We start from the raw sequence: 115343 nt of genomic DNA, 5'->3' as shown, positions 1-115343 counted from the left end.
GGCTGAATTGTTCTTCTACCATATTTTTAATCAACGTACCTGGTGTTCCTTTTCCTTGTAGAGAAGCAAGTGATTTCATCTGAATATCAGCAAGCGGTTCAAGAACAGCGGTATGGAACAGAGCTTCTTTGTTTGGAAAGTATTGAAAAATAGTTCCAGAAGTAACTCCTGCACGTTTCGCAATGATAGCCGTTGTGGTATTGGAATATCCGCTTTCGGCAAACAGGATAACAGCCTCTTTCAAGATGCGTTTACGCCGCTCCAGTCGTTTCTCTTCATTAATAGGTCTCGCCAAAAGAATCCTCCGTTCTTTACTTTTTTTAATTAAATAACTGATCAATTAATTAATAATATATATGAATTGACCTTTTATGGCAAGGGTGAATTGTAAACTTTATTTGGATGTGAGCAGATTGAATAAGAGAATGAGCATAGATTAAAAGGAACAGTACGGAACTCACATTCCGAATACGTTGGATTTTATTCAGCTGATAACCCTAGCACATTCTCCGTAAGGCATCATCGTAAAATCCCAACCAACATAGCTACCACGGCTATGATAGCGTTTTTATATTAATCCAATATTTTCTTGCCTATTTCGACATATTCGTATACTATTTTCCCATAACTTAGTGCTTCAATCATGTGTTTTTGGGGTAGAGCCTAGTCAAAAAGGCTTGGGTTCACGGGAGAGGAAGAGGAGCGGATGGTCGGTTTTTTTAGAAAACGTTTGGTTGTACGCATTGTTGCAGTCGTTACACTGGTTATTATGATTATAGCGGCTGGAAGCATGCTGTTACAGGTGGCTAATATGAAGCTGGCTGCGCAGGAGGCCATTTCGAGTTACAATATGCAGATTGCTCAGAGTTATGTGAATAAGCTGGATACAGCATCTTATGCCGAGTATGCTAAGGATCCCAAGGAGAATGACGAGTTCTTGAAGATTCGTGATGAGTTGGATGATTTTCGCGAACGGATTGGTGCAATGTATGTGTATTTCGTCAAAATAGATGACAAAGGTACACCCCTTATTATGGTGGATGGTATGAAGGACGTGGCTAAAGCCTCACCAATTAATGAAGTGACGGATATCCCGACGGAAGCTGTACAGAAGCTACTAAAAGGAGAAATAGCCAGTTCCTCAATCATTAACAACGAGGAGTATGGTGATTATATATCTTCTTATGCTCCCATGCTGGATAGCAATGGTAAACTGACAGGTGTGATTGGAATCGATACATCAGTATCGGTTATTGGAAGTATCGAATCAGATATTATGAAATCGAGTATTCCCTTCTATGCCTTGTTGTTATTGATTACACTTGCAGGTATTGCCATTGTTATGTGGTTTATCGTAAGGGGGCTACGGCCACTCCAATCGCTGAAAGCAAGTGTCGAAAGCATGGCACAGGGTGAGCTTGCAGAAGCCAATCGAATTCTGACGTCATATCGTTTGCGGAGCGAAGATGAGATTGGAACAACATACCAAGCAATGATACATATGTCGGGGAACTTGAATGAGATCGTAAGTGACATGGTTGAAGGTGTAGCCGCTACCACAGATATTTTAGCCGAATCAACCAAGGAATTTAATCAGAGTACCGAAGAGATGCTGGAGATGAGCAAGACCGTTGATCGATCTGTCGAACAGATCAGACTTGGAGCCCATACCCAGAAGCAAAGTGCGAGCGACAGCGCGAATGCAATGGAAGAGATCGCCAAAGGCATAACGGATATATCCGAATCTTCGATGATAGTGTCGGATGCGGCAACAAGTGCACTTGTTACCGCAGAGTCTGGGAAACAGAACATGACACTCATGAAGAAACAGATGGAGAGTATTTCAGATGTCTCGGGTGAAGTTGTAACGATGGTTCAGGTGCTGAACAACTACTCTCAGGAAATTGGTGGTGCACTGCACACGGTTCGTGATTTTGCGAGTCAGACAAAGCTGCTCGCGCTTAATGCATCCATTGAAGCGGCGCATGCAGGAGAGCATGGCAAAGGTTTTGCTGTTGTGGCGGACGAGGTTCGGAAGCTTGCGGAAGCCTCCAGTACATCTATGGAACTGATCTCGGATCTGCTGATTCGCATTCAACAAGAATCACAGCAGATTGGCTCCCGAATGGGGGTTACCGCACAGGAGATTGGACAAGGGGTTACCATTACATCAGAAGCAGAGCAGGCCTTCTCCCATGTGGTAGACGCATTCCAACTGGTGACGCATCGTATTCAGGAAGTATCTGCTGCCGCAGAGGAAATCTCGGCCGGTTCAGAAGAGGCCGCGGCTTCCGTTATTACGATCTCACAGATTTCAGTCGGGGTGTCGGATCATTCGGATGAAATCTATCGTCTGATGCGCGAACAGTCAGCTATGTTCCAGAAGGTGGAGCAGACTTCCACGATGCTTGAACAGCAGACGAACGAGATGAGCGAAGCTGTGAGAAAAGTGAAAGTATAGTTTGGGTAAGGTGTAGTAAGAGTACGACAAGAGGTAGTCAGCAAAGCGAATAAAATATAAGGTATTATGTGACTGTGATAAGTAAAAAAAGTGCTCCGTTCTTGGAGAAGTTGGTGTGTATCCCTAACTTCCTTCAGAGGCGTGGAGCACTTTTTGCTCTTCATGGAGCTTTTATAGATGATCCATCTCAATGGCCTGTCTAAAGCGTTGGGCGAACTTTTCTGCGGCTAAGGCACCCTCTTTGGATTCCGTCTGTACAAAGCCAATTTGCATTTTCGGTTGATCGATTTCCGCGATCTCAACCATCTTCACCAAGCCTTCTTTCCACAGTGGATGTTGGTGAAAGGAGAAATCGTGACCGATCGTTGCAGCAATATTATTTCGTAACACCATGTTGATCGCTTCTGAATTATTCGTTTTGAACAGAATGGACAGAGGGCCATGATCATAGGTGAATTCCTGGATGAAGTCTTCGATGAAACCGTCCCGATACAGTGCCAACTTGTGTTCTTTTAATTGGTTCGGTGTAACGCGGCTGTGCTGGGCAAGTTCAGACAGGTGATGGGTACATACCACCAGTTTGCCTGAATACATGGGACTGAAATGAAGTCCATCGAACTCCCGCAATTGTTTGGCGTAGATCGCGATAAAGCCCAGATGAGTTTTGTTGCTGCGAATATCCTCAATAATTTCCATTGACCCTTTCTCTTCAATGGAGATGTTAAGTTGCGAGTGTTCACGCTTCATGTCCGCAGCAGACTGGACAAGATAGGGCATGACACTTGGGAAAGTAGCAACATGCAGCTCTCCGGTAAGAGAGGAGGCTTCCGCGTTCAGGGACTTCAACTCATCAATCCGCTGCAAGATGTCCAGCGCCTTGGCAATGAATTGTTTGCCTTCGGAAGTGGGATGCGTTCCTTGCCGCGAGCGCTCGAACAGGATCAATCCCAGTTCTTTCTCCAGACGATGAACTGATTGGCTGATTGCCGATTGCGTGATATGTAGATGCTCTGCGGCTGCGGAGAACGATTGGGTCTTCGCAATTTCAACGACATATTCAAGTTGTTCCAGATTCATGATCTCATCTCCGTTTGATATTAATACAGCTAATGTTAACATTAGTATCTATAAATATGAATAATATATGAACAGCGATATAATACATAGACAATCATACAAAGGGGATGAACTTCATGAAAGCAGCAGTATGGTATGCCCATAAAGACGTTCGTGTTGAAGATCGCGAGGTTCCAGTCGCTCAAGCAGGGCAAGTCAAAATCAAAGTAGAATATGCCGGTATCTGCGGCAGTGATTTACATGCTTATCATCATGGTGTAGGGATTCAAGAAGGCGAGAACCATCCGCTCTCAGGACAGAAAGCGCCGTTGACGTTGGGTCATGAATTTGCAGGCACCGTAAATGAATTGGGAAGTAATGTAAGCGGTATCAATGTAGGCGATCGGGTCGTGGTGGAGCCGTTGTACCATTGTGGAAAATGCGAATATTGCATCCAGGGTCGGTACAACCAATGTACACAATTTGGATTCGTTGGACTGAATAGTGATGGTGGTTTTGCGGAGTATGTTGTTGTTGAAGCATACATGGTCCATCCCATCCCGGATAACGTAACTTTCGAAGAAGGCGCACTCGTAGAGCCTACAGCAGTAGCGTTTCATGCGGTTCGTCACAGCAAACTGAAAGTGGGCAACAAGGTAGCCGTGTACGGAGCTGGTCCAATTGGATTATTGACCATTTTGTCTGCCAAAGCTGCAGGGGCCTCTGAAATCTATGCAGTCGATGTATTTGAGGAACGCCTGAACTTGGCAGCCAAGCTGGGAGCTATTCCGGTGAACAGTGCCAAAGTCAATGCAACCGAAGCGATTTTGCAACAATCCGGTGGCATCAATGTGGCTTATGAAGCAGCGGGAGTGCAACCAACAATGGACAGTGCCGTTGCGGTTGTCAAAAAAGGTGGAGAAGTTGTTGTGATCGCCGCGATTCCAAATCCGCTCCAAGTGAACTTCTTCGATCTTCTGGTGAAAGAAGCGAATCTGACAGCAACGCTGGCATATCGCCACATTTTCCCTGAAGTGATCTCATTGATTGCGGAAGGATCTCTCGATGTGAAACAGATTATCACCAAGAAAATCAAACTGGACGACATCGTACAGGAAGGGCTTGAGCTGTTGATGAGCGACAAGAGCCATGCGAAGATTTTGGTGGAGATTGGCGGCTAAAGCCTTATCGCTAACCAAGATAGATTTTTCATATAAACATAATTGATGTATCAATTTTAAATCGTGAAAAAGACCACTCATGAGGATGAATGGTCTTTTTCACGTTATTCAAGTAGAACACGTATCTTTCATTGACTACACTTCACTAATCAGATTCCGCTGATCGTGGTTCGCTATTACCCTTGAGAATCATAGCGGTAGCAAATCGCCTTACCCCCGCTACTCTCGGAGCTGAATTCCTCATCCTCATAAAATCCAAAACGTTCATATAAACGGATGGCGTTGACCATCTGACCACCCGTATATAAATACACCGTATTTTTGCCCATCTCCTTGGCGGAGTCCACGCAGTGCTGGAGCAGTTCTCTCGCAATGCCGTGCCCTCTCCATTGTGGATCGACACCGAGCAAGCGAATAAACGGATAGTCGATGGGCAATTCGAAGTCTGGATAAGCCTTATGCGCGGTCTCGAATAATTGAACTGTGCCGACAATCTGATCTTCAATCTTGGCGATCCATAATTGGGTCAGATACGGATTATCCACGGACTCTCTAATATCCTTCAGGTAGGCTTCCCACCGTTCCTCATGCTCGAACGTCTCCCGGTACTCGGCGTAACTGGCAACAAGGATATGTACAATTTCGTTATGGTCTGCTTCAGTAGCAGGATGGATCGTAACGGCAGCCGTTGTCATCTATAATTCTCCTTCTCTTATCATCTAAGTGTTCCACTGGGTTAAGTATTCAATATGTTTATTGTGCATTGTACCACAATGAATGGCGATGAATGAATTCAAATGTTCTATATACAGCTCAATCATTTCTATGGGTCTGAGAGCATCACCGGTTGAGTTGTGTCGAGTACAGATTGTTGCGATATTCGGTTGGTGTATAGCCTTCGTATTGCTTGAACATGCGCAGGAACAGTTTGTAGTCAGAGAAGCCGCAATGGCCCGCAATTTCTTTGACACTGGCATTGGTATTCAGTAGCATCTGTTTGGCTCGGCGAATCTGTTCGGTGAGAATATAGGTTTTGAGTCCAATTCCCTTCTCACGCTTTACCATTTTGGAGATGTAGTCCTTGTTGAAATTAAAATGTTCTGCAATTTTGCTCACCGTGATGCCCGTGTGAAGATGAATGTCCACCCACTTGCAGATATGGTCCACGACAGCATTATGAGGACGATAATCCGCCTGCGTATTCCGTTCCAGCTCTTTGAACAGCAGCAGCAAAGCCGCGTCCGCTTCTTCCTGCGAGAAGGAGGAGACATGCAGCAACTGCTTGAAGAGTTGATTCGCCACGGAAGGTACCTGAATGGTGGCATGCGCCCTGTGACCGTCGAATTCTGCCTGAACCGAATCATAGTGAACCCAATAGAAGCTGACAGGTGCCTCGCTGATCCGGTAACCATAATGGGTGCGCCCAGCCTTTAGAAATAGCAGATCATTGGCACGAACGACATACTGTTCCTCATCTTCCGCGATGTACATCTCACCTTCCAGCATCAAAATAATCTCATGTACAGGCATGATTCTCCGCATGTGGCTCCAGTTCCCTTCCGATATGAACTTGCCGCACAGATAATGTTCCAGTGGTTTTGGCATAGGACGGATTTCTCCACCTTTTCTTGGATTATGAGTCTGATGTAATTGTACTTTATTTGATAACATGTGGATATTCAAGGTTTGAAGACCGATTGGAAGCTTGAAGCATATGAATTACAACACGGATTTTATCCTTTAAGACCCCATGGAAGCACAGCTGAATATCTGTACATACCGAGAAGGAGTGAGCGTAATGATTGATACGAAAAAAGGATTTCTGGGCCCGGAACATGTAGACCTGCTCAATGGTGTTTTTCAAACATCACAAGAGGTTGGGGAGCGTTATCTGTTATCGCTGGATATTGATCGATTCCTGGCTCCATGCTTCGAAGCTCATGGTTTGCCTGCCCGAAAAGAACGCTACGCGGGTTGGGAGGCTCGTACCATCAGCGGACATTCCCTCGGCCATTATCTGTCGGCGCTGGCAGTAACGTATCAGGCAACCGGGAATGCCACGTTAAAAGAAACGCTGGATTATGCCGTCAGTGAGCTTGCATCCATTCAACAGCATACGGGCAGCGGGTATATCGGCGGGTTGTCCGAAGAACCTTTCCACATGGCTTTTCGAGCAGAGAATATCGGTGGATTCAATATCGGTGAATACTGGGTTCCTTGGTACAGCGTACACAAAATCTACCGCGGTCTGATTGACGCATATAAACGGACTGGTAACGAACAAGCACTTGATGTGGTCACTCGATTTGCAGATTGGGCGGTAGAAGGCTTGCTTCCGATGACAGAAGAACAGATGCAGACGATGCTTCAAAGTGAACACGGGGGCATGAATGAAGTATTTGCGCATTTATATGAGATCACGGGCAAAGCCTTATACCTTGAGATCGCCAATAAGTTTACCCATCAATTGATCCTGAGACCCTTGGAACATGAACAGGACGATCTTCAGGGCAAACATGCCAATACGCAGATCCCGAAAGTGATCGGTGCTGCCGAAATCTACAACCAGGATTCCTCTCGCGAGAGTTACCGGGCGGCGGCAGAATTTTTCTGGGAGACTACCGTTCATCATCGTTCCTACGTCTTTGGCGCTACGAGTATATCGGAGCATTACGAAGCGAAGGGCATGGAGAGTCTTGGCATCAAAACAGGAGAGAGTTGCTGTACTCACAACATGATGCATTTGACGAAACAACTCTTCGCCTGGAATCACGATAGCGCCTACATGGACTATTATGAAAATGCCATCTACAATCACATCCTGGGCACGCAGGACCCCGATACGGGCAACAAAACGTATTTTGCCTCAACGCTGCAAGGGCACTACAAAATCTACGGTACGCGCGATACCGCATGGTGGTGCTGTACAGGATCGGGTATGGAGAACCCGGGCAAATATGCCGAGGCCATCTATTTCGAGAATGAGCAGGACCTGTATGTGAACCTGTATATCGCCTCCAAGCTGGACTGGGCATCTCAGGGACTATCGCTGAAGCTCGAAACCGACTTTCCTTATTCGGAAAAGGTAACCCTGACGATGACCGAAGGCAGCGCCTCGGCTCATCTAAGATTACGTGTGCCCTCATGGCTGCAAGAGCCAATGACGGCAACCGTCAACGGGGACTCGGCCCATCCGTATACACGGATGGAACCCGGCTATCTCTCCATCGACCGCCAATGGAACGCGGGTGATGTCGTTACAATCACACTGCCGATGTCACTTCGGCAGTACACCTCCAGAGATGATGCCCACAAGGTGGCATTCCTGTATGGCCCAATCGTACTTGCCGGTGCACTAGGAAGCGATGGACTTCCCGAAGACACGATTGTGGATGAAACGGCACTGAATCCCAAGACTGCTCCCGTACCGGTAATCCGGACAGAACAGGAGGATGTAAAGGAATGGATCAAAGTTGTGGACGCAGGCACGTTAACATTTGAACTCAGCAAGGAGGTCACTTCCACAGGTGAAGCCGTGAAATTGATCCCGTTCTATAACGTACATCATGAATTCTATACGGTGTACTGGCCATTGAACGACGAAGGCGATGCACTGGAGAAAGAGTTGAACGACATCACGATCGACAGGGTTCAGCCGGATGGTCAGCAGGATGAGATCGGGCATCAATTGGATAGCAATTGTCGCGGCGAGCAGCACAACGGTTCAACCACAGATGGACGTAAGAAGTTGCATATGTGGCGAGAGGCTTTTGGCATCAGTGGGGCTTACTTCAGTTACCAACTGGCGGTGGATCGCGCCGCAACTAATTATCTATGTGTGGCCTATTGGGGCGGAGATCATTCTCCTTTTGTAAAGGAAGATATTCGGTATGAAAGGCACTTCAGCATCATCGTGGAAGGCGTTGTTATTGGGGAGCAGCGCATTCATATGAACAAAATCGGTGAGGTATTCTACGTGACTTACGATATCCCTGAGAGCGTTACATCAGGCAAGGATAGCGTTACGGTGATGTTTCGTGCGATTGGCGACAATGGCTGCGCCGGTAAAGTCACAGAGGTACGCACCACGCGCAGTAAACCGGAATCTTTCTTTTCGTAAAAAGAGGCATGGTATGAAAAGGCGCAAATACACTCAAATACAATGGTGAATGCAAGCCAAATACGGATGAGCTAACAGAGGTTTATGGGAATTAAGCTTGTCTGCTACAGAGGGTGCAATAAGGCAACCGTTTTCTAATTTCTAACGAACCGCACACGCCTTAAATGGGGAATTTGGGTGAGTTGGGAAATGTAACGAATCTCAGCGACGTTATTTCATTCGACATGGGCAATAATCAACGTCTTTGCACCTAAAACGTGAATATAAAGTGTCTCAGGTTCGTTACATTTTTGGTTGAGCTGAAATGCACCAAATAGCGTCACCTCAGTTCGTTAGCTGTAGGAAACGGTATCTTGGATATTACTGCGCAGCAGAGATGGACCCTTTGGGGTGCGTAGGGACATCGGGTCACCGGATCGCCGGGACATTGAGATTTCAATAAGAATACGAGAACACGAGAACACGAAAAAAAGATGAATCAACGCATAAGGGACGAAACCGGATGATCTCCGTTTCGTCCTTTTTGCATTACTCGTTTTTTAGACAAGTCTTATATAAAAAATGACACGCATAGCTATTTTCCACGTATTACCTGATAACGATTTTTAACCGCGATTTTCTGTTCCTGATGACTCGATTCTACAGATTGACCACAGATTATCCAAACGGTTTCACGTTGTCCCTCTAAAGATGAAATGGGATGAGCCCAACCCACGTATATTATGAATATCCAACTAAATCCACCTGAGCGCAGTAACATCATGTACAATGATATTAAGTTGAAGAGGAAAATATCGACATATAGCTCCAGCATATAGCATGAAAGGAGGTCGGATGATTGAACATGAACAGATACATAAAATTACTGGGCTTGATCTTCGGCATTGTGGCCGTGAATGTTCTGGCATTCTCACCCGGCTTTATCGGGCTGAATTTCGGGGAGGGTGCATTTACAACAGCGCTTTCGGTGACTTTGCTGTTCGGCAGCGTCCTGACTTTATTCTATGGTAGTTACAGCTTGCTGTTCAGACAGCCAGTAGTCCTGCCTGTGAAGCATATCGAGACTCATGAAGATTATGTGGAAGCGTTATCCTTTTATAGACGTATCAAAGTACTTGAAGAAGATATCACGCTGGGACTGTCCCAACTGAGTCGGATGAAGAAAAAGAAAGAAACACTCCTGAATGTGCTCCATCAACGATTTGATCCAGGCGAGCTGAGCTACAAGAAATTCGCGTCGGTTACCCTGGAAGTGGAGAAGCTGTTATACCTCAATATCCGCAGTATACTGAACCGGTTGAATGTATTCGATGAAGCCGACTATGCCAACATGATGAAATCCAAATCCTCTACACTTCCCCAGAAGCTTTTTCAGGAAAAAACGAAAGTGTACAACGATTATCTGTCCTATGTGAAGGATTCACTTCACACCAATGAAGAAATTTTGCTCAAGCTGGATCAATTGTTGCTGGAGATTTCACGTCTGGACAGCTTTGAAGTTGGAACGATTGAACAGATGCCTTGTATGCAGGAGATTGATCAGTTAATCAAGCACACCAAATTATACAGACAGTGAGGGGTTGCTCGTATGGCCAAGAAGGGAAAGTTCTTTTTCATATCGATTGTAATGTTGGTGCTCGTGTTCGGTCTGGTATATGCAGGCATTACGCTGACATCCAACTTCGGCAAGTCGTCAACACAGGTCAGTACAGAGAATGCAGGCAAAACGCTCAGTAAATTGTATGGGGACATTAACCCCGCAACGGCAGAGTCCGTCAAAGGACAGATTGACCTGGACCCGGTCGATGTGGCAGAATCGCTGCCCGACATCTCGAAATTTCCGGTCACGGTAGAGAACACAACGAATGATTACGTCGAAATCTTCTCCTCACCCGAGAAATCAGGCACTGGGGTGGACGGGTGGCTGACTGAGGTTGGTGATGAATTTAACAAAGCCAATATGACCGTCGGAGGTCAGCAGGTGTCGGTCAAAATCCGCAACATCGCCTCCGGAACGGCTACAGATTATATCAAGTCAGGCAAGTATATGCCGGATGCGTTCACACCCTCCAATGAACTGTGGGGCGAGATGGTTGAGGCCAGCGGGGTGAAGACAGAGATGGTGTCCGAGCGATTGGTCGGGAACGTGCCCGGCATCGTGATCTCCAAAGCCAAGTATGATGCACTTGTCGATACGTATGGCTCCGTTAATGTGAAAACGGTGACCGAAGCGATTGCGAACAACGAACTCGCGATGGGATACACGGATCCATTTGCCAGCTCCACAGGACTCAACTTCCTCGTGACCGCACTGAATACGTATGACAGCGCCAACCCGCTGGGTGAGAAAGCTATTCAAGGTTTTGAGAAATTTCAGGCGAATGTGCCGTTTACGGCATCCACAACGATTCAAATGCGGGAAGCTGCCAAGTCAGGACGACTGGATGCCTTTGTGCTTGAATACCAGACGTATGTGAATACCGCTGATCTGAAGAGCGGATACGTCTTTACCCCATTTGGCGTGAGACATGACAGCCCGTTGTATGCATTGGGACAATTGCCGCAGAACAAGCAGGAGATCATCCAGAAATTTGCGGAATTTGTCACCCAGGCGAAATATCAACAGTCGGCGGAAGAGTTCGGCTTCAACGGCTTACCGGATTACAAATCAGAGCTTGGTACAGTAGATGGCGGCACGTTGCTGTCCGCACAGAAAGTATGGAAAGAGAAGAAGAACGGCAGTAAACCCATTGCTGCTGTATTCGTAACTGACGTATCCGGAAGTATGGACGGAGAGCCACTTAACCGGTTGAAGGAATCTTTGAGTAAAGGGCAGAAGTACCTGGGCACGGACAACAGCATTGGCCTTGTCTCCTACTCCAGCGGAGTAACGGTGAATCTGCCGATTGCGAAGTATGATACGAATCAGCAATCCATGTTTGTCGGAACGGTTAACAGTCTACAAGCAGGCGGGGGTACGGCAACATTCGATGGGATCGTGGTGGCGATGAAGATGCTCGAAGACTATATGGCTGTTGATCCGAACGTGAAGCCGCTTATTTTCGTCCTGAGCGATGGCGAGACCAATGAGGGTCATACCCTGAAGGACATTCGTGATCTGGTCGAGACGTATCAAGTGCCGATCTATACGATTGGATACAACGCGGACATCAAAGCCCTGGAGAGCATCTCCAGCATTAACGAAGCCGCAAGTATCAATGCCGATACGGACGATGTCGTATACAAGATCGGAAACCTGTTTAACGTACAGATGTAATTTAAAGGGGGAACTATAGATGTCGTTTTCGATGGAGATACCAAGCCAGAAAGAGATTCAGAAGGTGATTGAAGAAGAGGTGAAACCCGTACCTGCCGAGGTAGCGGAGCTGCAACAAGTGGCGAATGCCAATGTAGAGATGATTATGACACTGGATCTGGAATCCCTGGAGAAGCGCAAGGAGATTCTGCAATCCATTGATGGGTTTGGTATGAACACGATGAGATCTTCTTCTGAGAAAAACGCGTTGCTTCAAGTCTCCGTTGGACATCTGTCCAAGACCGGAGACGAGGGCGGTCAGGTCGCCAAAGGCTTGACCGAGCTGCATATGCAACTGAAGGATCTCGACCCGAGTGTGGTCGACTTTGCCAAAACCGGCTTCCTCGGGAAATTGTTCAATCCGCTCCGCGCCTATTTCCTGAAATACCAGAAAGCTGACGCAGTCATCGCTGACATCGTCACTTCGCTGGACAAAGGCAGATCTACATTGCGTAACGATAATACGACACTGGAGATTGAGCAACAGAACCTGAGAGAACTCACCAAGCGATTGCAAAAAGAAATCCAGCTTGGCGTGCTCATGGATGAGTCGATCGACGGGCAGATTGAAGCCGCCAAGGTCCGCAATGAGGACCCCGAGAAGGTCCGTTTTATTACGGAAGAAGTACTATTCCCGCTCCGTCAGCGAGTGATGGACTTACAGCAAATGCTGGTCGTGAACCAGCAGGGCATTATGGCGATTGAAGTGGTGATCCGTAACAATAAGGAACTAATCCGAGGGGTAGACCGGGCGAAAAATGTAACGATCTCGGCACTGAAAATTGCCGTTACGGTAGCGAGTGCTCTGTATAATCAGAAGATTGTATTGCAGAAGATTGAATTGCTGAACCAGACGACCAATGATCTGATCGCCGGAACATCCAAGATGCTCAAGGATCAGGGGATTGCCATTCAGAAGCAGGCGTATGAAGCCAGCATCTCCGTGGATACGATGAAACAAGCGTTCACCGATGTGTTGTCTGCGCTCGATTCAATCAGCCTCTACAAGCAGGAAGCTCTGCCAAGAATGCGTGAGACGATTAACCAGTTCCGTGAACTTGCGGATACCGGAGAGCAGCAGATTCAGCGGTTGGAGAAAGGGCAGAAGCTGGGGTTGTAATGGTAACTTTCATTTATACGAACAAAGCGACCTTTCCCGGTTAATCACTGGGGAAGGGTCGCTTTTTTTGGCTTCATTAAGACCGGCATATCGGTTGGTTCAATCCATTGTGGATTATTCAAATGAATTGCATGAAGCAAAAGGCAGGATATGATTAGAAATCATATCCCAAATTCCTTGCATAAGCATATAAATACTGCTCACATTGGTTAATAAGATCGCCACCAGCTTTTACCTTGGCACTGCCCTGTTTCAGTATCGTGTAATTCACTTTGTTCTTGGAAACGGCCTGCTTGTACAACAGGTATCCTTCAAGCTGAAGGTAGCTCCCTTTGACGAAATAGGCGTGTATTTTCTTGAGTTCCGGGTGGATGGGTTTGATCTGTTTTGCCTTGGATACGAGTTTCGTATAATTGGGGATCACCGTATTCGTAAGTTTGAGATACATGGACTTGCGATTCGCTGATGTTACCTGGGAGCCGACACTTTCCAACGCGTCCATGGCTTTAGTCTCATAAGACTCAAGAGCAAATACTTTTTCAAGGTATTGTTCGAATTCTTTTTGATCAGCAGTAAGCTCATATTCCGTCTCGTCCATAAGTTCTTCGCTGAAATGCTCTGCGTCGTCGCTATAACTCTGATCTGAATATGTAGAGGTTGGTTCATTGGCAGCATTGGCAGAAGCGGCAGGAGAGAGAAGCACTCCGCCAAGCATAATAAAACTGGTGAACAATGATATCATCCACGACTTGTTCAAGTGTAGTGTCAGCCCCTTAGGTTATTGTTTTGAGGGATAATTTAACATATTAATCTCCGAAATGACAGGAACTCATTTACAGTACTGAGGCAGTATACTTTTATTAAACCGAACTTAATTACTCTATCAGAGGTTAAGTGTAGAGAGTCAAAGTAACGGTTTATAATGAATGATTTTGAACAGTTCCTCTGCCATATAAGCGGGGCTATGCTTGAAATCCTGTCTGATCCACTCCATGATCATGCCGAATATCGCATGAGATTGGTAGCTTGCCAATATTTCATGGTTGATGTGTGGAGGGAAGATATGGTTCAAATCCTGTAAGGCGAGATCCCGCAAGACATCACAGATCATACGCTGGAAGCTGGATGAAGCCTCGGACTCTACAACCAGTGTGTAGAATTGTGCGTGCTGGTGCACATGTTCAAATATGGTGATCGCCGAAGAGGGCATAAGACCGACCTCGAACTCTTCTTTATCCTGATAAGGTTTGCGAAAAGAAGTCACCAGATCCTGAATCACATCATCGATGATTTCATTGAACAGGTCTTCCTTGTACTGATAATGTCTGTAAAATGTACCTCGATTCAGATCGGCTCGCTCCACAATATCTGTAATGGATATTTCTTTGAAGGGATGTTTCTGCATGAGATGGATGAGTGCATCCTTCAGCGCAACTTTTGATTTCTTGATTCTTCGGTCCATTGAATTCGAATACATAATTTCAGACATATCTATTCCTCCCTGCCTGTCCGTTCGATACATTAAAGTACATTTGGGCTGTTACGTGTTGATTAACGTACAACTGGACAAGCTTTTACTGATTGAAGTGAAACGCTATGACTTATTATACTAAGGATAGGCGTTAATGAACATTTGTTTGTTAAGTTTTTGTAAACGAATACACAAAGGAGGAATTAAGATATGAAACTTCAAGATAAAGTCGCCGTTGTAACAGGTGCAGGTTCGGGTATGGGGAAAGCGATCGCTACATTGTACGCCCAAGAAGGTGCCAAAGTCGTGGTTTCAGACATAAATGAGGAATCTGCTCTGGCGGTAGTTAATGATATTAAGGCCCAGGGTGGAGAAGCGATTGTCGTTCTGGCCAATGTAGCCAAAGAGGAAGATGTACAGAACCTGATCGATACGACGGTTAGCACATACGGAACAGTAGATATCTTGGTTAACAATGCGGGCATTATGGATGGCATGGAGCCAGCAGCGGATATCACCGATGAGAAGTGGGAGAGATTGTTCGCTGTGAACACAACCAGTGTGATGCGGACAACGCGTAAAGTATTGCCGATCTTCCTGGAGAAACAAAAAGGCGTAATCGTAAACATCGCCTCGGCAGGCGGATTGCATGGTGGACGTGCAGGAGCAGCCTATACGGCTTCCAAACATGCGGTGATCGGTTTCACCAAAAATACAGGGTACATGTATGCGGAGCAAGGTATTCGCTGTAACGCAATCGCTCCGGGAGCTGTAGCGACCAATATCGGTTCCTCGATGGCGGGAATAAGCCAATTTGGTGCAGGCAGACAGCAACTGGGTATGTCGATTAATCCGCGTGTAGGCACCAGTGAAGAGGTCGCGAAGGTAGCTCTGTTCCTCGGATCGGACGAGTCCAGCTTCGTGAACGGTACTGTGATTACAGCCGATGCAGGCTGGAGCTCCTATTAAAATGAATGAGGGTCGGGATTTCGACTCTTGATATGTAGAAAATGGAGAAAAGGTAGCAGATATAGAAAACAAATCGAGAAGCCGCATGTGCTTATGCGGCTTCTTTTTGTGCTCCCCAAACGAGTCTAAGCGGTTCAAACGCAAAGTATCGTACGTCGGTATGCCATCCGCTACACGAGGCAGCCAATCTCTGATAAAACCAATCTGCGTAGGGGGGAAGAGGCCCCATTCTTCACAACATCGACAGAAGGAGGAATCTTTCTTCCCGAATGATTGAACACGGCATCCAGAATTATGCGAATCACTCCTCGTAAGATAATGAAATTCAGATACATGTGGCCATAAACGCAAAAAAGGCACAACCTCAATTGTTCACGAGGTTGTACCTTTCGGCAGCATAGCCTTTTGATAATACGGCTATACTGCCGAATTATTCTGTAAAAAAAAACTTTTTCCCTGTAATCTCAATTTATTCAAATGGAACAGGCAGTGTTTTCATTCTCATGTTACATGTCAGAGAAGAAGGTCTGATGTTAAGAACTCGTGTAAGCTGCTTACATCTGATAGCCCAGTTTCTCTCCGTACGCTTTAATTTCGGCATGATACTGTTGGATGCTTTTGATGCCTGTGGCAATCTTGTCATTGCCTTGCTTGAGGAATGTACTGTTTACTTTCGTTTTGGCAACAGCCTTTTTGAACGATTGGTATCCTTCAAGCTGAGCATAGCTGCCTTTGATCAGTTTGGCGTGGATTTTTTTTAGCTCGGCATTCTCTGGCTTAATCTGTTTCAGCATGGACACATACTTGGTGTAGTTGGGGATTGCCGTATTGTTCAATTTCAGATAAAAAGATTTACGATTGGAGGAGGTAATGTATGTATTGCCACCCACTGCATCCAAAGCTTTCTTCTCATATACGGCAGAAACAGTCAATGCATCCAGATAGTCCAGAAATTCTGCTTCCTCTGCTGTAAGTTCCTCTTCTTCATAGGTACTGTTTTCCTCGGTATTGACCTCATCTGAATATGTAGACGTTGTATCGTCAGCAGCTGCTGCATATGATCCAGTAGGAAGCAGCACCCCACCAAGCAGAACAAAACTCATAATAATGGATAGAACCCAAGACTTTTTCACGTTACAATTTCCCCTATCTATCGATGTGATATTATTCCAAGGGATAATCTAACATAATAGATTGAGAAATTACAGGTTTTTTTTGACAATAAATAATTGCACAGGATACAAGTCAGTGAATGAAAATACAATGTTGGGAATAACACTTATTAGATGAAGCAAAATATGTGGAGACCATTCGCACATCGAAGAGAAAAGAAAAAAAATACATATATGGTTATGCGGAAAATGAATTATATGAATCGAGACTATATAGGTTGCACTTATAAATCTATGATTAATGCTGTTTAGCGAAGTTTCATTGTTCAACAGGACATGAGAAGTTTTTCCAAATAAAGTGCTTGTATAATGGGCTTATCTCCATTACAATACAAATGATAATGAGATTCAATATCATTTACAGGAAAAAGGGGAGACGGGTTACATGTATAAATTAAAGAAAAAAGGTTGCATTTATGCAGCACTTATTCTGATGATTTCATTGCTTGCCGGCTGTGCATCGGGTGGAAGCGCGGAGATAACAAATACCGCAAGTCCCGCAGTAAGCAGCAATGAGAGTAATAATAAAAGCGATACAACCGCCAAAGCGGAAGATGAGACAAGAGTCATCAAACATGCCATGGGCGAGACCAAAGTCACAGGAACACCGCAAAAGATCGTAACCTTGTTCCAAGGTGCCAATGATGTTGTTGTTGCACTGGGCGTGAAACCAACAGGCGTAGTTGAATCCTGGGTTCAGCAACCAGTGTATGAATATCTGAGAGCAGATCTGGATGGCGTAACCCAAGTGGGTCAGGAATCCCAGCCGAATCTGGAGGAGATCAACAAGCTGAAACCGGACTTGATCATTGCTACGAAGATTAGACATGAAGAGATCTATGAGCAGCTGTCCCAGATTGCGCCAACGGTAGTAACGGAAACCTTGTTTGACTGGAAGGAAACCGTGAAGCTGTCTGGTGAAGCGATGAATAAGGTAGAACAGTCGGATAAGCTGATGACCGATTGGGATGCACGTGTAGCTGATTTCAAAGAGAAAATGGGAGACCGACTCCCGATTGAAGCTACGATTACGAACTTCAGAGCCGATCAGGTTCGTATTTTCTACATGGGATATGCAGGAAAAATTCTGCAAGAGCTTGGCTTCACACGACCTGAAGGTCACGATGCAGATACATGGGGAATTGAATTAACTTCCAAAGAGAGCATCCCCGATATGAATGCGGATATGATCTTTAACTTCAATTCCGGTACGGAAACCGAGGCGATTCAGAAAAATTATGATAATTGGACCAGCAGTCCACTGTGGAAAAACCTTGATGCTGTCAAGAACAACCAACTGGTTCAGGTCGATGAAGTGGCCTGGAACATGGCGGGTGGATACACATCGGCCAACATGATGCTGGACGACCTATATAAGCAGTTCAACCTGAACTAACAGGAGCAGGACCTGCCATGCACCAGAACATTCGTTAACGAAGTGTATGGGCAGGCAGGTCCCTTTTCATTTTACAGATGAAAGAGTGAGAATATGTGTCCCCTTTTTACAAAGGCAATTGCCAAGATATACGGATTGGCTGGTTTATTCGTGTTGCTGCTGCTTGCGAGTACAGCGAGCATGATCCTGGGACGTACGCATATTACGTTTCAGATGGCATGGGATGCACTGCAATTCTACGACGAGACCTCCGTGGAGCATGTGGTGCTGCTGACAGAACGGTTGCCACGTACCATTATTGCAGCTGTCGTTGGAGCCAGTCTTGCCGTGGCGGGCGGACTAATGCAGGCGTTGACACGCAACCCGCTCGCCTCACCGAGTGTGTTTGGCATTAATGCAGGTGCGATCTTATTTATTGTTATCGCCATCGTGGTGCTGTCCGTATCTTCGCTCACGACGATGATGTGGTTTGGTTTTGCCGGAGCAGCCGTCGCCGCGGCGATTGTATATGGGCTGGGTTCTCTCGGTCGTGACGGCCTGACCCCGATCAAGATTGTCCTGGCAGGTACGGCCATCTCTGCACTGTTTACCTCCTTCACACAGGCTATTCTGGTATTAGATGGAACCGGATTACAGGACGTATTGTTCTGGCTTGCCGGATCGGTAAGCGGTCGGACGCTGGATATGCTGTATCCTGTTCTGCCATATATGGCAGTGGCTGCTCTGGTCTCCCTGTTCATGGGCAGAGCCATCAATCTGCTATTGACGGGTGACGATATTGCGAAAGGTATGGGACAAAATGTACTTCTCGTCAAGTTGCTTATGGGAGTCGTTACTGTTCTGCTGGCAGGTGGCTCGGTCGCAGTCGCTGGTTCAATCGGTCTGGTCGGTCTGGTCGTCCCACACATCATGCGTGCACTGGTAGGCAATGATTACCGCTGGCTGGTTCCTTATTCCTTCGTTGGTGGAGCGATCCTGTTACTGTCCGCCGATGTTGTCGCAAGGCTGGTCATCATACCGCAGGAAGTTCCGCTCGGTGTCATGACTGCACTGATTGGTGGACCCTTCTTCGTGTACATAGCCCGCAAGGGAGTGACGAAGATATGAGAAAGATGCTGACTTTTCGAAATAAAAAAGACACCGTTTCGGGACAGATCGAGCGGAAGTCACTCGTTGTTATTGGTATATGTACCCTTCTGTTTCTGATCGCAGGGGTTGTTGGTACGAGTGTGGGTAGTGACTTTATCTCGCCGCTGGACGTCATCCGAACGATATTGGGTCTGAACGCAGGCGAGCATGACTTCGTTGTACTTACGCTGAGACTGCCACGGGTGTTATTATCCCTGCTGGTTGGTGCAGCGCTCGGCATGTCAGGCGCCCTGCTGCAAGGCATCATCCGTAATCCGCTGGCCTCACCGGACGTTATCGGTATCACTGGCGGTGCAGCAGTCGCGGCGGTAGGATTCGTAACTGTGCTCGGTGGAACGGTGAGCATTAAGCTGCTGCCGCTGTTTGCAATTAGTGGTGCGATTGTAACGGCATTCATTATTTATGTGCTTGCCTGGAAAAAGGGAGTCAGTCCGATTCGCCTGGTACTGATCGGAATTGGGGTGTCGGCCATTACCGGAGCCGGTACAACGTTCATGCTCATTCTGAGTCCGTTCTACACAGCAGGTCAAGCCTATATCTGGCTGACAGGCAGTGTGTACGGGGCAACGTGGACCGATATCCGAACCATTCTCCCAGTGATTATCATTGTTGTACCTCTGGCGATGTGGTTCGCCCGCAGCCTGAATGCACAGGAGTTCGGAGATGATTTGGCTACAGGGCTGGGAGTTACCGTTCAATGGCATCGTTCGGCATTGCTGTTATGCAGTGTACTACTGGCGGGAATTGCTGTATCCGTTGCGGGTACCATTGGCTTTGTAGGCTTGATCGCTCCACATATTGCAAGGAAACTGGTCGGACGAATGTTCGGCAGTATGCTCATGGTATCCGGTCTGGTCGGTGCGTTGCTTGTATGTGTATCAGATCTGATTGCCCGGACGGCCTTTCTGCCGCTTGATGTTCCCGCAGGGGTATTTACCGCGGGTGTAGGCGCACCCTTTTTCCTGTATTTGTTGTTTAAGAACCGAAATCAGTTTTGAGGAGGAGAGAGCCGTGAGTATTCTGGAAGCCAAGGAGCTTACTATCTCCTATGGAGCAGATCCCATTATTGAAAATTTGAACCTGACGATTCCCAAAGGACAGATTACCGTCCTGATTGGCAGTAACGGATGTGGCAAATCCACACTGCTGCGCACAATGGCAAGGTTGCTGAAGTCCAGCGCGGGTTCCGTATTGCTGGATGGCGAAGAGATTGCGACGCTCCCGACGAAGGAGATTTCCAGACGCATGTCCATTCTGCCACAGGGACCGACTGCTCCGGAAGGTCTGACAGTGAACCAACTGGTTAAGCAAGGACGTTATCCACATCAAACGTGGCTGAAGCAGTGGTCCCGTGAAGATGAGCGCATGGTCAAGCTGGCGCTGGAGTCCACACATCTGACAGAGCTGGCCGATCGCCCTGTCGATGCGTTGTCTGGTGGACAGCGCCAGCGTGCCTGGATTGCGATGACACTTGCGCAGGGTACCGAAACACTTTTGCTTGATGAACCTACAACCTATCTGGATATGACTCATCAGATTGATATTCTGGATTTGTTGTTCGAGCTGAATGAACGGGAAGGGCGCACCATTGTCATGGTTCTCCATGATCTTAATCTGGCGTGTCGGTATGCACATCATATTGTGGCCGTTCACAACAAGTCCATCTATGCGGAAGGCAAACCGGAGGATATCGTTACACAGAACATGGTCCGTACGGTCTTCCAGATGGAATGTGAGATTGCAGTCGATCCGCTGTTTGGTACACCGACATGCATTCCACACGGAAGGGGGAGGAAGCTGAATGGAGAACAGCGGTACACTCAGCTAGCTTGAGGATCAGGAGATGCAGACTCTCGTTGAGGAATACCGACTGACGCAGGAGCCATTCAACGATTGAACGTATAGCGACCTTACGCTCCAATCTTCCACATACACTGCACCTACATGCGGATCACAGAACAGGCAAGCTATTGGTTTCATCATGAACATGATCCAGAGCTTGTCCCGGTTGTGACGCCCGTTATTCGAGAGATGCCAATCCACATGGATGTACAACCACTTCTAATCAACCTTACTTTCCCTTAAAAGTTTATTATTGACAATGTATATTGAATTGCCATAAAATAGATTTTATATGATATTGATAATCATTATCAGTATATAGACACAAAAATAATCCGATTAAAGTATGAGCTATAAAAGTTGAACTAATCATTTACACGATAACGGAGAGGACAGAAAAAACCTGAAAAAGCGAAGCGTTCGCCTTTATCACCGGATTTTCCCTTGAGAAAAGGGAATCGAAAAAAATCTGGGGATAACAGCGACTGGAAGGTTATTCTGTCATCGTAGTGTCCGTGTAAATAATCTTTAGTTCAACTTATATAGGAGCGAATGCTTTCATTCGGTCGAGGAGGATTTCCAGTGTTCCCGAGAGGAATTCATAATCTGCAGAACCGACTCATTATAAGCAAAGCGCAAGAAATGGGTATTACCTGTGAGCCGCTTGTGGAGGCATGCGAAGATTTCTTGAAGCTATCCTTAGGGGACAAGCAAATCATCATCAACAAAACCAGATCCCATCGTCTGCCGTTAATCGCCGGACTGCTCGCGAAGAACAAGCAGGCATGTAATATGCTGCTGCGCGAACAGGGAATGCCTGTGCCGTCATTTATCGTGATCCCGGCGATAGGGAACGAGGCAACAGCATTTCTGAGACAGCATGGCTCCATTGTGGTGAAGCCGTTGGATGCAAGCAGTAGCTTGGGCGTGACGCTGGATGTTCGTACCGAAGATGAATTGGAAACTGCCATTCGTCTTGCGGGTGTCCATGGCAGCAGCATCATGCTACAGCAATATGTGACAGGCATCGATTACAGAGTGCTAATCATTAACGATGAGGTGGCGGCTGTGAACGAATACCGTCCGGTCTATATTCAGGGAGATGGGAATTCTTCCGTGCGGGCATTAATTGAGAAGATGAATCAGGATCGTCTTGTAATGACTTCTATTGGCGAGTACGAAGCCTTTCCCCGGGTTGATGCAGAAGCTGAACATCTACTGGAGGTCTTGAGCGGACAGGGGACAACCCTCGATCAAGTACCAGCCACAGGTCAAGAAATTGAACTGTACGATCTTCGCAATTCAGCCGCCGGGAAGATCAGTGAGTTTTATAGGGATTGTACAGAATTCATACATCCCGATAATGTCCGAATGATGATTCAGGCAGCCAAGACACTCCAGATTGATGTAGCCGGAGTCGATGTCCGGTGTACCGATATTCGCAAGCCCATCTCGGGTGAGCAGGGTGGCATTCTGGAAGTGAACGCCTTGCCAGATCTGACGCACCACGTCTTTCCCCATGGTGGAACGACGCGTGATGTAGTTCGGGTATATCTGGAATATCTTTGTCAGGAGCAAGGAGCAATTCGAATATAAGACATATAACAACAGATACAGGTAATGCATGACGTATATTAGATGATATATAACGTCATTAATCACTTGATTCTTATCACCGTTGTTAACCATAACTACGTCAAATAGCATTGAGTCACACAGGCAGCTGGTCCAGCCTGAATTGATTATAAGGAGCGTTATATGGCTATGTCAGTAGAGGTGCAGACGGAATACTTGAAGCTGCAAAATGAGAAGGAATCCAATGCAAGATCATACTCCAGACATTTCCCGCTTGTCATTAGCAAGGCCCACGGCATGAAGATGACCGATACGGAAGGACGCGTATTCTACGATTGTCTGGCAGGGGCGGGAACATTGGCACTGGGTCATAACCATGACACGGTAGTCACTGCCATTCGAGATGTCCTGGATCAGCAGATTCCACTACATACACTGGATTTGGCAACACCGCTGAAGCTGTCATTTATGCAGGAATTATTCTCCATCCTTCCGGAGGAGATGCAGGACAAGGCCAAAATCCAGTTCTGCGGACCAACCGGAGCGGATGCGGTGGAAGCAGCCATTAAGCTGGTTAAACATGCCACAGGGGGCCGATCCATTCTGGCTTTCCAAGGCGGTTATCACGGTTCAACACAAGCCACCATGTCGATGAGTGGCAACCTGAGCAAGAAAGAACATCTGCAAAGCCTGTTGCCAGACGTACATTTCTTGCCGTTCCCTTACGAGTATCGTTGCCCATTTGGAGTGGGTGAGGGCATGACGGCACGGCTCAGTGCCCAATATATCGAGAACCTGCTGGATGATTGCGAGAGTGGTATTGCTGCACCATGTGGTGTGATTGTCGAAACGGTGCAGGGCGAAGGCGGAGCGATTCCAGCGGATATTGAATGGCTGAAGGAGCTGCGCCGAATTACGGCAGAGCGGAGCATTCCACTCATCATCGATGAAGTTCAGACCGGTATTGGCCGGACAGGCCGCATGTTTTCATTCGAACACGCTGGAATTGTACCAGATGTCATCATCTGTTCCAAAGCCGTGGGTGGCAGCCTGCCCATGTCTGTTGTGATCTACAAAGAAGAGCTTGATCAGTGGCAGCCTGGAGCACACACAGGGACATTCCGTGGTAACCAGTTGGCTATGGCAGCTGGCCTTGCTACCATTCGCTACATCCGGGAACAGAATGTCCTGCACAATGTGCATCTTCGCAGTGAGCAGTTCATGAATCAACTGAATAAGCTGAAAGAACGACATGCGGAGATCGGCGACGTGCGTGGCAGAGGACTGATGATCGGTGTGGAGGTGGTTGATCCAACAGGACGTCAGGATCGTCTGGGACACTATCTGCCGAGCGGGGAACTGGCTGCATCCATTCAGCGTGAGTGCTTCAAAAATGGATTGATTGTGGAACGGGGTGGACGGCATTCCGCAGTTGTCCGTTTCCTGCCACCCCTGAATATTACGGAGCAGGAATCAAGCGAGGTACTTGCGATCTTTGAGAAATCAGTAGCTGGAGCCATTGCCCTCATTGCCTTAAATGCAGCGACATGATGAAGCTGTCCCTCATCAGGAAGCACGCCGTATTACTCGCCATTCTAATGGGTGCATTTACCCTGGTGCTCACGAACAGTGCCTTTAATCTGCTACTTCCTTATTTTGTGCAATACTATCAGATCTCCACGACAGCAGGCGGATGGATCATCGCCTTGTATATGCTCGCCATGACCTTAACGATGCCACTGGCTTCCCTGATTGTGGATCGACTGGGGCGTAAACAGACCTATATGCTCGGGATCAGCATCTATGGATTATTCTCGGTGGCGGGCGCCTTATTTCATCAATCCTATGAAGTGCTATTGCTGGTTCGCTTCATGCATGGGGTTGCTGCCGGACTGATGATTCCGTTATCACTTGTGCTGCTGTTCGATGTGTATGGACCAGAGGTACGGGGCCGAATCACCGGAGCCTGGGGCCTGCTGCTTATGCTTGCCCCTGCTGCCGGCCCAACGCTTGGGGGCTTTATCATTCAGTATGGACGGCTCGAGATGCTGTTCTGGCTCAACGTGCCGCTCGCTGTATTTTCGTTCATCGGGTGTGGACGAGTTATTCAGACCTATATCCCGGCTCGAAGGAAGACCTGGCACTCATCCAGTGTGTTGCTGCTGGTCTCCGCTGTGGGGGCCCTTAGTCTGGGGCTGCAATTATACACCAGTCCTGTTGTAGTGACATGGATACCCTGGATGCTGATTGTGCTGGGTGTGGTGTTGTTGATTCGTTTTGTCCAGACAGAGAACGGTCGCAAGGAACCGCTGATCCGCTATCAGCTACTGCGGCGAAATCCCGTATTTCCACTGACCGTCCTGATCTCGACCATTCAGGATTGTGTGATGTTTGGTGTGATCTTTGCCCTGCCGTTATTGTTTCAGGATGTCTTCCACTTGTCACCTGCGATGTCCGGTGCTCTGTTCATTCCCTTGTCGATCAGTACAAGTCTGTTCATGTGGATTGGCGGCAGTTTGCTGGATCGCGGTCGGTCAATGCATTTTATCGCATGGGGGACACTGTTGGTGTCTATATCGATCTTATCGTTTGCGATTCTACCGATGGGCGCTTCAATGTGGATCATCGTCATGCTCATGGCTTGCCGGGGGATCGGTGTTGGTTTATCAGGCATGAGTATCTCCGCGATCGGTCTACAGGCACTGAGGGATGAAGATATGCATGAAGGGTCGGTATTGTCGACAACGATTGAACGGATGGCTTCTTCGTTTGCGGTGATGGGTATGACACTGTATTACGATATGCGCTGGCAATGGTTGGCCGGAGCAGGAACATCTACGGAGATGGCCAAATGGGGGGCGCTCAAAGAGATCTGTATCGGACTTGGTTGCGCCATACTGCTTACGATTCCCCTGGTCTTACTTATAACCCGAAAGAAGGTTGGCATCATTGTTCGAGATGGAAAACAAGCTCCGGTCTAAAGCAGAGCAGCAGGCCTACGAACATTCGTGCAAGCTGCTGCTGAACTGTTACATCCGAGAGCTTGCGTTAGAGAAGGAAGGCGATATTCGGGTTGATCCGAATACGATGACGTACGCCGTGGCTTTTCGAGCCAGCGGGGTGACGGTGACGGGACAACTGACCTATTACTCAGCCATGGGTGAGCATGAATACGCGAGCATGAAGTCTGGTGGGAAAGCGGTGTATTATCGGGACTTGGTTCGCTGGATCACATGCGAGTTAAGCGGGATTGGGGAAAAGGGTGCTCGCTCGGATCAACATAAAATGATGAAAAGTGCGATGGAGACGAAGGATTCACTTGAGGTACAGATTGTACATCCAGCGGGCAAGAATACGGATCGCACTGAAGCGTATGCCAGAGATTTTGCGCAAAAGGTAGATAACAGTGTAGGAAATCTTACCTTGTATATCGAACAAGCAGCCGGACTCGGCATCCACGATTACTGTACCTCGGAACAATCTCTGTTGGTTGGTCATCCATTTCACCCGTTTCCGAAGAATTCCAAGGGCTTCACCGAGCAGGACGTACAGAAGTACAGTCCGGAGCTGCGTACCTCGTTTCAACTGTGTTATATCGCCGTAAGGCAAGATGTCTATGCAGAGGAATGGGTAGACAATACAGCGAGAGTTGACCTGTATGAGCTTCTTCGGAGCGATATGGAGCCTATTTTAAAAGAAAAGAGCGGGGTGTATGGGATATTGCCCGTCCATCCATGGCAGTACGCGTACATATCACAGTTGACCGAGATACAGCACTATATTCGAGATCAAAAATTAATTCTGCTCGGCAGTGCGGGGCCAACCGTCTATCCAACTTCTTCGGTCCGTACAGTCTATATTCCGGCATGGAATTGTAATATTAAGCTGTCCCTGAACATGCAGATCACCAACATGATTCGCACCAATAGTGCCGAGCAGATGCGCCGAACTATGGATGCCTCAAGATACGTCAGGCAACATGAATGCTTCGGTGCTGAACCGCACACTCATATTGCGTATGAGACAGGCGTCGCTACTTGTGCCTTTGATGATGAAGAATTAACCAGCCTGTTTACGGTGGCGTATCGGCCTATTGAATTCGATCCGGCAAGTACGTATGTGTTATCCAGTCTGGTCGAGTCACCGCTTCCCGGGATGCATTCTCGGCTGACCACGATGCTTGGGGCTAAACGAGATACGGCTGGACTCTGGTTGGATCGTTATCTGTCCATTTCTCTGCTACCGATCGTACGGGCGGCTGGTGAGAAAGGCATTCATTTTGAAGCACATCTGCAGAACACCCTTGTGACGTTGGAGGATGGCATGCCTGTGGCTTTTATCGTCCGCGATCTGGAAGGTGTCAGTGTGGATGAGGAGCTTATCGGTGAGCAGGATCGTGATGTGTCGGATCTGTTGTTCTATGCGCGAGAGAAAGCGTGGGCGCGGACATCGTACTATTATTTCGTCAATCATCTGGGGTCTCTGATTCACGTGATAGCGAGGGATTTGAACGTGTCGGAGGAATATTTCTGGAAGCGGGTAAGCGAGGTGCTTGTGGAGGAGCTGGAACGAACGGGCAACGCCTATGTGCAGCATCTGCTGACGGCAGATGCCTTTCTAGCTAAACAAAATTTGGTGAGTTGTCTTGGGGGCATCAGTCAAACCCCGGCTTATGTGCCGGTAAGTAACGTCATGAAACATATAGGGAGTGAAGCACGTGGGAGTCGTGGGATACAGGGCTGAGGTAGGTGGCAGGACAGCAGTATACGTGGATGTACAGGAACGGATCATGCGGCAGACCCTGGAGGCGATGTGGTTCGAGGGCATATTAGACAGTCATGTCAGCGGGAGCGAATGGCGAACCAGCGGCCTTACTGCATCCGGTCAGCCTGTTGTGTATACCTGTGAAGCAGAGCGGAAGTTTTCGTTTGGCCGAGTGAAGGTGAAGAAGGGTTCGATTCAAAGGGAGGGCATCTTCTGCACGGATCTGGATCAGTTTCTGGAGGAAATCGTGCTGAACGGATTAAAGGGTGCGAATGTCACGGCTTTTATCCAGGAATTGCTTGAAACGATGGCTAAAGACAGTCAGTGCCGGGCGATATTGCCCTTAACTATTCCGCATGAGGATCGGCATTATGATGCGCTTGAAAGCCACATGACGGACGGTCATCTGTATCATCCGAGCTATAAGTCGAGGTTGGGATTCTCGATGAAAGACAATCTGGCGTATGGGCCTGAGTTTAACACCGATGTTGCGTTAGTGTGGGTTGCTGTAAAGAAAGAATTAGCCCAGACGGCGGTGTCCGCGGGTCATACCTCTGAACAATTGGTGGGGGAACATCTGACTGCGGAAGATGTACGAAGATTTCAGGAGATTCTGGAGGGTGATGGGGGAACAGGTTTTGATGCAGATGTGGGTGATCGATATGTGTTCATTCCAGTCCATCCATGGCAATGGGAGCATTTGTTGGAATCGGTATTTGCCCGGCAGCTTATGGATGGAGAGATCGTGTATCTCGGCCGTTCGTCTTCCTCTTATCGTGCGCAGCAATCGATTCGCTCGCTATCCAACCGGATGAACCCGGACGCTCCTTATGTCAAGCTGGCCCTCAGCATTACCAACACGTCGAGTACGCGCATTCTGGCACAGCATACGACACAGAATGCACCGCTGATTAGCGATTGGCTGGAGCAGCTTGTTTGTGAAGATGAGCTGTTACAGCAGGAGCAGTTTGCCATTTTGAAGGAAATCATGGGACTCTCATTCCGTTATGAGCAGCTGCCTGCAACCCAGTATGGACGGGCGTACGGTACGCTTGGGGCGATCTGGCGGGAAAATGTATCCGTTCACCTGAAGCCGGGCGAGACGGCTTGGCCGCTCAATGCACTTATGCTGGTGCAACCAGATGGTGTTCCGTTCATCCAGCATGCCGTAGAACGACATGGTGTGGACACGTGGAGCGAGGCTTTGGTTCGCACGCTCACACTGCCGATTGTTCATTTGCTCTATGCACACGGGATTGCGCTGGAATCACATGCCCAGAATATTATTTTGGTGCTCGAAGACGATCTACCGAAACGGATTATCATCAAAGACCTGCATGATGGTGTCCGTTACGTTCCTGAGCAATTGTTGCACCCTGAACGGGCCCCGAAGCTGAACCCGGAGCCGGAAACCCACCGCAAGTTCAATCGGTATTCCTTCATCTATGCGGGAGATGTGTCGGAAGTCCGTGACTATACGTACGATGCGTTCTTTTTTATCTGCATGACGGATATTGCGCTGGCTTTGGAGAAGTTTGGGTTGTTGGAAGAAGCGTTCTGGCAGCTGTGCGCAGGCGTGATTGTGGATTATCAACGGCAGCATCCAGAATACGCAGAGCGATTCGTTGCATTTGACCTTTTTGCCGAAGATGCACTGATCGAAGAGATGACAAAGCGCCGTCTGTATGGGGATGGGGAGTTGTATTTCCGCAAGGCGAGCAATCCGCTCAAGGTATCGAAGGATGCACTTGAATCAAAGGGAACACCCGAATTAAAGGGAATCGTCGAATGAGAATAAACACGTTAAAAGAGAAAATTGCCCGCAAACAGACGGTATTCGGCCTCTTTGTATCCATACCCCATCCAGTGATCGTGGAGATGATCGGACACGCGGAATATGATTTTGTCATTATTGATCTGGAGCATGCCGCAACATCGATGGAGTCCGTGGAAGAGTTGATCCGGGCGGCAGAATTGGTAGGCATGACCCCGTTGGTACGCATCTCAAAGGTGGAGCGAGCCGAGATTCTAAAGGTGCTGGACTGCGGGGCGCAGGGGATCGTTATTCCCCATGTGGAGCAGCTCGCACAGGTGGAAGAAGCGGTGCATTACGCATACTATCATCCCGTTGGCATGCGGAGCCTGAACAGCGGCCGCCCTGGTGTATTCGGGAAACATCCACTCACCGCATATATTGAGGAAGCCAATGAACAGGTGATGGTTGTACCGATGATCGAAAGTATGAAGGGCGTACGCCAGAGTGCGGAAATTTTGTCGCATCCCCGGGTGAGTTTTGTGCTGGAGGGGGCGGCAGATCTGTCCCAATCGCTTGGCGTACCATGGCAGACGAATCACCCGGATGTGCAACGTGCGCTAGAAGCGTTACATGGAACCGCGCAGCAGTGCGGGGTACCTTATGCAACAGTCACGAGAGGTGTGGAAGATATGTCGATTTGGGCTGAGCGGGGAGTACATATATACGTGCTTGGTGATGATCGGAATACGGCATTTCGGGCCTATGCCCAAAAACGGAATGACTACAGGAATGCGGGTGGACAGACATGAAATCCAGTGTATGGAACGCGATAGACGAACTGCAACGAGCAACGGAAGACCCGGTATGCGCATATGTCTATGATCTGGCTGGCATTCAGGAACAGGTACGTCAGATGTTGGGCAGCATGCCCCGGAACACACAGTTGTTCTACGCCATCAAAGCCAATCCCGATCCGCGAGTCATTGAGGCATTGCTTCCATTCGTGAAGGGCTTTGAAGTGGCTTCAATTGGAGAGCTGCTAAAGGTAAGAGCTGTAAGCGGTGAAGTTCCGATTCTATTCGGAGGTCCGGGGAAAAAGGAAAGCGAACTGCGACTGGCGATCGAGCAAGGCGTGAGCTTCATCCATGTGGAGAGTCTGCTGGAGCTAAGGCGGATCATTGCGATTGCGAAAGAGCGAGAGAAGGATCAAGAGCAGGCGCATGGGAGCAGGCAGAAACAAGAGTGGGAGCAGAAACCGGAGCAGAGATATACGCAAGTGTACGGCGAGGAACTGATGCAAGGACAGAAGCAACAACAGAAGCAACAACAGAAGCAACAACAGAAGCAAGAACATGAGCCGAAACACAAACAACAACAGGGTCAGCCGCACGAGGTGCGTATATTGCTTCGGGTCAATCTGCGAAGCAGTACGTTGCCCCGGACGAAGATCATCATGGGTGGTGGGCCAAGTCCTTTTGGAATCGATGAAGAGGCAGTGGAAGAAGCGATTGAACTCATTTGTGTAGAAGGCGAGGGTGCCGTTCGATTATGCGGGTTCCATTTTCACTCTTTGTCCAACAATATGGATGCCAGACTGCACGCCGAGATGATTGAATTCTATCTGCAAAAGGTGGAGTTCTGGCAGCATAAACATGATCTGCATGTAGAGGTAGTGAACGCCGGAGGTGGATTCGGTGTGACTTACGATGACAGCCCCGGATTCGACTGGGCATTGTTCACTTCCCTGCTTGAGCACAGCGAAGCCAGACAGCGCCTCGCGTCCCGTGGAGGACAGCTGTATTTCGAATCGGGTCGACTGCTGGTGGCAGACCATGGGTATTACGCAGCAGAGGTTACGGATATCAAAAGCTCTCATGGTCAGTATTTTGCCGTGTTAAGGGGAGGTACGCATCACAATCGTTTGCCTGCTTCATGGGGGCATAACCACCCGTTTCAAATTATGGAGACAGACCGTTGGAAACACTTGTTTGCCCGTCCAGAGGTAAGAGATCGTCGAGTCCATATCGTAGGTGAGCTATGCACACCCAAGGATCGCATGCATGCTGATGCGGAGGTAGCACTGCTGCGCGTGGGAGATATTGTTATGTTCGAAAAGTCTGGGGCGTATTGCTGGACCATCTCGCATCATGATTTTCTGGGGCATCCGCACCCGGCATTCCATTATTTGACGGAGGACAACGATCATGTCAACATTGATGAAGCGTACCAGTCTGCAAGCCGCTGAGCGCCGGATTATGGCGGATCTGATGAATACATTCTTGTCGGAGCACTTGCTTCCGCTGGAGGGGCACCCGTTCATTGATTTTGCCACTGCACCTGCACCTTTCCAGAGATTGTACAAGGGATATGAGGATGGAATCAGGAAGGGAAAAGGACGAACATTATTCGTAAACCCGTGGGAGTCTGACGACAAGGTAGCACCGCTTGCGGAGATGAATCATGTGGGCGAATGTTACGAAGAAAACGGCGGCGAGCACACGAAAAGGGTCACTCCGCATTTCAGACTGCATACCGAAGGTATACTATGTCTGGTTGATACAGGGATAAGACAGGTGAATCAATGGGTTGAGAATTCACCGATCTATGAGCAGAAGCCGGATGGAAGCTGGATTCTCCTTGAATCGCCGTCAGATGTTGGACGTGCGGTGTTACTGAAAGCTTTGTCGGAATCAGAATACGTACAGCCCGGGGTCGCAGAATTTCTCGCCAGTCTGGACATAGCGATCGAGCAACTTGCGCTGGGTTGGGATCAGGTCCAGCACCTGTCTTCGTATGTTCCGACATCTGCTTATGAATGGTTTATCAAGGGAGAACGCATCGCTGCACTCAGGGATCGCCCGTTTCACCCATCATCCAAAGCTAAAGTGGGATTCAATGGGGAGGATGTAACGCGGTATGCAGCGGAATTCGGGAAGGCCATTCCACTGCGTTGGGTGGCAATTCGTAAGGATGCGATACAGCAGGGATGTGAAGATGGACTGTGCATTTTGGATATGCTGTACGATGCCCAGCGTGCGGAGATACACACCGAATTCACCCGTAAAGGCATTTCCATGGATGACTACCTGCCCATGCCAGTTCATCCGTGGCAACTGGAGCACGTGATCCTGCCGAGGTTTACCGGAGAGATCGAAGATGGCACCATTATTGTATTGGACGTCCAAGTCGGAGACGTATTCGCCACCTCATCTCTGCGGTCGATGGCTCAGACAGCCGAGTCTGCCCTGATGCTCAAGCTTCCGGTTAGTGTGCTGTCTCTGGGGGCTGCTCGTTATCTTCCGGTAGTGAAGCTGCTAAATGGTCTTGCTGGAGAACGGATGCTAAGGCAAGCGGTAGCTTGTGATGAGACGCTGAAGGACAGGGTGTATATGTGTGAAGAACAGAATTGGTGGGGCTTCATGCCGGAATCCATGGGACTGTTCGACGATCATCCCCGGCATCTGGCTGCACAGATTCGAGTATATCCCGCTGAGTTGCTGAATGATGCCTGCAAGGTGATCCCCATGGCCGCACTGGGTGTGAATATGGATGGGCATCATCTGTTAACAGAGATTCTGGGCGATGACGTAGGTGCTGCGGACGTTCTAGAATTCTATACGAGTGTAGCTGCCACGTTCTACGATATTGTGATGCGTCTGTTCAAAGTGGGTGTTGTGCCTGAAATCCATGGTCAGAACTGCTGCCTGGTATTACGTGATAATCAGATGGTTGGTCTCTTATTCCGCGACCATGACTCCGTGCGTCTGCATCAGCCGTATCTGGACAAGCATGGCATTGCCGATCCTGCGTATCATATTCGGCCGGGTTATTCGAACAGCTTGTATAACGAGACGATCGAGAAGCTGATCTTCTATGTGCAGTCCTTGGGAACGCAGGTGAATCTGGCTGCGATCATGGAGGCTTTGAGCGAGGTGTATCTCATCCCGGAAACGAAGTTATGGGAGATCACGGAGCAGGCTTGGAAGGAAGCGCTCCAGCAGGTGCAGCTTCCCGAGGGTGATCGGGCCGCGCTCGCTCATGCGATATTCGAGAGCAAGGAGTGGCCCGTGAAGTTAGTTGTCCGTCCGCTGCTTGAAGCAGACGGGGTGCCTGGCGCGATGCCATCGGGCAAAGGCCAAGGGTGCAACCCTTTTTATAAGGGATAGAGGTTGAAGGGATGTTAGGTTAGAGGATATGGGCGTTTAGAGTTCTATAATAGAAGGAAGGTGACCCGCGTGACGGGTTGCCTTTTTGTATTGTAGATGAGGGGCTGAATCTATGGAAGCGATCCAAATGTTCAACATTAGGCTGATAAATCTGCTGAAATCGGAGTACAAATCAGAGACAGATGTTATAATCGGGGTAGTGCCCATGTTTTGCCTTGATATTTACGAAAAGGTTTTCGGAAAAGAGTAGTTATTGTTGTAACCGTAATCATAAATTTATCTAAAGAGAGTGAGAGTCTACGATGAATCAGAAGAGACTTTTTAATGAAGGATGGCAATTTGCGAAAAGTAAACTGGATGTTACGGAGACTACGGGTCTGGTGTTCGAACCGGTGGAGCTTCCCCATGATTGGCTGATCTATAATACGCTTGAGCTGTACGAGGACAGTATTGGATGGTACCGCAAGACGCTTCATTACACGAAGGATGATAACCAACTATTGTTATGTTTTGATGGGGTGTATATGGATTCATCCGTATACGTGAACGGTCAACTAGTTGGAGAGTGGAAGTACGGTTATTCGGCATTCGAGCATGAGATTACGAATGCACTGGTGGAAGGCGATAATGAAATCCTGGTCAAAGTGGTGCATCAGAGCCCGAACAGCAGATGGTATTCCGGGGCCGGAATCTATCGCAATGTGTGGCTGAAGACGAGAGATCGCAACCATATCGTCACGGACGGCATCTATGTATCGATTCAGCAACAGCCGGATGGCTGGCAGGTGGAACTGGATACCGAATTGACTCTGGAGCAGAATCAGCGTGCACAGCTTGTGCATACGGTAATGTACGAAGGGCAGGTTGTGGCTACAACGAAGGCAGAGATTACCGCTGCACAGGTTGATGTTGAGGATGAGGGTGCACATAAGAGTGGGAAAGGCAATGCAACTGCCCGTAAAAATGGAAATGCAAATGTATTAACAAATAGCCAACAACTTAAAGTTGAGAATCCCAAGTTATGGAGCCCGGATGAACCGCATCTGTATGAACTGGTGACCGAACTGCAATTGACTTCAGAGGATCAGAGCGAGCAAACGATTGAGTCCGTGTCGCAGCGCATTGGATTCAAGGATGTCAAGCTGGATGCGAACGAAGGATTCCACCTGAACGGAGTCAAAATGAAGCTGAACGGTGTCTGTGAACACCATGATCTCGGGGCGCTGGGGGCTGCTTTTAACCTGACGGCACTGCGCAGAAGATTCGTTCTGTTGAAAGAGATGGGCGTTAACGCGATCCGAACCGCTCATAATATGCCTGCGAAAGAGTTCATGGAACTTGCAGATGAGATGGGCATGATGATTGTCTCCGAAGCTTTTGACATGTGGGAACGGGCCAAGACGCCATATGATTATGCGAGATTTTTCCCGGAGTGGGCACACACCGATGTGAGAAGTTGGGTGAAGCGCGACCGTAACCACGCCAGTCTGATCATGTGGAGTATCGGGAACGAAATCTACGACACCCATGCGGATGAGCGTGGACAGGAAGTAACCCGGATGCTGATGGATTATGTGCTGGAATTCGATCCCAAAGGCAATGCGGGCGTAACAATCGGTTCGAACTACATGCCTTGGGAAAATGCACAGAAATGCGCCGATATCGTCAAGCTGGCAGGCTATAACTACGCGGAAAAATATTACGACCAGCACCATGCGGAGCATCCAGACTGGATTATCTATGGCAGTGAGACCTCTTCGGTAGTGCAGAGCCGGGGTATTTATCACTTCCCGTTCGAACAACCCATCCTGGCCGATGATGACGAGCAGTGTTCGGCTTTGGGGAACAGCACAACCAGTTGGGGCGCCAAGTCGGCAGAATACTGCATTATAGCAGAGCGCGATACGCCGTATTCCTTGGGTCAATTCCTGTGGACGGGATTCGATTATATTGGAGAGCCGACACCGTATCATACGAAGAATTCGTATTTTGGACAACTGGATACGGCAACATTCCCGAAAGACTCCTATTATATCTATCAGGCAGCCTGGACGGATTACCATAAGACCCCGATGGTTCACCTGTTCCCTTATTGGGATTTCAGCCCGGGCCAGATCATAGATGTACGTGTGTGCAGTAATGCACCGAAGGTTGAGCTTCAGCTGAATGGCAAGACGATTGGAACGTATGATATCGATCATGCGAACGGAACCCAATTGGTCGGCTGGTGGAAAGTACCGTATGAGGAAGGCGAGCTGAAAGCCATTGCTTACGATGAGAACGGTAGTGTTATTGCAACCGATGTACAACGATCTTACACCGATGCCAAGAAGATATGCCTGCAAGCAGATCGGGAGCAATTGCAGGCGAGCGGCACAGACCTCATTTTCGTGGAGATTAATGTAGAAGACGAGGCTGGAAATCCGGTGCATAATGCGAACAACCGCGTGCAGGTTCAGGTGTCCGGTGCAGGACGTTTGTTAGGTCTGGATAACGGGGACAGCACAGACTATGATCCGTACAAGGGATTGAGCAGAAGGCTGTTTAGCGGCAAGCTGATGGCAATCATCGGAGCAACCGATGAAGCTGGAACGGTACGGATCGAGGTGTCTTCCGAAGGATTGGAAGGTGCAACAGCCGAATTTGAATCGTGGGCTGTAAATGCAGAGAGTGAAGTTAGTCGTGCGATGAGTGGTAAAACTCAATCTTCTCTTGTTGCTACCCAAGCACAAGCTGTTTTCATGAATAATGAAGAACGTCCGGTGCTGATGGGCCATGCCCAGGAGATTCCTTTGCGAAAAATCGAGATCATCAGCGAAGCAGGACAGGTGCTAGATCCATCCAACCCGGAGCTGATCGTAACCGTCAAGTTATATCCAGAGAATACCTCCTATCGAGATATCGAGTGGGCGGTTGTGAACGATGCGGGAATTGAGTCCAATATTGCCAAGGTAGAGGCAGTAGACGCGGAAGCAGGTACGGATGCAGGCACGGATGCAGACAACCAACATGCGGTGAAGGTATCCGCGATAGGTGACGGGAAGTTCCGACTTCGGGCAACGAGCAAGAATGGTACGGCTACAACCAAACTGATCTCCCAGCTGGAATACCAAGCAACAGGTCTCGGCACTGCTTACAAAGATCCATACGGCTTCATCACGGGTGGACTGTACGATTACACCAAAGGTGAAGTCGGTAATGGTAATGAGCGTGGGGTAGCGACAAGCCGGGACGGTGAGACCCATGTGGGCTTCCGCCACATTGACTTCGGACCATATGGCTCCGATACGATTACCATTCCAATCTTTACGCTGTCCACGGAGGATTACTTCATTCAGATCTGGGAAGGTATGCCGGATGAAGAAGGAAGCACAATGATCGCGGATGTGGTCTATGACAAAGTGTCCCAATGGAATGTATATCAGGAAGAGACGTACCAGCTGTCCAAACGTCTTCGTGGGATCACGTCGATCTGTTTTGTACTGAAGCAGAAGATCCATATTAAAGGCTTCTCGTTCGAGCGCCAGAGTCGGGCCTTTGAACAGAACGCTGCTGCATCATGTAACCATCTCTATGGAGATACGTTCCAGATTGAGGGCGACCGGGTTGAAGGGATTGGGAACAATGTGTCGTTGGAGTTTGATAACATGGATTTCGGTGTAGATGGCACGTCCAAACTGGTCATTTACGGTGCTTCACCAATGGATAAAAATACGATTCATATTCGCTTCGCAGGTGCAGATGGACAGAGCAACCAACTGGTTGAATTCACGCAGTCTGCTGGATACGAGGAGCGGGTGTTTGAGCTTGAACAGGTATCAGGTGTGCAAAAGGTAATCTTTATCTTCCTGCCAGGCAGTCAGTTTGATTTTGGTTGGTTCCGATTCGAGAAGTAAGACGATACTTGGAATGAATGTTGTCCTGCATCGCTCCGTTTAGCGTTGTGCGGTTAAACAGATAAATCCTCTTCAAATAAACGATGTTCGTTAAGAACAGGACGTTTACTTGAAGAGGATTTTTTCTATGTTAAGGGATTCATATGGTGTAAAAGCGTTCGTCTAGAGCTCTGACTTTTTCTTGTCCACATCGTCAATGGACAGCATGGCTCTCATTGGATCCCAGGACACGTTCAAACCCAAAGCACGCAATACTTCAAAAGGCACGGTGATTGCGCCTGAGTAGTTATTGATGGGTTCAGATAGCTCTATGAGTTGCTCACCAGACGCATCCATGGAAGTTATTTGATAATGTGCTTCGTTAGGGTTGATCGTAATTGTTCGATTGTTATATTTTAACGTATAGTAATTCAGGCTACCTTCCGCCTTATGAACCTCAAATTCTGCTCCAAGTGCTGCTGCAATTGCTTTGATTGGCAGTTGTACGGTCTTGGGCGTTTCCACCGCGGGATACATCGACTGGAACAGGTCACCGTTTAGATAAACATCTGTACCAAGCTTGGCCTGAACCGGTTTGTAGACCATGCCTCCAGAAGATGTTGCAGGTGCGCCTGCCTCCTGATATTTATCACTTCCCCAGCCCCACACGGTCCCCTCGGAGGATAATGCAAGACTATGGTGATATCCCGCTGAAACATCGGTAATGCCAGACAAATGATTTACTTTTCCTTCTTTGCCTGTCACAGTGCGCCCGTAGCTGTATACCTCAGCAGAAGTAGTAAGCAGCAACGTATAACTTGAATTGGCATCCATCTTTTTCACCTTGAGCTCGTGATGAAATGGGTTGGTTTTGCCCTTTAGGTCCAGCTGCCAGACCTTTCCCCTCTTATCCAGTGCAAGTAGAGATGCATCTGCACCAGTGATCGAAGATATGTTGGTCAACCCTTTTAACTTGGTTGGTTTGGAAGGCGCTTTACCGGACTCGTTTGGCTCGTTCCATGTCCATACGGAGCCATCTTTCTTCAGGGCATAGCCATGCATGCCTACGGATTCAACCTGGATGATATCTTTTATCCCACTGATCGTCTGCAGCTTACGTGTGTGTTCCGGGCCTACGGCTTGAGCCGGATTTTGCCAAGATAGAACAGTTCCATCCTGGAGAAGAGCGATGGTTGAAAAAGCCCCTACTGTTACATTCGTGGCAGAGGTGATGTCGGGCACTTGGTGTGGCATCTTCCCGTTACCCCACTCCCAGATGGTCCCATCTGCCTGAATGGCTGCGTTGTTTCCACCGCCAGAGGATGAAATAACTGTTACATTGGATAGTTTGGGGATACGAATCGGACTAAACGTATGACGATATCGAACATTCTCGCTCACACCAAGCTCTCCCCAGAGATTGCGGCCCCAAGCCCATACGGAACCGTCACTTCTCAAAGCGACTGTGTAATAATAAGCACCCTGTACGGCGGTATAGTAAAGTTTCTTCTCTGCGTTGCTTGATGCAGTCGGTTGAACAGAGATGTTACTGGTCGAAGGTTGGACATTAGTGGCTGCATAAGTCGTTGGCACAGCTGTTAGCTCCATCAGCAGGCTTGACGCAACTAATGTTGCAGCCAATGTAATGGCGAATCGACGGGGCTTTTTAACGTTACCCTTGGATCGATTATTCAAGTATGAAGTGGAGCATCGTTTTTCTTTTGCTATGGGATCGGAAGAGTTTACCGAATGCATGATATCGCCTCTTTTTCGGATGAGTTGGGTATAAATGTTTCATTTCTTTCTAAACGCTCTATGATGGGATGAAGTTACATACAAATGATAAAATTTCCTATATATTGAAGAGTGCTAATCGTAATTGCAGCCTTTCTAACAGAAATTAGGTTACCGGCACGGGGGTTCTAGCGTCGTAAACATGAGGTGATTGGATGAAAAGAGTGCTGCTCACGGTTTTGTTAGTTTTAATCTTGTTAACAGCCTGTGAGACAAATGATCGGACAGTGGATTCTCCAGTAATCACGAGATCATTCCCAGAAATAATTGAGCCCCATAACCCAGAGCAAGCGGAGCAAAGCGGGATGTGGTTGTGCTTCATGGAGGCATAAGGAACGGGGGTAAGTGGAACACATTTATGAAAAAGGTGGAGAATAAACAACAGGATCAGGTTCGTGTGACGAAGTATACCATTGAGGGTGGGCCCATTATCTATGAATTGATCTATGATGGTACAGCCATTCAATCCACTTACGATGACTCAAGGGATCTATATGGCTCCAAACAGGGAAGGACGACCGACACCTGCAAAGGGATCTGGACAATGAAGAGTGAGCAGGGAAATATTTTTTACGTGTTAACCGGGTGTGAGAAGGAAGAGAACCCCTTTTCGATGCCTATGCGTTAAATGAGATGTATCCGCATGAAAACTCTTAATGAATTTCTTAAATCCCAAAAACCTGCGAAGCCGAGGCTTTACAGGTTTTTCTCCGACCATATGAAGGTGAATAATCGAGAGTTTATCTGTACAAAACATTGGACAGTTCAATCAGGTTTCCATCAGGATCACGTACATACACCGAACGATTGGGACCCAGTGCTCCCGTGCGTTCCACTGGACCTTCTTCGATATTCGTATGATGTTGTGAGATGGAAAATCACTTCTTCCAAGGGTGTGCTGACCAGAAAACAAAGATCCGCCGAACCCGGCGTATAGGTATGAGCTTTCGGTTCAAACTCTTTTCCCCGTTCATGTAAATTGATCTTCTGCTGTCCAAACTGTAATGCTTTTCGGCCTTGACCGAATTCAACTACCTGCATGCCTAAGATGTTCGTATAAAATGAAATGGTCGCTTCCAGATTCTCTACGGTTAACACGAGATGATCAAGTCGTTCTAATTGCATGGATAAGCCTCCTTCGGATTGGAGCATTTGCTCTTATAAAACGAGAGGTGTACATAGTAGTATTTCATTTATTATACCTTAGAGCTTAGTTGGATCGACTTCGTATGAGAAGAAGGTTGACGAAAAACGTGCACGAACACGCAAAGTATCTGGATAATGAATGTTTCCTGCCTACTGAATCTTTAACGAGAAAATGAATCCTCCGTTTGATTCCAATCGGCCTCTTCACTTGTTAAAATTTGGGTATAACTACTACGGTCAGGTTGGCGGTGAAGAGTGAATGCAACGTATTCAGGTACATCCCGATGTGTTGGACGAGAAAGCTCGATTGGTCCAGCAGAAGAAATTGGAACTAGATCGAATCGTCAGAGAACTGGAGAAATTGATTCATCTGTTGCAATCCGATTGGTCTGGTGTGACGGGAGAGCGTTTCTTCTGGGATTTTATGCAGGTGAAAGAAGTGTTCCCGACCACACTCGGGCTGTTGGACAAGATCCAGAATGAATTTACGTTTATCGCAAAGAACTTCAGAACAACGGATGGCTCAGGCGAGGTTGCCTTGTACATTCCAGAAGAACTAAAGCGAAATTTCGCTGTAGGGCTGCTCGATAAATCAGTAGGAGAAACAATAACGGGAATGGGCCAGACGGCAGAAGCTTTCTTCGATAACCCGTTCAGTACATTAGGCAGTGTGGCATATGCCATGACAGTGGGCAAAGTTGTGGACGTTGGGCGTGGTATTCAGTTTGCATGGGATACTGCCTGGGGTACCGGAACAGCGAGGTCTGATATAGAGCAATTTGTGGATGAGCAGAAGAAGCAGATTAATGAGAGTGGTGCAGGGTATTATGGTGGAGCGATGACAGGTCAGGCTCTAGCATATGTTTTGTTTGGCAAAGCTTTTCGTTCGATGGATGATAAGCATACCGATCTAGGTGGATCGGGTGGAGGGAAGCCGGAGTCTTATAAGGGAAAAGGCGGGACAGGTAATAGAGATATGACTGAGCCTACCCTACCCAAGGGAAGTAAACCAACTGGAAATTATGGAGTAGGTGATTCCCATGGGATAAAGAAACAAAATGAAACTTCTGACTTCTTAGCTGGACAAGGTTATGAAATCAAAATGTTAGACGAAATAAATGGCGGAAATGGCTATGGAATCAAGGCAACTTCTAATCCTGACTTTTTAATTCACGGTAAGGTTTTTGACTGTTACTCGCCTAAGGAAGATGCCAATGTAGATAATATTCTTCGAAACATAGCAACGAAAACTAAAACGCAAGCGGAAAGAATCGTTGTTAACCTAGACGAATTTCCCACCGAAAAAGTTAGTGAACTTAGTCAAGGAATTATCAGAAAAGCAAATCCAACCGGAGATTTGAAAAATCTGAAAGAGATTTTATTCGTTAAGGACGGTAACATAACAAGAGTGCTTGGGGAGGATCAATAGATGGATTATGAATTATTTTTACAAAGTAAGCTCGATCGTAATTCTTTGGGGGAATTAATCGAGCAATATATCACTGAATCGGTTGTTGAGAAAGCTTCTTTCCAAAGTAATGAAGAGGAAATAGTAATTGGCAGTAGATTTTTTACGTTGCATCTTGAAATTGAGGATATTTCTGATATCACTTTTGTTCGACAGCATTATAACTTAGATGTGAATGTATGCATTAGAACTCAATTGTTTGGCAGTACTTTTTCTGAAGGTATAAAGCATATTTTCAGGATTATTAGTAAGCTTATAAAACATACTGAGGGTAATCTTTTATTGCTAGAAGATGGTTCTACTCAACTACTTAGAATGGAGAATGGTCTTTTGGCGGTTAATAATCGGTTGGATGAATATCAATCTAAATACCTAACTCCAAGCCTTCTTCTTCTACTTGATCGTCCTTATATTGAAAAGGAGCTATCAAGTTAAAGAAACAGCAGGTAGGCGAAATAATGATACTACTTAAAGACTGAATTGCGATTATACCCAATATACTAAATTGGAGCTAAATTCGTGATGATAAAATATAATTATAAATTTAAATATATGGATGAATTTAATATGGTTGTATTAGATTTTGAAGAGGAAAAAACACTAGAGTTCGCCAGTATGATAAGTGATCCCTTAGGATCTGATATACCCTGGAGATTTGAAGATTTGAAGAAAGATATTGAGAATTATCTTGATTTGTTAAGGGGGATATACCCGAATATAGACATGGAGGAAATGCATCCAGCGTTATATCACATAAAGACTATACAATAATTGAAGATCCATTTTACGATGAGGAAGAAGATGAAGTGGAACCGATCTGTAAGTTAGAGACGGTTGAGTTTGTGAAAATTATATTGCTATGGGCTTATGAAACTTACAAATTTAAAAGCAAAAGGGGAGTGATTGCTCTAGAGGAGGCAGAAATGGTTATGAAATGGGTTGAACAGAAGATGTTAGAAGTAGAGAGTATAGAAAATGGGTCTATGCAATAGTGGGTTTAAGCTCATTTCGAAAATTCAAACCGTTACTTATGACTGGGATGATACGCAAAACGAATATTTTAAAGCAGTAGCATCTGATGACTTTGATGATAATGAGGATTTATTATTTAAATCCCTTTTTGCTGTTCTGAACGAATGCCCCGATGCAAGAGTATGGATTGAAGAAGATTGGTTTTACAAGCTGGAAGATATGAAAAAGATAAAGGCATCCTACAATAATATTTGATGTTATATCCATCCCAAAAACAACATTTAAATGAAGCACAATAATTAAGAGTCAGGCACTTCTACCAGACAAACGTAACGTGGTATAATTATAAAAAATACGATAGGAGTTGACGTATGAGGAAAATTTCTCTAATGTTCATTGCTTTGTTCATGGTAGCGATCGCGATCTTACCACTTTCCGCATCTGCTGCTTCGAAAGCAGACTTTCGCAATGTAAAGTGGGGCATGAACACTAAACAAATCAAGAAACTAGAAAAGGACAAACTGATTGATTCAGGAAGTGTTAACCATTTTTCATACCTTACATACAGTTCGTCGGTCTCCTCAACATCTGCAGAGTTATCTTACTTATTCTACAAGAACAAACTGGTTCGTACTATCTACGAAGTGAAGGGTAACACACTTGCGACTTCTGGAGATAAAATGAATACATACTACGGCATCAAAGATGCCTTGGAAGACAAATACGGTAAACCTACCAATTCGACTGATAAATACATCATTGGTGCAGAGTCTAGTTTAACGAACGATGACGCATTGGACCTGAGTATGGGGAACATTATGTTTAAATCACGGTGGGTAATCAATAATAAGCGAACAGAAGTTGCGCTTTATCTAGATCGATACCAAGGACAACCACGTTTGCGCATCTTGTACTCAGATCGGACAAATAACTTAGACATTGATAAGTTGATGTATTCAGATGGTTTGTAAGGCATAATACGATGATATTCAAAAAGGGGCGCTCCTGTCATAGGGAGACTCCTTTTTTGGTATCAAAACAACTAATGAAATTTTCCCCATGCTGGACGATAATATAGTAGAAGTAATAACTTACCTATGGCAACTATTTAGCTCACCATATACATAGAGAACTATCCACAACCATCCTAACTCTCGCGAGGTACATTCATGAAACAAGGCATATATGAACAGCTTATCAACACTATCACCAGACAGGAAATTTCGGCGCTGGACCCGGCTGTGTATAACATTGGGACCGAGAAGTTGGATGCAGAGGAAGCGCGCAAGCTGCTGTCCACGTATTTGGCGACGGTGACCCGGCGGGCGCTCAAGATTGTGCGGGAACAGACGGAAGATAAAACGGCAGTATTGGCACAGATCCGAACGAGTAATGAGATTCTTGCCACTCTGAAAGAAACACTTGGGGAAGAAGAGTACAAAGAATTGCAACTGGATGAGCAGGGGGAAGTGTTGACTCATGTGTATTCCAAACTGAACAGCATTCGTGCTGTCCGGGATACCAAAATCGTTCGTCCAGATACGCGGATATCCCAAAGCTCTTTGTTCACAGGTGCGAAGTCCGAGCCGAGTATGTTATTGGAGTTGCAAAAGGAGATCGTGACCGCCGACCGGATCGATTGGCTGGTGTCATTTATCAAATTCAGCGGGCTTCGCCTGCTGCTGGAACAGCTTCAACAATTCACGGCGAGCGGTGGAAAGCTGAGGATCATCACAACTACATACATGGAAGCAACCGACCTGAAGGCCATCACTGAACTTAGCAAATTACCTAACACAGAAATCCAGATTTCCTATGATACCAAAGTGACTCGGCTGCACGCCAAAACGTACATTTTCCACCGTGATACTGGCTTCACTACAGCCTATGTCGGCTCCTCTAACCTGTCCAACCCGGCGCTGACCAGTGGTATGGAGTGGAACCTCAAGGTAACGGAGAAAGATTCACTCGATGTGTTGCGCAAGATTGAAGCGACCTTTGAGAGCTACTGGAATGACCGTGAATTTACGCGATATGTAGCTGAGGATGAAGGACATGAGGCCCAGTTGAAGGCGGCTCTGAATCGTAAAAAAGATCAGTCCAACCACTTTCACCTCGACATCCAGCCTTACGATTATCAAAAGGAAGTGCTGGAACAGCTTCACGCAGAGCGTACGCTGTATGGACGAACTCGCAATCTGATCGTTGCCGCCACAGGCGTTGGCAAAACGGTCATTTCAGCCTTCGACTACAAGCGATTCCGGGCAAGCCATGCGGGAGCTAAGCTGCTTTTTGTCGCCCATCGGGAAGAAATCTTGAAGCAAAGCCGGGATACGTTCCGGTATATCCTGAAGGATATGAACTTTGGTGAGCTGCATGTCGGGAATTACCGAGCAGAGGCGCTGGATCACTTGTTTGTTAGTATTCAGAGTCTTAACTCCATGAAGCTGACGGAGATCACCAGCCCAGACTATTACGATTACATCATTGTGGATGAATTCCATCATGCGGCTGCACCTTCGTACCAGCAACTATTATCCCACTATGAACCTAAGATTTTGCTAGGACTCACTGCAACGCCGGAACGGATGGATGGCAAAGACATCACCGCCTACTTCGATCATACGATTGCCGCCGAGATCCGTCTAACCGATGCAATTGACCGGAAGCTGCTGAGTCCTTTTCAATATTTTGGCGTCACCGATACTGTCGATCTATCTCAGGTGAAGTGGTCGCGTAAAGGCTATGACCTGAACGAACTGGAGAAGCTCTATACCCATAACAAAATCCGTGCCAACCAGATCATCCAAAGTCTAAACAAATACGTAACCGATCTGGACGATGTGAAGGGGCTTGGTTTCTGCGTAGGGGTGGATCATGCGATGTACATGGCAAAAATATTTAACGAAGCCGGCATTCCATCCATGGCCCTGCATGGTGGGTCGATCAAACAGGAACGTCATTCTGCGAAAGGACAGCTGGTGAACGGGGAACTGCGCATGATCTTTGTTGTTGATCTGTACAATGAAGGCGTGGATATCCCTGAGGTGAACACCATCCTGTTCCTACGTCCTACGGAGAGTCTGACCGTATTTCTGCAACAGTTGGGACGTGGACTACGGATGGCGGAGGGTAAAGAGTGCCTGACCGTGCTCGACTTCATCGGGCAAGCGCATCAGGAATACAGATTTCAAGATAAATTCCGTGCCCTGATCGGCGCCACCAAACATTCCATCTCGTACTACGTCGAGAACGGCTTCTCGAACCTGCCTCGCGGCACGTTCATTCAATTGGAAAAGCAAGCGAAGGAATACATCATGCGCAACCTCAAGCAGATGAGCCGCAATCGGAGAGCGTTGATCCAGAAGCTGCAAACGTTCCAGCAAGACACCGGACTGCCGATGACCTTGGCTCATTTTGTAGAGCATCACGGGATGACACTGGTTGAATTGTATGGTGGACGCACGGGGAAAAGGTATTTCCGTGGCATGTTGGCCGAAGCCGGATTAACATCGTCCATCGAGGATGAACACGAGGAATATATCCGTAGACTACCGTCGGTGCTGACGATCAACTCACGAAGCTGGCTGACGTTCCTGATCGACTTTGTTGAAAAAGGCAAAGAACCAACCACCGCCGATGAACAGCGCATGCTCACCATGTTCTATTACACCTTCCACCGGGCTGCGCCTGAGAAGTTGGGAATGAGCAGCATCGAAGAGGGTGTGCAACGCGTGCTGTCCTGTGAGGCGTTCCGAGCAGAGCTTGTGGATATTTTTAAATATAATCTGGCTCATCTGCGATTTGTGGATAAAAGCAATTCGTTCCCGTACACTTGTCCACTGGATATCCACTGTATGTACTCCATCGACCAAGTGCTCGCCGCCTTCGGCTACTGGAACGCCGAGCAATCTCCCGCCTTCCGCGAAGGCGTGAAGTATTTTGCAGACGAACAGACCGACATCTTCTTCATTACACTGAACAAATCGGACAAAGACTTCTCACCATCTACTCTGTATGAGGATTATGCGATTAATGAGCGTTTGTTCCACTGGCAGACGCAAAGCCGGGTGTCAGAGCATACGGCTACCGCGCAGCGGTATATTTATCATCCCGAGACAGGTAACCGGATCGCGCTGTTCGTGCGAGAGTATAAGGAGGAGCATGGCTATACGTCTCCATTTGTCTTCCTGGGCGAAGCGGATTATGTGAGTCATGAGGGGAACAAACCGATGAGCTTTGTATGGCGGTTAAGGGAAGAGATGCCTGCGAAGATGGTGGCGGTGGCGAATAAGTGTATTGTTTGAGAGTCACATAGCTCACTTAAATTGAATATTTTAACTAATGTTCAAGTATGAAATTTTCTTTTTAAAAGTCCGTATGCGATTTTCAACTCTAGACATTTTGTAGGGCGATGATTGATTAATCAAGTGAATTTCAATCATCTATCCTTCTACACATAGAATATACTTACGCAGCAATAGCCGTGAACCTTTCCTTGCTGTTACAGAATGAATTTCTAAGATTTTAGATTGGGGATATTTAAGTGAGTATCTAAAGTGTGTCACTAACACAGCAGGAAAAGAAATACTCAGCAACAATTTCATCCTTACTAGAACTGGAGAAGAACATAAGTTCCTAAACACTTAGTGATGTGATATTATTTATAAAGCGAGATTTGTAGTAATAAGCCATGATATATGGTTGTTCTTTAACTAAGAAAGCTACTAACTTTTAAAAAAATAAAATAAAAACTAATCTAGGTGGGAATATGACAAAATCTCCTTTACGATATCCAGGGGCTAAGAAAAAAGTGTTAGATCGATTTCTTCCTTTCTGGAAAAAAGAACATATAGAGTATCGAGACGTCTTTGTAGGAGGAGGATCTACCTTCTTTGGGAAGCCTCTTTCATTACAAAATTGGATAAATGATTTTGATACTGAAGTCGCTGAATTATATATAGTAATGCGTGATCAGCCAGAAGAACTTTGTGAATTGATAATGAATACTATACCAACGGTTGAATTATGGCGTGAAATTAAGCAAGCAGAGTATCATACTTCTCTTGAAAAAGGTTTCAGAACGTTCTTTTTGAATCGTACTAATTTTAGTGGTATTTTGAAAGGCAACCCCATTGGCGGAATACATCAAAAAAGTGTTTATAAAATTGATTGTCGTTGGAATCCCAAAGCTTTATGCGAACAAGTTCGGAACTGTCACCTTATGTTACAAAATGTTCGCATTACAGCATTAGATTTTGAAGAAATAATTCAAGTACCTGGAGAATCTGTTCTTATGTACTTGGATCCTCCTTATTTCCATAAAGGAAGTTTATTGTATAGAGTTGGAATGAATCAGCAAGATCATGAACGATTAGCATCAAATTTGCAAGAAACTGATCATCATTTTTTTATCACTTACGATGACTGTCTTGAAGTTAGGGAGTTGTATGAAGAGTGGGCTTATCTCTATCCTGCTTCTTGGTTCTATAGTAGTTCCAATAAAAAAACAAGAGAAGTCGGAAAAGAACTTTTTATCTCAAACTATCCGATAGAGGAGCAGTTGGCAATGTCGTTACTAAAAACATAAATGAAATTTAATCAAAATTAAGAATGAGGGGATGCTTAAAGTGTATCAAGTATTATTTGATAGGCTACGTCAGGCAAGATTTAGTTGGCAAAATGAAGAGGAGCTTCGTATTGGTTGGATTAAAGAGTTTTCTCAAACGTTAAATATTGAAATGCAAGCTGAACGTCAAAGACAGGACTCAAGTTACAATAATGTGATAATTGAGTTTAAGTCGCCCGGTCTTTTTCGTGGAAGAAAAAGCAGTCCCGCTTTTAGACAAGCAATGAATGAACGTTTACAACCATATATTTTAAGTAAAGCTCTGGCTGAAGGGATTTCACCAGAGAATTATATTGGAATAGCTACTGATGGAGATCATATTTGTTTTGCTAAAATAAGTAACAACAAGATTATTTATGGTGAACTTCTTTCCTTTTCATTGGCTTCAGTAACGATGGTTGGAACTGCTCTATTGGATTCTTACAGACGTGCAATAACTGTTACTAATTTAGTAGATGACTTTGGGATATTATCAAGTATTGGTGTTCAGCTGATGCAAACATTAGCTGATGCATTAAGTTTTAGCATTTGCCAAAGTGAACATAATAAAATAAAAATGATCTTTGAAGAATGGCAAACATTATTTGGGCAAGTTTCGGACTTAACGCATGGTCAAAAAATACAAATAAGTAAAATAATTCAGTTTGAATTCCCCACGGAATTTCCACATGATTTGACTATACCTGGAAGTCTTTTCATTATTCACACCTATAATTCCCTTGTGATTAAGTTGTTAGCAGCGGAGGTAGTGTCTGCACATGGACTATCAAGTAGGGATGTATTTTCTCAAACAATAGCTACATATTCTGATGATAAGTTATTACGTGAGTTAAGTGAACAAATTGAAAAGGGACTTCTTTTTGAATCTGCGGGTATTAAAGGATTCATTGAAGAAGCTATATTCAGCTGGTATGTTGATATTTGTCACTTACCTGAATATAAAGCAAATGTACTAGCGTTGATTAGAGATATATTAATAAAAATATCCTTCTATAGAGCAGATACACTTACTGAAATGAGAACAAGAGATGTTTTAAAAGGATTTTATCAAAATCTGGTTCCTGATGCACTAAGGAAGTCACTAGGAGAGTTTTATACCCCTGATTGGCTTGTGGAATTTACACTAAATAAACTTGACTCTCCGAATTGGTTGAATGACCGTATTCTGGATCCAACATGTGGATCCGGATCATTCTTACTTGAGGTGATAAGGCGTATAAGATCTCATGCAGTTAAAGTTGGTATCAAAGATGAGGATATACTCAGAATATTAACCGAAAATGTATGGGGGTTTGATCTTAATCCGCTAGCAGTACAAACATCAAGGGTCAATTACTTAATTGCGATTGCTGACTTATTGCAGTCTTCACGAGGAAAAATAATTGAGTTGCCGATTTTACTAGCAGATGCAATATATTCCCCTGCACGTCAGCCAAATCATGAAAATGAACTTGTTACTTACACTATAGGAAGTGAAGTAGCAAACTTAGAGATCACAATTCCAGTTGAGCTAGCATTTGATCGATCTAGATTGGATAGGATTTTTATTTTGATGAGCGAGATGGTTAATAATGCTGCTGCATACACTAAGGTGAAAGAAAGATTGGTCCTGGCTGAACTTATTAGTCAAGAAGAGTCCGTATGTTGGGACAAACCTTTATGTGATACATACAATCAGGTATTGGAACTACATATAAGAAACTGGAATGGAATATGGTTCAGAATAGTACGGAATTTTTTCTGGTCCATTACAGCAGGCTCTTTTCAAATTGTAGTTGGAAACCCTCCTTGGGTACGTTGGTCAAACCTTCCTGAATTATATCGTAATAGAATTAAACCTACTTGTAGGCAGTATGAGATATTTTCAAGTACACCTCATCACGGTGGGAATGAGCTTGACGTTTCGGGGATGATTACTTATACGGTTGCTGATAAATGGTTGGAACACGGAGGACAGCTTGCTTTTGTCCTAACGCAAGCCCATTTTCAAACACCTTCATCGGAAGGCTTTAGAAGTTTTTCAATTAACGAAGTAGATCGTTTGATTCCCTTATCTGTAGATGATTTTAAATCTCTGAAACCATTTCATGCAGCTAACAAAACTGCTGTTGCGCATTTTAGAAAGAAAAAGTATATTGAGCCCACCTATCCGCTACCATATAATGTTTGGAGTTCCAAGAAAGGCAGTCCTAAACTTATTCCCTCCAACATTACCCTTGAAGAAGTAAAGGCTAGAATTCAAGTTGAGCATCTAGAAGCAGTACCGGTTAATGGTTTACGCTCTCCATGGAGTATTCTCCCTCCAGGACGGTTTCAAGCTATGAATAAAATAACGGGTATAAGTACTTGGGTTCGTGGTAGAAAAGGAGTTACCACTGATTTGAATGGAGTTTATTTTGTTAGAATAATTGACCAAAATAAATCTGAGGGAATTGTGCGAATTGAAACTAGACCAGAGGCCGGAAAAAAAGATATAGGTGCCGTACAGAAATTTTGGATAGAGCCTCATATGTTATATCCACTTATCAAAGGAGCTGGGGACTTTTCTGAATGTAGCTTGTCTATAGAGGAAGAGTTATTTGTAATCGTGCCAAACCTTGGAGTAAATAGAAGAGAATGTAATGAAGCAGAAATAGTGCTGGACACTCAAGCCAAGAGAACAAAAAGGTACTTCAATTATTATGAGCAACTGTTACGTTCAAGATCAACTTGGAAACGTTACTTGAAGGGAAAACCATTTTATTCTATATACAATATAGGAGATTATGCTTTTTCTCCGTATAAAGTTATCTGGGCAGAGCAATCAAGTCGATTTAAAGCAGCGGTCGTTACTGAAACAAATGTTCCACTGATTGGCAAGAGACCCTTCATACCTGACCATAAGGTATTTTATGTGGCATGTTGGAATTCCGATGAAGCCTACTATCTTTGTGGATTACTAAACTCGAATATAGTAAAAGAATATGTTGAGTCTCATGTTGTTTCAATAAATGTTGGGAACATTTTTAAACATATGAATTTAGTGGAGTTTAGTCAAGAAAATCAAGATCATCATAATCTAGCAAGGCTTGTTAAGGAAGCACATCGGAACAATAGTGAAGATCTGTTATCTAAAATAAGGGATGCTGCAGATCGTATAATTTTAGGTGATTAGAGAATCTCATATATTGAGCACCAAAAAAAAAAAAAGAATCTCTGTCGTAAATCGGCAGGGATTCTTAAGTTATGGAAGATACATTGTAGAGGTTAAAATGATTAAAATAGGGATTTACACATGAATGTTTTTAATCCAAGATATGTGGCACAAGGTTTAGAAATAAATGAAATAAGTAGGTTATATCCCACATTAGCTTTAATAAATAGCATTTTAAAAAGAATGATGATGAGTGGAAATCTGCTTATGAGTAAAGATAGGGATATAATTTGGAAGAGGAAAACCGCAGTCTTATGGCAATTGAACTACTAAACAATAATCCGGTAAGTTTCATGTTCCGCGCTTCGTTGGAGTTTCTCCCGGATAATGTTAGCAGGATATCCGCCTAAATACCTGGCGATAGTAAATTTTGGCTTGCTTCGCTCGAGTATGTTAAGCAGTGAATCGTTCAAGTTATGGATCCTCTTTGTGTGAATGAGGTGTAGAAGCCTTCATTTTACAATAATCGGGCCGAGGCCTTTTTTTCAGTAGTTGTTGCACTTCAATTAAATTTGAAAAAATTGACCCTGCAAGGTTGGAATAAACCTATTTTTATTTTGTGCTTCTAATAAGATATTTTGTGATCTACTCAGGATTGATTCAATAACTGAATGGCAGAAGAGTATGCACTACCAAAGTATTGCGAAAGATTCCCTTTTTTTGAATGAACGTTTTCTTGATGCTGACGCATAATAATATCTATATCTGAGCCATTAAGGTATTCATGAAAAAAAAGGTTGCCTAGAAGTAAGGGAGTTGTTTTAACTCTGCCTTCTCCTAGTACCTTTTCCGCCATAGTACGAGCTCCTTTATCATCAGTTATAAAACCCAACTCTGAAAATTGGTTAGCTACTGCAACAGCTGTTAATTCCCCTTTAGAAAGTCTTTTACGATTCTCAACTACGTTTAATTTTTGTAAATCTTCTATACTAACAGCTGGTATATTTTTGAAATTTCCATTATTACGCTCATCAATTAATTTCTTCTTAAGCCTTGAATCTTCAGGTGTGACAGTCTTACGTTCTTTTGTTAAACATTCGTATAAAATGAAGGGGGTGATCCAAAATGTAAAATTTGCATTGAGTGATGCTTGGTAGAGACAATCCGACGATAGAATATTCCATACAGAACATGTATCTGTTATATAAATTTTCTGAAAATTGTATAATTTAAGATTCATAGTAGTTTTCTCCAAAAATATCATAGATATCTTTCAATTCACTTAAGTTAATTAGTAGCATTTCTGCCATCTTAGCTGATGAGATAAGATGATTTTTTTTAGCATCCATACATAAACGTACGTAATATTCGGATATGCCTCTTTTTTGAAGATAATACTTTCGTTGAATACCCATTTTCGAGACGTTACTGAACTCAGAGTCAATTTTGTCTATTCGAAGTAACTTGTTTTTTTTAAGCACTTTAACTTGAGACTGATTGATACAATTTTCTCGTGCCAAAGCATACGTAAGTGTATCAGGATTAACCTCGAAGTACTTAGCATATATTTTTAGCTTTTCTGCATCCCAATTATTTTTTTCTGGTATTCTCTCAATTAATTGGGAGGGTAAAAGGTAATAAGAAGCGAATGCATTTCCTCTCGCTTCAATACTACTATCACTTGTTTTTGTCAAATCTATATCTTCGGAACCATCCAAATCTAAAATACTGTGAGCGAGTTCATGTGCTGCGGTGAATCTTTGCCTGAAAGTATCTTCGTTATAATTTACCAAGATACATTTTCCAGCAGTTGGATGTTTAATGAATATCCCTGAAATAGATGTATTATCCAGAGTACGCCTAAATATGTGTATCCCAATATTACGAATATCTTGAAATATATCTAATGTTTTGTTTTTATCAGGATAGCCGAGATGTTTCCGTAATTTAATTGCAGCTTGTTCCGCTTGAAGTTTAAAATTAGTTCCACTTTTTGTGAAGGTAAATGGTCTTTTGACTTTTCCAAGTTCATTTTCAAGGAATGCCTCACATTCTGCTAAATATACAACTTCCTGAATAGCCCATCTGTCATTAGTTGTTAGATCATTCCCGAATTTTCTAAATAATGTTTCTATTTGTTCAAACGGTTCGTTGTGGTCTTTATCAAGAAGAAAAACCCGATAGTCATTTACCAGATAAACATCAGCTATTATTAGAAGTTCGTCACCAGTGGGTAGAATAGAAGCAGATTCAAATGCTGATAATCTTTCTTCCGAAATTCCAGTTTTTACGGCCAATTGTGATATAGATAATCCAAAATTATCTCTGTATTTCCGAAAACGATCAGCTAGAAGTGTTTGATTAACTGCCATTATTTATTCACTCACTATCTATTAGGATAACTTAATTATATCAAGGAATTATTGGGGTAAGTATTTTTATATAGAATTTAAAGCTTATGAACAATAAATACCATTTATTAGAATTAATTAAAAGGGAGCAGTAATTAAAAATAACAGTGAAAAAGCAAGCAAATTGTTGACTTCTTCTTCCTCAAGAATGAGTTCGTATTGAATTGATTTTATGAAGATGAGCAAAATATTCATTATCCTAGATGAAGTGAAGTATGTGCAGTCGTGAGGGAATAAGCCAAATGGCTATGTATGGGGAATGAGGTAATAAATTCTCTCTATAATGGGGGAGGCAGTGGCGAATAAGCATTTTTATTTTACTATATAATGAATAAATCTTCAATGTATACCAGTTTTTTTGTTTAATATTGTATTTTATAGTGGAAATAAGTGATTTTTTGTTGGATAATGGTTCTAAAAGCCTGATAACTCCTTATATTTTTGATCTATTAGACCTATAAATAAGAGAGAATAGAGTATGAAAATTGGATCGAAGATTTAGTACATACCCCAAATAGTCTAGGTAAAAGTTAATGCTGTGAGTGAGAAGAGTGAGTTAGAATGGGTCATATACCAAAACAGCAAATAAGTATGCTGGTTGATAGCAGCGGGAATCAGATAATGTGACGGTAAGCAGCTATATGTCGGAAATCAAGACGTAGATATTCGTGTTCAAGCCAGCAGTTTTAAGATATAAAAAGTCCGGTTTAGGTGCGAGAAGGAGTCATGACTGTTTTTTGTCTCTAATCGTAACTACATCTAATCTTACGAATACAGTAAAATATAAGCTCACCAATTTATAGTGGATTACTGGCACGTTGGTTAAATAGAAAGCAAGCTGCGTAGTTTGGAAAAATGGACGTTTCCAATAGGAAAGAAAACTGCAACGACTAAGAAAGAGAAATTTCTCTCTAAAACAGAGTATCTAATATCAGATGCAGCTGTGGTGCTGCAATGGTTAAATGCAAGAGTAAAGCCGAAGCGGAATTTTGCTGATCTAGCAAATCTCGAATTGCCGAAAAACGAAAGCTATTGAATAATAGTTTTTAATTCCTTGTAACTTTACATTTAAACATAAAGTTGTTTCGTTTCAATTTTAATAATGAACTGTATGAAAGGAAGAATATTTTGAATTCTAATATACAGATTGAGGTTTTTCCAGCGTCTGAGGGTGACGCATTTTTACTTTCATTTGATGAAACTCATATTCTCATAGATGTGGGAGTTTACAATACTTATCATAATTTTGTTAAGGCGCGAATTGAAAGTTTAGCAAAGGATTTAGGTAAGATTGATTTAATGGTTGTCACGCATATTGATCAAGATCACATAGAGGGGGCTATTGAACTGATTACAGAGAATGGGAGTAGCACTGAGTCCTCACTAATACAAATAGATCAAGTTTGGCACAATAGCTATAGACATTTGCAGTTCTCAAAAGAGAATCAATTGAAGGAAGCTGAAAAAGAAATTTTAAGAGAGATCATTTCAAATGGAAAAAAGCATATTAAGCAAACATCTAATGAATCTCAAGAAATAAGTGCTAAGCAAGGCTCTTCACTTGCCTCGTTACTTTTAGCAGGTAGATATTCATGGAACAGCTCTTTTCAAGGTGAAGCTATAAATTTAGATAGTTTTGATAATGTTTCATTTCCGAATTTCTCTCTACGTTTATTATCCCCAGATACTAGTAAGTTAGAGAGGTTATCTAAAAAATGGGAGAAAGAATTATTGAAAAAGAAATACAATTTTACTTTTTCTAAAGATAAAATCTTTGATGATGCTTTTGAATTTGGTTTATTGATGGGGAGTAGTACAGAAGAGAAAGAGTCTCACATACAAATTTCAAGAGAGAAGATTCAATGGGACGTTCTTCTTTCAGAGGATGATGAAAAAAATGATAAATCTCCAACTAATGGTTCTTCAATAGCATTCATAATTGAAGCTCAAAAGAAAAAAATGCTTTTCCTAGGTGATGCGCATCAAGATATCGTAATAAAACAATTGGAAAACATAAAAGAAGAAAGCGAAGATCGTATATATTTCGATTTAGTTAAGATATCACATCATGGAAGTTCAAATAATACAAATACTAAATTGTTAAATCTAATTGATTGTCCGAAATTTATAATTTCTACAGATGGTAGTAAACATGGACACCCTGATCTAAGCACCTTAGCAAAGATTATACAGAATTCAAGGGGGAATGAAATAAAAATTTATTGTAATTATATTACACAAAACTCCAAAATTGTTGAAGATTTAATCGAGAAAAATAATAACAACTGCACTATTGTTTATCCGAGTGAAGATGGCGTACTTAAAATTGAAGTATAAATGGGGGATGAATACTAAGATGTGGCATAATCAAAAAGATGTAATGGCATCAGTTTGTAGACTTACTTGTGGTCATAATGAGGATGATTCGGATAAAGGGACAGCGTTTCTAGTTGCACCTAATATGGTTATTACTGCTACACATAATGTTAAACGTTATCTTGAGGATAAAGTAGCAAACTCTATAAAACTTGAATTTTTAAACATTAATAATGAACGCATTATTAGAAAAGCAATACCTCGTAAAACAAATGAAGGTGCAATTATATTCCTCGAATTAGATTCTCCTGTGTATTCAAGTTATCTACGTTTTTCCAATTTTGAGGTTGACCCAGGAATTGATTTTGAGACTTTTGGTTACCCAACTGTTAAATGGTCCGCAGGTCAATGGGTGAAGAATAAAGTATCAAGAGTTATGGGGGACATGGTTTATAATCCATATGATTGGAATATTGATTTAAGTCATCAAAGTCAGATAGCAGATTTTTCGGGTTTGTCGGGTGCACCTTTATTAGTGGATGGAAAATTAGTAGGAGTAATGTTGACAGAAGCTATGGAAAATGGAAGAGCGATTTCACTTGGTGCCATAGGTCTTTCGAATTTTAAGCGAGAAATGGAAATCTTGGATATACAAGTTCACGAATATGTTGATCCTTATTTACATTCATTGAATGAAAATCAATATAAGGACTTTATCTTTGTGGAAAAGCTTGAGGCTGCTTCAATATTTGAACATGATCTTTGCCAAACTGAATTTTATCATGCGGAAATTTTGAGTGAATCCGTAAATAGTAAAGAAGTAAAAAGTGAAATACAAGAACTCAGTCGACTAAAAAGTGATGTACGTAGTTTTTGGTATAGTAAATATCTAGGATATAAAGATGAGGATAATGGGGGAGCACTTTTATCCAGTGTCTATGATCAAATTGAAAAATGTGCAGAAACAACATTGGCTTCTAAGATTATACAAACTAGCCTATACGCCAAAAAAGGTTTGTTACATCAATGGGCAGATAATTGTAAGATTGGGTGGGTCAAAAACTATGAGCGGAACTTAATAAAATACCGAGAGGAGAAAGAGGGAACATCCAATGGAGAAGATAGCTAATACGAACTCAGAATTAATTATACATGTGACACGCATTTTAATTTTGTTATCTAAATTTGGGAGTCAAAAAACTATAAAAATATCGCTAGATAAGATAATGTTGCTTGATTTTTATATGAAGTATCCAAATGTAATGATTGAAGATGAAAATTTAAAACAGAATCTTAGCTTTTATGATTATTATTCATACTACCATTGGAAGCCAAATCGAGAAGAATACCATGTATTCTTAAGGCTTCTGACAGCCAAAAAATTAGTTTCAAGAAATATTATTAAAAGTGAGTTTATTTATCAAATAACAAGTGATGGAACTGACGTTATTGAGAGTTTGAATTCTTCTTATTACAAAAAATTAGATAATGTTGCTAATTATATAAAGAAAAATATTGCAAGACTTAGTGACACAAAAATTGAAGAAGATATTATTTTGAAAAGTTTTTCTTGTGCTGATAACTAATAAGGGGGGCTCTAAATGGATAAATTGTTTATTAAACGTTTAACATTAGTTGGCTTAAGGAAAAATTATTCAGTTAAGTTTAAGAAAGGATTGAACTACATATCAGGACCAACATCAACAGGGAAATCAACAATTGCCGAGCTGATTAACTATACCTTAGGTGCTGAAAAACATAAAGATTACATCGAAGTTAGACAAAATTGTACAGAAGTGGAGCTGGAAATAGAAATTGGTGATAGGCTCTATAAGATTGTACGCCCCTTATTTGACTTTAATAGACCAGTTAAATTATTTAAATATAATGAGCATGAACAACAATACAGTAATGATTTTGAACTTCTACCAGTGGAGTCTCCAGCTAATGAAACTTCTCTGTCAAAGTTTTTGTTGAATGAGCTCGGATTTTTTGATATCACAGTTGTAAATCAAGTTTTTAGTTTTAGAGACATTTATAAGTTTTGTTATCTAAGGCAAACGGAGATTGATAGTGAGGATCTCATGAGAGAGAAAACTTGGGGGCCAAACATTAAGAGGAAGCCAACATTTGAAATAATATTTAATCTTTTTGATAATTTATTATCAGAATTAAAGGCTAAGATTAAAGAGCAAACTGAGTTAATAGCTGATTTAGAGAAAAGAAAACAAGGAGTTAGTGATTTTCTAAAAAACTTAAAATTGCTAGACTTTGATAATTATTTTGATAAAAAGAATGAGATAGAGATTAATATTTTTGATCTAAAAACTGAGCTCTACAGTATAAAATCAGATATAAAAACTCAGGGTCTATTTCCTGGTGGGGAGATAGAGGAATCAATTTTGAAAAGACAGTTAGAGATTGAAAGGTTTACGGAAGAGATTTTAAAACAGTCTCAATATATTGAAAAACTATCATTACTTAGGAATCAATATCAAAGTGAATTAGGAAAGATAGAGTTTTTGTTGGAAGGGTCTAATGCTTTAAATCAGTATGTATTTGAAGTATGTCCATCTTGTTTAAATGAGCTAATACCGCATGAAGCGGGATGTGAACTTTGCGGGAATACATTAAAGAGTTTAAATGAAGATGAAATTAAAGTATATAAAAGTGAATCTACTAGGTTAAAGTTGAAATTTAAAAAATTATCAGATTATATAGATGATCAAAAAGATCAACTTGAGAAGTTAAGACTTAGAAAAAAAGAGGAAAAGACAAAGTTACAAGATGAACAGGAACTACTAAATCATTTAAGGATGGAATATATCAGTCCATATCTTGAGAAAATAGAAAAATTAAATTTAGAACTTGGTGACAGAAAAAATCAGCTTAAAGACTTAGAGAGGACTCTGAAAGTTATTCAAGAATTCAATGTAATGTTGAACAAGATAGACACTGAGAGCACATTGTTGACAAAACTAAAAGAGCGAGCTAAAGAAATAGAGCAAACTAATGTAGACAAAGACATTATTTTAGAAAGAATCAGTACAGTTTATGAAACAATCCTTGAAGAATTCAACTTTCCAAAGTTGGCTGATGCTTACGTTGGTATCAAAGATTATTTACCATATGTTAGAGGAAGAAAGTATGATAATATTGGCAGCTTGGGATCAGTTACAATGTTAACTATGGCTTATTATTTAAGTGTTCTAATTGTTGGTAATGAAGGGGAAAATAATCACCCAGGATTGTTAATTATGGATACGCCAAGAAAAAATCTTGGGGCTGATCCAAATCAAGATGAAGAAGAATTCAAAGACGAAAAAATATTTAATTCTATATTACGTTTTTTTATTAAGTTGGATTCAGAAAAGAGCGAACAAATCCAGTTAATTGTCATTAATAACGGGTATCCAGACTTTCTTTCAGAAGAACACATAGTGGCTAAGTTTGATGGCAATGGTTTAAAGGATTTGCCTTATGGGCTTATAGATGATCTAAATGAGAATTAGATTAGTCGTAATTAATATAGAGAACTGGTATAAATTCTATTAAAATATTCGATGTCATGTTTCATAGTATCCAGATATATTAAAAAACTAAAAAAAATATTACTAAAAGCAAATCAACGATTAATCGTTAGTTTGCTTTTAGTACCGCTTAATTCTTGGAACTTTTAACTATCTCTCTAACTATATTTCTAGATAGAAAAATGTTACTTGGATCAGAATCACGTAACATAATCACAATCTCCTGAATCACAGCCTCTGATTCAGTCATCTCCATATCTTCATCAACATAAGCAAACAACTGTGATATATTCACCTCCAAGGCTTCGGCTATTTTAGCCAGGTTAACCAAAGACACATTCTTTTCCCCACGTTCAACTTGTCCAATGTATGTAAAATGAAATCCACCTTTTTCTCCAAGTGCCTCCTGGGATAGTCCCTTCTCTTTCCTTAAAACCTTGATTCGAGCGCCGACTAAATTTAAAATTTCTCTGTCTTCCACGATACGCACCCCCTCTATGTAAAAGTGTAGACAAGATTTAGGGGGCTAAACATGTCTATTTGAATCGTATAATTTTTGTTAAATTATATCTTTGGGTATTGTTTTATTGTATAATACTGGTATTAACTCTTTGGAGGGATGACAATGGCAAGAAATTGGTTCATAACCGAAGCACATTGTAGTCACCAAGTAGATTTTACCCCACGTTTGCAAGACCATGATATCTCCATACAACCTAGGTCCAAACATACTCCTGCTTACCACATGCTACATACTACAATCATGGAATATCACCAACATGCTAAGTATCATCTCAAACTTGCCGCCATCATGCGTAATCACAATCAGTTTAAAGCCTGCCTAATTCTATGTGATTGGGCTCTAGCCTCCATGATTAAGGCGCTTTATATCCATAAGTATCATTCAGTTCATCCACCCAAAGAACTCACCATGAATGAAATCTTGCCTTTAGTGCATACGGACACTGAACCCGGATTGGATATCGCTTTGTTCATCGGCACGATGCAACATATGTCATCTTTAGAGGAGCGCCCAGAGGATCAATATTTAGACCTTGAGAACATCGAAAAGCTTCATCAACGAACGGAAGACATATTAGAGGAGTTAGCCACTCGATTGAATGATAATTCAACAAAGTTTTCCTGATATAAGGCGTGCCATGATGATCTGGCGGTTCCTTTTACAGGAATGGGACTGGAGGATTATAAGTACCGAAAGGTACTCATTTGAAGAAAAAAAATCAGGATAATGGGTGGATGTATTTGCAACAAACTTCTGCTAACATTGTAAAATCCTAATTCTAACGGCGGAGAATGATATGAGTACAATTAGAGTAACAACCGGAGGAGCTGCTGCATGTATCTAAACAGATTGAACAAGGCAGGCAGCAGTTGGAAGGTATACGTAATGACCTGACTGCACGGATCGGATTCATCCAATCTCAGTGGGCGGGAGGAACGCAGGAACGGTTTTTCTATGATTTTCAGCAATCACGTTCTGTACTGGATCGAGCACTGGAGAGTATGGTGAAGTCCTCTCAGGATTTAATAGCGATTGCCGAGAGATTCGAACAAGCAGATCAGGTACAGGTGAGCTTGGGAGCCATTGCTGGACAGATTGCTGCACATACAATGATGAACCATAATACAGGTAACACAGAAGAGAAAAGACGAATGGTATATAATCCTTTGTTTGGAGTTAACATGCCTGCCAGTGAAGCAGAGGATGGAATGCCAGGGCAAAAGGAGTTTGTTAAGTATTGGGAACAGGGTGGTACCTATGAAGAAATGAGAGCTGGACCGAAGCAACCAGAGTCTGGTGGTGGGGATATATATGATGAACAGATTAGTGCGTTTAAAGAAGGTCGTCATCCCATAACTGGAGAATCCATACCAGCATGGCAAGCAGCAGTTTCTATAGGAGGTTTACAGACTGCTAAGCTCGTGTTGGCTTTTACTGGAACGTATAATAGGGGTTATAAGGTTCCGACTGGAGGATTGAAGTTTCCAAAGTCTAAGCTAGATAACTTGAATGGTGTAAACCCTGTGATATTTAACAGAGATACCGTTATTAGTTCTGCTACTGCTCCCAAAAAAGGTGGAGAAACCGTTGTAGGACATGCTTTGCAGAAACATGCAGGGCGAAACCCCGATATATGGGGAAGAGTTAGAGGTGGGCCTGAACAAATTAATCAAGTAGCTCAAAAGCATTTACAGGATATACTTGATGCTCCAGGTGAATTTAAGAAAACTACAAATAATAGAGGTATTACTTTCCTCGAAAAGAATTTACCTGATGGTCGCGGAGTAAGGCTTAACCAAGATGGTTCATTCAAAGGATTTATCGATCAATGATGGAGGTTGTGAATTTGGAAAGTTTAGAAATCATTTTAATTGATTTTAACAAAAATAATCTGGATCAATTCATGAAAAATGATTTGAACATTCAGGTGGATCGGATCAAAAGTTCTCACTTTTATGATAACCGTAGTAAAAACGATATTGAATTTCAGCAAATAGAGAGCCTTGAAGAGATTCTTTCTCCTAAGGGAACGGGGAATATATTATTATCTCAGCTTAACCTAGGTCATACCTATAACGACGTGATGATTGTATTTTCATTCGATGAGGAATCTGGAGATATCGTTATGAATTTTCCTGAAGAGGAGTTGTTCAGCGGAGAAAATTCAGAGACAACGTTAAATGCTCAGAAGTTAATAGAGTATATTCTTGATATTAAGAAGAAGTATGCAATTGAAAAAGTTAGAATCGGTTATGAACCAGCTATGGATGATGACACTTGCTTGGTCGAGATTGATAAAGAAATGATGGATACGAATGTTATTGTCTCAAAACTGTTGGCTTAGAATCCTTCTGAACCAGAGTTTGATGCAGAAAAATTAGACATTACAAATTACCGAACGCCCATTTCAACTCGAATACGAGTAGTCATGGGCTATTTTTATCTCCTCATTCCATCCCAACCACTTTACAAAATCAACCGATCCCTCTCCATAGCAAATGGTATAATGGCAAGAAGGGAGATTCTGGCACTAAGGCTCGAAAACTTCAACAGCAGAAAGGATGTTATACCACATGCCTACATACAACAAATTGGTGCGGGACAAGATTCCGCATATTATTACATCCAGCGGTAAGGAATGCCGCACACGCATTCTGGACCCGGAGGAGTATAAGCAAGAACTAAGAACAAAGCTGCAAGAAGAATCGGAAGAATACATGAGTGCAGGAAGCGATCAGGAAGCGCTAGAAGAACTGGCCGACATGCTCGAAGTGATCCGGGCGCTGGCTGAGGTGCATGGAGCGAATGCGGCGCAATTGGATAAGCTACGGGCGGACAAGGCTGAGGCACGCGGTGGATTCCAGGAGAGAGTGTATCTGATCGATGTCGACGAAGCTTAACGTTAGACTCATTACAGATAACTTGGCAGACGAACTGATTGCCCGGATGCAGCATGCATCCGGGATTTATATTATGACGTCCTTTATTATGCAGTCCGGGGTGAGACTGCTGGCTCCGCACTTAAAGCGGGCGGCGGAGCGTGGAGCAGAAGTACGGATGCTCGCAGGAGATTATCTGTATATCACACAGCCGGAAGGTTTGCGGGCGCTCTGTGAGGTTGATTCACGAATTGAGACACGTCTGTGGCGAAGTATGGGCACTTCTTTTCACCCGAAAGCGTATCTGTTCGATCATGACAACGGGGAAGGACTGCTGATTGTCGGCTCGTCGAACTTTTCGTTCACAGCGCTGAGGACGGGGTATGAATGGAATCTTGCGATGAATGCGGAAGCGGAGCCGTATACGTTCCAGATGGCTTTGGACAAGTTCATGCAGAGTTTCTACCATGAGACAACGCTGCCGGTGAACCCGGATTCAATTGAGCTGTATGAGGAAGAGTACCGCAAGTATCACCAGAAGAACCCGGAGATGATCCAGCGGATCACGGAGATGGAAGAAGCGGAATTTGGCACAGGTCTACCTGAGGACAAAGAGGAAGAAGCCGCCGAGCTTTCGCTTGTGCCGATCCAGCCGCGTTTGGCTCAGTTGGATGCGCTTGAAGCACTCCATGGCACGATGGAGGAGCAGTACGACAAGGCGATGGTCGTCATGGCGACCGGGCTTGGCAAAACGTATCTGGCGGGTTTCTTCGCGCAGCGGTTCCAGAGGGTGTTGTTTGTGGCACATCGGGAAGAGATTCTGTTCCAGGCGAAGAAGTCTTTTCAACGGATCATGCCGGAGCGCAGTCATGGGATCTATAACGGACAGTACAAGGATGGGGCGGCGGATTGTGTGTATGCTTCAATCTTTACGCTGAGTATGCAGAAGCACCGGGATGGTTTTGCGGTGGATGCATTTGATCTGATCGTGGTGGACGAATTCCATCATGCGGCGGCGAAGACGTATATGTCGGTGATTGAGCATTTTCAGCCTAAGTTCCTGCTGGGCATTACGGCGACCCCGGATCGACTGGATGGCAAGGATGTGTATGCGCTCTGTGATGGGAATGTGGCGTACCAGATGCATTTTATCGAAGCGATCCGGCGAGGTTGGCTGGCGCCATTTCAATATTACGGGGTATTCGACGATACGGACTATTCGCAGATTCGCTGGATCGGCACAAAGTATGATGAAGAACAGCTCATGGCTGTTCAGTTGCAAGAGGAGCATGTGGAAACAATCTATGCGGCTTGGCTGCGGCACAAGCAGACGAGAACGATTGGATTTTGCTCGTCGATCCGGCAGGCGGACTATTTGGCTGCGTATTTTCGCAGTCAGGGGGTGAAGGTGCTCAGTCTGCATTCGCGCACATCGGAGATGTCGCGGGAGGAAGCCATTCGCCAGCTTGATGCGGGTGAGCTGGAGATTGTGTTGACGGTGGATCTGTTCAATGAAGGAACGGATATACCGCGTGTGGACACGCTTCTCTTTGTGCGTCCAACGGAGTCACTCACCGTGTTTACCCAGCAGGTAGGGCGCGGTCTGCGGCTGGCAGAGGGGAAATCGCATTGTGTTATCATTGATCTGATCGGGAATTACCGCAATGCGGATGTGAAGCTGAGTCTGCTGGATGTGCGCGGGGAGCTGGAGGGAACCGCGAAAGATCGAGATTCGGCTGTGCCGGAAGTTCCAGACAACTGCGGGATTCATCTGGAGACCCGAGTGGTGAATCTGCTTCAGGAGCTAAGCCGCAAACGGCTGCCCCGTCGTGAGAAGTTGCATCAGGATTTTCTGGATGTGAAACGAGAACTGGGGCGTATTCCGAACTATCTGGAGTTGCATCTGATGGGGCGTTCAAAGAGTATTGGGTACCGAAGCGAATTTGGTTCGTATGTTGGATTTCTGTATTGGGCGGAGCTGTTGTCCCCATATGAGGGAGCGGTGTACGTCCGGCATGAGGCGTGGCTGCGTGATGTGGAGAAGACGCTCATGAACAAAAGCTATAAAATGATCGTGCTACTGTACATGCTGGAGCGAGGCGAAGCCCACTGGATGGACCCGATCACGCCAGGGGAGATGGCAAGGTTCTTCCATACGTACCTGACGGAGAAGGAGTACCGGAAACGGAAGGACTTTTCGGACAAAGGCAAACTGGCGCTATGGGAATGGAATGAGAAGACGGCAACTGAAATAGAGCAGCTGATCTCTGATATGCCGATGTCCAAGTGGAGCGGCGCGAAGGGCAGTATGACGCGATTCGAGGATGGCTTGTTCTCACTGAATGTGCAGGTGCAGGATGGGGAGGAACGAGCGCTGTTGTTTCGCTGGACGAAGGATATTTGTTTGTATCGGTTGCATGCGTATTTTGAGCGGGGACAGTAGAATAGAGTGAAAAGATGGTTGCTTCGAAATCAGAGAGTATCTGAATTCGTGGCAACCTATTTGGTATATTATGAATGATTTATATATAAGGAGGATAGGGGGCATAAAAAAACAATAAAAAGGAGTTTTTATGTATGAAAAAGTTATTATCTGTATTAACATCGTTTTTGTTAGTATTTGGGTTGTCTACTTCCGTTTACGGTGATAATAGCAACATGGTGAGAGTAGGCTCGCTAAATATCAATTTAGATACTTATGATGAATCTCTTCTAAATAAACTACTTGAGGACCCGTCTTTGAGTTATGATGATGCTATTTACTATGCTAAATTAGACAAATTAGTAAAAGAGATGGAAAAACAAAATATTGAATTTAAGTTAGGCGAAAGTGAACAAATCACTAGCAATATTAGTGATGATTACGTAAGGTTAAATACAGAAAGTTTTAGGGAGCGAGTACTCTCTTTAGAAGAGGAAGCTGTTAAGAGAGCTTTATTATCGGATATTAAGCTAAGAAGTGAAGGTGTTACAGATTTAAAGAATTTATCTGAAAATTATATATCTTCTAGTAGGGAGATGCCTCAACAAACATTTAAAGTTGAATATCCTGATGGCAGTTCAGTAAATTTCTTCACTAACACTGTAGAAGATGATCCTGAAAAAGTGCTTTCCGTTTTTTCTCCTGAAGACAAAAGAGAAATTGAAAAGGGTTATGACAAAGGTGGTAATGGAGATATAAATATAGCGAGTTCACCGTTTGATGGCTGTACTCTAGCAGGGGCGGGCGGACCAAATATTGCGGGACCTTGGAGTAAAACATCTTGTGTAGATCGAGAGTTTAACAAAATATATTATGATTATGGTGGTTTATGGCCAAGTGGAAAGACTGTACAGAATACAAGTAGAACTGAGTGGAGTTTCTCTACTCCGGCTAGTTACTCTAAAATTCAAGATTTATTTTCGTGGCAGTGGTATGGTGTCGTGAAGAATCCAAATACATCTCCTGAGTATAATTTTAGTGTAGCTCCGGTTCGAGAAACAGGAAGTACAGCGAGTGCAGGTGTAGTGCAAGTGTACTCTGAGAACATGAATAATAGTAGTAAAAAGGGAAGTGGGACAAACGGAAGAATACAAGGCTACGCAGATGCAATATTCAAAGTGTCCGGTTCCTTTAGTGCAACTTGGGGTGTACTAGGTATTGACGTGGATGCAGGGAAACAGTGGCACCAATATGCTATAACAGAAGTTAATGGTTGGTCAGAAGTAATGAAATATGCAGGAGAATATAAGTAATAAATGAAAAAAAGGTAATTATACATTATATATAATTACCTATTTAATATATCCATATTTTAAGGAGTTTGTTAAACATGTTTATTAGATTTATTACGTTTTTTTTAACTTTAATTTTATTGTTGTCGGGCTGCGATAATACAGTTATTAGTGAAGTTAAAGAAGAAGGTCCTGTGAAATCTGAAAATGTTACTTTGGAGGACATTCATCAAAAACTTGAATCTTTTATAAAATTAGATAAGAATAATTTAGGTCAATTTATGATTTCTGACCTAAAAAATATTAAAGAATTAAGTCAGAATTATTTTATTCATTATATCTATAAATTTAACGAAGCCTACTATGAAGGAATTGCACATGTAGAGAAAGTTGGGGAAAAGATTGAAATTCTTCGTACAGAGGAAGTGATGAAAGACAACGAATCTCGTGTTACAAATCTTATGGCAAGTGGAGATTTTAATGACAAAAGTAAGCGATACGTTGTCACAGCAGGAACCGTGAATGATCAAAAAATTGATACGATCCTTGTAACATATGTAAATCAGAATAATGTTTTTTTTAAGCTTAGTTCGACGAAGAGGAGTTTTTTGGATATTCAAGTCGTAGAAAACGGCGAACAAGAGGTTGGTTTGGAACAAGTGATCGGGTTAGATTCAGATCGAAAAGAAATTTATAAAAGGAATGAATGAGAGAATCTGAATTAGGCTGTGAGGATACTAAACAACAAGGTTGCCTTATCCCTGAGAACTTGGAGAGTTGAAACCACCAATCAAGGATTTAATCTTTTTATTTCTGTAACTATCTCAGCTAAAACCTTCGAAAAAACTCAGATATAGCTGGACTAATAAGGACAATTATTGGGTTGTTGGAAACAACATATATAATACTATTTAAAGATAAGGATAGCCATAATGAACAAATATGTGGGTTCCCAAAATATTTTAATTTTTAAATTAGACACCCGGATGCATGTGCGTCCGGGGTTTATAAGTTGACTCATACTACTATGCAAGTTAGCCTAAAAGTTGAGTTTCTCCACATCTGAAAAACCTCAGGAGAGACTATTTTTCCCCACCCTCCACAAAAACCATAATCGCTTGATACAAAAACCTCAAAAAATCCTCATCGCCAAACTGATTGAAATAACCCGCATAACGGCGATCCATCGTATACGTCTCCGCGATACATCTCAGAATCTCAGCATCAAAGACCATGAACTGTTCCAGACAACTCTTCCATCCACGCACTAACGATTGCACCTCACCAGAAGCAGGGGACAGATCCTGATGTTTCGCCAACGCATGAAATACCTGCTCCATGTTGACCGAAAAAAGCTGGTATGCTTTTTCTTGCTCTTCCGCAGACAGCTGGCTCACATTAGCTTCAAATTCCTGATATTTCTTGGTATCTCCGTAGACAAACTTCGCCTCAGATTCATATTAGTCTTGAATGGACAGAATGGAAGAGCCGTCAAACAGATGAAGATGAGAGAGATCCGTCCCATCCACATACTCGTCCAACTGGTCGATGATGGTTTCGAGCTTTTGTTTTCGTTGAACGAGTGTACTGCGATGCTCTCTTAGGATATCTTTTTGTTCTTCTTTGGAAAGTTGCATCATGGCTGCAATGTCTTTCAATGGGAAATTCATTTCTTTGAACAAGAGAATCATTTGCAGATTCCCCAGTGCCTCTTGATCGTAATACCGATAGCCATTGTCCTCGACTTTGCTCGGTTTTAAGAGATCCGTTTTATCATAATAATGTAATGCGCGTTTGGTGATGCCGGTAATCTGAATGATATTTTTAACGGTGAAATAGGGTGTTTTCATTCCAAAAGTCCTTTGTTTTAGCAAGGATAACACTTGCCGGAGTGATGGTTGCTTGGGTAATCGGTGTACCTGTTTTGTTCAGATAATATTGGATTAAGTGATAACCGCAGGCATAGCCAGCCGCATAGGGCATACCTACGGGAGTGAAATCTTGCAGTGTGGCAAGTTCATCGCCGTATAGATACGGATTAATCTGGTCAAAACCGGTGACATGTAACTGGTCTTTCATCTTCGGTTTGATTACTTTATTCAATATCTCCATATCCGTTTTGGCTACCCAGGGACCTAGCAGTTCTTCTCCATAGAGGGATGTCGCAAAGCTCTCGGCCAACCCCTCACTAACAACCATCTCGCCAAGCGTAATCTGTGGATTCCACTGGATATATTGATATCTCACGTTATGATTGCATTCATGGGCTAACACGGATTGCATACGAGGTAGAGTATACGTATTAGGGATCAGGTTCGCAATAATATAACCGGGGATTCCACCATCTCCGCTAATACCTTCGTTCATCGTGAGTGAAGTGCTATTCTTGTCGCCTAATAAAATGGTATATAGATATTCAGAGACTAACAGCTCAATCCCGTGATCTGTAAAGGTAGATAGACTCGTACGAACGGCTTCATGACACTGTTGCCAAAATGCTTCAGACGAGATCGCTGCTAACGATTGGTTAATCTCAGGTGTGATATCTGCGGGAGCGATATTCATAAAGTTATTCATCATGATCACATCGAAGCCGTGAGGCTCTTGAGATCGAAACGGGATCTGTTGAATGTTCCATTTATTCATGAATGGACTCATCATAAGCTCGCGGTATAACTCCACTTTCTCATCGGGTGCAGCCTGGATGATCTCTTCATAGATTTGATCTGAGCGCAACACGGTAAGCTTCATCCTTAATCTCTCCTTCTTATTCGCTTGAGATCATTATCAAGTATGACCTAACGTAACAGTCAAGCGTGGGGGTTACGCGGTTGCTCTGAATGATTCAGTGTAAGTCCATCATCCAAGAAAGTAAGCGAAGATGCACCGAATAGCTTGGGATAGTTCGATTTAATCTTCATCGTTCCCTCCGTCAAAAAATCTTCACAAAACGCTTACAAACTTTCAATTCTACCCTACCTTTTCCGCTACGAAGCTGAGATAATGGGAGAGGAATAAGGCATGAAACAGATGCGACAACCATGTTAACCAACAGTCGAAAATAAAAGCTGCATATCCATAGGAGGATTATTAATGACGACACAACCATTGAATCTGATCCAATCCACGGAGGGCCAAGCGCTGCTTGCCCAAATGTATGGACAATCACAAGTACAGGAACAGACTGCACGTTACACGAAGCTGAACGCAACGTTCGAAGAGTACTTTGGCGTACAAGAAGGAAGCAAGTTGTTCAGCGCGTCAGGACGCAGTGAGATTGGCGGCAATCACACGGATCATAACCATGGTAAAGTGCTGGCGGGCAGCATTACGCTAGATACACTTGCGGTGGCTGCGCCAACGGCAGAATCGGTTATTACTTTTTATTCGGAAGGCTACGATAAGAAATATGTAATCGATCTCACGGACCTCACGCCAAATGCGGAAGACGATGGCACAACAGCATTAATTCGTGGTATGGCTGCGGGGTTCGGAGAATTTGGACACCAGGTTGGTGGCTTCCAAGCGTACATCTCCAGTAACGTGTTCTCGGCATCAGGCCTGAGTTCATCGGCGTCTTTCGAAATGCTGATCTGTACGATTTTGAATCATTTCTATAATGACGGTACACTGGATGTTGTCACTTTGGCTAAAATCGGTCAGTATGCGGAGAATCACTATTGGAACAAACCTTCGGGTCTGCTGGATCAGATGGCTTGTGCGTACGGCGGACTCATTGCTATTGATTTTGAAAATCCAGCACAGCCGGTTATTGAGCCTGTTCAGTGGGATTTCCAACAAAACGGCTACTCATTGGTCATTGTGAATACAGGTGGCAACCACGCTGATCTGACGGAAGATTATGCTGCTGTGCCATATGAGATGAGAGCGGTTGCTCAGGCGCTGGGCAGTGAGTATGTTCGGGAAATTACAGCAGACGCAATCTATGCCAATCTCAAGAAGGTTCGTGAAGCTGCTGGGGATCGTGCTGTGCTGCGTGCGCTTCATTTCCTAGAAGAAAACAATCGTGTCGATGGACAAGTTCAGGCGTTGCGGGATGGACGTTTTGCTGATTTCCTGAAACTGATTACAGCGTCTGGTAACTCGTCATGGAAGTGGCTGCAAAATGTATATCAGAGTGGTGCTGTGAAGGAACAAGAGATTGGCATTGCGCTGGCTGTGACGGAGAATTATCTGCAAAACCTGGGTGATGGCGCTTGTCGTATTCATGGTGGCGGATTCGCAGGGGTTATCCTGACGATTCTTCCGAATGAAAAAGTAGAAGAGTATATGTCCTGGATGCATGACATGCTGGATACGCCTATTATTGTTGTTAATGTGCGTGCACAGGGTGCGGTATGCCTGAATGCATTAATTGCCTAATGCTGGCTAAACAGTACTCAGATAAATCGTTATAAGAATGATCCAATCAAGCCCGGGCCATGTCCGGGTTTTTGGGTTGTTCATTTTTTTAAAAAACTTCAAACTTTGAAGGCCTGTAATGTGTTATTTAAGTAGTGGTTTAGTTAGGTTGGTAGTGACTAGAATACAGGCGTATTGATGATGGTTCAAATAAGTGAGAGGCTGTATCTCAATAATGTTCTCATGGGAGGAAGGATCAGATGATTACACCTAAATTAGCTGGTCAGGAAGAGGCTCAATTATACGAGGAGTTGCGGCGTGCGATCGATGAATTCGAAGAGGGCGAGCAGCGGCAAATAGTTCTGAATCAAATGATCAGACGGCTTAGGTTTGCCAAGTGGCGTAAAGATCGGATGCGCAAGGTCGATGCATACTGCCAAAAGATCAAGCCCGCGACACTTTGGATCATACTAGCCACAGGAGCACTTGCGCCAGTCTTGTTGTTTAGCATGTTCATCTGGGTATCGTTGTGGGTGGAATGAAGCTGTAGTAGAGGGATAACAATATGAAGTTAATAAAAAAGAACCGTTAACCATCGGATTATCGTATTCCGACTGTAACGATTCTCTGAGCTATCTTTAGGGTTAGTGGGACATTTGTGTAGATTTACCGTCTAAAGATTGCACTTGTCCCTGGATATACTGGTGGTAATCGCGGAAACTGCTGATGTGATGCAAGGAATCGGAATTCTCAGACTGGATCTTAATTTTACCGTCCTGAGGCACATTTTTCATCTCAGCAATGACGGATTTGGAACCTTGGATATCGCCGGACATGTCCTGAATTCGCTGTAATAATGCCGGATGTCCTTCATGTTGGAGCATTTCGGCGAGCGGTCGCATTTCCTCCAACTTTTGGCTCGACCGTTCAAGTGTGGTCATCACTTTGTCTCCATCTGTACTTGCACTAAGCGAGACCATTCGGTGAATATGGTCTTTCTCCATACGTTCAAGCGCCTCCAGATGGGAAGCTTCCAGTCGTTTGGGATCGCTCCAACTCTCCGATCGAACGGTGTCATTCTGTTGCTGGGAAGCATTATTCGCAGTGCCATTGCCACAGCCCCATAACAGAGATGAGCAGGTTAACACGGCTCCAACGGCGATGATACTTTTTAACCTCATGCTGTCACTCCTTCGATAATTTCCTGAAGGTAGTATGAGCAATAATATCCAAAATCATGCTTCTTCTTTTCATTTCATTCCCAGTATGTAATTGAATAACCTTTTAAAATCGAGAGTACATATCTTCGCAAATTTTTGTAGCCTGTATTTTCACGTGAAATTGCAACGGTACGTAGCGAGGTGAAAAATAATGAATCTTTATACTAATAACATATGGCGCTGGACCATCAATCTTTTGTATCCTGCCATTATCTTTGTCTTCAAGAGCTGGGGACCGATATTGGATTCTTGGATAGGTCCTATTTTGTTCGTCGCGCTGTTCTGCTTTCTGTGGAGCGATGTAAAAGACATGTTCGTTTCGACAGGATTGACATGGTTTATTGCCATCCCGTGTTGGTGGTATTGGATTGAGCGTCCGAAACCATCGTTTGGTGCGGAGAATTTTGCCGCACATCTATGGTTAATTGTACTTATGTATATTGTTTTTGTGCTCATTCCTCAGACCTTAATCCTGACTACTCGGTTACGGGTAATGCATTATTATAAGAAGTGAAAGTCAGTTGAGAGTAAGCGGCCGTTGGCCGTTTTTTTAAAATAAAATGAACGCATGGGAGAGAGTTCGATTGTTAAGCAAAGATATAACAAGAAGTAAAGAAAGAAGTTTTTTGTATATCATGATTTTCACCTTAATATATGGTCTGACATTACTGATCTGGCCGTTGATCGCATTTGCCATTGCTATGGATCGTTGCATGGATGCTGGTAGATTACTTCGGAGCAGCGTTATCTGATATACCATTTCTACGATAATTAATTGTTTATAGAGATTCAATTTTAAGGAGAGGTTAATCTATGCCCAAGACAAGCAACCGTAAACGGGTAGCGTACGTGTTGTTCTTTGTATTGGTCGCTCTGTTTTTGATACGCTCTTGTGGTCCGCAGGACATCGACACAATCTTAAGCGAAGAAGGTATTCCCCCAGAACAGGTGAAGCTAGTTACAACTATTGAAACGCGAACACAATTGGTTTTATATCAAGATCTCACTACGAATAACCTGACTCCTGCTTTGATCCAGCAAAAGATGTGGTTCTCCGAACTGGCCAGAATAGGCGGTGGTCTGCAGGATAATCCGGCCGAGCCGCTTTCTTCTCATATATCAGGATACGAGGAGTCTAAAGGCAAAATGATCTATATTATATATGGGTATCTCCACGATGCTGACATTACCCAGGTGCACATTCGCTACGAACCAAATCTGGCATCTTCACGGTTGGAAGCGGAAATCGTGGAATCATCTTCCGATCAATCCAACGGCAGGTTGTGGTATGCGGTAATCCAGCAGCCGATTCACGAGATGATATGGGACATAAAAGGATTGAACGACGAAGGTCACGTCATCTACTCATCTCTCGATAGTGAGGATTAGGAAGCAGGCTGGCTTATGGAATGGAAATTTCGCAGTCACAGACCTGCATGACCTGAACTACAAACGAACTACATCCATCTACACAAACACCCTTATCCGTCGTTACATACGGGCAGGGGTGTTTCGCGTTCTTGTTACACTTTCCTCTTATATTTCCCTGTATACGGAATGGTGAGGTGAATTTTTAGATCCTGTATGGAGTCTTCGTTGAGCATCATCTTGGTACCATTGTTAGATAACTTGCGCCAGAGCTTTGGATTTTTGCGATACAGCTTCTCCTGAAGGCCATAGATATCTACACCACGCTCAAGGCCATGACGATAGGTCTGCATGATCTGCTCCCGCAACTTCACTTCACTAATCTGGATCATCTCATTATAAGAGGTAGGCACCAGATATTCGTACAGTGCAGTTAGGTATTTGGCATCAATGTTGAACTTAACATCTTCCCCTTGAATGACAGGTTTGATTTTGATCTTTGGCAATCCTACACTGAGTGCCCCGTAGATCGTTCCCTCCTTCTGTACAAGTAAGGGAGCCCGCCGCATGTCCTTGATTAGCCAGTGATAACCGGGAAGCTGACTGCGTGACAGGAATTCAAAGGCAACACCTGTTTTTTCGAAAAAGGCCCCCTCGACCAGAAACAAATCATGTTTCTTCTGATTCTTAGCCCATTGGGTATTGTTCAATGCAATACTCGGCAGATACGTCGTGGTAGCCGGATCATTATGCGTTGCAATGAGCTGGAAGCTGAGCACGGGCGGGTATAACGATTCTTCCATATAAGTGGGGAGCGGATTGTGAAGAATGCTGTCCAAGGGCGACATATTATAGATGGACGTTGCACTCAGGATTTTCTCCAGTGGCTCGCGTGTTCCATACACCCAGGTCGTATAACGGGATTCTGGAAAACGTCCCAGCATATCAAATACTTCTTTGATATGTTTGCTTGTGAGCACACCTTCCGCCATAACGATGGCTGTAACATGCCCCCAGGCCATGTGTAATTGAGCCGTACGAAACAGTTCGTTTAGCGCCAGGCTCAATGTTTTCCCTTCGGCATGTCCGACCCATACAGGCGGCGTATCAGCACTTTTGGCCGAACTTTCACTCTTGGCGACACTGGCAAAATCCAGCGTTTGTACATACAGATGATACATGCCGTCCTTATAATCAATCCCAAATGCTTTGGCGTAGTCCACCTGTTGGATCTCAAAGGCACTCCAGCACCCACTCGTTATCACGCACATCGATAGGCTTAACAGGCCCAGCAAACATCGCCGTAACAAGCGTTTCATCGTCCGTTTCCTTTCTTGCGCGGTTCTTGGGTTTCAAGATAGACGGGTCTGCGTTTGCCCAACCCTTTTGGCAGTTTGAATAACGAAGCTATGGCTTGTTTGAAATGAAGTGGCGTTAACGGCGTCAGATATGGAATGCCAAATGATTTGAGATCCGTCAGGTAGATGAGGAACAGAATTAACGACAGGATGAACCCATAGATGCCGAGGGATGCCCCAGGACAAAACAGAGGAAGCGCAGAATCAGCACAGAGCTGGTCATGACCTGGTTCACAATGGTTGCTCCAGCTACGACGGTGACTGCGATGATGACAATCATGAGTGGAGAGACCATCCCGGCTCGGATGGCGGAATCTCCGATAATGAGACCTCCAACGACAGTCAATGTCTGGCCGATGGCACTGGGCAAACGTACCCCCGCCTCCCGGAACAACTCCATCAGCAGCATAATGAGAAACATCTCTACTCCCGATTCCATCGGAAGTCCCATGCGTCCAACCGATATCGTGGCGACCAGAGGGAAGGGAATCTGATCCATATGAAAGGATGTCAGCGCAATATAGAATCCGGGCAGGAACACGGTAATCATCAGACCCAGAAAGCGTAGCATTCGTCCTACGTTCACAGGCAAGAACGGAAAACTGGCATCCTCCGGTGATTTGAGCAAAAGAAACAGATTAACTGGTCCAATGATGGCGCTGGGATTGCCGTCAACAATGAGGATGAACCGACCGTTCAGAAGGCATTCCGCCGCAAAGTCAGGTCTGCCTGTGTAATGGGTCAGGGGAAACAAGGTGATCTTAGAAGGGGATAGCAATTCTTCCAATTCATTGGCGGTCAAAATGCGTTCGGTCTCAATCTTACGCAACCGATCCTGGACGTCTTCGATCAGCTCCGGATTGGCAATATTCTTGATATACATCAGTGCCACCTTGGTTGCAGAACGTGAACCGATTAGTTCAATATTACAGGCCAGCTGGTTCGTGCGCAGACGTGTGCGTATCAGAGCGATATTCACGGCAAGGGGTTCAATGAACCCGTCTCTTGCCCCGCGAATCGAAACTTCGGTGGTCGACTCCTCTGGTGTCCGTGTCGGGATGTTGGAGATATCAATACTCCACATGGCTTGAAGGGAAGGAATACAGATCAACATATGGCCTTCAAAAACACGGAGAGACATCAGCTCGGTTCCGAATGCCGGATCTTGCAAATCCATTCGGGTCCATTGTAGGCTGATGCATTTTTCAATGTCGGACGTATGGACAAAGTGTGTGTGCTCATACGTTCGTTTGAGTTCCGGGAGAATAATATCATAGATCGCTTCACTGTCCACCATACCGCTGCAATAGGCCATAAGGATCTGCATCGGAGATTCACCGATCATGTGACTATTAATGATGACATCGTCAGATCCGGCAAAAAAGGTATTCAAGTGATGCTCGTTCATTCGGAACGGTTCAACTTCACGATTATTCTTGGGCTGGGTTGAGATCGGCACGTTCGGGAGCCTCCTTGTCTTTTTTGTGGATTAATGCAGCAATCGTTAATATCACGGTAACGACCGATACATAGGCGAGCATGACGGGGAACTGAATATGGTCCACATAATAATCCACGTAATCAATGCGCCACCATTGCATCGCCATGAAGCTCATGATGACGGTAATGGTAAGAATGGCGATATATCGTTTCTTCGGTCTACGGAAATTCAGCAGATCTACGATGAGATACATGGATATGGCCACCCTTGCGAAGGAACCACTAAGCCACTGATAGATGGACAAAAAATCAACGTGTTGCAACAGCTTGCCGATATTCACAAGTTTCCACTGCTCATATGGACTATTTCGTTGTTTTGCTGCTTCTTCAGGACCAAATTCCACAATGGCTCCAATGGTTGGACCTATCGCCATACTGAGCATAAATACGCCGAGGATCAGAACATACCACCACCGAATTTTGCCTTTGACTTCATGTTGGAACAACATGAGAATCCAGATTTCCATAAGCCCGGCAAGGGAGTAGATCATGCCTCGCCACACGGGACCCATTCCGTTCTCCATGATCGGGAACAATAGACTGTATTCTTTTTATTTCATATTGGCGGACATTACAAAATAACCAAGCAGTATCACAAAGGGCAGCAGCAGACTGGAAGTCATCGCAATAGAGCGTATGCCTTTGGCTGCCGCCCAGGCAGCAACCAGTGCTCCGCCACCTGCCAGAACATAGGGAGGTGTGAATTGAAGATAAGTGGACACGGTCCAGTTGGTTGTCTCATACAGCGTATGCGTGCCGAGCATGAACAGCAGAATGGAAGCGGAGATGCGGAAGATCCAGGAAGGAATGGCTCCGAATTCTCGCGTGATCCAATCCGTTAATCGCTGTCCACGTACTCGCCGAATGATGATGTACATCATACCTAGAAACAACATGAACAAGGGAGCGGCTGCTACGACAGACAACCATCCGTCTCTGCCTGCAGCTTCGAGAATGGCTGGAATGGACAAGACATGGCAGACCAGTCCGGCACTTAATAAAATGATGGAAAAGGACAACCAAATGGTAATTTGACCTTTTTCACGACTCATGGCAATCCTCCTTTCCACTGAAGGAAGTTTCCGTTAGATTGTGCAGTCTATGGGAAAATGATTCGGTTTCAGTTTTTTTCACAGAAAGTTGCCATTGAGATGGACGGAGCAGACAGAAAGGATTAACATACAGATATAGTGATCCAGCGGTTTAGACTGAAATGTCCGGAGATTGAAGGTACTGACGCGCAATGATAGGGTGTACAAGCATTTGTTTTCAATTAAGGGAGGAAACCTGCGATGACCAATACGACGAATGCACCTGAAGAGACGAAAGTTGGATTTATTGGTACAGGCGTGATGGGTAAAAGTATGGCTGGGCACATCCAGCAAGCGGGATATCCGCTGCATGTGTACACGCGAACTGCTGCCAAAGCGGAAGCGTTGGTGAAAGAAGGTGCCGTATGGCATGACACGCCGGGCAAACTGGCTGCCGCATGTGATGTTATCATCACGATGGTGGGGTATCCGAAAGATGTAGAAGAGATTTACCTTGGTGAGAATGGTCTTGTGGCTAATGCCAAACCGGGCTCATACCTGATTGATATGACGACATCCAGTCCACTGCTGGCTGCGCGGATCTCCGAGGCTGCAGAAGCCAAAGGGCTACATGCACTGGACGCGCCTGTGTCCGGCGGCGACATCGGAGCACGGGATGGCAAGCTGTCCATTATGGTTGGCGGTAGTGCGGACGCCTTTGAAGCGGTGCGTCCGCTGTTTGAGCAGATGGGCACTAACATTGTGTTGCAAGGCAAGGCAGGAGCCGGGCAGCATACCAAAATGTGCAACCAGATTGCCATCGCCTCTGGCATGATGGGCGTATGCGAAGCACTCGCCTATGCCAAGACGTCGGGTCTGGACGCGGAGAATGTGCTGAAGAGTATAGCTACCGGTGCAGCCGGAAGCTGGTCGCTCAGCAATCTCGGTCCGCGCATGATCGCAGGCGACTATGAGCCTGGATTCTATGTGAAACATTTTATCAAAGACATGGGCATTGCACTGGAGTCTGCCAAAGCAATGGGCATGAGAACGCCTGGGCTGGCACTGGCTGAATCCCTGTATCAGGAAATATCGAATCATGGTCTGGACGAGAAAGGTACACAGGTACTCTACACCTACTATCTTCAGGCTTAACATCCAAGAGAACAGCAGCGTATCTTTTTCTTCCCAGGAAAGGTTGCGCTGTTTTTTATTTTTTCACCACCGCTTATGCGTCTAAAGTCACGGAATTGGTTAATTGTTCATATATACTTTGGCTAATGGATGAATTTTGGTCGCCTTCCCTTTATTTTTACCCCCCTTTATCCGACATAAGTAATAGAAGTTTACATAATGAATATGTCAAAGGATGTTATTCCTCCTGTAATGGTCACCCGTAACCCACACTAAATAGAACGGAGCTTGCCCATGTTCAAGAAAATCCTGTCTCTGTTCAAGACTCAGCCAGAGCTTGCGAACTCAATTACAGCCTCCGCTTCAGCATTGCCTTCGACGACAACCATTCCTCCGCGTCTGGTTCGTAGTAAGCGCAAGAAAAAAGCAGAAGGGGATTGGACACGCCAGCCTGAGGAGCCTAGTACATCAGAGCAGCTGCAAGGTCTTTCAGGGGAATACAAAGTGTTAAATGACCTGCTCGTCACCAATCCGAAGTCGCGCTCCGGATATTCACAGATTGATCATGTCGTGATCGGTCCGCGGGCAATCTTCGTGATCGAAACCCGAAATCTGACGACAGGTGAGATTCGCGGCGGACGAAGAGAGGCCAATTGGTCGGTCAGCAGCAGTCGGGTCAACATGTACAATCCGCTCATGCAACATCGTGCGCATGTTGAAGCCATTCATGCCCACCTTGGGGATTACAAAAGAGTACGTCTCGTCTCCATGGTGACGTTCACGAACCGTTGCCGGATCAGTGTTGATCCTGCGGTGCGGTATGTGAATTCGGATGAATTGATCATCTATGATCATGAGTTGGTGGAGACGATTCAGCGCAAGACGGAACGGCTTGAGTCAGAAGTTCCCGAGACCGTATTCAAGGAGCAGGATATTCAGGCGATCTATAACTTGTTATCATCGGTCAATTCCACGGACCCTCAGATTCGGTCAGAACACATGGAGAAGGCTAAAGGTATCAAATGATCATACTTCACGAACACTGTTGTCCATACGGATGGCAGTGTTTTTGTGTTGCGGGGGTAGTTAATACAGGGATAGTAAGTGCATGTTCAAAAGACCGATGTTCAGTCTTCTTTTCAGTCTTCTTGAACAATCTCTTAAAGGCTTTAGACACAGGTATATCGTCGTATACACCCCATTTTTGACTTATGATACAATGTAGACCATGTCTAATTGTGAATCGCGCATGTTATCCGAAAGGATATTTTTGGAATGGATGTTCAAGGCTTGGAGCAGAGGTTAATGGTTCTCAGGAATATACATACGATAAGGGGAATATCATACGATGAAGATGAAATGGAATTACATGATAAAGACGTTCACGGTCATGTTCGGTTTGGCAGCGATTTTGACAGCTTGTGGTGGCGGAGCTAAAGAAACATCATCATCGCCGGAGTCTGCTTCTGGTACAGAAGTTGCTCCGTCAGAGACAAGTAGCTCGAATGCTACCGTAACAGAAACAGCAGCCTCCGGTTCGAATGGTAGTGAGCAGACAGGTTCAACTACAGAAGAATCTTCTTCCACTGACGACGGCAAGATTGGAAAGGATTCCACACTGGAAGAGTTGAAGCAGCAGTATGCGGATAAACTCGGTTATATCCGTATCCCACTTAATGATCATCCGGTGCGTCGGGTCAGTGAGGAAGGTTCCAAAAATATTAATGTTGCCAACTATAGTGATGCCGTTGTGGACATGAATGCGGGGGTGCCGATTCATTCCGATTCGCTGCGGTTGATTGATGATGCCTTTCCTTTTTTCACAACCGTACAAGCACCTGACGAATCTTATGTAACTTGGGAAGAAGCAACCAATCTGGAACGTGCCATGGTGAAGACGCTATTTATCGCCCGTGAAGGCCTGCTGATTACCGAAGATGCCATGAAAAATAAGGATTATAGCAGTAAATCGTTCCAGGATTCCAAGGATTTCTTCAGCGTCACAGCGAAATTTGAATCCATGGCCCCAGTTGCACAGCATCCATATGACATTACATTGACTACATTATATGACAAGGCCCGTACTTCATGGGGCGAGCTGGCTGTGATGGACCCTGCGAAGGATGAAGCGGCATTTGCCGAGATGTACACAACGGTGAGAAGAGATGCTAATAACGCGATGGGATTGCTTAATGCTCTATTGTCCACGAATGAGGAAGCGCGGATCAAAGAGATCTACGGGGAAGATAAATAGCATGATTCGGAGTGTCTGCATTCCAGTCAAGCTAAACATGGGAAGAAGCACTTATGTAGATACCTATCATGCTTGGATTAAAGTGTATCTAGATCGCCAATGGAGCACCATTGACACGACAGTGGATGCGGCATGGAAGAAAAGCAAAACGAAATATAAGAATAATCAAAGATTCATTGAAATATAAATACAAAAGTATATTAGCCGTCAAAACCGGGATATGATGTCCTGGTTTTTTTGTTTTACATGAATGTTACCTTGAAAAATGGAGTGCAAAGAAGGTTTTTCAAATCCACTTGAAACTATATCTGGAGCGATGCGTATCATAACGTATTCATTGTTTTTTTATGTAGAATATTGCCGGATTTCAGAGTATAGTTAAGGAATAATTTAACTTATATTCAACATGATGTTGATATAAAAATGACTAAAAACCATGAAAAAATGTGAAGAACCCGTTTCTTCAAACTATTGGAGGTTGAGTATGAGTTCATTCAAAAGCTGGTTAAATTCAACAAAACAAGGACTTGAAGAGCAGGTCAAAAAATTTAAAAATAAAGATTTTATGGATGCCGTAGTTGCAGGCTGTGCACTTGTAGCTTTTGCGGATGGTTCCATTGACGAAGCCGAGAAGAACAAGATGGCCGGTTATATCAAACTGAGTCAGGAATTAAAAGTATTCGATATGGGAGAAGTCATTACACGCTTCAACTATTACGTGGCGAACTTTGAGTTTTCTCCAGAGATCGGGAAGCAGGAAGCGCTGAAAGCCATTGGGAAGTTCAAATCCAAGCCAGAAGTGGGCCGCGTTATTGTGGGCGTGTGCAGTGCCATTGGTTCAGCTGACGGCAACTTTGATGATCAAGAGAAAAGGGTTGTGTCTGAGATATGCAGCGTACTTGCATTGAATCCTGGTGAATTCAATCTGTAAGTAGTTATTCAACATGTGAAGGGAGGTGAAAATCAGTGACAAGCATTAATTTGGTCAAAGGCCAGAAGATTGATTTAACCAAAGGTAAGGCGGGTCTTACAGAGGTTATTGCCGGTCTCGGCTGGGACCCGGTGACGACTTCCAAAGGCTTCTTTGGAAGAAAGAAACAAGCGGATATCGATTGTGATGCATCTGCCATTATGTTGAATGCGGAAGGGAAATTGACCAAGGACTCCAATCTGGTCTGCTTCCACAACAAGCAAAGTGCATGTCGTTCGGTTATCCATTCGGGAGACAATCTAACAGGACAGGGAGACGGTGACGACGAACAGATCAGAATGGATCTGTCCCGTATTCCTGCTGATGTTCATAAAGTGTTAATCGTTGTTAATATTTACGACTGTGTCAATCGCAAGCAGGACTTTGGCATGATTGAGAAAGCTTATATTCGCATTCTGGATGGTAAAAATTCCAGTGAGCTGGTGAAGTTCAATCTATCCGATAACTACACAGGTTCGACGGCTTTAATCTGTGGTGAATTGTATCGTCATGAAGGCGAATGGAAATTCTCAGCAATCGGTGAGGGTTCCCATGCGGTACATATTAACGAACTTGCTCGAAGGTACTCCTAAGTACAAGATTTAATCTAAATCGACAATTTTTCTGACAATCATATGTAACGATAACTGAATCAATTTCATAATACCTTTAGCTGCTTCAATCAAGGCTAGATATAGATCAAACCGGTTCATTTTGTCTATATCTAGTTACAAAAAATCCATTTTAGTGAGTTATGAAATTGATTTAACTACAATAAATATAAATAAGCGAGGATGATCAACGATGGCAATTAATCTCTCCAAAGGTCAAAAAATCGATCTGACTAAAACAAACCCGGGTTTGTCCAAAATTACAGTAGGTTTGGGCTGGGATACCAACAAGTATGATGGCGGAAAAGACTTTGACCTGGACGTATCCGTATTCTGCACCAATGCGAATGGTAAAGTAGAAGGCGAGAAAAACTTCATCTTCTTCAACAATCCGCAAAATGAAAATGGTTCTGTTGTTCACACAGGTGACAACCGTACAGGTGATGGCGATGGTGATGATGAGCAGATCAATATCGACCTGCCTAACGTACCTGCAAATGTAGAGAAAATTGCATTCTCCATTACGATCTACGAAGCTCCTGAGCGTAGCCAGAACTTCGGACAAGTCTCCCGTGCTTATGTGCGAATTGTCAACGAAGCAAACAACGAAGAACTGATTCGTTTTGACCTTGGGGAAGATTTCTCCATTGAAACGGGTGTAGTAGTTGGTGAATTGTATCGTCATAGCGGCGAATGGAAGTTCAGTGCCATTGGTAGTGGTTATCAGGATGGACTGGTTGGATTGACACGCGACTTCGGTTTGCAATAGGACCTACAGTATGACTTACAGGATGGGAAGAACCGTCTCCTGGACGGTTCTCCTTTTCATTTAATCACATATCTTGGAAAGGCGGAAAAACATATGACGATCAGTCTTGCCAAAGGACAGCGTATTGACCTGACGAAGACCAATCCGGGCCTTACTCGTGTGGTGGTTGGTTTGGGTTGGGATACGAACAAATATAGTGGTGGAGTCGATTTTGATCTGGATGCTTCGGCTTTTTTGTTGTATGAAGATGGAAAAGCCAAAGGTACGGATGATTTTGTTTTTTACAACAATCCAAGTGGTGGTACGGGCTCAGTAACACATACTGGTGACAATCGTACAGGTGAGGGTGACGGCGATGATGAGCAAGTTGTCGTTGATTTCAGCAAAATCCCTGCGCATATTCACCGAATCGGTATTACAGTAACGATCTATGATGGAGATGGACGAGGGCAGAATTTTGGACAAGTTTCCAATGCTTTTGTTCGTGTTGTTGATGCTGCAAATGATCGGGAAGTGCTTAGGTTCGACCTCGGAGAAGACTACTCTACAGAAACAGCTGTGGTGTTCTGTGAGTTTTACCGTGCAGGTGTGGACTGGAAATTCCAGGCTGTAGGCAGTGGTTTTACAGGTGGATTATCTGCTTTATGCAAACATTACGGACTGGATGCACAATAACTTGGCATAGAAAGGTGAATCTGCTATGGCGGTTTCTGTCGTGAAAGGCCAGAAGATTGATCTGACCAAAACCAATCCGGGCTTGTCCCGTCTTACGGTAGGTATTGGTTGGGAGACAGCTTCGGGTGTGGAACTGGACACATCGGCATTCCTTCTGGGTTCAAACAACAAAGTGGCTGGAGATGAGGATTTTATCTTCTATAACCAGCCCTCTACCTCGTTCATAACGTATATGGATGGTGGACAGGTAGGAGGCGAGAAGAAACAGTTCGCCATCGATTTTGGTAAAATTCCTGCCCGAATTGAGAAAATCGCGTTCAGCCTGACGATCCATGACGGTGAAGTACGACGACATCATTTTGGACAGGTTCAGCATGGTTTTATACGGTTTGCCAATACAGCCACAGGTCAGGAAGTGATGAGATATGATCTGGGAAGTGATTTTACGGTGGAGACTGCGATTGTTATTGGTGAACTGTATCGACATAACGGCGAATGGAAATTCAGTGCAGTAGGGTCCGGTTTTGCAGGCGGCTTGAATGCACTATGTGCCAATTTTGGTGTGGATGTGGATGGTGGATCAGATCCCGCGCCAACCTCAACCGTTCTCCCGACAGCTGCACCTACCCCACCGTCCCCGGTTCCTGAGCCGACTCCTGCACCTGTTCATTCGATCAATTTCAGCAAAATTGAATTGAAGAAGAAAGGTGACACCATTAACCTCAAGAAAAATGCGGGTGGACTTGGTGAAATCCTGATTAACCTGAACTGGAATCAACAGGGTAGCAAAGGATTATTCGGTCGCAACAAGAGTGTGGACCTGGACTTGGGCTGTCTGTTCGAGATGAAGGATGGTACACGGGATGTGATTCAGGCATTAGGCAAAAGATTTGGTTCACTGAACGGTTACCCTTATATTGCCTTGGATGGTGATGATCGAACAGGCTCAGTGAAGACTGGAGAGAATCTTCGAATTAATGGTGCCCGGATCGCGGAGATTGAACGCATCTTGGTATTTACCTATATATATGGTGGCGTAGCGAACTGGTCTCAAGTGGATGGGGTGGTAACCATCCAGCAGAAGGATGGCCCGGATATCATTGTCCGAATGAATGAATACGGGAGTCCACTAGGTATGTGTGGTATTGCCATGTTACGTAATGTGAACAATGAGACATTCAGCATTGAACGAATTGTGCAGTTCTACAATGGGCATCAAGCGTTAGATGATGCTCATCATTGGGGAATGCAATGGGTTGCGGGAAGAAAATAATCGTTGTGTTAGTCATGAATCTATCAGAAGTAGATAGGTCGACCCGACCCCAATGACGGCCAGTTCATTCGGCTTCCTCATATCCATCAATCCCTCCAGCTCAAGGAGGGATTGGTTTGTATACCCCGACAGCTTAAATCAACGAATGCAGATTGGCTATTGCCAAAGGTACGAGGAGGAGACAATCCTGAAATATTTTAATTTTTTGAGTCTGGAAGAAGAAGATACTTTATTTTTCTCTTCACCCGTCTCGTTCAATCACCGGACTTCCAAAGATTTACTGGCATATGCTGTTGGGGCTGCATTATATATGCCCGCGACGCGCACCCATATCGCGGACGACATCATAAATGGTAAGCATGAAGGTCTGACGACCATTATTATTGACCTGGAGGACGCTGTAGGTGACGATCAAGTGGAGTTTGCTGAACAGTGTCTGGTACAGCACTTAACTCAACTGATGACTTATATGGAGACAGGCATGCTGACTCAGGATCGAATGCCTCTTCTGTTTGCTCGTGTACGTTCACCACAGCAGTTGGAACGTCTGATTGATGTGTTAGGAGAACTGGTATCCATGCTGACAGGCGTAGCTTTGCCCAAGTTTTGTGTGGGTAATGGACGAGCCTACTTCGACCAGATTCGCAAGTATAATCAACGGAAACCGGATCATGTTCCCGTTCTATATGGCATGCCCATATTGGAGACCGCTTCGATAATCTATCGGGAAACACGCTGGGAGACCCTGCTGGACCTTCGGAAAATCCTCGATGAAAACAATGAGTATGTGCTCAATGTACGCATTGGTGCGACCGATTTCTCCAGCCTGTTTGGACTACGCCGAAGCCCGGAATTGACCATCTACGATATCGCCACGATCCGTGACTGTATCTCGGATATTATCAATCTGTTTGGTCGTATGGATAAGCCTTACGTGATCTCGGGTCCCGTCTGGGAATATTTCAGTCAGCGGGAGCGTGTGTTCAAGCCTCAATTACGACAGACCCCATTCGAAGAAACCCTCGGCAAATCAGGGCTGCATCTGAGAATGAAATATATTACGAACACAATGGATGGATTGATGCGTGAAGTCATGATGGACAAGGAAAATGGAATTGTCGGCAAAACGATCATTCATCCTTCTCATATTAAGCCCGTCCAAGCGATGTACGTTGTTACACATGAGGAATATTCCGATGCCCAAGACATCATCGCCCGTAATGACGGTAGCTTGGGTGTATTCAAAAGTAATTACTATAACAAAATGAATGAGATTAAACCACACTTGAGCTGGGCGAATCGAATTCTAATCCGATCACAAATATATGGGGTGTTACATGAACAGCAGCATTTTGTCGGGCTCTTGCCCAAGCACGAACAACAAGACAACTACGTTCCCAATTCTTGATCAATTCAGTCTGCATGTTCAGGTCACACATAACCCGATGCAACTGCCACTGGAATCATTATTTTCAATGGCTGCACGAATCAATAAGAAACGTTCTTTTCTATTTGTAAGCAGACTGCTGGGCAAGCATATCCCGGTTAACCCGTATACCTCGCTTCTGAGCGGCGCGGCATTGGCTGTTCTGCTATATGAGCACCTGACTGAGAAGACGGAAGAGACGAAAGATCAGATCACCGAGTGGAAACGTGAAATGGTCGAAGGGTTGATTGACCCCAAGCAAGCCCGACAAGTGCACAACTTGTTGTTGCAAGAAAAGTTGAGTTTACCGGAAACGATTCGTTTTGTTGGTTTTGCCGAGACAGCCACAGCACTGGGCCACAGCATGTACGAGATGTTTGCTGATTATGCTTCCTATATTCACACCACTCGCGAATATGTTCCAGCAATGAACCCGGATATTCAATTTGAAGAAGAACATTCCCACGCGATGGCTCACCGTTGTTATGCGTTGGATCATGAAGCTTTTGCAGGAGAGGGTCCGATTGTTCTTGTGGACGACGAGATTACGACGGGCAAAACGACGTTGAATATCATTCGGGATATTCAGGCCCAATATCCTCGGAAGCAATATGTTATTGCTTCACTGCTGGACTGGCGTACGGAAGCGGACGAGCTTCGATTTGCCGAATTGGAAGTCGAGCTGGGGATTATCATTACACCTCTAAGCCTGTTGAAAGGCCGTATTGAAGTAGTGGGTACTCCACAGCTGGAACCAACAGAGCAAGCTGGTGAGCCGTCCCTGTACCCTGTTACAGTTAAGACATCAAACGTGGCTGATGCCTTCCAACAGCTGTATGCCACTTCGGAGGATGGTGAGGGTAAGCGTAGCACAGCGAGCTACGTTCAACATACAGGCAGGTTCGGTATGCAGTCCCGGCATAATGTCGTGTTGCGTGAAGAGATTAGTCGGATCGCAAAGCGCTTGCAGTCGCAGCGTACCGGAGAACGGACGTTGGTGATGGGAACAGGGGAGTTCATGTACATTCCGATGTGTATTGCTGCCGAGATGGGAGAAGGCGTGTTGTATCAATCCACTACCCGCAGTCCAATCCATACACATCCTGCTCCAGGATATGCTGTTCGTAGTGGTTCTGGATATGCCTCCCCAGAAGATGCATCCGTTCGTAACTTTATCTATAATATTGCGCCAGGACAATATGACGAGATTTTTGTACTGCTGGAGAGACAGATGTCCGAAGAGCGAATGGAACCGATGGTGAAGGTACTGGAACAGTTGGGATGCGGACACATTCATATTGTATATTGCGGCTTGCCAGAGAAGACAGGAGACGACGAGCAATGAGCCTGAGTGTAATGGATCGAATTAAACAATATGAGATTCAGTCTCCCGAACCGATCGGTAGTTATGCTGCATCGGACGTTATTTTTCTACTAAAGAACATCAGCCATGTGGATCTGGAAAAGGGAACGGGCGAACGGGAGCAGGCGATCCAATCCGGGGTTCATTATTCGGAGATGTTACCTGTGGAATATCAGCCCACTTCAGAATACATCAAGCTGTTTCACAAGTCGCTGGAACAATCCGCCGCAAGAATTGCACTTCATACTGCCATTGTAGCTGAGAAGATCATAGAGCGCAGGGGACTTAATCTTGTGCTGGTATCTCTGGCTCGGGCGGGCACCCCTGTTGGTATCCTGATCAAGCGTTATATTGAATTGAAATACAAGGTGACGATTCCGCACTATAGCATCTCGATTATTCGTGGCAAGGGTATGGATGAGAATGCACTATTATATATTTTACAGCAGCATGGACTGGAACCGGCCATTCAATTTGTAGACGGTTGGACGGGGAAAGGGGCCATTCGCAAAGTGCTGAAGGCATCCTGTGACCACATGGAACAGGCGTATGGCGTAAGTCTGGATGATGATCTTGCCGTGTTGGCTGATCCAGGGCAATGTTCAGGAACCTTTGGAACGAGGGAAGATTATCTTATTCCTAGCGCTTGTCTGAATTCCACGGTCTCGGGACTCGTGAGCCGAACGGTACTCCGGGATGATCTGATCGGCCCGGCTGATTTTCACGGGGCCAAATGGTATCGTGAATGGTCCTCTGACGATGTGTCTAACCCATACGTAGATACCATCGCTCAGTATTTTCCACAGGTTATGGAACAAGCCGAGATTCATACAGAGATCGCTTCTGGGATAATACCTGAGATCACCTGGAAAGGCTGGCAGGATATTGAGTCCATCCAGCAATCCTTTGGCATTGCCAACATCAATCTGATCAAACCCGGCATTGGAGAAACGACACGCGTTTTATTACGCCGGGTTCCTTGGAAGATTTTCGTTGATCGACTGGAGAATCCCGACCTGCAACATATCATGATGCTCGCCAGAGACAGAGGTGTTCCGGTTGAGGTATATCCGGGACTATCCTATTCCTGTTGCGGCATTATTCAATCCCTGGGAGGTGGAGGAGAATGATGATCTACGCAAGTGATCTGGACCAGACGCTGGTGTACTCCCGTCGCGCGCTCCGTATTCCCGAAGATACACCGGGACTTGTTCCCGCAGAGTGGATTAACGGCAAGTTGTCCGCTTTTATGTCAGCCTATGCACTGGAGCGGTTGCAATCTTTGCCACAAGACATTGTATTTATGCCTGTGACGACACGTACCGTGGAGCAGTACCGGCGCATTCATATTTTTCAGACCGAATGTATCCCGAAATATGCGGTGACGAGCAATGGCGGTAACATCATTGTAGATGGGCAGGTGGATGAAGAATGGAATCTGCATATTCGTTCTTTACTTCGTCGGCAGGCAGCCACTCCCGAAGAGGTCCTGGATTTATTTGATGACGTACTGAGCCCGGAATGGGTGATTAATCAGCGATTGTGTGATGAGCTGTTCTATGCATTGCTGATTGAACGTGACAAGCTTCCAATGGAACGCATTGCGGACAAGATTCGGGTGTTAGAGACGTTTGGATGGGAGAGTTCAATTCAGGGTCGCAAGCTCTATCTGGTGCCTTCGGCCGTAAACAAAAGAGATGCAGTGGAGCATATTAGGCAACGCATCGGCGATGTGCCCGTGATTGCTTCGGGTGACTCTTTGCTGGATCGCTGTTTGCTAGACTTTGCGCAGCATGCCATTGCTCCATCTCACGGAGAGCTGCATGTGGAGAGACAGCGTGTACCTGAGCTGGTACCGTATCAATTTACGGAACAATTTGGTGCTTTTGCAGCAGATGAGATTCTCGATTACGTCCACCGTATTCATAACGATCAACAGATCCAGATCAACCATGCCGTGATAAGGGAGACCGTATAAATGAAAAAAATGAAGATTTACTTCAACCGTTGGTTCTCTGTAACGTATCATTATATGAATGCGATTCGAGACAATGAGGATGGGTTGGAATTTGAAATCTACGGCACACATCCCGATCCGGGACATATGGCATTACAGGGTTGTGATGTTGCAGAAGTTGAACCGCGTGTGACGGGACAGGAATATGTTGATTTTTGCCTCGACTTTTGCCGACGTCACCAGATTGATGTCTTTATTCCACGGTGGAACATGCTGGATATCAGCAGACATGTATCCTTGTTCGAAGAGATCGGTACGCGGGTTATCGTATGTTCGGATACGGAATTGCTGGAACAATTGATGGAGAAAGACCGCTTCTATGAATCGGTGCGTGAGAAGGGCATTATGGAGATTCCGGATTATTTCACGGTCAGTAATGCTTCACAATTCCAGCAAGCTTATGAGGCGCTACGTGCGCGTGGACATGATGTATGCTTCAAACCCTGTAATGGTGAGGGCGGCATGGGATTCCGGGTGATTAATAATGAAGGTGATCCATTGCAAGAGTTATTCGGATATGCCTTGAACTCGATCTCGTATGAAGATGCCCTGCGTGCATTCTCTTCGGCTCCGTCCTTTCCCAATGTCATGGTGATGGAGGTGCTGGAAGGATATGAATACAGTATTGATTGTCTTTCAGACCGCAATGGGAAACTCATAACGGCGATCCCGCGTAGAAAAGAAAGAGGACGCTTGCGTTTGCTTGAAGAAAACGAGGAACTGCTGGCGATTGCCCGTAATGTGGCAGAAGTATATCGGATTCCTTATAATTTTAATATTCAGATGAAATATCGCAAGGATACACCTAAGCTGCTTGAGATCAATCCGCGAATGTCGGGTGGGTTGCATATGTCTTGTCTGTCCGGCGTGAACTTCCCTTATCTGGCAGTCAAGTCGGCGCTTGGGCATGATATTGGACCCCTTCATCCGAAGTTTGGCATTCTGGGAAGTCACATCGAACAGCCATTTATAATCGACGTTCAGAAGGTAAGCGGAGTAGACCACTTCTAGCTGAGAAGTTCCTTCAACATTGACACCTTCTGGACGGTTTTTTTACAATACGGATGAGAGGTTATTCAAAAAGTCCACTTTTGATTACGAATAATGCCTTACGGCATCATCAGCATCGAATATGAAATTCAGCCGAAATAAGCGGGAGGCTTACGAAGTAGTTTTCTTCGGAAACATTGTGGTTGCTCACGTAGTTTTCCTACGTTCCGCTACTCCATTTCTATCTTCATTCCATCTTCTCGGTACTGAAAACCAGACTTTTTGAATATGCACTTTATGTGTTGTTACAGGCAGGAGGACAAGTAATGTTACGGAAAACGAAGATAGGTATAGGCGCACTGGTCGGTTATGGTCTCGCGGCGATCTCGAGCCCCTTCTTACCAGATGTCATCACGTGGGCGATTCCGGCACTGGCAACGGTAGTGGGTGGACTGATTCCGTCACGTTCCACGCCACGCACACAGGTCGAGAGTTCACCATCAGCTCCTGTACCCATTACAGACATCGGAAATGAACCATCCCGCTTGAACGGGGACAAGCGCCGAACGTTGTGCCAACAGGGGGTATAGAACCTTCTGCGGTACAGCCGCATTCGAGTAATTCTCCCTCACAACATGCGGGCTCAGAACCAGCGAAGCCATCCCGGACTGAACCAGATCCTGTATTCGATCCGGTGATTGAATACCTGGAAGTTCTGGAGGATATGATCATCTCCGAAGGTCAGAAGAATGAGCTGGATAATGAGATTGTGGAGAAATCACTGGCGTTGTTCGCCCGTTTGCAGCGTGTGATTCCTTCCCTTCAGGAGCTAAACAACGGAGATATCAACCATACGGTGCGCAGACTGATTCTGAAAGACTTAAACGGTTTCATTAATCCATTTCTACGTTTGAGTGGAGAAGCCAAACGCAATAATCGGCGTATGCTTCTGAATGGCCTTAGAGACGTGGATTCCAAGATATCGGATATTGTATCAACAATTGAACATAAAGACTTAATGGAACTTCAGAACAAAGCGGAACTGATACATCAACGGTATAACAGCTCTGAATTATAGGAGGGATTGGCATGGCAACGGAATGGGCTCAGTTGAAGCAGGAAGATGAGCAACGGATTAACCAGGAAGCAACGCAGCTTATTCAGAAAGTGTCCCAAAGTGATCCGGCTCACCTGGATACCTTAATGGATGATATCGGCAAGTTGGGTGTGAAAACACAGGAAAGAGCAGGACAGACCCTCAAGCTACTTGATCGTCCAGTCAATGAACTCATGTCGGGGAATCGAGCCGAGGTATCAAATATGATCCTGAAGCTTCGTGATGAATGTGAGAGTCTGCAGCAAAGTAAAAATGTGAGTTTTGTCGGGAAATTGTTACGTAAAAGCCCGCTGAAAAACTATGTGTATCGTTATCAATCCGTTCGAACGAACATTGATGCCATCATTAATGGATTGCGGGACGGCAAGGACAACTTGGAAGAAAGCATCGTGAATATGCGTCAGTTGAAACGTTCTTCCATTCAGGAGATCTACAATCTGCAGACCAAAATCACCTTTGGTAACCAGCTGAAAGAATTGTTTGAAACCGAGATCGCCAAGCCTGAGAACGAGAATCGTAAAGCACATCTGGAGCGTGGGTTGCGCAAAGTGGTTACACGTACCCAATCCATGACAGAGATGATCATGCTGTACAATCAGGCGATCGCAGCTACGGACATCATTAATGATAACAATGACAAGCTGATTGATTCAGTGAATAACGCCATTGATAAAACAGCGAATCTGATCACCGTTTCGGCCATGATTGCCATGGCTCTTAATGATCAGGAGAAGGTCATTTCCGCTGTAGAAGCTACGAATAAGACGATTGAAGATCAGTTCAAGGAGAACGCCAGATTGCTGAAGACAACGACAGAGAAAACGAATGAGCTGTTGTCCAAACCGGCCATGTCCCTTGAAGCGGTCAATCAGGCGATGGGTGATCTGATGTCTGCGCTGGATCTGTCCGAGCAATCGAATCGCCGGATCATCGAGAGCTGTAATGACTATACCAACAAGATGACCACACTTAACGCCAAAATGAGCGATCGACTGGGTCTGGAAGGGCCGAAGGCTGCTGCCATTCCGGAGAAAAACAAACCGGATTCCAGCGCATTAGGTTCTTATCTGGATTAGGGTAAGAATGGCTTCATCATATTTCATGGACATCGCTGCAAGTATTTCTTTCTACGAGACGCCGAGTGCAGTTCTTCCAACAGATATTCAGAGAATGTTTATGGAGAGACTTGGACCTGAGGATGCTGATTTTATCAGAGTTCAGGCCGTGATACGGATATATAAAGGAGACATACGATCGCCTGGGTGAGTTGAATGATGACTATCGGGGAGTGTGGACGTAGAAGATGGTGGTAAGTAAAGTTGAAAAAAAGGTTCATCAGCCATAGGCAGATGAACCTTTGTGTTCTTCTGATACTCAAGGGAGATGAATGGTTTGGATATGATCGGTATGCATAATTAAAGAAGTTCCATCCGCTTCTACCAACGCAAGCAAGTGATCGTCTGCATTCTTCAATAACCCTGCTCGGTAAGGCTTGCAACCGAGGTTGAGTACAACAAGTTCACCTATCATTTTATGAAGTTGCTGATCGAGTGTACGGGAGAGTGACATGGATGAAGGTTGCATAGGGAAATGTTGCTTACTGAGGGAGTAGGGTGTGCTGTTAGTAGGTGAAGGAATAATATACTTCAGATGATTAATGGAAACATAGATAGAATGATATAACGGAGAGTAGAACATAAAGTAGTCATTCATAATATTGGTAATATAACCATGCAATGTTTTCCCTCCGATGGAGATTTCACTAAATCGTCCACGGGCGTTCATCAGTATTTTGCGGTAAGAGATGTTGGTGTGATCCATCTCGGGGTCAGGTGTTGGCACAATCATACTTGAATCATCTACTGAGTTGACATGCATGGATTGAACATGATGAAGTGGAATATAAACAAATCGCTGGTTTCCGTAGACTACAATCAGATCCTGACCTACATCAATGATCTCACCCTGGATCGGTAGTTTACAGCCGGACAGCTCCAATTCGATGGGTTTACCCAGCCAATGCGTTACAAGTTCCATAGTATTCCTCCTCTCAGTAAAGTATAGATGTCCAAATATATAGTGAAATTAGGCTAACAATTAGACTTATTGGTATCACAATAAAGGTAACTTTCATATACTGTTTCCAGGAGATTCGAATTTGATGGGTCTTTAATATATACATCCAAATTAACGTTGCTAAGGTGCCAATAGGCGTCAGCAAGGCTCCGATATCACTTCCCAGAATGTTGGCAAGATACGCAAGATGCAGTTGAGATTCACTTAGTTGAAGATCGGTAACAGCAAAGGTCCCAATCATGACGGAGGGCAAATTGTTGAATAGATTGGAAAGCAGAGTGAGCATTAACCCCGACACAGCAATGATGCTGGCATTTCCTCCTTCTATTAAAGGTTTCATCCACTGAATGATTGACGCGGTCATGCCTGCACGGTGAAGACTATCCACAATAACATAAATGCTGAAGGCAAAGAGTAGAATGTGCCAAGGCGTTTGTGTTATCACATCTTTGAGCCCAGTCCGGGTGCGATACCAACGCACAGCGAGCATGAGAATAACACCAGTGATTGCGACTACCTCCATACGTATACCGACTTGCTCAGCTAGAAAATATCCTGCACGGATAAATACAACGATACCTATACAGACACGGAACAGCCACCAGTCTACTTTATTCTCAGATTCAGCCGTCTGTAGCGGATGATATCCTGAACCTGATGAAGACGGTAGGGATACAGGGAAATGATGAATAACTTTGGGAATCCTTCTGCGAAAATAATAGAACAGCAGTACGGTCATCACCATAATCGCAAGCATGGATGGCACAAACATCATCTGAGTATAAGTATTCAGATTTAAGCCTACCATTTGCAAAGCAATCAGGTTAGCCAGATTACTAAGTCCAATTGGCGCACTGGAAGCCGTAGCGATGAGCGCACCGGAGATCAGGTAGGGCAACTGTTGATGCATTTTCAGACGAAGTATAGAACAGATTCGAATAATAATCGGAGTTGTGATCAGAATACTGCCATCATTGTTGAAGAAGATGGTCATGAGAAAACAAAGTAATAGAATTAGCCAGAACAATCGAAAGCCGGAACCTCTCGCTTTCTCAATCATATTCAAAGCGATCCAGCGAAAAAAACCGATGCTATCTAGAATAATCGACATGACAATGGTAGAGATAATTGTTACGGCTGCACCAGATACGATCCCGAAGATTCCAACAATGTGAGCATAGCTGCTCACTCCAGTTAAAATAAGAAGAAGGGCGCCAAGCGAGGTGGGTATAGATTCATTCAATCCGCCAGGACGCCACATCAGGAAAATGACAGTGATGATAAAGACCCCGAAGGTTAACCACAACTGGTAGTCAGGCATTTACTGTGATTCACCTCCCAGGGGAGAAGTCCTGACGAAGCCTGAAACAGATGTTCATGGGATGGAGTGGGCCTTCCGGGTGCAACGATCCAGTAAAAAGGCACACCAATCAAAACTAATGCGACGAAGATCAACATGATAATTCCCCCTTTAAGCTGGTAGATAACTTTAAGCTGTCAGTTTATTTTATTTACTTCTTTTTACCGCCGGATTTGTTGCCACGGGATTGATTGCCTTGGCAACCTTGATTGCCTCGCGACTTGTTACCACCTGACTTATTGCCTTGGGATTGATTTCCTTGAACTCTTTGCCCCTGAGAACGATTGCCTTGACTGCTCCGCGACTTGTTGCCGCCGGACTTATTACCCTGAGATTGGTTGCCTTGAGCTGCTTGGTTGCCTTGAGAACGATTGCCACGAGACTGATTACCTTGGGCTGCTTGGTTCCCTTGACTTGTATTATTACTGTTATTGTTGTTGTTCCCACTACCACCACGCACGAGGGATACAGATTTCACATGTTGCATGGGAATACGAACAATCTCCTGATTTTTCAAAGCTATGATCAATTGGTTCTGATTGGCATCGGCCAGGATGCCTTCCACTTTTTCAGGTCCTCCCCGGTTAATCTGAACACGGCGGAAGCGGAGAGCTTGCATAACGCCCAAAAACGTGTTGGAGGGAATAGGGTTCCCCATGGCTGCATTTCGGTTACCACCGGAACGGCCTGTATCTGTTATGCTTTTGACATGTGATTCATTAACGTAGACAATTCCTTCTTTACAGTTCATTGCCATATAGTCCCAGCATACGTCCGTAAGTGTACCTTGTACTGAATCAGGTCCCCCCCGGTTAATCTTAATCTCTCTTCCCAACAAACCTCTCATTCCTTGACCATTCATAGACATTGTGTTTTACCCCTTCCATGATATAAGTTCAGATGGACAAAAATGGTGGATGTAATTGTGATCCCTTCCATTCGTCATTCGTGTCTGTCTGTAGTTTAATCATATGTGGCATGCCTCTTGGAGGGACTAGCCAGTTAACTATATTTATACTATTTTGGCTATAATCTATTAGAATTTATGTATATTTATAGATTAATAACTCGGTTATTCCGCATTATGACAAGTGAAGTTGAATGTGATATGTACAGGACTGTGCATTCGCCCGTACGACTTTCTGTGCTTCTGCATAGGATGATGTAAGAGCCTACGGGCGAATCTTACAGGTACTCGAAAGGCGGATGGAAATGGCTCTACCTGTCTACCATATCAGCTTGTCTCCAACCGAATATCAACAGTTAACGTCCAATATATGGTCAGAGGCGTTTGTGAACAGCACGATGCAGATGGACGGCAAGTCGTTTCCAATCCGGATTCGATATCGGGGAGGACATACACGTGGCTATGTGAAAAAATCATTTGAGATTCGTACAGCCAGCCGGACGTATCATTTTAATGCGGAGTATGATGATCCTTCGTTGCTGCGCAATGCACTTTCTTTTCGCTTTTTTGAGTCGATTCGTGTACCCGCACCGTCTTCCCAACACTGCGTACTCTATCTGAACGGGCAGCTTCAGGGTGTATACCTGCGGATCGAAGGTGTAAAATCCTTCTTTTTTCGCCAAAGGAAAATCCCTGTGCGCAGTATCTTCTATGCGGTGAATGATCATGCTGGTTTTACGATAAATTCGGATACCTCCTCAACAAGTACCCATCTATTGTCCGGGTACAGCTTAATTCGGGGCAAAGATGTGGATCGTACAAGGCTGCGTAACTTTATTCAGCAGTTGAACACAAAGTCCAGGCTGGAATTGTTTCGATTTTTACAGTCGAGGGTGGATACGGACAATTATTTACGCTGGTTAAGTGGAGCTGTGCTTACAGGGAACTTCGATGGATTTCATCAGAATTACACATGGTATGAGAAAATCAAAAGTGGAAAATATGGCATCCTGCCTTGGGATTATGAGGGGACTTGGGGGAGGAACTGTTATGGAACACGAGTTGACCCCAATCTTGTTCGTATTCAGGGGTATAACAGACTTACCGGACGATTGCTGGCATTCCGCAGTTTCCGTCAACAATATAAGAAGCTGATGCGGCAACATCTGATGAATGCTTTTACAGAGAAGCGAATTATGCCTCTAGTCCATCGATTGCACAATGAGATTCGTGAAGATGTCAACAAAGATCCTTACATGAAATGGCCTATGGATGTATTTGCAGGAGAACCGGAAAGAATTCGAGACTACGTGGTGAAACGTCGGGAGTATTTGAACGAGAGATTACATCAACTGTAAGCACTTCAATGGCATGGGGAAGGGAGACCTTCCTTTTTTTGCTGCCCAAATGTTGATACGTTATTGTAATGGGAAAAGTGGGGTAATAAGAATAGAAGCGGGATTGTAAAATAGGCTATAATAACCATATGTGTACATAGAAATGATTACATATTGGATGCAGTGGAGAAATCAACATGTCTAATGGAGGCTCTGAGCTGGAATATAGTATCGGTTTAGGGCGCTCCGGGCCGGAGGAATGTGTATGATCAAGCTGTTGTACTATTTGAAGAAGTACCGAGTTGCCGCGATTGCAGCCTTGGTCATGATGTTGATTGAGCTCGTGGTGGAGCTGGCTCAGCCTTATCTGATCTCCAAGATCATTGATAATGGTATTCAGCAAGGGGACATGTCCGTAGTATGGTTATGGGGTGGGGTACTTGTGGGCAGTGCTGTCGTGGCATTTGTCGCGGGAATCGCCAGTTCGTTCTTTGCCTCCCATGCAAGCCTGGGGTTCGGATACGATCTGCGAGAGAAGCTGTATGAAAAGGTGCAAACGTTCTCTTATGCTGTATTCAACCGTTTTGCGACCTCGTCACTAATTACTCGATTAACAGGAGATGTGACTCAGGTTCAGGATACGGTCTTCATGAGTCTGCGATTCATGACCCGTGTACCGTTGGTGGTGATAGGTAGCATGATTATGGCGGTGGTGGTGAATCCGAGGTTGGGTCTGCTACTGGTAGTCATGGTGCCTGTGTTGCTCGTCGTTGTCATCTGGATGATCAAAAAGGCGGCGCTGCTGTTCCGCAATGTGCAGCGCAGACTGGATGCCGTCAACGGAGTCATCCAGGAGAATCTGACAGGCATCCGGCTGATCCGTGTCTTCGTACGGATGGGCCACGAGATTGAACGCTTCGCCGGCTTCAGCGGCAAGCTGATGAAAGGCACGATCTCCGCGCTGCGCTTGACGGAGACCACCATGCCGTTCATGCTGCTCATGATGAACGGTTGTATCATCGCCGTGCTCTGGTTTGGACGAGTAGACATCGCCTCGGGTAATGCGACCGTGGGTGAAGTGGTCGCCGTCATTAACTATTTGCTGCGCACCATTGGTGCCATTTCTGCACTGTCTTGGATTCTGGTGACCTTCTCCAGAGCGAGTGCTTCGGCGCAAAGACTGAATGAAGTGTTCAATACAGAAGATACGTCTGAGACGGAACAGTCGAAAGCCTTATCCGAATCCACACCATCTGCCCGGTCTGTGCAATCTTCGCAATCTGTACATGCTGTAGAAGCCGGGAAGAAACAGCGCGTGGTGCAGGGAGCGGTTGACTTCCGCGGGGTAGGCTTCAGTTATCCGAATAGTGAAATTACGGTACTGAGTGACATTACTTTCACTGCAAATGCAGGGGAGCGCATCGCGATTATGGGGGCAACAGGCTCAGGCAAATCTTCGCTGGTGCAACTCATTCCTCGGTTATACACAGAGGGTCAAGGAAAGGTCCAGATTGACGGTACCGATGCAGCAGAACTGGATCTGTCCATGCTGCGTAATGCCATTGGTTATGTGCCACAGGAAGTCATTCTGTTTACCGGTTCCGTGCGAGAGAACATCGCCTGGGGGCGGGAAGGTGCGACATTGGAGGAGATCGTGGAAGCAGCGAAGCGCGCCCAGATCCATGAGACCATTGAGAATTTGCCCAATGGTTATGATACATTGCTTGGCCAACGGGGCGTCAATCTCTCGGGTGGGCAGAAACAACGGCTCTCCATTGCACGAGCCTTGGTACGCCGTCCAAGCATTCTGATCCTGGACGATAGTACGAGTGCACTGGATGTGGCTACGGAAGGCAGACTGCTGGATGCGCTGGAAGAATTGTCATGTACCACGTTTATTATCACCCAGAAGATCAGTTCGACGACTTCGGCGGATCTAATTCTGTTGCTTGATGATGGACAGCTTATTGGACAGGGAAAACATGAAGACCTGATGGAATCGTCCGGGCTGTATCGTCGAATCCATGAATCACAATACGGGGAGGGCGCACAGCATGTTCAAAGCACTCATTGAGCCTTTCCGCCAGCCACCCCTGCCGATTGATTCCGAGACGCTGCAATCAGGTGGGGCGCGCAAACCCAAGGCGAGGGCGAAGAATTGGTCCGGTACGTTAGGCCGGATCTGGACTTACCTGGCACTACGCAAAGTTAAGCTGTCCATGGTACTACTGATGGTGTTAGCCAGCTCGGCACTCGCTTTGCTTGGTCCGTACATGGTAGGGGTGGCTGTAGATCGTTTTATCGATGGCGAAGCCGGTTCGAGCTGGATTCGATTTCTGATTGGATTAACGGCAGTGTACGTCTTGTTCTCACTCACATCCTGGCTGCAAAATATATGGATGATTGAAATCGCACAGGAAACCGTGTTCCGTATGCGGTATGATCTATTCTCCCATCTGCATAAGCTGCCGATTCCATTCTTCGGCAAACGCCAGCAGGGGGAAATTATGAGCCGGGTGACTAATGATATCGAGAACGTCAGCGGTACGCTGAACAGCTCGGCCATTCAGATATTTTCGAGTGTATTAACGCTACTCGGAACGTTTGGTGTGATGCTCTGGCTCAGTCCACTGTTAACGTTGCTGACCTTTATCGTTGTGCCGCTTATGGCGATTGGCATGCGTTGGATTACACGCAGAACGGGGCCGCTCTTCAAGGAGAGACAGCGCAATCTGGGTGAGCTCAACGGCTACATCGAAGAGACGTTATCTGGACAGCGGATCATTAAGGCATTCTCCCAAGAGGAGCGAGTCATTCGTGGTTTTGAGGAACGCAATACCCGAATTCGGATTTCGGGCTTCTGGGCGCAGACGATCTCCGGTTTTATCCCGAAACTAATGAACGGATTGAATAACCTGAGCTTCGCCATTGTCGCCGGGATCGGTGGTATTCTGGCAATTCAGGGTTCAGTTACGGTTGGGGTGATTATCATCTTCGTGGAATATGCCCGTCAATTCACGCGTCCGCTGAATGATCTGGCGAACCAATGGAATACGTTGTTGTCCGCGATTGCTGGGGCTGAACGTGTGTTCGAAGTGCTGGACGAAGATGAGGAAGCGAAGGACGAAGGAGCGGCGATATCTCTGGACAAGGTAGAGGGAGCCGTTCGTTTTGACAAGGTATCCTTTGGATATGATGAAGGCCGTGATATTTTACACGAAATCAGCTTTGAAGCCCAACCGGGTGAGATGATTGCCCTTGTCGGCCCAACCGGAGCAGGTAAAACGACATTAATTCAGTTGTTATCCCGCTTCTATGATCCGACAAGTGGCACGTTAACCGTAGACGGGCGCGATATGACAACCATTCGGCGTGAGAATCTGCGGTCCCATATGGCGTTCGTACTTCAGGATTCGTTTCTGTTTCAGGGAACAATTCGGGAAAATATTCGTTTTGGACGCCTGGATGCGACCGATGAAGAGGTGGAAATAGCCTCCAGACTGGCCAATGCCCATTCATTCATTGTGCGAATGAAGGACGGGTACGACAAAGTGCTCCAAGCCGACGGAAGCGGCATTAGTCAGGGGCAGAAGCAACTGCTCGCCATTGCCCGGGCAATCTTGGCTGATCCGTCCATCCTTGTTCTGGACGAGGCGACTAGCAGCATCGATACCGTCACGGAGATCAAAATCCAGGAAGGGCTGCAACGTCTGATGCAGGGACGAACCAGCTTTGTCATTGCCCACAGGCTGAACACGATCCGGCAGGCCGACCGAATTCTGGTGCTGAAGGATGGACGGCTCCTGGAGCAAGGCTCACATGACACATTGCTGGAACAAGGCGGTTTCTACAGCGAGTTGTATTACAGTCAGCTACGGAAGAAGGCACAATAGTGTTATGAGCAAAGCATAAATGATATGTTTGGGGAAGCGGATCATATGTATTATTTGGTCAAGAAGAAGAGCAGGAAAGGAGGGCATCATGCCCTTCATTCCTGCTCTTTTCATATTCACTGAATGTGGGATGTAACTCGTGGTTATTGGGTCACACTGCTCAATTTGTAAGATTCGTCTGTGAGCTTATTGGTGTTGGCAAATTCTACGCCAGGCTTATTCGTTTCTGGATCAATGATGGCAATCGCGATATCATAGGGGGAACTCTTTTTTTGCTAACCTTGTTAAATAAAAAGAGATTTAAAAAATTTATATAAAGCTGAGGGGCTATGCTATGCCAAAAAACGATAATATGCTGGCAATTCTCTGGATGCTGAATTCAGGCACCAAAATAACGGCAAAACAAATATCTGAAAAGTTAGAAATAAATATAAGGACCGTTTATCGATATATTGATGCATTATGTGCCAGTGGAGTGCCTATAATATCCGACACAGGTCATAACGGTGGGTATAGCTTGTTGAATAATTCTATCAAAGCGCCTCTGTTATTTGATATTGAAGAAAAAAAGGCGCTTCTTCAAGCTGCAGTTTTTGCAAAAGAATCGGGGTACCCTTTGAGTGAGGCATTAGACAATGCGACATCAAAATTGAAAATGTATTCGAATCAGGAGCAAGAAAGTATACTTCGTCGTCATTTAGCCGGATTTGATGTTATAAACCGCATGGGGGACCCCTCCGTTCAGCCGATATTGGCGGAATTGGAGCAGGCTGTGGCGAACGAATTCTCTGTAGAAATTGATTATCGCACGAGCTATGAAGAACAACCCAAGAATAGAGTGATAGACCCCTATGGAATGGTTTATTGGAACAATAAGTGGTATACAATTGCATTTTGCCATCTTAGGGATGAGATCCGCAGCTTTCGGGCAGAACGGATCCTACAAATTAAGCGGACTCAAATAAGATTTAAGCGCTCCGAAACTTTTTCAGCTCGTGAATTTTTTATGCATCAGTTGTTACCTGATGTAGTGGGCAAGGATGGATTAATTCCTTTAATTATCGGAGGAAGGTCAGAGGCATTGGATGACTTATGCCTGCATTGGTTTATGGGACACCATCTGAAAGAGCGGACTTCAAATCAAGCCATCTTTTTACTTGAGGAAAAATCAATTCATACATATGTCCCGTATTTTCTCCTATCCTACGGGAAATCCATCCAAGTTATCGAACCACTGAGTTTGAAGGACAGACTTGTTGCTGTTGTGTCCGAGTTAATGGAATACTATCGACTTTAATAACTTCACTGACAGTAGATGTCAGTGAAGTTATTTTATAATGATGACAATCATGGATTACCGAGATGAATTATGGGTATCACTTGATACATTGTAAAGAAGGAGAATTTGCAAATGAAACTGAACTCGGGATGATTGCAGCAATCTAATGAAGTTATAAACATAAAATCAATATATTAAGATCATTTAAAGGTGGAGTAAACATGACTGAAAACACAAAGTACACTGCAGTATCAGGTAAATATACAATGAATGGTACGCCTAACGGCGTTACATCGATTACCCCTTTTATAACAGTGAAGGATCCTTCTGAAGCAATAAAGTTCTATACAAATGTTTTCAATGCAAAGGTGAAGGATATTACTGAACATTCTGATGGAAATGGCAATCCAATGATTGTTCATGCGGAATTAGATTTTGGAAATGGTTTTTTGCAGTTAGGAGCAGCGAATCCAGCATATCAGTTGGCATTGCCGCCAGATGGAGACAGTGCATGTTATTCTTTAGGAATTTACGTCATGAATGTTGATAAAGTAATTGAAAACGCGGTATCAAGAGGAGCCAAAGTAAGGGAAGCGATTATAAATTTTGCTTCAGGTGATCGATTCGGAAGTATAGTTGATCCTTTTGGAATAAGGTGGTCCATTCTGACTCGAATTGAGGATTTGTCGGAAGAAGAAAGTAGCCGTAGGGTCGCTGAATGGGCCAAAAAGCTTTAGTGCAGAATAATGAATCAATAAAAACAATTAAATTATATATTACAGAAGATGTAAAAAAAGGTCGTCTTTCGCTTATCGAGCTGAAGATGACCTTTTTTTTACAGCATACCCTTTATAATAATTAATTTTTTTGTTGGATTGTGCTATCGCCAATAACCTTCCAATTGTCCGTCTGCTCCACCGTTAACGGCTGATGCCGACGAATATAATCCTCCACCAGTGCTGCCATATCCGTAGCGCCTTCGTGCAGTACCTTTTTACCCGGATACATCGCATAATCCCCGCCTCCAGCAGCGCGGTAGCTGTTCATCACCACAGAGTAGGTGTCATTCATGTCCATTGGCTTGCCTTCACGTTCCAACTTCACAACTCGACTGCCCACAGGTTGGGAGATATCCAGCTCGTATTCCATGCCAGCCCACATATCATAATTATAATGCTGAGGTTTGGGTTCCATGTATGCCGGATTGACTGCCACTTTGCCAGAAGCATTCACTTCAAAATAACGTGCCGTTTGCTCCAATGCCTCCCGGATATCCTGACCGCGTAGTTCCAGCACCGTCAATGTATTAGGGTAGATGAAGTTGGATAACACATCCCGCACCGTGATGCGGTTACCGAATCCCCGTGCTTCTTCACTCAGCATGGCAGTATTGGACAGTTGAGCCCCGGTCGCTTCCATCTGCACCTGATGTACAAAATCAATGAAAGGATGCGCCTTGAGCCGCAGAGCCGTTGCATTGGTGATGGACAAGTCTCCGGCAACCTCGCCAATCGATTGATCGAGCCATGCTTGCGCTTCAGCTTCCAGTTCATCCGTAAGTTTCATAACTGTTGCATCAGGTTCAACTTCACTGGGTTCATCCAGAAGCAATAATTGAGCCTTCTTATCTGTAATCTGCCATTTCCCGCCTGATGATTCTTCTAGTTGAACGGTTACATGCCCTGCACCATGCCCGCTGAATCCCGGCTGAATCACGGTTACGCCATGAATCTCAGCAGTCAGCTGACGGTGTTGATGTCCGGTAAGCAGCACATCAATGCCTTCAATGTCCCGGCAGATGGCATAAGCCTGATTTTCTCCCGTTAAACGCTCGGCAGCCTCGCCTGTCTCCAGATCACTCTCGAATCCACCATGATAACTGACTACGAGCACATCCGGTTTCTCATGTTCACGAATATGGCTAACCCATGTACGAATGGTCTCCATGGCATCAAGGAACTGTAATCCTTCAATATTCTTCGGATGCTCCCAGTTTGGGATATAGTGTGTCGTTGCACCCAGCAGTGCAATTTTGACTCCAGAGGAGAGGGTCTTGATTAGATAGGGAGGGCCGAAGGCTGGCAGACCTGCACCTGGTGGAAGATCTGTCCAAGCTTCTATTCCGTTGTCTCCTTCAAGTTCTTCACTCACAATGTTGGCGGACAGCCATGGAAAGTTGGAAGCGTCAACCGCTCTGCGTAGCAGATCCTGACCATAGTTGAACTCGTGGTTACCCATCACCGCAGCATCATAACCGAGTTCATTCAGCACGCTAATAAAAGGATGTACATTATTTTCGGTGACTTTCAAAGCCGCATAAGAGGCCAAAGGTGATCCTTGCAGCAGATCCCCGTTATCGACCAGCAGCAGTTCCGGAGAACGTTCACGTTCCTGACGAATCAGGGAAGCCAGCAGAGCGAGCCCAGCCGGACGGTATGCATTGGTATTGTAATGAATGGGACGAATGGCCCCGTGCAGATCACTGGTGAACAGAATGTTGAAGCTTGCCGTAGGGTTTATAGGTGTCATTTTACAATCTCCTCTATTATATAACTTTGAATATATGGAATGACCAAAAACGGTGAAGACAGAAGAACCTGAAAAAGTGAAGGTAGGTCTTTGATTCCGGCACTTCATCTTCTATTCTCAACCATAATGAGCCTATTCTAACAGATGCAAGACGCTCTGACAGCCTGACAGGAAACTTTACAAAACTCCAAATTTTACTTCACATCACGCAAATATATGACAGCTATAGTAGATAAGTATTGAAATATAGAAACTCTTTGGAGGGTGTTCGTTTGAAGAAGTCTGCTTTATTTTTACCATTGTTGATTTTGGTTATGTTTCTAAGTGCTTGCGGGTCTAGCAGTAGTACAACAGGTTCGGCTAACGGAGCTGATACGAGTTCGAATGCATCTGGTACGTCTACCGACACGGCAGAGACAGACAAAGCCGCCGAAGGTTATGTGCCAACAGAACTGACGGTTCAATTCGTACCTTCCCAGAATGCAGACACGCTTGAAGCCAAAGCAAAACCACTTGAGAAGTTGCTTGGTGACAAATTGGGCATCCCGGTAAAAGTCAGCGTATCCACGGACTACAATACCATTATTGAAGCAATGGCTTCCAACAAAGTGGACGTAGGTTTCTTGCCTCCGACAGCTTATGTATTGGCTAAAGAAAAAGGCGCTGCACAAGTTATTTTGCAAGCACAACGTTTTGGTGTAAATGATGAGACAGGTGCTCCAACGGAGCAATTGGCAGATTCGTATAAATCCATGTTTATCGTGAAAAAAGACTCACCGATCCAATCCATCGAAGACCTTAAAGGTAAGAAAATTGCTTACCAAAACGTAACGTCTTCCGCAGGTTATGTATGGCCGGCAGGTTTGTTGCTGGATAGAGGGATTGATCCATTGAAAGATGTAACACCTGTAACATTGAAAGGTCATGACCAAGGTGTTATCGCTGTATTGAACGGTGACGTTGACGCAGCAGCTATTTTCCAAGATGCCCGCAACACGGTAGCCAAAGACTACCCGACTGTATTTGAAGATACACGTGTACTGGCGTTCACGGAGCCCATTCCTAACGATACCATTGCCGTTCGTACAGACATGAATGCAGATTGGACTGCGAAGATCAAACAAGCCTTCATCGATATCGGTAAAGATACTGAAGGCCACCAGATCATCAAAGAAATCTATACGCATGAAGGTTATGTAGAGTCCGATGATAGCAAGTTCGAGATCGTTCGCCAGTATGGAGAAAAAGTAAAAGGTGAGTAATGTAGATCCAAAAGTAGTTCGGGATCTGTTCACTTCGTAGCTCTTCTGGATGGAAATAGCTTAATCGTAGCAATGGGCAGGCCAGTTCAGCGTGATCTACGCTGCGCTGGCTTGTGCCATTATAGCAAGGACGTAGGTATGGTTGATCATTATGAATGAAAGAAGGATTATTGCCATGATAGAGCTTCATAACGTTACCAAAACTTACGCTAACGGCACCAAGGGCCTGGATAATATTAATCTGAAATTTAAGCAGGGTGAATTCATTGCGGTAGTGGGCCTGTCCGGTGCGGGTAAATCAACCCTTTTGCGCTCCATTAACCGACTGCACGATATTAGTGAGGGCGAGATTCTGATTAACGGAAGTTCCATCACAAAGGCACAAGGCAAACGGCTACGCATGATCAGACGCGATATCGGCATGATTTTCCAAAGCTTCAATCTCGTGAAACGATCCAGTGTACTGCGTAATGTACTCGCGGGGCGTGTCGGATACCATTCCACCATGCGGACCATCCTGGGTCGTTTTCCAAAAGAGGATATTGAACTGGCATTCACCGCTCTGGATCGGGTTAACATCTCGGAGAAAGCCTATTCCCGTGCAGATCAGCTGTCTGGTGGACAACAACAGCGTGTGGCGATTGCGCGTGTACTTGCACAGGAAGCGAAAATTATTCTGGCCGACGAACCGGTTGCGTCACTTGACCCGCTTACAACGAAGCAGGTCATGGATGACCTGAAACGCATCAATCAAGATCTTGGGATTACCACCATCGTCAATCTTCACTTTATTGATCTGGCGAGAGAGTATGCGACCCGTATTGTCGGATTGCGAGCAGGTGAGGTGGTATTCGATGGCCCGGTAGAAGAGGCCACAGATGAGCGCTTTGCAGAAATATACGGCAGACCGATTCTGGCTGACGAATTGCTGGACAAGCAGGCTGTGCATGAGCAGGGAGAAGTTCTGGTATGAAGGGGCAGTCCAACGTTCCACTTCAGAATTCAGGCAGAGTGGGCCAACAACCGGATTCCAGCTCGGCTCAGGTCGTCAACCGTCCGAAACCGCCTGGGCGTATGAAACATCTGCTCACCTTAGTTATCATTCTGCTCTTGCTGTGGGCAAGTGCGAAGCAGACCGATGCCAGCTTCACAGAGTTGTTTGAAGGTTTTCCGAATATGCTGGACCTGCTGAAGGAAATGTTTCCACCCCGGTGGACCTACTTTGATAATATCGTTCAAGGCATGTTGGAGACGATCCGAATGGCCTTGATTGGGACAACCATTGGTGCCATTATTGCGATTCCGGTCTCGATCATCTGTGCCGGCAATCTGATGCCTAGCCGCTGGATCTACTATCCGGCGCGCTTTCTGCTGAACCTGATTCGGACCGTGCCGGATTTACTTCTGGCAGCGTTGTTCGTAGCCGTGTTTGGTCTGGGCCCAATCCCCGGAATCCTGGCACTGGCTGTGTTCTCGGTAGGACTGATTGCGAAGCTGACGTATGAGACGTTGGAAACGATTGATCAGGGACCACTGGAAGCGATGACGGCTGTCGGCATGAACCGGATACAGCTCATTGTATATGGTGTGGTGCCGCAACTGGCTGCCCAGTTCACATCCTATGTACTGTATGCCTTTGAGATCAATATACGTGCTGCTGCTATTCTGGGATTGGTGGGAGCCGGAGGGATTGGTCTCTACTATGAGGCTACACTTGGATTCCTGGAGTATGACAAGACTAGTGTAATTATTCTGTTTACCCTCGTCATTGTCCTGATCATTGATTATGTAAGTACTAAGCTGCGGGAGAAATTGCTATGATGAAAAATGAAACAAGCCGCATCCGGCCTAAAGCACCACGGAAGAGCCCGCTACGCTGGGTCATTGTGTTACTGCTAATTCTTGTCTATGCCTGGGCACTTGCCGGTGTACCGTTTACTGGGTTCAAAGAAACCGCCGCTCAGATTATGAAGGCCATTGTAGCCGGGATTTTCTCACCGGATTGGGATTTTGTATATTTACCTGAGGGAGAAGATCTGCTCCGAGGTCTACTGGATACGCTGGCAATCTCCGTGCTGGGTACCGTAATCTCGGCAGTGCTCTGTATCCCGTTTGCCTTCTGGTCTGCTCGCAATATGAGTGCACATCGTTCCATCTCGGGTGCGGGGAAAATGGTGCTCAGCTTCATCCGTACGTTTCCTGAGATTATCATGGCCCTGTTGTTCATTAAAGCAGTCGGTCCCGGATCGTTCGCTGGGGTACTCGCCCTTGGATTGCACTCGATCGGCATGTTAGGCAAATTGTACGCGGATGAAGTTGAAAATATTGACTACGGTCCGTCGGAGGCGTTGCTTGCTTCTGGTGCCAATCGCATGCAACAGCTGTGGTTCGCCATCTTGCCGCAGGTTATGCCTGGATTCCTGAACTATACCTTGTATCGGTTCGAGATTAATGTACGTTCTGCGACCATTCTCGGCGTAATCGGAGCTGGGGGAATCGGGACACCGCTGATCTTTGCACTTAGCACACGGAACTGGCCGCGAGTAGGTATAATTCTGCTGGGTATTATCGTGATGATCACGATTATCGATCTGATCTCGGGATATATTCGTAAGAAGCTGGTGTAAAGAAGAAAGGGTAAAGTTTATTTGCTAATAAAGACGAGTAAAATAAAGAACATAATGGATATATCTCAATCCATTTTTGATCACTCGAAGAGCAGCCCATGCAATAGTAGGTGCTGCTTTTTGTATTTATTTCATATTTTAATGTATAAATATAAGTGCACAATAGTTCGAATGTAGATTAATCACAATTCCTTTGCTGACTTGCAAATACATTTTTTTTATATTAAAGCAGTTAATTATTTGCTTAATAGTAGGGCTTTTCATACTCCTAAACCACCACAAACTTAAAAATTAACGGGTTACAACATAGAATGTCAATTAGCAAAATTATGAGTCTATATGAAATTACTGTTTAGAAGTAGGCTCATATTATGATAATGTATAGTTATAAATTCAATACTGGAGGAAAATTATGAGAAAAAAAAATAATATGTTGTGGCCGTCTATATCTATTATTATTTTAGTAGTGGCTATGTCTCTTACTGGTTGTTCAAAATTACAAACAAAAATTAATCTCACGGGAGAAAGTGAAAATTGGAGAGGCGAATTAGATACTACCGTGACAAATGAAAGAGAAGAAAATGGGGAGTATGTTATAACTTACAACAAAGATAACTGGGAAGATATAAAAGGATATAAGATAAACATTAATGAAGGAAGAATAATTAGAGAGGAAAACGGTTTAGCTTCCAATTCTATAAAGTTTCCTATAATACGAAAACAAGGCTCAACTATTAGTACTCAGAAAGACCAAACTATTGTCATTTTGTGGACAGATGTTAACGGTAAAGACTTTGAAGAGAAAATGATCTTGAAATCAAAATAAAAAGACATAATTCGACATTATTAAGTTATATTATGAGGAAAAACTATTATTTTCGTGATTGTGAAGTATATTCGAACTGCTATTATTAGTTTTTTTATTTGAGAAATTGATTGTTTTGCACCTTTTTTGTTATATTTTATACGATTAATATTATTATCATAAGTCAATATAAATGAATGAAAGGAGGATGTGGTAACTTCTTCTGACTTACAATCTATTTGTATGGAGGATAATAATGAAAAAGTTAACTAAATTACTTTCAACACTAGTTATTGTTTCAATGATTTTCGGTAGTTTAAATGTATCTGCTGATTCAACCCAGGAAGAAGTGTTACTTTTTGAAGAAGAACAAATTACCGATATTGATACCCTTATTGAACGAGCCAAAAATGGAATAACTGATATCCCGGTAAACGAGTCCAAGAGATCAATTATTTCATTAAAGTCCAATAAATCAATTGCGAATACTCAGTCACTCGCACAAAGTACTGAAACAGATGAACTTGTGTTGGAAGAACAGTATGAAACAACCCAAAAGATTAAAACAGTCCAAAAAGGAAACGAAATAACTGAAACTTTTAGTACTACTACTATCGCTGTTTTAGCTGACGGATCAAGTTATCAAACGCAACCTGACTCTAGCGGAGGAGTTGTAGCATATTCTACAGTTACGTATGACAAGCGCCAACAGAATAATTTAGACACTTACAAACTTATCAAAGTTTCTGGTGGATGGAATAGACATGACTCTTCAATTAACATGAATGATCGGTGGTACACTTTTGGTGCTAGTGGTAATTCATTCGACGGGGGATTTGCTGTAACTCAAGCCAGCGGAAAAAATGAAACGTCTTTAAATGCATTTCAAAAGAATGCTCCAAGTTCTTGGAAATATGTAGTAAAGGATAATTCGACATTTTTTGTTTTTGGTGTTACATCTAGTATCACACTTACAAGAGGAACCAGTTCGAAATGGAACATCCTATTAATTCATAACTTTTAAATTCTTTACTTCCATAAGGGGGCCAACTATGGCTTCCCTTTAAATCATTGATTAAAAGAAAACACCTTTGTTTTCAAGGAGAATTAAATAATGAATTTTTTTATCTATTGTGGGATAGCACTCCTTTTTGTTTCTGGTCTTTGTTTTGGAGCATGGACTACTGGATCACAACAAAGAGGGAATTTTCATTCTGAATATGAAAAAGAACGTAATATAAAAAAAAAAATTGGCACATGGTCGGCTTTAGTTGGAGTTCTTTCCTTTGCCCTTGCGGGCTTAATGTCTCTAGTAAGCTAAGGGCAAGAAAGCTAGAATAAAGAAAGACACATCGTGAACCCGAGGTAATGCATACCAGGCTAATACGATACTTTCAGGATCATAGACTGGTTTGAGTGTTCCAATTATTGAAGGGACCAAAATTTTATTGGATGTGGGTTGATGTAACCACTTCCAATCTTTCAGTGTCTTACGTTTTTTACTATAATGCGGTATTATTCAACTAATATTCAGAGCATTTATGCTTGAAAAAAAACCAAAGCAAGATTGCTTTGAATTGGTCAGATTCCTGTCAAGTAGACAGATGGAAAAAGCTATGCTGCCAGTGCGCATCGATATTCAATCGGTACGCGCTGTTTGAGTTTGGCTTGTAAGCGTCGGTAATTGTAATCTTCCACGGCTTGTGGAATGAATTAGACTGGTTAACGTATAGCTTCACTTTAGATGCGAGAAGAAGGATTCGATGCATACGTTATCCGGGCAGGTTGCTTTGCGAGAGTTGCTGCCCTTGACGCCGAATGCTTCTAATCGTGAATCGTGAGTTGTACGCCTAATACGTGTATTGAGAGCCCTGTTCACGAATGGAGCACGGCTTCCGAAACGTCTCTTTTGTTGTCCATTGTTCTACACTGTATTCAATACTAGCTGGACATCGTTTCATTAAGATAACTGCCAAGCTACAATCTCGTTGTTGAACAAGTCTTGAATCACTCTGACAGATAAAAGAATGCGCTTCCATACGAATTATAGGTAATATCCGTCACAATTTTTTGCTGGGGTGCTGTGGCATAAAATTGGCGCTTCAGGCGATTCGGATAGATAAAAGATGTCGTATAGCTGGACTTCTTTCGCTTTCTGTAAATCACCGTTTGGATCGATAGTTCCCGAATGATTCGTCATACTTTCTTGTGATTAACGTTCAGACTATCCTCCCAAACGCGTTTATAATGCGAGGATAACCAAACTCTTGGTTTGTAAAATGAATAGCCATCATGTGTTCTTTGATCTCACGATCACGGTCTCGTCTTGCGTTTCGCTGCGAGTGGGTCGCTTGCCATTTTTAGTAACTGGATCAGGGTTCCTGCTATCGTTAATAGGCGTGTAATGCCATGCAAGCAGCGCAGTTCATCTAGGATATCGTAGTTTTCTCTTTGCTCAACGCTTCTCCTTTACTAGATTTGGATACCGCTTTTTTAAATAATCTACCTGTGCTTGAAGGTAGTCCCGTTCTTCTTCTACACTGCTAAAGGCAGTACGAGGCCGTCCTTTCAGTGGATTCGGAACATTGTTTTTTCGCTCATCGAACGCTTCCCCGTTTTTCCATTTTTTTACCCACACCTTCAGTTGTGAACAGTTTCGAATTCCTTCGCGATCAGCGACCACCTTGTAACTTGAAGAACCTTCGACATAGGATCTAACCGCATTCAATTTAAATTCTTAGGTATACGTGTGAAATGTTTGTCCTTTTTTGGCCATAAAAATATCCCCTCCAAGTGTCACTTGAACCCTCATGATAACATGAAGGTTTTTTCAAGTGTCTACTTAAAGGGGATAATACCAGAATCGGGCAATGTTGGTTTCGGTTTTTTAGTTGCTTGGTTAAACGTTAGGCTTCTTTACTGTGACTTAGCTAGCCAAAGGCAACGCTTGGGTTACTTGTACCGTAATTGTCTCTGTGCTGGTTACGCCTGCGGCGTTGATCAGCTCAGCACGATACGTATATGTTCCGTTGGCACGGCCGGACAATTCCGTAACCGCACTTTGAGAAGCTGGTGTTGCCGCGTTCAATGCTTGTGTATCAACCAATACATCATTCTCATAGAGACGGTACTTGGTTGCGTTCGTACCCCACCAGAGGTTCATGGATACGTTGTAGTTGCCGTCACCATCCCAGTTATTTTGGGACAACGTAGCTTTGCCAGGAGCGGCGTTCGTTACTTGTACGGTCAGTACGTCGCTGCGTGTTGTACCTTTGTCATTAGTCAGTTCGGCTACGTAGGTATATGTGCCGTTGGCTTTACCTGTAATAGCTGTTTTAGCAAACTGTGAAGAAGGTGTAGTCGCAGTTAATTTCTGCGTATCAATAAGAACACCGTTCTCATACAATTTGTACTCGGAACCATTCTCACCCCACCAGAGGTTCATGCTAACGTTATATGAACCTTCGAACAGGCCGGTGGTATACCCGTTATCAGAGGAAAGCGCCGGTTTACCCGGTGCTCCCACAGCTGGATTGGAAGGTGTTTCGCCTCCGCCTTGATTCTCAGCAGGTACAAAATCATTCAAGCTTCTAGGTTTCAATTGATATGCATCTTTGAAAATAGCGGATATGCCTGTGATACTGATCTTGTCCCCTGCAACATAAGGGAAGGAAGTATCTGTCACACCTGTGCGGGTATCTACACGGATATGTGTATTTGTTCCGTCTGCTGCTACCGCGTCGAATTCAAATGATCCAACTGGTGTAGCACTGATGATATTCTCGATCGTTACATCCTTCAATTGAACCAGTTGACCCTGGTTCATATCTGTGATGGCTGTAACTTCGATGGGAGCAGGTACGGAAGCCGTACCTGTTTTCTCAATCGCAACGATATCAGTAAGCTCGAACTCGCTGTTATAGATGGTTGTTGCCGCCGTTACTTTAACCTTGTCACCAGCATGGAAGCCGCTGGTGTGCTGGAACACGTAGATTCCGGCAGTTTCATCTTGAAGATAGAAGGCTTGTCCACCGAATGCACCCGGCTCTGTCGTCACAACACCTTCGATGGTTACGGTCGTGCCAACAGCTTTGGTACGTGCTTCAGCAACCGTGATCGCTGCTGGAATCGGTCCTTCTTCTTCCGGCAGCGGCTCTGCTGGCACATTGCCAACGGATACGGCACTCGTGATCAGGTTGCTGCCGTTCAGACGCAGACGCAAGCTGGCAGCGCCAGTTGTACCCGGTTTGATGCGGACGTTCAGATCTTGGATTGCACGACCTTTGCTGTCCGAAGTTACACTGAATGTGGAGCTATAGCCGTACGAAGTCGGCCAAGTACCACTTTCATTCTGGATCATAGCGACCTGTGTTCCGCCAGTCAGATAGATACCGGCACTATAGCCGGATACGGTTGTGTTTGGTGGCATATTCTCCACAACGACACGAACCTGGAAGTCTTCTGCATTCGGAAGAGTATCTTGTTTCACGAAGCTGTAAGCAGCGTTTGCACTGGATGCAGGTCCGCCATAAGAGCCAGCCTTGAACGTGGAGCGATCGTACCACTTGTATCCAGCAGCAGGTGCGGACCAAGGTTCAGCCTGTGGCTCTGTGGAAAGAGCTGGCTCTTCGAATGGCAACAGCGCTGTCGCTGTGTCCAGTTCAAGTCCGTTCACTTGGGTCAGACTGGTGTAGTTCTCTTGTGTAGCAAGCCAGTTCACTGTGTTCACGAGCAGCACCGCATCATTGGCTTCTTTGAACCCATCATAAGTCGTTTTGCGTGTACCCGTCTCTTCACGCAAGTATTTAGGTGATGCATCTTCTACTGGGGAGGAGTCGCCGATGAAAGCTGCCTTACCTTCTCCCAGCTTGGATACCGCAACGTAAGGACCTTCTTCAATCCCGCCACCGTTGTAGACGCCTTGGT

92 protein-coding genes and 5 pseudogenes (2 of these 97 cut by a window edge) are annotated in these 115343 nt (G+C 44.7%); 72 read left to right on the top strand and 25 right to left on the bottom strand.

All coding sequences use genetic code 11. The annotated features are described in order from the left end of the window. Positions 1–295, bottom strand: the 5' end (the start) of a protein-coding gene (locus C0Q44_RS00740) for a TetR/AcrR family transcriptional regulator (protein ID WP_105405620.1). The gene continues 332 nt to the left of window position 1, outside the view; the window shows 295 of its 627 coding nt (coding positions 1–295); its start codon is at positions 293–295; its stop codon lies beyond the left edge, outside the window. 435 nt (positions 296–730) lie between these two features. Here C0Q44_RS00740 and C0Q44_RS00735 point away from each other — a divergent pair, with 435 nt between their 5' ends. Then, a complete protein-coding gene (locus tag C0Q44_RS00735; protein WP_258166110.1) occupies positions 731–2461 on the top strand; it encodes a methyl-accepting chemotaxis protein in 1731 nt (576 codons plus the stop codon). 171 nt (positions 2462–2632) lie between these two features. Here the strand turns inward: C0Q44_RS00735 and C0Q44_RS00730 are convergent, their stop codons facing one another. Beyond that, complete coding sequence (locus C0Q44_RS00730) at positions 2633–3538, bottom strand: LysR family transcriptional regulator (protein ID WP_105405618.1); 906 nt, start codon at positions 3536–3538, stop codon at positions 2633–2635. A gap of 116 nt (positions 3539–3654) precedes the next feature. On the opposite strand from C0Q44_RS00730, the gene C0Q44_RS00725 reads away from it, so the two are divergent. Continuing rightward, positions 3655–4698, top strand: a complete 1044-nt coding sequence (locus C0Q44_RS00725) for a 2,3-butanediol dehydrogenase (protein ID WP_105405617.1) — start codon at positions 3655–3657, stop codon at positions 4696–4698. Positions 4699–4874: 176 nt separating this feature from the next. Here C0Q44_RS00725 and C0Q44_RS00720 read toward each other — a convergent pair whose 3' ends face one another. Then, the gene (locus C0Q44_RS00720) at positions 4875–5393 is read right to left on the bottom strand and encodes a GNAT family N-acetyltransferase (RefSeq protein WP_105405616.1); all 519 of its coding nucleotides are present in this window, start codon (positions 5391–5393) and stop codon (positions 4875–4877) included. 145 nt (positions 5394–5538) lie between these two features. Continuing rightward, positions 5539–6303 carry a helix-turn-helix transcriptional regulator gene (locus C0Q44_RS00715; RefSeq protein WP_105405615.1) on the bottom strand — a complete coding sequence of 255 codons (765 nt, stop codon included), beginning with the start codon at positions 6301–6303 and terminating at the stop codon, positions 5539–5541. Between the two features lie 193 nt (positions 6304–6496). On the opposite strand from C0Q44_RS00715, the gene C0Q44_RS00710 reads away from it, so the two are divergent. From C0Q44_RS00710 to C0Q44_RS00695, 4 genes are all read left to right on the top strand, one after another. Then, on the top strand, positions 6497–8818 hold the full coding sequence (locus tag C0Q44_RS00710) for a beta-L-arabinofuranosidase domain-containing protein (RefSeq protein ID WP_105405614.1): 2322 nt from the start codon (positions 6497–6499) through the stop codon (positions 8816–8818). An 844-nt stretch (positions 8819–9662) separates the two neighbouring features. Next, positions 9663–10394, top strand: coding sequence for a hypothetical protein (locus C0Q44_RS00705; protein ID WP_308737381.1), 732 nt, complete (start codon positions 9663–9665; stop codon positions 10392–10394). A gap of 12 nt (positions 10395–10406) precedes the next feature. Further along, positions 10407–12095 carry a vWA domain-containing protein gene (locus tag C0Q44_RS00700; protein WP_105405612.1) on the top strand — a complete coding sequence of 563 codons (1689 nt, stop codon included), beginning with the start codon at positions 10407–10409 and terminating at the stop codon, positions 12093–12095. A 19-nt stretch (positions 12096–12114) separates the two neighbouring features. After that, a complete protein-coding gene (locus tag C0Q44_RS00695) occupies positions 12115–13254 on the top strand; it encodes a toxic anion resistance protein (protein ID WP_105405611.1) in 1140 nt (379 codons plus the stop codon). 154 nt (positions 13255–13408) lie between these two features. Here the strand turns inward: C0Q44_RS00695 and C0Q44_RS00690 are convergent, their stop codons facing one another. Both C0Q44_RS00690 and C0Q44_RS00685 read right to left on the bottom strand, forming a co-directional pair. Then, positions 13409–13996 carry a hypothetical protein gene (locus tag C0Q44_RS00690; RefSeq protein ID WP_181150806.1) on the bottom strand — a complete coding sequence of 196 codons (588 nt, stop codon included), beginning with the start codon at positions 13994–13996 and terminating at the stop codon, positions 13409–13411. A gap of 162 nt (positions 13997–14158) precedes the next feature. Then, positions 14159–14743, bottom strand: a complete 585-nt coding sequence (locus C0Q44_RS00685; protein ID WP_105405609.1) for a TetR/AcrR family transcriptional regulator — start codon at positions 14741–14743, stop codon at positions 14159–14161. 192 nt (positions 14744–14935) lie between these two features. Between C0Q44_RS00685 and C0Q44_RS00680 the strand changes: the two genes are divergently transcribed. Beyond that, complete coding sequence (locus C0Q44_RS00680; protein ID WP_105405608.1) at positions 14936–15694, top strand: SDR family oxidoreductase; 759 nt, start codon at positions 14936–14938, stop codon at positions 15692–15694. 554 nt (positions 15695–16248) lie between these two features. Here the strand turns inward: C0Q44_RS00680 and C0Q44_RS00675 are convergent. Beyond that, positions 16249–16827 (bottom strand): hypothetical protein, encoded by a 579-nt coding sequence (locus C0Q44_RS00675; RefSeq protein ID WP_105405607.1) that lies wholly within the window; start codon positions 16825–16827, stop codon positions 16249–16251. 424 nt (positions 16828–17251) lie between these two features. On the opposite strand from C0Q44_RS00675, the gene C0Q44_RS00670 reads away from it, so the two are divergent. The 4 genes from C0Q44_RS00670 (at position 17252) to C0Q44_RS00655 (ending at position 21244) form a co-directional block, all read left to right on the top strand. Next, complete coding sequence (locus tag C0Q44_RS00670) at positions 17252–18262, top strand: ABC transporter substrate-binding protein (RefSeq protein ID WP_105405606.1); 1011 nt, start codon at positions 17252–17254, stop codon at positions 18260–18262. 93 nt (positions 18263–18355) lie between these two features. Continuing rightward, positions 18356–19369 carry a FecCD family ABC transporter permease gene (locus C0Q44_RS00665; protein WP_105405605.1) on the top strand — a complete coding sequence of 338 codons (1014 nt, stop codon included), beginning with the start codon at positions 18356–18358 and terminating at the stop codon, positions 19367–19369. Further along, positions 19366–20409 (top strand): FecCD family ABC transporter permease, encoded by a 1044-nt coding sequence (locus tag C0Q44_RS00660; protein ID WP_105405604.1) that lies wholly within the window; start codon positions 19366–19368, stop codon positions 20407–20409. Before C0Q44_RS00665 ends, C0Q44_RS00660 begins: the two co-directional genes overlap by 4 nt. A gap of 13 nt (positions 20410–20422) precedes the next feature. Then, positions 20423–21244: an ABC transporter ATP-binding protein gene (locus C0Q44_RS00655; protein ID WP_105405603.1), complete on the top strand. Its 822-nt coding sequence runs from the start codon at positions 20423–20425 to the stop codon at positions 21242–21244. 3 nt (positions 21245–21247) lie between these two features. Here C0Q44_RS00655 and C0Q44_RS29965 read toward each other — a convergent pair whose 3' ends face one another. Further along, the gene (locus tag C0Q44_RS29965; protein WP_181150805.1) at positions 21248–21454 is read right to left on the bottom strand and encodes a hypothetical protein; all 207 of its coding nucleotides are present in this window, start codon (positions 21452–21454) and stop codon (positions 21248–21250) included. A 381-nt stretch (positions 21455–21835) separates the two neighbouring features. Between C0Q44_RS29965 and C0Q44_RS00650 the strand changes: the two genes are divergently transcribed. The 9 genes from C0Q44_RS00650 (at position 21836) to C0Q44_RS00605 (ending at position 37410) form a co-directional block, all read left to right on the top strand. Beyond that, complete coding sequence (locus C0Q44_RS00650) at positions 21836–22849, top strand: ATP-grasp domain-containing protein (protein WP_181150804.1); 1014 nt, start codon at positions 21836–21838, stop codon at positions 22847–22849. Positions 22850–23017: 168 nt separating this feature from the next. Beyond that, on the top strand, positions 23018–24379 hold the full coding sequence (locus C0Q44_RS00645; RefSeq protein ID WP_105405601.1) for a diaminobutyrate--2-oxoglutarate transaminase: 1362 nt from the start codon (positions 23018–23020) through the stop codon (positions 24377–24379). Further along, a complete protein-coding gene (locus C0Q44_RS00640) occupies positions 24376–25809 on the top strand; it encodes an MFS transporter (RefSeq protein ID WP_105405600.1) in 1434 nt (477 codons plus the stop codon). Before C0Q44_RS00645 ends, C0Q44_RS00640 begins: the two co-directional genes overlap by 4 nt. Next, positions 25787–27571: an IucA/IucC family protein gene (locus C0Q44_RS00635; RefSeq protein ID WP_258166109.1), complete on the top strand. Its 1785-nt coding sequence runs from the start codon at positions 25787–25789 to the stop codon at positions 27569–27571. Before C0Q44_RS00640 ends, C0Q44_RS00635 begins: the two co-directional genes overlap by 23 nt. Beyond that, the gene (locus tag C0Q44_RS00630; RefSeq protein WP_105405598.1) at positions 27546–29384 is read left to right on the top strand and encodes an IucA/IucC family protein; all 1839 of its coding nucleotides are present in this window, start codon (positions 27546–27548) and stop codon (positions 29382–29384) included. Before C0Q44_RS00635 ends, C0Q44_RS00630 begins: the two co-directional genes overlap by 26 nt. After that, entirely contained in the window at positions 29381–30157 is a 777-nt protein-coding gene (locus tag C0Q44_RS00625; protein ID WP_105405597.1) for an HpcH/HpaI aldolase family protein, read from the top strand. Before C0Q44_RS00630 ends, C0Q44_RS00625 begins: the two co-directional genes overlap by 4 nt. Further along, positions 30154–31593 (top strand): type III PLP-dependent enzyme, encoded by a 1440-nt coding sequence (locus C0Q44_RS00615; protein WP_181150803.1) that lies wholly within the window; start codon positions 30154–30156, stop codon positions 31591–31593. The genes C0Q44_RS00625 and C0Q44_RS00615 overlap by 4 nt, the downstream gene beginning before the upstream one ends. Continuing rightward, positions 31553–33514 carry an IucA/IucC family protein gene (locus tag C0Q44_RS00610; protein WP_258166108.1) on the top strand — a complete coding sequence of 654 codons (1962 nt, stop codon included), beginning with the start codon at positions 31553–31555 and terminating at the stop codon, positions 33512–33514. The genes C0Q44_RS00615 and C0Q44_RS00610 overlap by 41 nt, the downstream gene beginning before the upstream one ends. 302 nt (positions 33515–33816) lie before the next feature. Continuing rightward, a complete protein-coding gene (locus C0Q44_RS00605) occupies positions 33817–37410 on the top strand; it encodes a glycoside hydrolase family 2 TIM barrel-domain containing protein (RefSeq protein WP_105405596.1) in 3594 nt (1197 codons plus the stop codon). 162 nt (positions 37411–37572) lie between these two features. Here C0Q44_RS00605 and C0Q44_RS00600 read toward each other — a convergent pair whose 3' ends face one another. After that, positions 37573–39084, bottom strand: a complete 1512-nt coding sequence (locus C0Q44_RS00600) for a stalk domain-containing protein (protein WP_181150802.1) — start codon at positions 39082–39084, stop codon at positions 37573–37575. A 406-nt stretch (positions 39085–39490) separates the two neighbouring features. On the opposite strand from C0Q44_RS00600, the gene C0Q44_RS00595 reads away from it, so the two are divergent. Beyond that, a complete protein-coding gene (locus C0Q44_RS00595; RefSeq protein ID WP_105405594.1) occupies positions 39491–39811 on the top strand; it encodes a DUF4362 domain-containing protein in 321 nt (106 codons plus the stop codon). A 112-nt stretch (positions 39812–39923) separates the two neighbouring features. Here C0Q44_RS00595 and C0Q44_RS00590 read toward each other — a convergent pair. After that, positions 39924–40308: pseudogene (locus tag C0Q44_RS00590) on the bottom strand (VOC family protein). Positions 40309–40588: 280 nt separating this feature from the next. Between C0Q44_RS00590 and C0Q44_RS00585 the strand changes: the two are divergent. The 8 genes from C0Q44_RS00585 to C0Q44_RS00550 all read left to right on the top strand — a co-directional run bounded on the left by C0Q44_RS00585 (position 40589) and on the right by C0Q44_RS00550 (position 51552). Continuing rightward, positions 40589–41758 (top strand): CdiA C-terminal domain-containing protein, encoded by a 1170-nt coding sequence (locus C0Q44_RS00585; protein WP_105405593.1) that lies wholly within the window; start codon positions 40589–40591, stop codon positions 41756–41758. Beyond that, entirely contained in the window at positions 41759–42232 is a 474-nt protein-coding gene (locus tag C0Q44_RS00580) for a hypothetical protein (protein WP_105405592.1), read from the top strand. Positions 42233–42316: 84 nt separating this feature from the next. Then, positions 42317–42568, top strand: coding sequence for a hypothetical protein (locus tag C0Q44_RS30590; RefSeq protein WP_258166107.1), 252 nt, complete (start codon positions 42317–42319; stop codon positions 42566–42568). 204 nt (positions 42569–42772) lie between these two features. Beyond that, positions 42773–43024 carry a hypothetical protein gene (locus C0Q44_RS00570; protein ID WP_105405591.1) on the top strand — a complete coding sequence of 84 codons (252 nt, stop codon included), beginning with the start codon at positions 42773–42775 and terminating at the stop codon, positions 43022–43024. A 134-nt stretch (positions 43025–43158) separates the two neighbouring features. Continuing rightward, positions 43159–43740, top strand: a complete 582-nt coding sequence (locus C0Q44_RS00565; RefSeq protein ID WP_105405590.1) for a hypothetical protein — start codon at positions 43159–43161, stop codon at positions 43738–43740. A gap of 198 nt (positions 43741–43938) precedes the next feature. Further along, entirely contained in the window at positions 43939–47076 is a 3138-nt protein-coding gene (locus C0Q44_RS00560) for a DUF3427 domain-containing protein (protein WP_105405589.1), read from the top strand. A 464-nt stretch (positions 47077–47540) separates the two neighbouring features. Beyond that, entirely contained in the window at positions 47541–48359 is an 819-nt protein-coding gene (locus tag C0Q44_RS00555; protein WP_105405588.1) for a DNA adenine methylase, read from the top strand. Between the two features lie 40 nt (positions 48360–48399). Continuing rightward, positions 48400–51552: an N-6 DNA methylase gene (locus C0Q44_RS00550; protein WP_219845165.1), complete on the top strand. Its 3153-nt coding sequence runs from the start codon at positions 48400–48402 to the stop codon at positions 51550–51552. Positions 51553–52180: 628 nt separating this feature from the next. On the opposite strand, the gene C0Q44_RS00540 is transcribed toward C0Q44_RS00550, so the two are convergent. Continuing rightward, positions 52181–52771 (bottom strand): hypothetical protein, encoded by a 591-nt coding sequence (locus C0Q44_RS00540; RefSeq protein ID WP_105405585.1) that lies wholly within the window; start codon positions 52769–52771, stop codon positions 52181–52183. Then, a complete protein-coding gene (locus tag C0Q44_RS00535) occupies positions 52761–53903 on the bottom strand; it encodes an XRE family transcriptional regulator (protein ID WP_105405584.1) in 1143 nt (380 codons plus the stop codon). The genes C0Q44_RS00540 and C0Q44_RS00535 overlap by 11 nt, the downstream gene beginning before the upstream one ends. An 886-nt stretch (positions 53904–54789) precedes the next feature. Here C0Q44_RS00535 and C0Q44_RS00530 point away from each other — a divergent pair. The 5 genes from C0Q44_RS00530 (at position 54790) to C0Q44_RS00510 (ending at position 59770) form a co-directional block, all read left to right on the top strand. Then, positions 54790–54978, top strand: coding sequence for a hypothetical protein (locus tag C0Q44_RS00530; RefSeq protein WP_105405583.1), 189 nt, complete (start codon positions 54790–54792; stop codon positions 54976–54978). Between the two features lie 92 nt (positions 54979–55070). Then, complete coding sequence (gene avs1a / locus C0Q44_RS00525) at positions 55071–56279, top strand: AVAST type 1 anti-phage system MBL fold metallo-hydrolase Avs1a (protein ID WP_105405582.1); 1209 nt, start codon at positions 55071–55073, stop codon at positions 56277–56279. A 7-nt stretch (positions 56280–56286) separates the two neighbouring features. Beyond that, a complete protein-coding gene (locus tag C0Q44_RS00520) occupies positions 56287–57387 on the top strand; it encodes a hypothetical protein (protein WP_181150801.1) in 1101 nt (366 codons plus the stop codon). Beyond that, positions 57371–57844, top strand: coding sequence for an ABC-three component system middle component 2 (locus tag C0Q44_RS00515; protein WP_105405580.1), 474 nt, complete (start codon positions 57371–57373; stop codon positions 57842–57844). The genes C0Q44_RS00520 and C0Q44_RS00515 overlap by 17 nt, the downstream gene beginning before the upstream one ends. Before the next feature lie 15 nt (positions 57845–57859). After that, complete coding sequence (locus tag C0Q44_RS00510) at positions 57860–59770, top strand: hypothetical protein (RefSeq protein ID WP_105405579.1); 1911 nt, start codon at positions 57860–57862, stop codon at positions 59768–59770. A gap of 148 nt (positions 59771–59918) precedes the next feature. Here the strand turns inward: C0Q44_RS00510 and C0Q44_RS00505 are convergent, their stop codons facing one another. Continuing rightward, on the bottom strand, positions 59919–60269 hold the full coding sequence (locus C0Q44_RS00505) for a helix-turn-helix domain-containing protein (protein ID WP_105405578.1): 351 nt from the start codon (positions 60267–60269) through the stop codon (positions 59919–59921). A gap of 144 nt (positions 60270–60413) precedes the next feature. Here C0Q44_RS00505 and C0Q44_RS00500 point away from each other — a divergent pair, with 144 nt between their 5' ends. From C0Q44_RS00500 to C0Q44_RS00470, 7 genes are all read left to right on the top strand, one after another. Further along, positions 60414–60935 carry a hypothetical protein gene (locus C0Q44_RS00500; RefSeq protein ID WP_105405577.1) on the top strand — a complete coding sequence of 174 codons (522 nt, stop codon included), beginning with the start codon at positions 60414–60416 and terminating at the stop codon, positions 60933–60935. 203 nt (positions 60936–61138) lie between these two features. Next, complete coding sequence (locus C0Q44_RS30585; RefSeq protein ID WP_308737409.1) at positions 61139–62143, top strand: WXG100 family type VII secretion target; 1005 nt, start codon at positions 61139–61141, stop codon at positions 62141–62143. Between the two features lie 8 nt (positions 62144–62151). After that, entirely contained in the window at positions 62152–62655 is a 504-nt protein-coding gene (locus C0Q44_RS00490; RefSeq protein WP_308737408.1) for a hypothetical protein, read from the top strand. Between the two features lie 229 nt (positions 62656–62884). Beyond that, positions 62885–63211, top strand: a complete 327-nt coding sequence (locus C0Q44_RS00485) for a nucleoside triphosphate pyrophosphohydrolase (RefSeq protein ID WP_105405575.1) — start codon at positions 62885–62887, stop codon at positions 63209–63211. Continuing rightward, entirely contained in the window at positions 63195–65633 is a 2439-nt protein-coding gene (locus C0Q44_RS00480) for a DEAD/DEAH box helicase family protein (protein WP_105405574.1), read from the top strand. The genes C0Q44_RS00485 and C0Q44_RS00480 overlap by 17 nt, the downstream gene beginning before the upstream one ends. A gap of 134 nt (positions 65634–65767) precedes the next feature. Beyond that, the gene (locus C0Q44_RS00475; RefSeq protein ID WP_105405573.1) at positions 65768–66925 is read left to right on the top strand and encodes a hypothetical protein; all 1158 of its coding nucleotides are present in this window, start codon (positions 65768–65770) and stop codon (positions 66923–66925) included. 77 nt (positions 66926–67002) lie between these two features. Next, entirely contained in the window at positions 67003–67614 is a 612-nt protein-coding gene (locus C0Q44_RS00470) for a hypothetical protein (RefSeq protein ID WP_105405572.1), read from the top strand. 372 nt (positions 67615–67986) lie between these two features. Here the strand turns inward: C0Q44_RS00470 and C0Q44_RS31375 are convergent. The 3 genes and pseudogenes from C0Q44_RS31375 to C0Q44_RS00460 form a co-directional block, all read right to left on the bottom strand. Further along, positions 67987–68352, bottom strand: a pseudogene (locus C0Q44_RS31375) (TipAS antibiotic-recognition domain-containing protein); the annotation flags it as partial. Positions 68353–68364: 12 nt separating this feature from the next. Then, positions 68365–68754, bottom strand: a complete 390-nt coding sequence (locus tag C0Q44_RS31370; protein ID WP_308737380.1) for a MerR family transcriptional regulator — start codon at positions 68752–68754, stop codon at positions 68365–68367. Next, the gene (locus C0Q44_RS00460) at positions 68729–69655 is read right to left on the bottom strand and encodes a DUF2268 domain-containing putative Zn-dependent protease (RefSeq protein WP_105405571.1); all 927 of its coding nucleotides are present in this window, start codon (positions 69653–69655) and stop codon (positions 68729–68731) included. The genes C0Q44_RS31370 and C0Q44_RS00460 overlap by 26 nt, the downstream gene beginning before the upstream one ends. A gap of 342 nt (positions 69656–69997) precedes the next feature. On the opposite strand from C0Q44_RS00460, the gene C0Q44_RS00455 reads away from it, so the two are divergent. Both C0Q44_RS00455 and C0Q44_RS00450 read left to right on the top strand, forming a co-directional pair. Then, complete coding sequence (locus C0Q44_RS00455) at positions 69998–71287, top strand: galactokinase (protein ID WP_105405570.1); 1290 nt, start codon at positions 69998–70000, stop codon at positions 71285–71287. Between the two features lie 239 nt (positions 71288–71526). Continuing rightward, on the top strand, positions 71527–71808 hold the full coding sequence (locus C0Q44_RS00450; protein WP_105405569.1) for a hypothetical protein: 282 nt from the start codon (positions 71527–71529) through the stop codon (positions 71806–71808). A gap of 102 nt (positions 71809–71910) precedes the next feature. Here the strand turns inward: C0Q44_RS00450 and C0Q44_RS00445 are convergent, their stop codons facing one another. Continuing rightward, a complete protein-coding gene (locus C0Q44_RS00445; RefSeq protein WP_105405568.1) occupies positions 71911–72447 on the bottom strand; it encodes a hypothetical protein in 537 nt (178 codons plus the stop codon). Between the two features lie 852 nt (positions 72448–73299). Between C0Q44_RS00445 and C0Q44_RS00435 the strand changes: the two genes are divergently transcribed. Further along, entirely contained in the window at positions 73300–73875 is a 576-nt protein-coding gene (locus tag C0Q44_RS00435; protein ID WP_105405566.1) for a hypothetical protein, read from the top strand. 134 nt (positions 73876–74009) lie between these two features. On the opposite strand, the gene C0Q44_RS00430 is transcribed toward C0Q44_RS00435, so the two are convergent. From C0Q44_RS00430 to C0Q44_RS30580, 3 genes and pseudogenes are all read right to left on the bottom strand, one after another. Further along, a complete protein-coding gene (locus C0Q44_RS00430) occupies positions 74010–75173 on the bottom strand; it encodes a Ger(x)C family spore germination protein (protein ID WP_105405565.1) in 1164 nt (387 codons plus the stop codon). Beyond that, positions 75170–76557: pseudogene (locus C0Q44_RS00425) on the bottom strand (spore germination protein). The gene C0Q44_RS00430 and the pseudogene C0Q44_RS00425 overlap by 4 nt, the downstream one beginning before the upstream one ends. A gap of 85 nt (positions 76558–76642) precedes the next feature. Further along, positions 76643–77764, bottom strand: a pseudogene (locus tag C0Q44_RS30580) (GerAB/ArcD/ProY family transporter). Between the two features lie 240 nt (positions 77765–78004). On the opposite strand from C0Q44_RS30580, the gene C0Q44_RS00410 reads away from it, so the two are divergent. From C0Q44_RS00410 to C0Q44_RS00330, 16 genes and pseudogenes are all read left to right on the top strand, one after another. Beyond that, positions 78005–78898 carry an NAD(P)-dependent oxidoreductase gene (locus tag C0Q44_RS00410; RefSeq protein WP_105405562.1) on the top strand — a complete coding sequence of 298 codons (894 nt, stop codon included), beginning with the start codon at positions 78005–78007 and terminating at the stop codon, positions 78896–78898. 273 nt (positions 78899–79171) lie between these two features. Continuing rightward, entirely contained in the window at positions 79172–79903 is a 732-nt protein-coding gene (locus C0Q44_RS00405; protein WP_105405561.1) for a nuclease-related domain-containing protein, read from the top strand. Positions 79904–80225: 322 nt separating this feature from the next. After that, positions 80226–81131, top strand: a complete 906-nt coding sequence (locus tag C0Q44_RS00400; protein ID WP_105405560.1) for a hypothetical protein — start codon at positions 80226–80228, stop codon at positions 81129–81131. A gap of 484 nt (positions 81132–81615) precedes the next feature. Then, positions 81616–82062, top strand: coding sequence for a tellurite resistance TerB family protein (locus tag C0Q44_RS00390; protein ID WP_105405558.1), 447 nt, complete (start codon positions 81616–81618; stop codon positions 82060–82062). 35 nt (positions 82063–82097) lie between these two features. After that, a complete protein-coding gene (locus C0Q44_RS00385; RefSeq protein ID WP_105405557.1) occupies positions 82098–82694 on the top strand; it encodes a TerD family protein in 597 nt (198 codons plus the stop codon). Between the two features lie 211 nt (positions 82695–82905). Next, positions 82906–83481, top strand: coding sequence for a TerD family protein (locus tag C0Q44_RS00380; protein ID WP_105405556.1), 576 nt, complete (start codon positions 82906–82908; stop codon positions 83479–83481). A 93-nt stretch (positions 83482–83574) separates the two neighbouring features. Continuing rightward, positions 83575–84156, top strand: coding sequence for a TerD family protein (locus tag C0Q44_RS00375; RefSeq protein ID WP_105405555.1), 582 nt, complete (start codon positions 83575–83577; stop codon positions 84154–84156). 25 nt (positions 84157–84181) lie between these two features. Further along, on the top strand, positions 84182–85429 hold the full coding sequence (locus tag C0Q44_RS00370; RefSeq protein ID WP_105405554.1) for a TerD family protein: 1248 nt from the start codon (positions 84182–84184) through the stop codon (positions 85427–85429). A 145-nt stretch (positions 85430–85574) separates the two neighbouring features. Further along, complete coding sequence (locus C0Q44_RS00365; RefSeq protein ID WP_105405553.1) at positions 85575–86837, top strand: HpcH/HpaI aldolase/citrate lyase family protein; 1263 nt, start codon at positions 85575–85577, stop codon at positions 86835–86837. Continuing rightward, positions 86767–88200: a phosphoribosyltransferase family protein gene (locus tag C0Q44_RS00360; RefSeq protein WP_105405552.1), complete on the top strand. Its 1434-nt coding sequence runs from the start codon at positions 86767–86769 to the stop codon at positions 88198–88200. Before C0Q44_RS00365 ends, C0Q44_RS00360 begins: the two co-directional genes overlap by 71 nt. Next, positions 88197–89348, top strand: a complete 1152-nt coding sequence (locus C0Q44_RS00355) for a cysteine protease StiP family protein (RefSeq protein WP_105405551.1) — start codon at positions 88197–88199, stop codon at positions 89346–89348. The genes C0Q44_RS00360 and C0Q44_RS00355 overlap by 4 nt, the downstream gene beginning before the upstream one ends. Beyond that, entirely contained in the window at positions 89348–90196 is an 849-nt protein-coding gene (locus C0Q44_RS00350) for an HAD family hydrolase (protein WP_105407553.1), read from the top strand. The genes C0Q44_RS00355 and C0Q44_RS00350 overlap by 1 nt, the downstream gene beginning before the upstream one ends. After that, positions 90197–91246: an ATP-grasp domain-containing protein gene (locus C0Q44_RS00345; RefSeq protein ID WP_105405550.1), complete on the top strand. Its 1050-nt coding sequence runs from the start codon at positions 90197–90199 to the stop codon at positions 91244–91246. It abuts the gene before it with no gap. Positions 91247–91551: 305 nt separating this feature from the next. Continuing rightward, positions 91552–91815 (top strand): hypothetical protein, encoded by a 264-nt coding sequence (locus C0Q44_RS31975; protein ID WP_105405549.1) that lies wholly within the window; start codon positions 91552–91554, stop codon positions 91813–91815. A 101-nt stretch (positions 91816–91916) separates the two neighbouring features. After that, positions 91917–92303: pseudogene (locus C0Q44_RS31970) on the top strand (hypothetical protein); the annotation flags it as partial. An 11-nt stretch (positions 92304–92314) separates the two neighbouring features. Further along, the gene (locus tag C0Q44_RS00330; RefSeq protein ID WP_105405548.1) at positions 92315–93418 is read left to right on the top strand and encodes a toxic anion resistance protein; all 1104 of its coding nucleotides are present in this window, start codon (positions 92315–92317) and stop codon (positions 93416–93418) included. Between the two features lie 298 nt (positions 93419–93716). Here C0Q44_RS00330 and C0Q44_RS00320 read toward each other — a convergent pair whose 3' ends face one another. The 3 genes from C0Q44_RS00320 to C0Q44_RS00310 all read right to left on the bottom strand — a co-directional run bounded on the left by C0Q44_RS00320 (position 93717) and on the right by C0Q44_RS00310 (position 96646). Then, positions 93717–94379, bottom strand: coding sequence for a DUF2642 domain-containing protein (locus tag C0Q44_RS00320; RefSeq protein WP_105405546.1), 663 nt, complete (start codon positions 94377–94379; stop codon positions 93717–93719). 13 nt (positions 94380–94392) lie between these two features. Continuing rightward, positions 94393–95739, bottom strand: coding sequence for an arsenic transporter (locus tag C0Q44_RS00315; protein WP_105405545.1), 1347 nt, complete (start codon positions 95737–95739; stop codon positions 94393–94395). 190 nt (positions 95740–95929) lie between these two features. Beyond that, complete coding sequence (locus C0Q44_RS00310; protein WP_105405544.1) at positions 95930–96646, bottom strand: LSm family protein; 717 nt, start codon at positions 96644–96646, stop codon at positions 95930–95932. A gap of 344 nt (positions 96647–96990) precedes the next feature. On the opposite strand from C0Q44_RS00310, the gene C0Q44_RS00305 reads away from it, so the two are divergent. The 5 genes from C0Q44_RS00305 (at position 96991) to C0Q44_RS00285 (ending at position 103931) form a co-directional block, all read left to right on the top strand. Continuing rightward, the gene (locus C0Q44_RS00305) at positions 96991–98043 is read left to right on the top strand and encodes a CotH kinase family protein (protein WP_258166105.1); all 1053 of its coding nucleotides are present in this window, start codon (positions 96991–96993) and stop codon (positions 98041–98043) included. 244 nt (positions 98044–98287) lie between these two features. After that, entirely contained in the window at positions 98288–100096 is a 1809-nt protein-coding gene (locus C0Q44_RS00300; RefSeq protein ID WP_105405542.1) for an ABC transporter ATP-binding protein, read from the top strand. Beyond that, the gene (locus C0Q44_RS00295) at positions 100077–101915 is read left to right on the top strand and encodes an ABC transporter ATP-binding protein (protein WP_105405541.1); all 1839 of its coding nucleotides are present in this window, start codon (positions 100077–100079) and stop codon (positions 101913–101915) included. The genes C0Q44_RS00300 and C0Q44_RS00295 overlap by 20 nt, the downstream gene beginning before the upstream one ends. Positions 101916–102249: 334 nt before the next feature. Then, on the top strand, positions 102250–103212 hold the full coding sequence (locus tag C0Q44_RS00290; RefSeq protein ID WP_105405540.1) for a helix-turn-helix transcriptional regulator: 963 nt from the start codon (positions 102250–102252) through the stop codon (positions 103210–103212). 203 nt (positions 103213–103415) lie between these two features. Next, positions 103416–103931, top strand: coding sequence for a VOC family protein (locus C0Q44_RS00285; RefSeq protein WP_105405539.1), 516 nt, complete (start codon positions 103416–103418; stop codon positions 103929–103931). 121 nt (positions 103932–104052) lie between these two features. Here the strand turns inward: C0Q44_RS00285 and C0Q44_RS00280 are convergent, their stop codons facing one another. Then, positions 104053–105723 carry a bifunctional metallophosphatase/5'-nucleotidase gene (locus C0Q44_RS00280; RefSeq protein WP_105405538.1) on the bottom strand — a complete coding sequence of 557 codons (1671 nt, stop codon included), beginning with the start codon at positions 105721–105723 and terminating at the stop codon, positions 104053–104055. A gap of 272 nt (positions 105724–105995) precedes the next feature. Between C0Q44_RS00280 and C0Q44_RS00275 the strand changes: the two genes are divergently transcribed. From C0Q44_RS00275 to C0Q44_RS00245, 7 genes are all read left to right on the top strand, one after another. Continuing rightward, positions 105996–106985, top strand: coding sequence for a phosphate/phosphite/phosphonate ABC transporter substrate-binding protein (locus C0Q44_RS00275; RefSeq protein WP_105405537.1), 990 nt, complete (start codon positions 105996–105998; stop codon positions 106983–106985). 175 nt (positions 106986–107160) lie between these two features. Then, positions 107161–107958 (top strand): phosphonate ABC transporter ATP-binding protein, encoded by a 798-nt coding sequence (phnC, locus tag C0Q44_RS00270; protein ID WP_105407552.1) that lies wholly within the window; start codon positions 107161–107163, stop codon positions 107956–107958. A gap of 101 nt (positions 107959–108059) precedes the next feature. Then, positions 108060–108806: a phosphonate ABC transporter, permease protein PhnE gene (gene phnE / locus C0Q44_RS00265; RefSeq protein WP_181150965.1), complete on the top strand. Its 747-nt coding sequence runs from the start codon at positions 108060–108062 to the stop codon at positions 108804–108806. After that, the gene (gene phnE / locus C0Q44_RS00260) at positions 108803–109612 is read left to right on the top strand and encodes a phosphonate ABC transporter, permease protein PhnE (protein ID WP_105405536.1); all 810 of its coding nucleotides are present in this window, start codon (positions 108803–108805) and stop codon (positions 109610–109612) included. Before phnE (C0Q44_RS00265) ends, phnE (C0Q44_RS00260) begins: the two co-directional genes overlap by 4 nt. A 412-nt stretch (positions 109613–110024) precedes the next feature. Continuing rightward, positions 110025–110438, top strand: a complete 414-nt coding sequence (locus tag C0Q44_RS00255; protein WP_105405535.1) for a hypothetical protein — start codon at positions 110025–110027, stop codon at positions 110436–110438. Between the two features lie 235 nt (positions 110439–110673). Then, on the top strand, positions 110674–111441 hold the full coding sequence (locus C0Q44_RS00250; protein ID WP_105405534.1) for a hypothetical protein: 768 nt from the start codon (positions 110674–110676) through the stop codon (positions 111439–111441). Between the two features lie 90 nt (positions 111442–111531). Next, a complete protein-coding gene (locus C0Q44_RS00245; protein WP_105405533.1) occupies positions 111532–111738 on the top strand; it encodes a DUF5316 family protein in 207 nt (68 codons plus the stop codon). Positions 111739–113343: 1605 nt separating this feature from the next. On the opposite strand, the gene C0Q44_RS00235 is transcribed toward C0Q44_RS00245, so the two are convergent. Further along, positions 113344–115343, bottom strand: the 3' portion of a protein-coding gene (locus tag C0Q44_RS00235; protein ID WP_374955082.1) for a DUF5689 domain-containing protein. 787 nt of this gene lie beyond the right edge of the window; only the last 2000 of its 2787 coding nucleotides appear in the window; its start codon lies off the right edge, out of view — the gene reads right to left on this strand; it ends in the stop codon at positions 113344–113346.

It is taken from the genome of Paenibacillus sp. PCH8 (genome assembly GCF_002968835.1).
GTDB lineage: Bacteria > Bacillota > Bacilli > Paenibacillales > Paenibacillaceae > Paenibacillus.
This window is presented reverse-complemented; position numbering and strand designations above follow the sequence as displayed.

Excerpts from the sequence above, each read along its gene's own strand:
- C0Q44_RS00665 (WP_105405605.1), top strand. The coding sequence starts at position 18,356 with ATGTGTCCCCTTTTTACAAAGGCAATTGCCAAGATATACGGATTGGCT.
- C0Q44_RS00580 (WP_105405592.1), top strand. The coding sequence starts at position 41,759 with ATGGATTATGAATTATTTTTACAAAGTAAGCTCGATCGTAATTCTTTG.
- C0Q44_RS00380 (WP_105405556.1), top strand. The coding sequence starts at position 82,906 with ATGGCAATTAATCTCTCCAAAGGTCAAAAAATCGATCTGACTAAAACA.
- C0Q44_RS00350 (WP_105407553.1), top strand. The coding sequence starts at position 89,348 with ATGATCTACGCAAGTGATCTGGACCAGACGCTGGTGTACTCCCGTCGC.
- C0Q44_RS00450 (WP_105405569.1), top strand. The coding sequence starts at position 71,527 with ATGATTACACCTAAATTAGCTGGTCAGGAAGAGGCTCAATTATACGAG.
- C0Q44_RS00310 (WP_105405544.1), bottom strand. The coding sequence starts at position 96,646 with ATGTCTATGAATGGTCAAGGAATGAGAGGTTTGTTGGGAAGAGAGATT.
- C0Q44_RS00405 (WP_105405561.1), top strand. The coding sequence starts at position 79,172 with ATGTTCAAGAAAATCCTGTCTCTGTTCAAGACTCAGCCAGAGCTTGCG.
- C0Q44_RS00330 (WP_105405548.1), top strand. The coding sequence starts at position 92,315 with ATGGCAACGGAATGGGCTCAGTTGAAGCAGGAAGATGAGCAACGGATT.
- C0Q44_RS00470 (WP_105405572.1), top strand. The coding sequence starts at position 67,003 with ATGTTTATTAGATTTATTACGTTTTTTTTAACTTTAATTTTATTGTTG.
- C0Q44_RS00555 (WP_105405588.1), top strand. The coding sequence starts at position 47,541 with ATGACAAAATCTCCTTTACGATATCCAGGGGCTAAGAAAAAAGTGTTA.
- C0Q44_RS00690 (WP_181150806.1), bottom strand. The coding sequence starts at position 13,996 with ATGATATCATTGTTCACCAGTTTTATTATGCTTGGCGGAGTGCTTCTC.
- C0Q44_RS00500 (WP_105405577.1), top strand. The coding sequence starts at position 60,414 with ATGGCAAGAAATTGGTTCATAACCGAAGCACATTGTAGTCACCAAGTA.
- C0Q44_RS00250 (WP_105405534.1), top strand. The coding sequence starts at position 110,674 with ATGAAAAAGTTAACTAAATTACTTTCAACACTAGTTATTGTTTCAATG.
- C0Q44_RS00660 (WP_105405604.1), top strand. The coding sequence starts at position 19,366 with ATGAGAAAGATGCTGACTTTTCGAAATAAAAAAGACACCGTTTCGGGA.
- C0Q44_RS00255 (WP_105405535.1), top strand. The coding sequence starts at position 110,025 with ATGAGAAAAAAAAATAATATGTTGTGGCCGTCTATATCTATTATTATT.
- C0Q44_RS00540 (WP_105405585.1), bottom strand. The coding sequence starts at position 52,771 with ATGAATCTTAAATTATACAATTTTCAGAAAATTTATATAACAGATACA.
- C0Q44_RS00585 (WP_105405593.1), top strand. The coding sequence starts at position 40,589 with ATGCAACGTATTCAGGTACATCCCGATGTGTTGGACGAGAAAGCTCGA.
- C0Q44_RS31975 (WP_105405549.1), top strand. The coding sequence starts at position 91,552 with ATGTTACGGAAAACGAAGATAGGTATAGGCGCACTGGTCGGTTATGGT.
- C0Q44_RS00485 (WP_105405575.1), top strand. The coding sequence starts at position 62,885 with ATGCCTACATACAACAAATTGGTGCGGGACAAGATTCCGCATATTATT.
- C0Q44_RS00715 (WP_105405615.1), bottom strand. The coding sequence starts at position 6,303 with ATGCCAAAACCACTGGAACATTATCTGTGCGGCAAGTTCATATCGGAA.
- C0Q44_RS00570 (WP_105405591.1), top strand. The coding sequence starts at position 42,773 with ATGGGTCTATGCAATAGTGGGTTTAAGCTCATTTCGAAAATTCAAACC.
- C0Q44_RS00515 (WP_105405580.1), top strand. The coding sequence starts at position 57,371 with ATGGAGAAGATAGCTAATACGAACTCAGAATTAATTATACATGTGACA.
- C0Q44_RS00365 (WP_105405553.1), top strand. The coding sequence starts at position 85,575 with ATGCAGATTGGCTATTGCCAAAGGTACGAGGAGGAGACAATCCTGAAA.
- C0Q44_RS00245 (WP_105405533.1), top strand. The coding sequence starts at position 111,532 with ATGAATTTTTTTATCTATTGTGGGATAGCACTCCTTTTTGTTTCTGGT.
- C0Q44_RS00460 (WP_105405571.1), bottom strand. The coding sequence starts at position 69,655 with ATGAAGCTTACCGTGTTGCGCTCAGATCAAATCTATGAAGAGATCATC.
- C0Q44_RS00625 (WP_105405597.1), top strand. The coding sequence starts at position 29,381 with ATGAGAATAAACACGTTAAAAGAGAAAATTGCCCGCAAACAGACGGTA.
- C0Q44_RS00635 (WP_258166109.1), top strand. The coding sequence starts at position 25,787 with ATGGAAAACAAGCTCCGGTCTAAAGCAGAGCAGCAGGCCTACGAACAT.
- C0Q44_RS00565 (WP_105405590.1), top strand. The coding sequence starts at position 43,159 with ATGTTCATTGCTTTGTTCATGGTAGCGATCGCGATCTTACCACTTTCC.
- C0Q44_RS00695 (WP_105405611.1), top strand. The coding sequence starts at position 12,115 with ATGTCGTTTTCGATGGAGATACCAAGCCAGAAAGAGATTCAGAAGGTG.
- C0Q44_RS00360 (WP_105405552.1), top strand. The coding sequence starts at position 86,767 with ATGAACAGCAGCATTTTGTCGGGCTCTTGCCCAAGCACGAACAACAAG.
- C0Q44_RS00670 (WP_105405606.1), top strand. The coding sequence starts at position 17,252 with ATGTATAAATTAAAGAAAAAAGGTTGCATTTATGCAGCACTTATTCTG.
- C0Q44_RS00640 (WP_105405600.1), top strand. The coding sequence starts at position 24,376 with ATGATGAAGCTGTCCCTCATCAGGAAGCACGCCGTATTACTCGCCATT.
- C0Q44_RS00680 (WP_105405608.1), top strand. The coding sequence starts at position 14,936 with ATGAAACTTCAAGATAAAGTCGCCGTTGTAACAGGTGCAGGTTCGGGT.
- C0Q44_RS00290 (WP_105405540.1), top strand. The coding sequence starts at position 102,250 with ATGCCAAAAAACGATAATATGCTGGCAATTCTCTGGATGCTGAATTCA.
- phnE (WP_181150965.1), top strand. The coding sequence starts at position 108,060 with ATGAAACATCTGCTCACCTTAGTTATCATTCTGCTCTTGCTGTGGGCA.
- C0Q44_RS00280 (WP_105405538.1), bottom strand. The coding sequence starts at position 105,723 with ATGACACCTATAAACCCTACGGCAAGCTTCAACATTCTGTTCACCAGT.
- phnE (WP_105405536.1), top strand. The coding sequence starts at position 108,803 with ATGATGAAAAATGAAACAAGCCGCATCCGGCCTAAAGCACCACGGAAG.
- C0Q44_RS00475 (WP_105405573.1), top strand. The coding sequence starts at position 65,768 with ATGAAAAAGTTATTATCTGTATTAACATCGTTTTTGTTAGTATTTGGG.
- C0Q44_RS00345 (WP_105405550.1), top strand. The coding sequence starts at position 90,197 with ATGAAAAAAATGAAGATTTACTTCAACCGTTGGTTCTCTGTAACGTAT.
- C0Q44_RS00370 (WP_105405554.1), top strand. The coding sequence starts at position 84,182 with ATGGCGGTTTCTGTCGTGAAAGGCCAGAAGATTGATCTGACCAAAACC.
- C0Q44_RS00560 (WP_105405589.1), top strand. The coding sequence starts at position 43,939 with ATGAAACAAGGCATATATGAACAGCTTATCAACACTATCACCAGACAG.
- C0Q44_RS00610 (WP_258166108.1), top strand. The coding sequence starts at position 31,553 with ATGTCAACATTGATGAAGCGTACCAGTCTGCAAGCCGCTGAGCGCCGG.
- C0Q44_RS00520 (WP_181150801.1), top strand. The coding sequence starts at position 56,287 with ATGAATACTAAGATGTGGCATAATCAAAAAGATGTAATGGCATCAGTT.
- C0Q44_RS00410 (WP_105405562.1), top strand. The coding sequence starts at position 78,005 with ATGACCAATACGACGAATGCACCTGAAGAGACGAAAGTTGGATTTATT.
- C0Q44_RS00535 (WP_105405584.1), bottom strand. The coding sequence starts at position 53,903 with ATGGCAGTTAATCAAACACTTCTAGCTGATCGTTTTCGGAAATACAGA.
- C0Q44_RS00700 (WP_105405612.1), top strand. The coding sequence starts at position 10,407 with ATGGCCAAGAAGGGAAAGTTCTTTTTCATATCGATTGTAATGTTGGTG.
- C0Q44_RS00320 (WP_105405546.1), bottom strand. The coding sequence starts at position 94,379 with ATGGAACTTGTAACGCATTGGCTGGGTAAACCCATCGAATTGGAGCTG.
- C0Q44_RS00445 (WP_105405568.1), bottom strand. The coding sequence starts at position 72,447 with ATGAGGTTAAAAAGTATCATCGCCGTTGGAGCCGTGTTAACCTGCTCA.
- C0Q44_RS00390 (WP_105405558.1), top strand. The coding sequence starts at position 81,616 with ATGAGTTCATTCAAAAGCTGGTTAAATTCAACAAAACAAGGACTTGAA.
- C0Q44_RS00435 (WP_105405566.1), top strand. The coding sequence starts at position 73,300 with ATGCCCAAGACAAGCAACCGTAAACGGGTAGCGTACGTGTTGTTCTTT.
- C0Q44_RS00315 (WP_105405545.1), bottom strand. The coding sequence starts at position 95,739 with ATGCCTGACTACCAGTTGTGGTTAACCTTCGGGGTCTTTATCATCACT.
- C0Q44_RS00305 (WP_258166105.1), top strand. The coding sequence starts at position 96,991 with ATGGCTCTACCTGTCTACCATATCAGCTTGTCTCCAACCGAATATCAA.
- C0Q44_RS00605 (WP_105405596.1), top strand. The coding sequence starts at position 33,817 with ATGAATCAGAAGAGACTTTTTAATGAAGGATGGCAATTTGCGAAAAGT.
- C0Q44_RS00615 (WP_181150803.1), top strand. The coding sequence starts at position 30,154 with ATGAAATCCAGTGTATGGAACGCGATAGACGAACTGCAACGAGCAACG.
- C0Q44_RS00510 (WP_105405579.1), top strand. The coding sequence starts at position 57,860 with ATGGATAAATTGTTTATTAAACGTTTAACATTAGTTGGCTTAAGGAAA.
- C0Q44_RS00400 (WP_105405560.1), top strand. The coding sequence starts at position 80,226 with ATGAAGATGAAATGGAATTACATGATAAAGACGTTCACGGTCATGTTC.
- C0Q44_RS00645 (WP_105405601.1), top strand. The coding sequence starts at position 23,018 with ATGTCAGTAGAGGTGCAGACGGAATACTTGAAGCTGCAAAATGAGAAG.
- C0Q44_RS00295 (WP_105405541.1), top strand. The coding sequence starts at position 100,077 with ATGTTCAAAGCACTCATTGAGCCTTTCCGCCAGCCACCCCTGCCGATT.
- phnC (WP_105407552.1), top strand. The coding sequence starts at position 107,161 with ATGATAGAGCTTCATAACGTTACCAAAACTTACGCTAACGGCACCAAG.
- C0Q44_RS00355 (WP_105405551.1), top strand. The coding sequence starts at position 88,197 with ATGAGCCTGAGTGTAATGGATCGAATTAAACAATATGAGATTCAGTCT.
- C0Q44_RS00300 (WP_105405542.1), top strand. The coding sequence starts at position 98,288 with ATGATCAAGCTGTTGTACTATTTGAAGAAGTACCGAGTTGCCGCGATT.
- C0Q44_RS00730 (WP_105405618.1), bottom strand. The coding sequence starts at position 3,538 with ATGAATCTGGAACAACTTGAATATGTCGTTGAAATTGCGAAGACCCAA.
- C0Q44_RS00480 (WP_105405574.1), top strand. The coding sequence starts at position 63,195 with ATGTCGACGAAGCTTAACGTTAGACTCATTACAGATAACTTGGCAGAC.
- C0Q44_RS00710 (WP_105405614.1), top strand. The coding sequence starts at position 6,497 with ATGATTGATACGAAAAAAGGATTTCTGGGCCCGGAACATGTAGACCTG.
- C0Q44_RS00375 (WP_105405555.1), top strand. The coding sequence starts at position 83,575 with ATGACGATCAGTCTTGCCAAAGGACAGCGTATTGACCTGACGAAGACC.
- C0Q44_RS00720 (WP_105405616.1), bottom strand. The coding sequence starts at position 5,393 with ATGACAACGGCTGCCGTTACGATCCATCCTGCTACTGAAGCAGACCAT.
- C0Q44_RS00430 (WP_105405565.1), bottom strand. The coding sequence starts at position 75,173 with ATGAAACGCTTGTTACGGCGATGTTTGCTGGGCCTGTTAAGCCTATCG.
- C0Q44_RS31370 (WP_308737380.1), bottom strand. The coding sequence starts at position 68,754 with ATGAAAACACCCTATTTCACCGTTAAAAATATCATTCAGATTACCGGC.
- C0Q44_RS00705 (WP_308737381.1), top strand. The coding sequence starts at position 9,663 with ATGAACAGATACATAAAATTACTGGGCTTGATCTTCGGCATTGTGGCC.
- C0Q44_RS00685 (WP_105405609.1), bottom strand. The coding sequence starts at position 14,743 with ATGTCTGAAATTATGTATTCGAATTCAATGGACCGAAGAATCAAGAAA.
- C0Q44_RS00455 (WP_105405570.1), top strand. The coding sequence starts at position 69,998 with ATGACGACACAACCATTGAATCTGATCCAATCCACGGAGGGCCAAGCG.
- C0Q44_RS00285 (WP_105405539.1), top strand. The coding sequence starts at position 103,416 with ATGACTGAAAACACAAAGTACACTGCAGTATCAGGTAAATATACAATG.
- C0Q44_RS00725 (WP_105405617.1), top strand. The coding sequence starts at position 3,655 with ATGAAAGCAGCAGTATGGTATGCCCATAAAGACGTTCGTGTTGAAGAT.